We start from the raw sequence: 113379 nt of genomic DNA, 5'->3' as shown, positions 1-113379 counted from the left end.
TCGGGCGCGACCAAGGCGCCCCGCGGGTTCCGTGGCCCGCTGCCGCCGATTCCAGCGTTCCGCCCGCCGTCCAGGCGCCCCCGCCGGCGACCGGTGCCGCCGACGCGCCCGCAGGCGACCCGCGCGCCGCGGACCCCGGTCCGGCCCACCCGCCCGCGCCCGGTGGCGCCGACCGTAACCCCGCCGGCCAGGCGACGGCGCTCCCCGCCGTGCGCGACAGCGGTGGGGTGCCCGCGCCGCGGGGGGCCGAGAGGTGGGGGGAGACGGTGTTCGGGGAAGGGGGCGTGCGGTGGGCGCCGGAGTTGCCGCCCGGGTGGGTGGCTGCCGACGGGGTGGGGGAGCCGGCCGCCGCGGTCGTGGGGGGCGGGGCGCCGACGTATGCGGCGGAGCCGACCGCTTGGCCGGAGGCGGATCCGGACGGGCTGGACGGGCTGGTGGCGGACACCGTGCTCGACGGGGCGGAGTACGGCGGCCTCACCGTCAGGACGGTGAGCGTGCGCGGGGATTCCGCGCGATATCGGGGGCAGCCGCGCAGGGACGCGCTGCTGACCGCCCGCTTCGGCACCGGGGACGACGCCCTGCTGCTGGTCGCGATGGCCAGTGGGGCGCGGGCCGCCGACGACGCGCATCGGGCCGCGCAGGACGCGGTGCGGTGGATCGCCGGGGCGGTGGGGCGCAGCCGGGAGCGGCTGGCGCAGGACATGCGGGCGGCCCGGCGCGGCTCGCTGAAGTCGGGGCTGCACCGGTTGACGGACCGCTGCTACGGCCGGTTGCGTGCCCGCGGTGAGGATCTCGGGCTGGACGAGGGCGCGTACACGGCGTCGCTGCGCTGCCTGCTGCTGCCCGCGGACCCGGCGTGCCCGGTCCGGCTGTTCTTCGGGGTGGGCGACGGCGGCCTGTTCCGTATCAGGGCGGGGGACTGGCAGGACCTGGACCTGGCACCGGACGGCACCGCGGTCCCCTTCCGCTTCCGGGCGACCGTCGCCCAGCCGGGTGACGCGCTGGTGATGTGCAGCGCGGGTCTGGCGGAGCCGCTGCGCGGCGAACCGGCGCTGGCCGCCCATCTGGCCGAGCGCTGGGGCGGCGGCCGGGTGCCGGGCCTGGCGGCCTATCTGGCCGACACGCAGACCCGCGTCAAGGGATACGCCGACGACCGTACGGCGGTGACCGTCTGGGACGCCTGACCCGGGATGCGCCGCCGCGGGCGGCGTGCGGAGATGGGTACATGGCAAAGCAGACGGTGGCCGAGCAGTTCATCGACATCCTGGTACGCGCGGGCGTGCGGCGGCTCTACGGCGTGGTGGGCGACAGCCTGAACCCGGTGGTGGACGCCGTCCGCCGCAGCCGTGCCCTCGAATGGGTGCACGTCAGGCACGAGGAGACGGCGGCCTTCGCCGCGGGCGCGGAGGCCCAGCTGACCGGGCGGCTGGCCGCCTGCGCCGGGTCCTGCGGTCCGGGCAACCTGCACCTGATCAACGGCCTGTTCGACGCCCACCGCTCGATGGCCCCGGTGCTCGCGCTGGCCTCGCACATCCCGAGCAGCGAGATCGGCACGGGCTACTTCCAGGAGACGCACCCCGACCGGCTGTTCGCCGAGTGCAGCTACTACAGCGAGCTGATCTCCAGCGCCGCCCAGATGCCGCGGGTGCTGCAGACCGCGATCCAGCACGCGGTGGGCCGCGGCGGGGTGTCGGTGATCAGCCTGCCGGGCGACATCGCCGCGCACCCGGCGCCACAGCGCAGCATCGAGCACGCGCTGGTCACCCGGCGCCCGACGGTCCGGCCCGGCGACGCCGAGATCGACGCGCTGGCACGGCTGGTGGACAGCGCCCGGCGGATCACGCTGTTCTGCGGCAGCGGCACGGCGGGCGCGCACGACGAGGTGATGGCCTTCGCGGAACGCGTCAAGGCACCGGTGGGGCACGCCCTGCGCGGCAAGGAGTGGATCCAGTTCGACAACCCGTACGACGTCGGCATGAGCGGACTGCTCGGCTACGGGGCCGCGTACGAGGCGATGCACGAGTGCGACCTGCTGATCCTGCTGGGCACCGACTTCCCGTACAACGCCTTCCTGCCAGACGACGTGACCATCGTCCAGGTCGACGTGCGGGCCGAGAACCTGGGGCGCCGCTCGAAGCTGGACCTCGCGGTGTGGGGCGACGCGGGCGAGACGCTGCGCTGCCTGACGCCGAGGGTGCGGGCGAAGTCCGACCGGCGCTTCCTGGACCGGATGCTGAAGAAGCACAGCGAAGCGCTGGAGGGCGTCGTCAAGGCGTACACCCGCAAGGTCGACAAGCATGTGCCGATCCACCCCGAGTACGTGGCCTCGGTGCTGGACGAGGAGGCCGCGGACGACGCGGTCTTCACCGTCGACACCGGGATGTGCAACGTGTGGGCGGCCCGCTACCTGACGCCCAACGGCAGGCGCCGGGTGATCGGTTCCTTCACCCACGGCTCGATGGCCAACGCGCTGCCGCAGGCGATCGGCGCGCAGTTCCTGGACCGGCGGCGGCAGGTGGTGTCGATGTCGGGCGACGGCGGATTCACCATGCTGATGGGGGACTTCCTCACCCTGGTGCAGTACGACCTGCCGGTGAAGGTCGTGCTGTTCAACAACTCCTCGCTCGGCATGGTCGAGTTGGAGATGATGGTCGAGGGCCTGCCCGCCTACGGCACCACCAACGTCAACCCGGACTTCGCCGCGGTGGCCCGCGCGGCGGGCGCGTACGGGGTGCGGGTGGAGAAGCCCAAGGAGCTGCGTTCCGCGCTCAAGGACGCCTTCCGGTACAAGGGCCCGGCCCTGGTCGACGTGGTCACCGACCCGCACGCGCTGTCCCTGCCGCCCAAGATCACCGGTGAGCAGATCGGCGGGTTCGCGCTGTCGGTCGGCAAGGTGGTGCTGGACGGCGGCGTCGGGCGGATGGTGCAGATGGCCCGCGCGAATCTGCGCAACGTGCCGCGCCCGTAGAGTCGTTCACGGGCGCGGCACGGGCGCGGCACGAGGGCGTACGGAGTCAGCCGGTGATCAGGTCGAACTCCTCCCAGGGGCCGATCGCGGTGCGGTTGGCGATCAGCGCCGAGGCGCCGGCGCTCTCCGCGGTCACGTAGTCGCTGTTGACGCGCGCCTTGAGGCTGACGCTGCCGTCACCGTTGTGGATCAGCTGGAACTGCTCCCAGGTGCCGACCGCGTCGACCTTGGCCAGCAGCGGCGCGGCGCCGGCGTTGTCGGCGGTGACGTACTTGTTGTTGGCGTGGGCGCGCAGCGCGATGTAGCCGCCGCCCTGGTCGATCTCGTCGAACTGCTCCCAGGGGCCGATCGCGGTGCGGTTGGCGATCAGCGGTGACGCGCCCGCGTTGTCCGCGGTCACGTAGTTGCCGTTGGCGTGCGCCCGCAGCGAGATCACCGGGCCGCTGCCGGGGTTGGTGCCCCCGCCGTCGAGCCCGATCTGGACGTTGCCCAGGTGCCGGGCGGCGGTCGCCGGCGAGCCGCCGACCTGCGCGTACGGTAGCGAGCCGGTCGGGGTGGAGGTCCGCTCCACCAGGTAGGACTGGCCGGCGGAGACGGGCACGTTGACGGTGCCCGCGGTGGTGGACGACACGACGACCGCGCCGGACGAGCCGTTGACGACCTGGATCGCCTGGCCGGCCCAGGGGTTGCGCACGCGCATGGTCTGCGACGACCCGGCCTGGATGGCGACCGTGACCGGGGTGCCGCCCTGCACCTGCACATCGACCTTGGTGTTGCCCTGCACCGACACCGTGCCGCTGACGTCCCAGCCGGCCGGCCAGGCCGGTGCGATACGCAGCAGCCCGTCGTAGTCCTGCACCAGCGCCTCGTCCAGCGCCGTGGCCACACCCGACATCTGCTCGATGTAGCCCTCGGTGCCGACGCTGTTGCCCAGGTCGGCCAGGCCGTTGATGTAGACCTGGTGACTCTGGGTGATCGACACGAGCTTCGCGGCGACCTCGCCGGCGATGCCCAGCCTGGCCGCGTCGATCGCGTCCATGCTCCAGTCGTTGCCGCCGGTGAACACCCGGTGGTTGTACGTGCGTACGGCGAGGTCGTGCAGCGCCCCGGGGTCGTCGGTGATCTGGTTGTACGGCCACACCGGTTCCAGGTCGATGTTCTCGCCGTTGCGGGTCTGGGCGGTCGGCTGGTAGGACCAGGCGATCACGTCGTTGCCCGAGCTGTCCGCGGACGGTGTCAGCAGCTGCGTGTGGCCGAAGTCCGTACGCGCCCACGGCGGTATCTGGCCCTGAGCCGTGGTCAGTTGGGAGATCAGCGAGCTGTCGCCGGTGTTCAGCAGCTGGGCCGCCTTGATCACCACGGGGAAGAGCGCCGCGTCCGCCGCCAGGTCGGTGGTCGGGTCCTGCACGGCCCACTGCGTCTCGTGCGCGTTGGCGACCGCGTGCAGCTTCCCGTCCGAGCCGACCTTCTGGTAGGCGAGCAGGAAGACCGCGGAGTCCTTCATCAGCGGGTAGTACGTGCGCAGGAAGTTCAGGTCACCGGTGTCCTGGTACTGCTGCCACACGTACAGGCTGATCTCGGCGCCCGACGTGATGTCCAGGGCGTTCCAGTTGGGGCTGCCGGGCTGGCTGCAGGCCGCGTTGGCACCCGGGCCGGGGTCGCCGCCGTTGCCGTTGAAGCGCATCACCTCCGGCACGCAGGCACCGGGCAGGCCACCCATCTGCTGCTTGGTCCAGGCTTCGATGGCGGCCAGGTTGTTCTGGTAGAGATTGAAGATCGGGATGTTGAGCGCGAAGTTGCCCGACGACATGTTGGCCGATATCTGGGTGCGCAGATTCCACAGCCAGGTCGCGGACGGCGTCCAGCTCTGGTGGTCCTGGCCGAAGTTGAACATGTCGGCGACGCCCGCCTGGCTGCCCGGGATGGTGCCGCGCATCGAGGCGGCCTCCATGAACAGGTAGATGGTGCGCAGCGTCTCCATGTACTGGGCCTGGCCGTCGGAGGAGTTGGCCTCCAGGACGCCGGTGTTCGCCCAGTAGGTGGCCCACCAGGACTGCTGGGAGCCCAGCAGCGAGGACTCCGCGGCGGTCGCGTCGGAGCCGAGCAGGCTGGACGCGGTGCCGGCCGCGTTGCCGCCGGTCCAGGTGGGTGCGCCGACGACGACCCGGTAGGAACCGTCGGTGTTCGGGGTGAAGTTGACCTTCACCTGGGTGCTGTTGACCACCTGGGCGGACACGTTGCGGCCGCCGGCGGAGAGGGCCGCGAGCGAGCCGAAGGTGCGGCCCGAGTTGCCGGCCTCCTGGTTGTCCACCCAGGTCTCGGCGAGCGTGCCGACCGAACCCGACGCGCCCGCCTGCGGGCTGCGGCCCGACCACAGGCTGACCGTGGCGGACTGGGCGGTGTTGGGGTCGGCGCCGGTCACGTCGACGACCAGCTCGTCCTTGGTGGCCGACACCCACGCCTTGAGCGACATGCCGCCGCCGGTCTCGGTGAGCACTCCGGTGTAGAGGTCCAGGGTGCCCTTGAAGTCGGCGGCGCCGGTGAGCTTGGACAGGCCCGGAATCTGCACCTGTCCTGGCGACCTGCGGCCCGGCAGGGTGTCGGCCCGGTTGAGCTGGGCGGTGAAGCCGCCGGCCGCCCAGGCGGCGACGCCCAGCGCACCGTTGCCGAGCGGCAGCGACTGGGCGGCCTGGTTGTTCGGCGCGCCGAGCACGATGTCGGATCGGCGGACCACGTTGGGGGTGTCGACGTGGAAGCCGCCGCTCTGCCATGCGGTGGTCGCGGTCGCCGCCGTGGCCGTGGGGGCGACGGCGGGTACGAGCAGGCCGGCTGCCAGCAGCGCGGTGGTGGCCAGAGCAGATGGTCGGATCATTCGGCGACCGCCGAAAGTGTGGGGCTTTCGGTTCACGGGTGGTTCCTCCCGAGGTAACAGGACTTGTGGCACAGGCGCAACATCCGAGAAACACAGGGGATGAGTGGGCCATACAGTGGCGGCAGGGGAGAGCCGTGTCAAGGCTTCCACGCGTCATACATCGGACCTATCAACGGTCCGATGGCTAGGCGTAGTTCACCCCTCGACCCCGCGCGCACGGCGCCCCGGTGACCGGACCCGCCCGCATGACTGGACCGGGCACCGATGGGCATTCCTTACGAAGGGGGATCGGTCCGGACCAGATCGGGGGAGTCCCACGGAAAGCACGGGGAATCACTTACGCTACGCGGTCGGGCGCGCTGATCTTCGTGCCATCGCGGACACCCGCAGACGGCTGCGGGACCAACTGCGGCAGTGGGGAGTGCCGGCACTGGCCGACACCGCGGAACTGCTCGCCACCGAGATCGTCACCAACGCCCTCCAGCACACCGGTGGGGGCGCGGTGCTGACCGCGACCCTCTCGCCGGAACCCGCGCGGCGGCTGCGGGTCGAGGTGCACGACACCCTCGGCAGGCGGCCGCCGCCGCGCCTGCCGGGCGGGGCGCGCCCCGCGGACGACGCCACCTCGGGCCGCGGACTGCTGCTGGTCGAGGCACTCGCCGACACCTGGGGCATCCAGGCGCGCGGCGCCGGCAAGACGGTCTGGTTCGAACTCGGCTCCGCGGCCGCCTGACCAGCCTCACCGACCCGTCGTCCGGCCGCGACCCGGCCGCGGTCGTACGGGACCGGGTGGCACCGCCGGTCGGTCCGCCACCGCCGGGAAGGCAGCGAGCCGCGTACGGGCCACCCGTGCCCGTACGCGGCTCGACCTGTCCAGCAGGCGGTGAGTCAGCCGAACTGCCGCTCCATCTCCTCCAGTTTGCGCTCCAACGAGTCGAGCCTCGGCAGCGTCATGGTGTCGTCCTCGGCCGTCAGGTCGAAGGTGGCGGGCGCCGCCGCCGTCGGGGACTGCACCTCCTCACGCACCGGCTGCAGCGCCGGCCGGGACCTCAACGGCAGCTCTGCGGAAGGCAGTTCCACCCCGGTACCTATAGCAGGCTCCGTTGCGGTCTGGCCGCCTGCCGCGCCCGCCGCGGGCAGCTCCACCTGCCGGCCGCCCCCGCCGCCGCGCGGCCAGGGCCGGTGCTGCCGGTTCAGCGCCTTGATCTTGGCCCGCTCCAGCCGCTCGTGGTCGCGCTGCCGCGACTCGTTGTGCTCGCGCTGCCGCTTGTCCTCGCGGACCTCCTCGACCGCCTCGTCCAGCGACCGCACGCCCTCGAGCAGCATGAGCGACCAGGCCGCGAAGGTCTCCCGCGGCGCCCGCAGCCAGCGCACCATCCGGATCTGAGGCAACGGGCGCGGCACCAGGCCCTGTTCGCGCAGCGCCGCCCTGCGGGTCTGCTTCAGCGCCCGGTCGAAGAGCACCGCGGCCGACAGCGACATCCCGGCGAAGAACTGCGGCGCACCGGCGTGGTCCACCCCGCGCGGCGCGTGCACCCAGTTGAACCAGGCGGCGGCGCCGGCGAACAGCCACACCAGCATGCGCGAACCGAGCGCCGCGTCACCGTGGCTGGCCTCCCGGACGGCCAGGACCGAGCAGAACATGGCCGCCCCGTCCAGGCCGAACGGCACCAGGTACTCCCAGCCGCCGCTGAGGCTCAGATTCTCCCGGCCGAAGCCGACCAGTCCGTGGAAGGACAGCGCGGCGGCCACCGCGGCGCAGCAGAACAGCAGCACGTACGACGCGCTGCCGTAGATCGCCTCCTTGCGGCGGCGGCGCTCCTCGCTGCGCTCCCACGAGTCGCCCGAGGCGCTCTGCTCGGCGTGCGTACGGCGGCTCCGGAACACGACGGCACAGGCCGCGAGCACGACCAGGCCGACGATGCCCGAGAGCACCCAGTCCAGCGATATGTCTCTCATGTGCGTTTCCTCGTGTCGCTTCCGTCGCGCTCGGGCCGCGGGACGGCTTACGGCCGACATCTTTGCGAAGAGCGCGGGTGAGTGCAGAGGTTATGGCACAAGAGTCCCGCCAAGGGGGGAGTTGGTCGAACTCGCGTGCCAGAACTGCTGATGTGAGCGAAAGCGTAGCGTGATCGATCAGCCGACCGTGGCGCGGCGCCTGATTCGGTCGGAACCGGTCGCGCGCGGGCAGGTGCCGCAGGCTTCCGCCGGGCTCACGGTATAGAACAGACAGCATGTCAGGCGGTCGCGCGAGCAGCCGCTTTCGGCCGTCGCGTCCGGGGTGTCCGCCGCGCGCGGGGTACTGCGGAAATGGGCGCCGCGGAAATGGGCGCCGCCGGCGTAGGGCGCGGTGTTGCCGGGCAGCAGCGCCGTCAGATCGGCCACCGCCCGCTCCTCGCGGTCCATCAACCGGCCGACGTACCAGAGGCTTTCGGCGATCTCGTCGGTCGCCAGACCCCACAGGGTGCGCGGTCCGCGCCGCAGCCGCGGCCTGAACGCGCCGAGCACCGGCGTCAGATGCTCCGCGAGCGCCGCCCGCAACTCGTCGCGCAGCGCCGCCTCCGTGGGCAGCACGCACGCGCCGGGCAGCGTGGCCGCCGGGTCGCCCGGCAGGCAGCCGAAGGCGCGGGTGCGCACGGTCATCCGCCCGGTCGCCCGGTGCAGGGACACGTCGGCCACCGGCAGCCGCGGGACCCTGCGGTGCAGGAACCACGGCACGGTGAAGAGCAGGCAGGCCGGCCAGGCGTAGCGGTGCAGGGCGAGCGTGGCGGCGACGTCGGGCCGGGGCGGGCGGCCGTACTGATGGACGATCCCCTCGGCGTCCTCGGCGGTGAACGCGTCGAGGGCCGCGCCGCCCGCCGCCAGCTGCTCCGCGGTGACCCAGCCCGCGCCGGACCGGGGCTCGCCCTCGCTCACCCGCAGATCGGGCAGCACGGCCGCGAGGCGGGCGTAGGCGGGGCTGGTCACGGGCATACGGGAACCGTCCAGACGGGGCCGGGGATCACCGGGGCGAGGTAAGCCTTACCTTAACGGGTTGTGGCGGGGTCTAAGCTCACGGCAGTACGCCGGGCGGGTGACGTACCGGTTCGCGAGAGCCTCCGACGAGGGTGAGAAGGGTGCAGCAGCCGATGGATCCCGTCGCGTCCCCGCACGCCGGCTGGGCACCGCTGCCCGCCCCGCGCCGGATGCCGGAACGCCTCTCGGTACGCGAGCAGGTCCTCGACGAGCTGCGGGACGCGCTGCTCACCGGCGAGCTGCCGCCCGGCTCCGTCCACTCCGGGCCCGCGCTCGCCGCGCGGTACGGCGTGTCCGCGACGCCCGTGCGCGAAGCGATGGCGCTGCTCGCGCGGGAAGGCGCCGTCGAGGTGCTGCCCAACCGGGGCTTCCGCGTCGTCTGCCGCACGGAGCGCGATCTCGCGCAGATCGCCGAGGTGCGGATGCTGGTGGAGATCCCCGTCGTGCTCGACCTGGCCCGTGCCGTGCCCGCGGCGCGGTGGGACGAGCTGGTCCCGCTCGCCGACGCGACGGTGGCCGCGGCCGCGGCCGGGGACCGGGTCTCCTACGCGGAGGCCGACCGCGCCTTTCACCGGGCGCTGCTCGGGCTGGCGGGGAACCCCCACGTGGTCGCTGTCGCGGACGACCTGCACCGCCGCGCGCAGTGGCCGCCCGTCGGGGCCGCCCCGGCCCGGCGCCCCACCCTCCGCGCACACGCGGCCCACCACACCGCCCTCCTCACCGCCCTCTCAGCGGCCACCCCCACCGAGCCCTTGTTCCGCGCCCACCTGGCCATCTGCCCCTGACAGGGAGCTGCCGCCTCCGGCGCGGTCGTGGTTACGCGGGCCGTTCCCCGCGCTCCCTGGGGTGATTGCCCCTTGCGGTGGCGTCGCTGCTTTCCCGCCGTCTCTGCTGAGCGCGCACGACGGCGCCGCAGGCACACAGCGCACCGCAAGGGGCAATCCCTCAGGGGCGCGGGGAACGGCGCGCGTAGCCACGACGCCAGCCGCGGGCACACAGCGCACCGCAAGGGGCAGCACCCCAGGGCCGCGGGGGCGCCGCGATGGGCAAGGGAACCCCCGGAGGGGCTAGGTCGGGAAGGAAGGCGCCAGCCATGTGGGGATCGCGCCCAGGAGGGTGAAGAGGCGGGCGGCTTCGGCGCGGAGGGCGGCGGCCTCCTCGTCGGGGGAGACGTCGGCCAGGGCGAGCAGCGCGGGAGCGGTGCCCACGAGGTGGCCGAGGGCGACCCGGATGCGGAGGGACTCCGCGAAACCGTGCCTGGCCTCGGCGAGATCGCCGTCGGCCGCGGCGAGGCCGGCCAGGTGGCGCCACGTGAAGGACGTGAGGAAGGTGTCGCCGTGCGCCACGGCGCCGGCGTGCGCACGCCGGTAGGCGGCGCGGGCAGCCGCCGGATTCCCGGCGATGTTCTGGGCGACGAGCCCGCGCCGGAAGTCCAGCAGGGGCCGCCCGGGCGACCCCGGTGACAGCAGCGCGGCACTGCGCCCGAAGGCGGACCGCGCCTCGTCGGCGCGGTCGCGTACGGAGTGCAGCGTGGCCCCGTAGGCGAGGAATCCGCGCTCGGAGGCCGCGGCCCCGCGCTCCTCGTCGGTGCCGGCCAGCGCCTCGGCGACGCGCAGCGCGTCCTCCGCCTCGGCCCACCCGTCGAGGTGGTAGAAGCTGCCCTCGATGAGGATCTCCGCCCGCCGCAGCGCGGCCACCGGGTCGTCGGCGCAGTGGGGCGCGAGCAGCGCCGCCGCTTCCGCCCAGCAGCCGCGGGCCCGCAGCCGCCAGACGTCCGGTACTCCGACCACAGATTCCGACAGGGCGGTTTCCGCCACAGCTTCTCCCCCAAGCGCGTCGTCGAGCCAGTGCGAAGTGCGTGCCGTGCAGGTGCGGACGGTGGGTCCGGAGCGGGCCGGTATCGGAGGCACATGTCCGGCAGTTGTCCGCGTGCCTGCCGGTGGCGGAAGTTCAACATGCGGCGGGGCCTCCCGCCAAGGGGCTGGAGATCACATCTTGTGAACGGGATCACTAGCTCATGCGCAGCGCCAGGAAGAAGTCGAGCTTGTCCTCGAGTCGGGCCAGGTCACGGCCGGTCAGCTGCTCGATCCTGCTGATCCGGTACCGCAGCGTGTTGACGTGCAGGTGCAGGCGGCCGGCGCAGCGGGTCCATGATCCGTCGCAGTCGAGGAAGGCTTCGAGGGTCGGGATCAGCTCGGAGCGGTGCCTGCGGTCGTAGGCGCGCAGCGGGTCGAGCAGCCGGGCGGTGAAGGCGCGGCGGACGTCGTCGGGCACGAAGGGCAGCAGCAGGACGTGCGAGGCCAGCTCCTCGTGGCCCGCGACGCACACCCGCCCCGGGCGGGCGGCGGCGACCCGGCGGGCGTGCCTGGCCTCCTCCAAGGCGCCGCGCAGGCCTTCGGGGGAGTGGACGGCGGCGCTGACGCCGACGGTGAGCCGGCCGTCCTCGCCGAGGCCGCGGGCCAGCGGCCCGCGCAGCAGCCCGAGCAGCGCCTCGGCGTGCAGCGGTTCGGGCGCGGCGCCGACCATGCCGGGGGTGGGTCCCGGCAGGCTGCCGGTCAGCGGGACCAGCGCCATGGCCGTGTCCTCGGCGTGCGCGACCGCGATCCGGTCGGCGCCGTCGGGCCCCTGGGTGGCATGGTCGGCGAGCACCTCTTCGAGCAGCGCCTGCGCGACCGGGCCCGCGGGCACCTCGCCGCCGGCCCAGTCGACCTTCGCGATCACGATCTGCCAGTAGGGCTCACCGCCGGCGCCCGGCACCAGTACGGGCGCCGCGGCCCGCAGCCTGGCCCCGATCTCGGCGGGCGCGGCACCGCCCCTGACTAGGTCGAAGACCTCGCCGGCCAGTCGCCGCCTGACCATGCGGGAGGCGTCGCGCCGGTCGCGTTCCACGGCGATGAGCTGGGTGACGCCCTGGAGCAGGTCGAGCCGCTCGGCCGGCCACTCGCCCGCGTCGGCCTCGACGGCCAGGAACCAGTCGGACAGCACCCGGGAGCGGACGTCGCCGGTGCCGGAGCCGGCGCGTACCGGGAAGACCGAGTACGTACGCCCCTGCACCGCGACCCGGTGCGGGCCCGGGCGGCCGGTGCGGGCGGCGGCCTGCTGGGCGCCGGCCAGTTCGGCGCGTACGGGGGCGGGCAGCGGGTGGCCCGCGCCGCCGATCTCCCGGCCGGTGGAGGACAGCACCCAGGCCCGCAGGTCCAGGTCGCTGCCGAGCAGGTCGAGCACGGCGTCGGGGCCGCCCCCGGCCGGTCCTGAGGACATCAGCCGCCGGTGGCGCTCGACGACCGCGGCCAGGTCGCCGGCCCGCTCGCCGGAGACCTGCCGGACGACGTATTCGGTGATGTCGGCGAAGGCGACCCGCTCGTCGACCGCGAACAGCGGCAGCCGGTGCCGGGCGCAGGCGGCGATGAGGTCGTCGGGGATCGCGCCGAGTTCGGCCTCGCCCGCCGCGAGTCCGGCGACACCGGCGCCGGCCAGCAGCCGGACGAAGTCGTCGCTGTCTGCGGCGGTGCGCCGCCAGGCCAGCCCGGTCAGCACCAGCTCGCCGCCGGTGAGGTAGCGGCTGGGGTCGCGCAGGTCGGTGGTCATCACCCCGCGGACCGTACGGTCGAGTTCCGCTTCTCCGCCGAGCAGCCGCAGGCCGAGAGCGTCGGTGTCGAGGAGTGCGCGCAGCCGCATCGTGGTCGCCTTGTCCTGTCGTGCCATCGCCGGTTCGTTGCTCGGCCGGCGTCGTACGTGGCCAGTGGGAAACCGTGAGGTTTCCCGACGGTCTCTTTCAGAGGAATCTACAAGACCTGGTTGCTGGCCAGCCGAGCGCTTCATGTTTTCGGTGACTGCACCCGGACGGCCCAGCGGCCGTGTACTGGGCCCACGCAGCGTGTACAGGACATGAACAGCCTCGGTCGTACTCCCGCTCGCCACCCGGATCCCGCGAAGGACACCCCATGGAATTCCTGCGCCCCGCCAGCTGGCAGGAGGCGCTCGCCGCCAAGGCGGAGCACCCCTCGGCCGTGCCCATCGCGGGCGGTACCGATGTGATGGTGGAGATCAACTTCGACCACCGCAGGCCGGACCACCTGCTGGACCTCAACCGGATCGGCGAGCTGGAGGAGTGGGAGACCGGCGAGGACACCGTACGCCTGGGCGCCTCGGTCCCCTACTCGAAGATCATGGCGGGGCTGCGCCGGGAGCTGCCGGGGCTCGCGCTGGCCAGCCACACGGTGGCCTCCCCGCAGATCCGCAACCGCGGTGGCGTCGGCGGCAATCTGGGCACCGCCTCGCCCGCGGGCGACGCCCACCCGGCGCTGCTGGCCGGCGGCGCCGCGGTCGAGGCGGAGTCGGTACGCGGCAGCCGGCTGATCCCGATCGACGACTTCTACACCGGCGTCAAGCGCAACGCGCTGGCGCCCGACGAGCTGATCAGGGCCGTGCACCTGAAGAAGGCGTCGGGGCCGCAGCAGTTCTCCAAGGTCGGCACGCGCAACGCGATGGTGATCGCGGTGTGCGCCTTCGGCATCGCGCTGCACCCCGACACCCGCACGGTCCGCACCGGTATCGGCTCGGCCGCACCCACCCCGGTCCGGGCCAGGACCGCCGAGGAATTCCTCGCCGCGGCCCTGGACGAGGCGGGCCTGTGGGAGAGCCGCAAGGCCGTACCGCCCGCGGTGGCCAAGCAGTTCGCGGTCCTGGTGGCCGCGGCCGCCAACCCGATCGACGACGTACGGGGCACCGCCGCCTACCGCCGGCACGCGCTCGGCGTGATGGCGCGCAGGACGCTGGGCTGGACGTGGGAGCAGTACCGCGGTCACGGAAGCGAGCAGGGGAGTACGTCATGCGCGTGAGCTTCACCGTCAACGGGCGGCCGCAGGAGGCCGACGACGTATGGGAGGGCGAGAGCCTGCTGTACGTGCTGCGGGAGCGGCTGGGGCTGCCCGGCTCCAAGAACGCCTGCGAGCAGGGCGAGTGCGGGTCGTGCACGGTACGCCTCGACGGGGTGCCGGTGTGCTCGTGCCTGGTGGCCGCGGGGCAGGCGCAGGACCGGCGGGTCGACACCGTCGAGGGCCTGGCCGGCGAGGGCGGCGAACTCTCCCCGATCCAGCAGGCGTTCGTGGACGCCGGCGCCGTCCAGTGCGGCTTCTGCACTCCCGGGCTGCTGGTCGCCGCCGACGAGTTGCTCGAACACAACCCGTCGCCCAGCGACGGCGACATCCGTGAGGCGCTGTCGGGCAACCTGTGCCGCTGCACGGGCTACGAGAAGATCCTCGACGCGGTCCGCCTGGCGGCCGCCCGTACCGGACAGGCGGTGTGAGCGCGATGGGCATCACCCGTACGCCGACCAGCCTCACCCAGTCGGAAGCGACCAGGGGCGGCATCGGCGAGTCCACCCTGCGGCCCGACGGGACCCTCAAGGTCACCGGCGAGTTCGCCTACTCCTCCGACCTGTGGCACGAGGACATGCTGTGGGGCTACACCCTGCGCAGCACCGTCGCGCACGCCACGATCGCGTCCATCGACACCGGCGAGGCGCTGGCCACCCCCGGCGTCTACGCGGTGCTGACCTACGACGACCTGCCCACCGAGGTCAAGCACTACGGCCTGGAGATCCGGGACACGCCGGTCCTCGCGCACGGCAAGGTCCGCCACCACGGCGAGCCGGTCGCGCTGGTCGCCGCCGACCACCCGGAGACCGCCCGCAGGGCCGCCGCCAAGATCCGCGTCGTGTACGAGCCGCTGCCCGTCATCACCGACGAGGCCTCGGCGACCGCGCCGGACGCGGTCCTGGTGCACGACGGCCGCGAGGACCACCACATCGGCCACGTCGCGCACCCCAACATCGTGCACCGCCAGCCGATCCTGCGCGGCGACGCGGACCGGGCCGCCGCGCGCGCCGACGTGGTGGTCAGCGGCGAGTACGTCTTCGGCATGCAGGACCAGGCCTTCCTGGGCCCCGAGTCGGGGCTCGCGGTGCCCGCCGAGGACGGCGGCGTCGACCTCTACGTGGCCACCCAGTGGCTGCACTCCGACCTGCGGCAGATCGCCCCGGTGCTCGGGCTGCCGGAGCGCAAGGTCCGCATGACGCTGTCCGGCGTCGGCGGGGCCTTCGGCGGCCGGGAGGACCTGTCGATGCAGATCCACGGCTGCCTGCTCGCGCTGCGTACCGGCAAGCCCGTCAAGATCGTCTACAACCGCTTCGAGTCCTTCTTCGGCCACGTCCACCGCCACCCGGCCAGGCTCTGGTACGAGCACGGAGCCACCCGGGACGGCAAGTTGACCCACGTGCGCTGCCGCATCGTGCTGGACGGCGGCGCCTACGCCTCCGCCTCACCCGCCGTCGTGGGCAATGCCGCGTCGCTGTCCATCGGCCCCTACGTGGTGGACGACGTGGACATCGAGGCGCTGGCCCTCTACACCAACAACCCGCCCTGCGGGGCGATGCGCGGCTTCGGCGCGGTCCAGGCGTGCTTCGCCTACGAGGCCCAGATGGACAAGGTCGCCGCCCGACTCGGCATGGACCCGGTCGAATTCCGGCAGATCAACGCCATGGAGCAGGGCACCGTCATGCCCACGGGCCAGCTCGTGGACTCACCCGCGCCGGTCGCCGAACTGCTGCGCCGGGTCAAGTCCCGCCCGCTGCCCCCGGAAAGGCAGTGGGAGACCACCGAGGGCGCCGACGTCCGCGCGCTGCCCGGCGGCCTTTCCAACACCACGCACGGCGAAGGGGTCGTGCGCGGGGTCGGCTACGCCGTCGGCATCAAGAACGTCGGCTTCTCCGAGGGCTTCGACGACTACTCCACCGCCCGGGTGCGGATGCAGGTCATCAACGGCGAGCCCGTCGCGACCGTGCACACCGCGATGGCCGAGGTCGGCCAGGGCGGTGTCACCGTGCACGCGCAGATCGCCCGCAGCGAGCTGGGCGTCACCCAGGTCACCATCCTGCCCGCCGACACCCGGGTCGGCTCCGCCGGCTCCACCTCCGCCTCCCGGCAGACGTACATGACCGGCGGCGCGGTCAAGAACACCTGCGAGGCCGTACGCGAGAAGGTCTTCGACCTCGGCCGCCGGAAGTTCGGCACCTACCACCCCGCCTGGGCCACCGCGGAACTGCTGCTCGAAGGCGGCCGGGTGGTCACCGACGGCGGGGAGGCGCTGGCCGAAATCGCCGACGTCCTGGAGGACGAAGTGGTGGACCTGGAGCTGGAGTTCAGGCACCGGCCCACCCAGGCCTTCGACCTGCGCACCGGCCAGGGCAACGGCCACGTCCAGTACAGCTTCGCCGCCCACCGCGCGGTCGTCGAGGTCGACACCGAACTGGGCCTGGTCAAGGTGGTCGAACTGGCCTGCGCCCAGGACGTCGGCAAGGCGCTCAACCCGCTGTCGGTCGTCGGCCAGATCCAGGGCGGCACCACCCAGGGACTCGGGGTGGCGGTGATGGAGGAGATCGTGGTCGACCCCAAGACCGCGCTGGTCCGCAACCCGTCCTTCACCGACTACCTGATCCCCACGATTCTCGACACGCCCACCATCCCGGTCGACGTGCTCGAACTCGCCGACGAGCACGCCCCTTACGGGCTGCGCGGCGTCGGCGAGGCACCCACCCTGTCGTCCACCCCGGCGGTCCTCGCGGCCATCCGGCAGGCGACCGGGCTGGAGCTCAACAGAACACCGGTCAGGCCGGAACACCTGACCGGGTCGTAGGCGCGCAAGCGCAAGGCAACCGTTCGCCTCGGGCCGTCCCCCGGGTCGTGCAGGCCACGCAGATCCCAAATCCCGACCGCACCCCGCGGGCGGGTGCCCCTGTGAACCTTGGGAGTTGGCATCATGACCCAGACACCAGTGGAGCCGCGCACCGCGGCCCGGCACGGGGGCTCCGGCCCGCGTGTGCCCACCGGCAGATCCTGGCTCGACCGGTACTTCCTCATCTCCGAACGAGGCTCCTCGATCCCCCGCGAAGTGCGCGGCGGCGTCACCACCTTCATGGCGATGTGCTACATCCTGCTGCTCAACCCGCTGCTGCTGTCCGGCCCCGACGCGGCCGGCCACAAGCTCGGCCATGCCGCGCTGATCACCGCGACCGCACTGGCCGCCGCGGTCTCCACGCTGCTGATGGGCTTCTTCGGCAAGGTGCCGCTGGCACTCGCCGCAGGGCTCAGCGTCGCCGGGGTGATCTCCACCCAGGTGGCGCCCAACATGACCTGGCCGCAGGCCATGGGCATGTGCGTGATCTACGGCCTGGTGATCGTGCTGCTGGTGGTCACCGGGCTGCGCGAGATCGTGATGAACGCGATACCGCCGGCCCTCAAGCACGGCATCACCATCGGCATCGGCCTTTTCGTCGCCATGATCGGCCTGGTCAACGCCGGCTTCGTCGGCAAGGGCGACCCGCACGGCAGCGCACCGGTCACCCTCGGCACGGGCGGCCGACTGGCCGGCTGGCCGGTGCTTCTGTTCTGCGCCACGCTGCTGCTGATCTTCATGCTCCAGGCCAGGAACGTGCCCGGCGCGATCCTGATCGGCATCGTCACCGGCACCGTGCTCGCCGTCGTCGTCAACGCCGTCGGCAACCTCAGCCCCGCCGTGTGGGGCGGCAGCGCGCCCGAGCTCCAGGGCAGCGCGGTGTCCGCACCGGACTTCGGGCTCTTCGGCCACGTCGAGTTCGGCGGCTGGGGCTCGATCGGCGGCATGACGGTCGGCGTCATCGTCTTCACCCTGGTGCTCGCCGGGTTCTTCGACGCGATGGCCACCGTCATCGGCGTCGGCACCGAGGCCGGGCTCGCCGACGAGCGCGGCCGGATGCCGGGCCTGTCCAAGGCCCTCTTCATCGACGGCGCCGGCGGCGCGATCGGCGGGGTCGCGGGCGCGTCGGGGCAGACCGTCTTCATCGAGTCCGCGACCGGCGTCGGCGAAGGCGCCAGGACCGGCCTGTCGTCCGTGGTGACCGGGCTGCTGTTCGCGCTCGGCCTGTTCTTCACCCCGCTGGCGCAGATCGTGCCGGGACAGGTCGCCGCAGCGGCGCTGGTGGTGATCGGCGCGATGATGATGGGCAACGCCCGGCACGTCGACTGGTCGGACCGCGCCGTCGCCGTGCCGGTCTTCATGACCGTCGCGCTGATGCCCTTCACCTACTCCATCACGGCGGGCGTCGGCGCCGGCGTCGTGTCGTACACCGCGATCAGGGCCGCCCAGGGGAAGTGGCGCGAGCCCGGGGCCTTCATGTGGATACTCACCGCGGTCTTCACCGTCTACTTCGCCCTGCACCCCATCGAAGGCTGGCTCGGGGTCAACTGACCGCCGGGCCCGCGGAACCGAGGAGCTGAACGCCATGCTGGACATCGCCGACGAGCTGCACCGCTGGTGCGCCCAGGGACGGCCCTTCGCGGTCGCCACCGTGGTCGCGACCGGCGGCAGCGCCCCGCGCAGCCCCGGCGCCGCGCTGGCCGTCGACGCGGACGGCGCAGCCGTCGGCAGCGTGTCGGGCGGGTGCGTGGAAGGCGCGGTCTACGAGCTGTGCCGGGAGGTGCTCGCCGCCGGGGGCGCCTCCCGGCCGGTGCTCCAGCACTTCGGCTACTCCGACGAGGACGCCTTCGCCGTCGGCCTGACCTGCGGCGGCGACATCGACATCCTCGTCCAGCGGATCGACCCGGCCGCCGCCCCGCAGATCGCCGCCGCCCTGGCCGCCGCCGCCCGCGGGGAGGCGGCGGCCGTCGCCAGGATCACCGCGGGCCCGGCGGACCTGGTCGGCCGGGCGCTGCTGGTGCGGCCCGAGGGCCCCGCCGAGGGCACGCTCGGCGACGGGCTGCGGGACGCCACCGCGGCCGCCGAGGCCCGGGCGCTGCTCGCCGCGGGCCGCACCGGGGCGGTCGTCCTCGGCGCCGACGGCAGCCGCTGTGGCGAGCCGCTCACGCTGCTGGTCGAGACCAGCGTGCCGCCGCCGCGGATGCTGGTCTTCGGCGCGATCGACTTCGCCGCGGCGCTGGTACGGGCCGGCGCCTTCCTCGGCTACCGGGTGACCGTCTGCGACGCCCGCCCGGTCTTCGCCACCGCCCGCCGCTTCCCCGACGCCGACCAGGTCGTGGTGGAATGGCCGCACCGCTACCTGGCCGCCGAGGCGGACGCCGGGCGGCTCGACGCGCGCACGACTGTCTGCGTCCTCACCCACGACGCGAAGTTCGACATCCCGCTGCTGGAAACGGCGCTGCGGATGCCGCTCGCCTACGTCGGCGCCATGGGTTCCCGCCGCACCCACCTGGACCGGCTCGGCCGGCTGCGCGAGGCCGGCCTGCGCGAACTCGACCTGGCCCGGCTGCGCTCCCCGATCGGGCTCGACCTGGGCGCCCGCACCCCGGAGGAGACGGCGCTGTCCATCGCCGCGGAGATCGTCGCCGTACGGCACGGCGGTTCGGGCGCGCCGCTGACCGGAGCGCACACCCCGATCCACCACGACACGGCTCCCCGCCGCCTGGGCGATGCGGCGGCCGACCCGGCGGCATAGCCAGCCCCTGCGGGGTGCTGTTACGGACTCCACAGTTGCGTCGTGTGGGTGGCTTGTCGCGCCGCTCTCCCCCAGAGCTTCGCCTGGGGGCACCCCCACGCGCCCCTTTGGGCTTGCCCTCTGCGGTGAAGAGGGCGTTGGGGTGGCGCTCGCGGACGGGAACTGTCCGCATGGCGCAATACCGTAGGCACATGGCCACCCTGGCGCTGGATCTGCGCACCCTCAACCGCACGCTGCTCGACCGCCAACTCCTGCTGGAGCGGACCGGGTCGGGCGCCGAGGGTGTGGTCGGGCACCTGCTGGGGCTCCAGTCGCAGACGCCCACCTCGCCGTATCCGGGACTGTGGACGCGGGTCGACGGATTCGATTTCGGGGACCTGGGCGAGCTGCTCGTCAAGCGCCGGGCGGTGCGGCTGGTGCTGATGCGCAGCACCGTGCATCTGGTGACCGCGGCGGACGCGCTGCTGCTGCGGCACTGGCTCGAGCCGATGCTGGAGCGGTCCTTCCGCGGGTCGCAGTGGGCGCGGGGAGCGGCCGGCGCCGACCGGGCCGAGGTGATCGCCTTCGGCCGCGCGCTGCTGCGCGAACAGCCGCGCACGCCCGCCGAGTTGCGTACCGAACTGGGCGAGCGCTTTCCCGCCGCCGACCCGGCCGCGCTGGTCAACGCCCTGCGCTCCTGGGTGCCGTTGGCGCAGCTGCCGCCGCGCGGCGTGTGGGGGGCGGGCGGCGGGACGACGTACGGCCTGCTGGAGGACTGGCTCGGCCGGCCGCTCACCCCGCCCGACCCGGCCGACCTGGTGCGCCGCTATCTGGCCGCCTTCGGCCCGGCGAGCCCCGCCGACATGCAGAAGTGGAGCGGCATGACCGGCCTCAAGCCGGTCTTCGGCCGGATGGACCTGCGCTCCTACCAGGCCGAGGACGGCAGGGTCCTGCACGACCTGCCCGACGCCCGACTGGCCGACCCCTCCGTGCCGGTGCCGGCCCGCTTCGTCGCCGACTTCGACAACCTCCTGCTCTCGCACGCCGACCGCACCCGGATCGTGCCGGAGGCCTACCGCCGCCGGGTGATGACGGCCAACGGCATCGTGCGCGGCACGATCCTGGTCGACGGGTTCGTCGCCGGAACCTGGCGCGTGGACCGGGCGAAGGGCGCGGCCGCCGTCGCCGTCACGCACTTCGCCCCGCTGAGCGCCGCCGACCGGGACGCCCTGACCGGCGAGGGCCTGCGGCTGCTCGCCGCCGCCGACCCGGGCGCCGCGCACGAGGTGACCTTCACCGCGGGCTGAGCCGGCGAGGTGCGCCAGCGGGGTGGGACAGCAGGGTGGGTCAGCGGGCCGCCTCGAAGGCCCGCCCCGCTGGCGTCTCGACGGCACCGCTGCGGAAGAGGCCGCTGCTGGGCTTCGCGTCGTCGGCGCCGAGGCCGAACCACGCGTACCGCTGGAGGTACGGCAGCCCGTCGAGCATCTTCGCGGCCGCCGTGACGAAGGCGGCCTGCTGCTGGTCGGTGGGGAAGCGGGTGCCGTTCGCGAAGTCGATCAGCGCGAACTCGGTGAGCCAGATCGGCTTGTGGTAGCGGTTGTGGACCGCCTGGAGGTACGACTTGAGCTGCGCCACCGCGTTCGGCGTGGTGAAGTCGCCGCCGTACCAGTGCAGGGCGATGAAGTCGACCCGGTAGCCCTTGGACTTCGCACCCGACATGAAGCGGTCCAGCCAACCGCCCGCCGTGTCACCGCCGTAGGCGACAGCGGGACTGCCCAGCACCTTGCCCACCGCCTCCAACTTCGGCCACAGGGACAGCGCCTGGTCGACGGTCATGTTCGACTGCGCCGACATGTCGGGCTCGTTGAAGCCCAGCAGGTACGGTCCGGCCTTCTTCGCCGCCGCGAGCCCGCTCGCGTCCGCGCTCGCGCTGCCCCAGATCATCGGGACGAACCCGGGGCCGCTGACCCCGCTGTGGGTCGTCGACCAGGTGTAATACCAGGCGGCACCGGACTTGCCGAGCGCCGAGTCGACCCCGTTGAAGGTCCACACCCCGACGCCCTTGCGGGTCGAGGTGGCCGGCGCCGCGGGCGGCGGCGCCGCGACGGGGGCGTGGGTGGCGGGCGGCCTGCTGCTCGCCGGGGCCGTCGGCCTGGGGGAGGGCTTCGACGGGCTCGGTGAGGCGGTGGTGGGTGGCGGGGTGCTGGCGCGGGCGGTGGTGGTGCTGACGGCACGCGGGGCGGCGGAGGCGTCGGCGGCCGGCTCGTTGTCCTGGCCGCCGGCCGTCAGGTGCACCGCGAGCAGCGCGCCCGCCGCGACCGCGGCGACGGTGCCGACGGCGGCGCCGGTCACCCCGGCCGGGCCGTGCAGCAGCCGCGGCCTGGCCCGCGAGCCGTGCCGCGCACCGCTCCGCCGTGGGGGGCGTGGGCGCGGAGCGGTGCGCGGGTCCGGGGTGGGGGGTCCTGGGTGGGCGGATGCGCCCGGGGCGGGATGGCCCGGCGCGGACGGGTGGCCGAGAGCGGCCGGCGCCTGCGCCGCGAACGGGCCGCCCAGCCCGATCGGCACCGGCAGCAGCGGCAGGCCGCTGAGCAGCCGGTCCATGGGCAGCAGCGCGCCCCCGCGGCGGGTGCAGTCGGCGCAGCCGCGGATGTGCCGGGCGAAGCGCTTGCGCCACAGCGGGCTCGGCACGCCGTCCCAGCCGCCGGTCAGATGCCGCAGCCCGTCGCACTCGGCGCCGCCCAGCGCGCGCACCACCGCCCGCGACGTCTCCAGCTGCTCCTTCATACGCTGCACCTTGACCGCAGCGTGCTGCCGGGTAAGGCCCAGCGCGTCGGCCAGTTCCGAGCGGCCCAGGTCGCCGGTCTCCTCCAGCCACCACAGCGCCAGCAGCGTGCGGTCGTCGCCGTCCAGCCAGCGGGTGGCCTCGGCGATGTCGCGGCGCTGGTCGGTCAAGCCGAGCCGCAGGATGGTCACCGCGGCGAAGTCGGAGGCGGGATCGGGTATCAGCTCGGCCGCGTCCAGCGCCGTCCGGTGGTGCCAGGAGGCCTTGCGTGCCTGCTCGCGGTCCCGCACCTGGCGTACCGCGATGGCCACCAGCCAGGACCTGAAGGCCGCCGGGTCCCGCAGGTCGGCCAGACCCCGCACCACCCGCAGCAGCGTCTCCTGCACGACGTCGTCCACGTCGTCGTGGCCGTCGAGCGCCCGGCCCACGATGTTGTAGACCAACGGCAGGCACTGGGCGACCAGGCGGTCGAGCGCCCGCTGATCGCCCGCACGCGCCGCGGCCACCAGCGCGGGGTCGGGTCCGACACGGTCGCCTGCGCGCATGGTGCTCCACTCTCCGTCCGTCACTTCTCCCTACGGACAGGAGACGGTGCCACGCCCGGCGGATAACGGAAACCCGCCGGGCGTGGCGAAGTGTGCCGGGGATCTACGGGTTGGGCACCGTGTCGGTGAACGTGGTGCCCGCGGAACGGTAACCCGCGACCTTCGCGCTCACCTGCGCCGGGGTGAGCACCTGGTCCTTGACGAAGGCGACGTAGTCGACCTGCTCGTCGTACGACCGCGGGGTGCTGCCGGTCTGCCCGGCCAGGTCGATCAGCCAGTGGTTGAAGTCGATCCACTGCGGCGTCTCGGGCAGATACGGCTCGCCGTGGGTCGCCACGACCTGGCCGTCGATGTAGTAGGTGATGCTGGTGTTGTCGATGGTGATCTGCAGGTCGTGCCAGCCGTCGAGGCTGCCGTACTGCTGGCCGTGGGTGTTGACCGCGTTCCACGGGTCGGGGTTGTAGGTCTCCCAGGACGTCTCGTACATGATGTTCTGCGTCTCGCCCCAGCCGCCGTTGGGCAGGTACTCGAAGTCCTGCTCGCTGTAGTTCGGGTCCATCGGCGCGTTGAGCGGGGTGAAGGTGAAGAACGTCTGGTTGACGTGGTCGCCGTCGGGGCCGCCGGTGGGGGTGTCGTCGAAGCGGACCCGGGCGGCGTACGTGCCGTATCTGAACTTGCGTGCGGTGGTCTGGAGTTCGGTCTCCCTGGTGCCCGACGCCGTGCCGTCCGTGGTGAGCCGCAGGTTCATCACCTTGTTCGACCCGTCGGCGACGAAGGTGATGTCCTGCGGCGACCAGGTCGCGCCGGCCACGCCCGGGCCGCCCTGCCCGGACTTCACCGTCCAGCCGTGCTGCTGCACGGCCGCGTCGGAGCTGGAGGAGTAGGAGAAGTCGTCGAAGAGCGCGGGGCCGCCCGGGTCGCCGCCGCCCGGCGAGGTCGGCGGGGTGGTCGGCGGGGTGGTCGGCGGGGTCGTGGGAGGAGTCGTGGGCGGCGTCGGGTCGTTGCCCGCGGGCGCGGTGCCGTAGACGACCGCGCCGGCGTCCTGCACGGTGAGCTTCGGCCAGTTCGCGTACGCGGTCTGGGCGCCGTTGAAGGAGTAGTCGTCGGACTGCGTGAGGGTCTGCCAGTCCGCCCGGTAGAAGCGCAGTTGCAGGTCTCCGGTGTTCTGCCCGGGCGCCAGCGAGCCGGCGCCCGCGGTGAAGCCGACCTCCAGGTAGCGGTCGGCGGTCGCGGTGGGGTGGGCCAGGGTGCCGAAGGTGCCGGTGACGTTGGCGCAGCCCTTGACCGCCCAGGAGCAGGCGAAGCGGTAGGTCATGCCGGCGCTGTCGGAGTGGAAGTAGTAGCGGACGGTGACGCGGCTGAGCGGCACCGTGGTCGAACCGGTGTTGGTGACCTCCAGCCACGGCTCCGACTGGTCGGCGGTGGCACCGGTCGCGCTGGTGCGGTACTGCGCGGTCAGCGAGTCCTGGGCCGCCGCCGCGGGCAGCGCGGTGAGCGCGGCGCAGCCGAGGCCGGCCGCCACGCACACCGCCATCGCGGTGCGCATCCGGGCGGTGAGCCGCGGCTTCCTTGCGGGTGACGGGTCTTGTGCGGTGATTCCTGACACGGGTGATCCCTTTCCAGTGGGGTGGTGGCTGGGTCAGTGCGAGGTGGTCGTGGGGGCGGGGCCGCGGCGCGGCACGCGCAGCGCGTCGAGGCGGGCCTCGTGCAGCCGCAGCGCGGGGCGGAAGTCGGTGGCCCAGTCGCTGGCCGGGTTCCAGGCCCGGTCGGCGAGCGCGGCCAGCCGGGGGAAGGCCAGGTATTCGGCCTGGCCAGGGGTGCGGACGTACTCGGTCCACAACTGCGCCTGGGTGCCGAGCACCCGGGCGGCGGCGGCCGGCTCCCAGTCGGCGGGCGCCGGATCGTTGCGGTGGACGGCCCGCAGGTCCACCACGCCGCCGGCCTGGCCCGGCGGCTCGGCCGGGTCGTCCGACTGCGGGTAGTCCAGATACGTGGAGCGGTAGGGGGTCATGATCACGTCGTGGCCGCGCCGGGCGGCGGCCAGGCCGTGGGCGGCGTCCCGCCAGGGCATCACGGTGAAGTCGGCGGGCAGCGCCCCCGAGTCCTCCGCCCAGCACAGCGGGCGCCGCCCCTGCGCCAGCAGGAAGTCGCCGACCTGGCCGAGGAACCAGCCGTGCAGCTCCTTGGGCGATCCCAGGCCCAGTTCGGCGGCCCGCCGCCGCGCGGCCGTACTGGTCTCCCACTCGGTGACCGGGCACTCGTCGCCGCCGACGTGCACATAGGGCGAGGGGAAGACGTCGAGCACCTCGCCGAGCACCGTCCGGCAGAAGTCCAGCACCTCGTCGTGGACGCCGAGCACGGTGTCGCACACACCCCACTGGGTCCACACCTCCAGCGCCCGGCCCGGCACATTGCCCAGCCGCGGATACGCCGCCAGGGCCGCCCGCGCGTGTCCCGGCATCTCGATCTCGGGGACGACGGCGACCCCGCGCTCGGCGGCGTAGGCCACCAGGCCGCGCAGCTCGGCCGCGGTGTACGCACCCGCGTGCGGTTCCGCTCCGCCGCGCACCGAGCCGACCTCGGTCAGCGCCGGGTAGGCGTCGACCGGCATCCGCCAGCCCTGGTCGTCGGTCAGGTGCAGGTGCAGCACGTTGAGCTTGTGGAAGGCCAGCAGGTCGGTGAACCGCTTCAGGAAGGAAACCGGTTGGAAGTGCCGGGCGACGTCGAGCATCGCGCCCCGCCACGCGAACCGCGGCACGTCGGTCATCTGCACCCCCGGTATCCGCCAGGGCACATCGGCCACCGGGCGCGCCGACAGGGCCTGCGGGGGCAGCAGTTGGCGGATCGTCTGCACACCCCGCAGCAGCCCCGCGGGGCGGGCCGCGCGCAGCAGCACCGCGTCGGGGCCGACGGTCAGGCCGTAGCCCTCCTCGCCGAGGCCGCCGAGCATCGAGTCGACCACCAGCACGACGTTGCCGGTGGGGGAGTGCCGCAGCGGCAGCCCGGTGGCGGGGGCGAGCAGCGTACGCAGCAGCCGTGCGGCGCCGAGTGCGTCACCCGACGCGCGCAGGGTGGTGGATTCGTCGAAGGTGAAGTGGCCGGGGATGCGGGCGAGATGGGTGGGGTGCGGAATGATCACGGCGGTGGCTCTCCAGGTCTCCCTGGCCTCCGGCGGGCGGGGGCGGGATGGGCGGCACGGGGGCAGCACGGGGCGCGCGCTCGGCGGGAGCGCGGATCGGCCGGGCTTGTGCGGGGTGTTCTGCGGGGTCAGCCCTTGACGGCGCCCGCGGTCATTCCGGAGGTGACGCGGTTCTGCAGCACCAGGAAGACCACCAGCACCGGCAGCATGAACATCGAGGAGGCGGCCATCGTGGCGCCCCAGTCGGTGCCGAAGACGTTGCTGAACGACGACAGCCAGACCGGCAGGGTGCGGGCGTCCTGGTTCTTGATGATCAGCGTGTTGGCGAAGGCGAACTCGTTCCACGCCGTGATGAAGCCGAACAGCGAGGTGGACAGCAGCCCCGGCGCCAGCAGCGGGAAGGTCACCCGGCGGAAGGCCTGCGGCCTGGTGCAGCCGTCGACCTGCGCCGCCTCCTCCAGCTCCACCGGGATCGCCGCCAGGAAGCCGCGCAGCGTCACGATGGTGAAGGGCAGCGTCGTCATGAAGTAGACCAGCGTCAGCATCGACAGCCTGTCCAGCATGTCGGTGTCGCGGGCGATCACGTACATCGGGATCAGCAGCGCCTCCCAGGGCGCCATCTGGGCGACGAAGACCATCAGGATGAAGGCCCGCCGCCCCCGCCACCGCATCCGCCCGACGGCGAACGCCGACAGCAGCGCCACCACCAGGGACATCAGCACCGCGCTCAGCGTCACCGTCAGGCTGTTGCGCCAGAAGGTGCCGAAGCCGGGGGAGTGCACGGCGGTGCCGAAATGCGCCATCGTCGGGTGCAGCGGCAGGAAGGACGGGGTGTCCGACTGGATGTCCGCGGCCGGCTTGAAGGCGGTCACCACCATCCAGTAGACCGGGAAGACGGACACGGCCAGTGTGAAGAGGGCGGCCAGGTTCAGCGGCAGCCGGCTCAGCCGCGGCCGGCGCCTCGGCAGGGCGCGCAGCGGCGCCTTACCAGTGCTCAGAGCGGTCACAGCGCGCCCTCCTGGCGGAACATCCGCCGCAGGTTGAACACCAGCGCGGCGAGCAGGATCAGTACGGTCAGGGTGGAGACGGCCGCGCCCAGGTCGTACTTGTGCAGCGACTGGGCGATCTGGAAGGCGTAGACGGGCAGCGTGGTCGTGGCGCCGTTCGGGCCGCCCTCGCTGATCACCCAGATCTGGGTGAAGGCCTTGAAGCACCAGATCACTTCGAGCGAGGTGACCAGCGCGAACAGCGGCCGCAGCATCGGGAAGGTGACCAGCCGGAAGGACTGCCAGGCACCCGCGCCGTCGATCCTGGCCGACTCGTACAGCTCGACCGGGATGGTGGTGAGGCCGCCGTAGAGGGTCAGCGCGGCGAACGGCACCGACTGCCACACCACCAGCACCACCAGGATCGCGAAGGTGGAACCGCCGTGCGCGAACCAGGTGTAGTCGCGGTAGGAGTCGAAGCCCAGCTTGACCAGTGTCCAGTTGACCACTCCGAAACGGGACTGGAACAACCACTGGAAGATGGTGGTGGCGGCGATGACCGGGGTCGCCCAGGTCAGCACGAGCCCGCTCATCACCGCCAGCCGCATCCGCCGGCCCAGCCGGTTCAGCATCAGCGCGACCAGCGTGCCGAGCACCATGATCAGCACGACGTTGAGCCCGGTCCACCACAGGGTGCGCCGCACCACCGTCCAGAACTCCGGATCGTCCAGCACCGTGCGGTAGTTGGCGAAGCCGACCCAGGTCGCCCCGCCCCTGATCAGCTCACCCAGCCCGAAGTGCTGGAAGGACATCACGGTGTTCCTGACCAGTGGATAGACCAGCAGGAAGGCCGCGCCGAGCACGGTGGGGGCGATGAGCAGATACGGCCAGACCGCGCCGAGGCGGCGCCGTCGCGGCCGCGGTACGGCCGGCGGCGGCTCCACGACGGCCGGCCGCGGGGCGGCGGAACGAGCGGTGAGCACGGATTCCCTCCGGGGATGGGGGTGGGGACGGGGGTGGGGCGGCGGTCGGTGGCGAGGCCTGCGGGGTCGGCTCAGGAGGCGGTGTTGAGCGCCTTGGTGATCGCTGCCGAGGCGGTCCTGCCCGCGGCGTCCGGGTCGGCGCCGGTGAGCACCTGGGTCATGTACTGCTTGATCGGGTTGTTGGCCTCGACCGCGGCCCAGTTGGGGGAGTTGGGGGTGGCGTGGCCGTTCGCCGCGCCGATCGCCATCACCGACGCGCCGGGATTGCCCGCGAGCACCGCGGCCAGCGACGTGCGGTTGGGCACGTAGCTCATCTCCTTGGCCATGTCGGTCTGGAAGGCCGTGCCGGCCAGTGCCTTGACCACCTCGTAGGCGAGCGCCTGGTGTCGCGACGCCTCCGGGATCACCAGGTCCGAGCCGCCGGTGAAGACCGCGCCGGGCTTGTCGGCGGTCTTGCCCGGGATCGGGAAGAAGCCGATCTTGTCCTTCAGCGCCGGGTTGGACTTGGTGATGATCGAGGCGCCGCCCGGCACCGAGATGATCTGCGCGGTCTTGCCCTTGGCGAAGACGTCCGCCTGCAGCGGCTTGGCCTCGTCCGCGTCCTTGGGCCCCTTCCCGAGGGCCTGCAACTGCTGGTAGAAGGCCATACCCGCCTTCGCCTGCGGGGTGTCCAGCGTGCCCTTCCACCGGTCGCCGTCCTTGACCGCGAGGTCGCCGCCCTCGTCCCAGACGAAGCCGGCCAGCGCGTACCAGGTCTGGCCCGGCAGGTAGATCCCGTCGTTGCCGCCGGTGTTGAGCTTGGTGGTGTCCTGGATCCACTCGGCGCGCGTCTTGGGCGGGGTGGTGATGCCGGCCCGCGCGAACAGGTCCTTGTTGTAGATCACCACGCGGTTGGCGGCGTACCACGGGACGCCGTACTGCTTCCCGTCGATCTTCCCCGGGTCGGCCAGCCCGGGGATCCAGTCCGACCCCCGGAGGTCGCCGACCTTGTCGGTGAGGTCCTTCACCCCGCCGCTGGCCGCGTACTGCGCGACCTGGGTGTTGCCGACCTCCATCACGTCCGGCGCGTCCTTGCTGGCCAGCGCACTGGTGATCTTCTGGCCTATGCCGTCCCACGGCTGGATCTGGAGGTCCAGGGTGGTCCCCTGGTGGGCGGCCTCGAAACTCGCCTTGAACCGGCTCAGCACCCCGTCGGACATGCTGTCCTGCATGATCCACACGGTCAGCTCGGCCGGGGCCGGGGTGTCGCCGCCCGCGGACTTCGCGGAGTCGGAGGAGGAGGACGAGCCGCAGGCGGTGAGGCCGACGGCCGCCAGTACGAGTGCGGCGGCGGCGGGGAGGAGTCTGGATCTCACGGTGATGTCACCTCGGGAAGCGCGGGCGGAATTGACCACTTGCCAACTGGTCTGGTGCTGCTCGCAGAAGGTGGCATAGACCACTGGTGACGTCAAGGGCCCGCGCACGACCGGGAATCAGGTCGTATACCGTGGTGTACTGGGACGCAGCCGCTCGCCGTGGCTGGCGTGCTGGTCAACATCTGGATAACCTCAGCTGGACAAGCCACCGCACGGAAGGGACACCGTCATGGTCAGCGAGCCGTCGCGCTCCGCGGTGAAACGCGAACGGGTCCGCGACTACCTCATGGAGCTGGTCGAGTCCTGCGCCCCCGGCGACCCGATCCCCTCCGAGCGCACCCTGTGCGAGCAACTCGGCGTCTCCCGCCCGACGCTGCGCTCCGCCGTGGACGAACTGGTCACCACCGGCCTGCTGGTACGCGAGCACGGCCGCGGCATGTTCGTCGCCCGCGCCAAGATCACCCAGGAACTGGCCCCGGCCCGCGACGCGTACCGCCTGCCGCAGGCGTCCGGCAGCTGGGCCAGCAAGGTGCTGGAATTCACCACGGTCCAGGCCGGCGCCCGGGTCGGCCGCCGCCTGCACGTCTCGCCGGCGGCGGAGATCACGTACATCGCGCGGCTGCGGCTCGTGGACGACGAGCCGATGGCCATCGAGTACCTCCACGTGCCCGCGGCGCTCGTTCCCGGGCTCCAGCCGGGCGACATGGAGTCCGGCGACTTCTACGACTTCCTGCGGGAGCGGCACGGCGTCCGCGTGCACGAGGCCGTGCAGTCCATCGAGCCGACGGTCACCAACGAGGAGGAGGCCAGGCTGATCGGGGTGCCCGTCCTCTCCCCGGCGCTCCTGTTCGAACGCCTCACGAAGGACACCACCGGGCGCCCGGTGGAATACGTGCACTCCGTCTACCGCGGTGACCGCTACCGCATCGTCTCCCGCCTCGCGCTGGGCGACACCGCCCCCGCCACTCCGCTGTCCGCGGCCCAGCACCATCCGGGCATCCCCCCGGGTGACCTCGCCTCCCGCCGCGAGGTCATGACCACCGGGGACGTCCAGCCAGGATCTTGACCCGAGCTGGGTCTCGCGGTCCCGCCCCCGCGGCGCTTCCCCCGGCCCCGGGGGTCCCCCCTTGCGGTGCGGTCGCTTGCCCGCGGCCGCGCGGCTCCCGCGCCCCGGGGGGGGTGATTGCCCCGTGCGGTGCGTTGCCTTCTTTCCCGCCTTCCCGGCTGGGCGCGCAGTTCTCCCCCAGAGCTTCGCCTGGGGGCACCCCCACGCGCCCCTTTTGGGCCTGCGTCCTCCGCCGACCAGGGCTGCTCCCTGGCAAGGGCTCGCCCTTCGCGCAGAGGGCGAGCGTTTTTCAGGGGCGCGGGGAACTGCGCGACAAGCCACGACGCCGCCGCAGGCAAGCGACGCACCCCACGGGGCAATCACCCAGGGGGCGCGGGGGAACTGGCAGGCGACCGCACCGCAAGGGGCGGTTACCCGGGGGCGCCCAGCGCAGCGGCCCGGCCGAAGAGGAGGGGGTCGACGGTGAGGGCGGTGGAGCCGAGGGGCTCCGCCAGGCGGCGGAGGGCGGATTCGGAGAGCCGGATCCAGTCCTGGCAGGGACCGAGCGCGGCCCGCAGCCGCTGGTCCGTGGTGAAGGCCACCGCGGTCCGCGTACCCGCGGGGGTACGCCACAGGCGGACGACGAGGCCCGCGGGACCCCGTCGCACCGGTACGTACAGCGGCCGGAAGCCGTTCATGGCCTCACCGTAACCCGCCCCGCGCGAGCCCACCTCCGGGCGCCCTCCTGGCGGCGGGACGGCAGAAAGCCGCCCCGCCGTGTTCGCGTACGGGGGGCGCGAAACGGCGGGGCGGCGTACGCGGGGGGCCGGTGGTGCCGGGTGTCCCGTCCCCACGATGACCCGGCGACCGGCCCCCGGACCCGGCGCCGTCCGCTCAGGCGGCGCCGGGTGCTCGTGGGGCCCTGCGAGCCGTACGGCTACAAGTGCACGGCCGGGGCGCCGGCCTGGTCGCTCGGCGCGGGGCGGCCACCGCTGTACATGAACAGCGCCAGCACGCCGCCGACCGCGAAGAGCGCGGCGGACCACCAGTACGCGGTCGCGTAGCTGTGCAGTGCGGCGTGCGCCTTGGCGAGCTTGTCCGAGTGGTGGGCCAGGTACGAGGTCGCGGCGCTCGCGGCCAGTGTGTTCAGCAGCGCGGTGCCGATGGAACCGCCCACCTGCTGCATCGTGTTGACCGCGGCCGAGGCCACGCCCGCGTCCTCCTCGCCGACCCGGTCGGTGGCCACGCTCATCGCGGCCGGCATGACCAGGCCGAGGCCGAAGCCCATCACCAGCAGCGGGGGCAGGACGTTCGCCGCGTAGCTGCTGTTCAGATCGAGGGCGGTGAGCCAGGCCATGCCCGCCGCCGCCATCAGCATGCCCAGCGGGACGATCGGCCGCGGGCCGAGCCGCGGCAGCAGCGTGTTGGTGACGAGCTGGGCGGCCACCATCAGGGCGCCGATCATCGGCAGGAAGGCCAGGCCGGTCTTGATCGGGTTGTACTGCAGCGACAGTTGCAGGTAGTAGGTCAGGAAGAGGAAGACGCCGAACATCCCGGCGCCGGAGAGCGCGAGCACCGTGAAGGACGCGCCCCGGTTGCGGTCGAGCAGCACGCGCAGCGGCAGCAGCGGGTGGGTGGCACGTGTCTGCCACCAGCTGAAGCCCGCCACCAGCGCGACGCCGACCAGCAGGAAGCCCCAGGTCATCGGGGAGCCCCAGTGGTGCGTCTCGGCGTTGGAGAAGCCGTAGACCACGCAGAACAGGCCGACGGTGACCAGCAGGGTGCCCGGCAGGTCCAGCTTCGGCCGGTTGGCCGGGGCGCCCTTGCGCAGCAGCGCCATACCGCCGATGAAGGCGGCGACCGCGAACAGCAGGTTCACATACAGCGTCCAGCGCCAGCTCAGGTTCTGGGTGAGGACACCGCCGAGCAGCATGCCGATGCCGCCGCCCGCGCCGGCGATGGCGCCGTAGATGCCGAAGGCCTTCGCGCGCTCCTTGGCGTCGGTGAAGGTCGTGTTGAGCAGCGAGAGCGCCGCGGGGGCCAGCAGGGCGCCGAACAGACCCTGCAGGGCGCGGCCCGTGACCAGCACCTCGAAGTTCTGTGCCGCGCCGGCCAGCGCGGAGGCGGCGGCGAAGCCGACGACGCCGACCAGGAAGATGATCTTGCGGCCGACCAGGTCGGCCAGCCGGCCGCCCAGCAGGAGCAGGGAGCCGAAGGCGAGGGAGTAGGCGGTGACGATCCACTGCCGGTTGCCGTCGGAGAAGCCGAGTGCCTTCTGCGCGGAGGGCAGGGCGATGGTCACGACGGTGGCGTCGAGGACCACCATGAGCTGGGCGATGGCTATGACGGCCAGGACCCACCAGCGGTGGTTGGCCTTCTCCGTCGGAGCGCCGGGATCGGCCTCGGACGGGGCTTTCGTGAGCCGGTCGACGGGGACGTCGGCCGCTGATTGCGAAGACATCAGGCGGAACTCCTGAGGTGGGACGGGGTAGGGCTGCTGTACCGCAGGAAGAACGAAACCGTTTCGTACTCCATGACCGTACGTCCGCCACTATCGAAACGCAAACGTTTCGTTGGTGTCGGCGTGTGCCCCTGCTCACACCGCCCGGCGGCCCCGGCTCACGAGTCCGCGCGGCCCGTCACGGCGACGGCCACGCCCAGCCCGATCATCGCCAGCCCGCCGGTGCCGCCCACCGCCGCCAGCCGCCGCGGCGAGCGGGCGAACCAGCCGCGGGCCGCCGATGCGGTCAGCGCCCAGACGCTGTCGCACAGCAGTGCGATGGCGGTGAACACCAGGCCGAGCAGCAGCATTTGCGCGTGGACGCGGCCGGCGTCGCGGTTCACGAACTGGGGGAGGACGGCGGCGAAGAACACCATCGTCTTGGGGTTGGTCACCCCGACGACGAATCCCTCCCACAAGGTGCGCAGGTCGCCCCTGCGGGGCGCGGCCGCACCCTCCCCGGCCTCGCCGTGCAGCGCCGCCGACAGCGTGCCGCGGGCGCGGAAGGCCTTCACGCCGAGGAAGACCAGGTAGGCCGCGCCGGCCAGCTTGAGCGCGTCGAAGAGGGCGGCCGAGCGGGACACGACCTCGCCGAGGCCGAGCGCGACCAGCGCGATGAGGGCGTAGGCCCCGATCGCGTTGCCCACGACGCTGCCCAGGGCCGTACGCCTGCCGTGCGCGAGGGCGCGGCCCAGCACGAACAGGACGCTCGGGCCGGGGATCAGCACCAGCACCAACGACAACGCGGCGAAGCCGCCCACCCGATCGATCGTCACCCCGGCACGCTACTCCCGCCCCCGCACTCCCCGCGCGCCTTTTCCGCCCTGGCCCGCCTCAGGGGAGGAGGCCGCTGCGACGGGCGGTGGTGACGGCTTCGAGGCGGGTGTGGGCGCCCAGTTTGCGCATGGCGGACCGCAGGTAGGACTTGACGGTCTCGGGCCGCAGGCGGAGCCGTGAAGCGGCCACCGCGTTGGTCGCCCCGGAGGCGACCGTGGCCAGGACGTCCAGCTCGCGCGGGGTGAGCTGGACGAGGGACGGGTGAGCGGGTGAGGAGGGAGCCGCGGCCGAGGCGAGGCGCGCACACGCGGTCAGCAGCTCCTCGCGCAGCCGGGTGTCGGGAATGCGCACCGCCAGCGCCCGCAGTTCGGCGTGCGCCTCGCGCACCTCCTCCCAGGCCCGCGGATCGGCCGCGACCGGCCCCTGGCAGGACGCCAGCAGCCGCCGCGCCTCGTCCCGCACGGCGAGCGCCTGCTCGAGATCGCGCGCCGCGTCGATCGCGGCGGCCAGCGGCCGGTCGCCGAGGGCGTACGGCTGGCGCAGGGCACCGTAGAGCACGCCCCGCACCTGCCGGTGCACCACGACGGGCACGGCCAGCACCGACCGCAGCCCTTCCCCGGCCACGGCGGCGTCGTATTCGTGGCTGATGGCGCGCGACGAGCCGTAGTCGGTCACGGCGTAGGGCCGCCCGAGGGCGAGGGTCTTGCCGCCGAGCCCGTTCCCGGTGCGCACCGCGAGCCCGCGGAGCGAGTCCGTGTCGGCCCCCACCAGCTCGCTGATCCGGAACTGCCGGGCCCCGGCTCCCGAGACCAGCCCGCCGAAGGCCACCGGGAGCAGCCCTGACCTGCGCATCCGCAGCAGGGCGGCCCTCATGTCCGTGGCCTCGCCACGACTGCCGTCCACTGCGCCACCTCCTCACCCCCGTCCGGGGGTAGTGAGACCCACGTCACTACCGCACGATGCTACCGAGGGGACATCCACAAGGAGGACACATGGCGGCATCGGACGCGACCGGGGCATTCCGGGCCGCCCGGGACTTCCTGCTGCGGCACCGCGAGGACTACGCGGCGGCCCGCGACGGCTTCCGCTGGCCGGACCCGCAGCGGTTCAACTGGGCGCTGGACTGGTTCGACGTGGTCGCCGCGGGCAACGACCGCCCGGCCCTGTGGATCGTCGAGGAGGACGGCACCGAGTCGCTGATCTCCTACCGCGAGATGTCCGACCGCTCCGACCGGGTCGCGTCCTGGCTGCGGGCCCGCGGGGTGCGGGCCGGCGACCGGGTGCTGGTGATGCTGGGCAACCAGGTCGAGCAGTGGGAGTCGGTGCTGGCGCTGATGAAGCTGCGGGCGGTGGTCATCCCGGCGACGCCGCTGCTGGGCCCGGCGGACCTGCGCGACCGGGTCGACCGCGGGCAGGTGCGGCACGCGATCGTGCGGGGCGCGGACACCGGCAAGTTCGACGAGGTGCCCGGCGACTACACCCGGATCGCGGTCGGCGGCGACGCCGGGGTCCCCTGGCTGGCGTACGAGGACGCGTACGCGGCGCCGCCCGGCTTCACCCCCGACGGCCCGACCGCCGGGTCCGACCCGCTGATGCTCTACTTCACGTCCGGCACCACCGCGCAGCCCAAGCTGGTCGAACACACCCACGTGTCGTATCCCGTCGGGCACCTCGCCACGATGTACTGGATCGGGCTGCGACCCGGCGACGTGCATCTGAACATCTCGTCACCCGGTTGGGCCAAGCACGCGTGGTCCAGTCTGTTCGCGCCGTGGAATGCCGAGGCGACGGTCTTCGTGCACAACTACACGCGGTTCGACCCGGCGCGGCTGATGGCCGAGATGGACCGCTGCGGGGTGACCAGTTTCTGCGCGCCGCCCACGGTGTGGCGGATGCTGATCCAGGCCGACCTGAGCGCGCTCGCCACCCCGCCGCGGGAGGCGGTCGCGGCCGGCGAGCCGCTCAACCCCGAGGTGATCGAGCACGTGCGGCGGCTGTGGGGTGTGCTGATCAGGGACGGCTTCGGCCAGACCGAGACCGCCGTCCAGGTCGCCAACAGCCCCGGCCAGCTCGTCAAGGCCGGCTCGATGGGCCGCCCCACCCCCGGCTACACGGTGACGCTGCTCGACCCGGTGACCGGGGTGCCGGCCAACGAGGGGGAGATCTGCCTCGACCTGAGCAGCCGCCCCGTCGGCCTGATGACCGGGTACGCCGGCGACCCCGAGCGCACCGAGGAGGCGATGGGCGGCGGCTACTACCGCACCGGCGACATCGGCAGCCGGGACGCCGACGGCTACATCACCTACGTCGGCCGCGCGGACGACGTCTTCAAGTCCAGCGACTACAAGATCAGCCCGTTCGAGCTGGAGAGCGCGCTGCTGGAGCACGAGGCGGTCGCCGAGGCCGCCGTGGTGCCCGCCCCCGACGACCTGCGGCTCGCGATCCCCAAGGCGTACGTGGTGCTGGCCGAGGGCTGGGAGCCGGACGCCGACACCGCCAAGGCGATCTTCGCGCACTCCCGTTCGGTCCTCGCGCCCTACAAGCGCGTCAGGCGGTTGGAGTTCGCCCCGCTGCCCAAGACCGTGTCGGGCAAGATCCGCCGGATCGAGCTGCGGGAGGCGACCCTGCGGGACGGCAGCGCCGAATTCCACGAGGAGGACCACCAGTGACGGCCGAGCCCTCGTACGCGCACGGAATCGGGAGTGTGCCCTTGCTCGGCGACACCGTCGGCCGCAACCTCGACCGGGCCGTCTGCGCCCACCCCGACCGCGAGGCACTGGTCGACGTGCCCAGCGGCCGCCGCTGGACCTATGCCGAGTTCGGCCGCGCGGTCGACGAGGTCGCCCGCGGACTGGCCGCCTACGGCGTCGGCAAGGGCGACCGCGTCGGCATCTGGGCGGTCAACTGCCCGGAATGGGTGCTGGTGCAGTACGCCACCGCCCGGATCGGCGCGATCATGGTCAATGTCAACCCGGCCTACCGGCTGCACGAACTGGCCTATGCCCTGCGGCAGTCCGGCGTCTCGCTGCTGATCGCCTCCACCGAGCACCGCGGCACCGACTACCGCCTGATGGCCGCCGAGGTCCGCGCCAACTGCCCGGACCTGCGCCGGATCGTGCACATCGGCGACCCGTCGTGGGACGCCATGACGGCCGCGGGAGAGGCCCTCGACCCGGGCTATCCCGCCGCCGCCCAGGCGATGCTGAGCTGCGACGACCCGGTCAACATCCAGTACACCTCGGGCACCACGGGCTTCCCCAAGGGCGCCACCCTGTCGCACCACAACATCCTCAACAACGGCTATTTCGTGGGCGGTACGGTCGGCTACAGCGAGCAGGACCGGATCTGCCTGCCGGTGCCCTTCTACCACTGCTTCGGCATGGTGATGGGCAACATCGGCGCCACCTCGCACGCGGCCTGCATCGTCATCCCCGCCCCGTCCTTCGACGCGGCCGCCACCCTGCGCGCGGTCGAACAGGAGCGCTGCACCTCGCTGTACGGCGTCCCCACGATGTTCATCGCCGAGCTGGCGCTGCCGGACTTCGCCGACTACGACCTCAGCTCGCTGCGCACCGGCATCATGGCCGGATCGCCGTGCCCGGTCGAGGTGATGAAGCGGGTGATGGCCGAGATGCACATGTCCGAGGTCTCCATCTGCTACGGGATGACCGAGACCTCCCCGGTGTCCACCCAGACCCGGCGCGACGACCCGGTGGAGGACCGCACCGCCACCGCCGGCCGGGCCCTGCCGCACATCGAGGTCAAGGTGGTGGACCCCGCGTCGGGGGTCACCGTGCCGCGCGGCACGGCCGGTGAGCTGTGCACGCGCGGCTATTCGGTGATGCTGGGCTACTGGGACGAGCCGGACCGCACGGCCGAGGCGGTGGACGCCGGGCGCTGGATGCACACCGGCGACCTCGCGGTGATGCGCGACGACGGCTACGTGGCGATCGTCGGCCGTATCAAGGACATGATCATCAGGGGCGGGGAGAACGTCTCCCCGCGGGAGGTCGAGGAGTTCCTCTACGGCCACCCCAAGGTCTCCGACGTGCAGGTGGTCGGGGTGCCCGACGACACCTACGGCGAGGAGGTGCTGGCCTGCGTCATCCCGCGCGACCCGGCCGACCCGCCGACCCTCGGCGAGATCACCGACTACTGCGAGGGCCGGCTCGCCCACTTCAAGGTCCCCCGCCACCTGCGGGTCCTCGACGCCTTCCCGATGACGGTCAGCGGCAAGGTCCGCAAGGTGGAGCTGCGGGCGGACTTCAGGCACCCGGACCCGGCGGCCCCGGAGCTCACACCAGAGGCATGAGCGCGGTCGGGGCGTGACCGGGCTCGGTCGCCAACTCCTCGAACTCCACCACCGCGGAGATGTCCGCGGTGGTCGACATCGAGATGTTGGTGACCCGCTCCAGGACCGCCTCGACCACCACCGGCACCCGGTGCTCCGCCGCGAGTTCGCGCGCCCGCTCGAAGGCCGCGCCCAGCTCTCCCGGTTCTGTCACCCGGATCGCCTTGCATCCCAGGCCCTCGGCGACCTTGACGTGGTCGACGCCGTAGACGCCGATCTCGGGCGAGTTGGCGTTCTCGAACTCCAGGTTGACCTGGAAGTCGATGCCGACGCCGAGCTGCGCCTGCCGGATCAGGCCCAGATAGGCGTTGTTGACCACGACGTGCACGTACGGGATGCGGTGCTGCGCGCCGACCGCCAGCTCCTCGATCATGAACTGGAAGTCGTAGTCGCCCGACAACGCCACCACCTGCGCGTCGGGTTCGGCCGTCGCGACCCCGAGCGCGGCCGGCACCGTCCAGCCGAGCGGCCCGGCCTGCCCGCAGTTGATCCAGTGCCGCGGCCGGTAGACGTGCAGCAGCTGGGCGCCGGCGATCTGCGACAGGCCGATGGTGGACACGTAGCGGGTCTCGGGCCCGAAAGCCCGGTTCATCTCCTCGTAGACCCGCTGCGGCTTCATCGGGACGTCGTCGAAGTGCGTACGCCGCTGGAGCGTCGCCTTGCGGGTACGGGCCGACTCCGCCCACTGCGAGCGGTCCGGAAGCCCGCCGCTGTCCCGCAACTCCCGCGCCACCGCCACGAACAGCTGGAGCGCCGCCTTGGCGTCCGAGGCGATCCCGTAGTCGGGCGGGAAGACGCGGCCGATCTGGGTGGGCTCGACGTCCACGTGCACGAAGGTGCGGCCCCTGGTGTAGATGTCGAGCCGCCCGGTGTGCCGGTTGGCCCACCGGTTGCCGATGCCGAGCACGAAGTCCGACTCCAGGAAGGTCGCGTTGCCGTACCGGTGCGACGTCTGGAGGCCCACCATCCCGGCGTTGAGCGGATGGTCGTCGGCCAGCGCGCCCCACGCCATCAGCGTCGGCACCACCGGCACACCGGTCAACTCGGCGAATTCCACCAGCAGTCCGCAGGCGTCGGCGTTGACCACCCCACCGCCCGCCACGATCAGCGGCCGCCGCGCCGCGCACAGCATCGCCACCGCCTTCTCGATCTGCGCCCGTGACGCGGCCGGCCGGTAGACCGGCAGCGGCTGGTAGGTCTCCGGGTCGAACTCGATCTCCTTCTGCTGCACGTCGATCGGCAGATCGATCAGCACGGGACCGGGCCGCCCGGACCGCATCAGGTGGAAAGCCTGCTGGAAGACCCCCGGCACCTGGGCCGCCTCCAGCACGGTGGTCGCCGCCTTCGTCACCGGCGCGGCGATGGCGGCGATGTCCACCGCCTGGAAGTCCTCCTTGTGCAGCACGGCGGTGGGCGCCTGCCCGGTGATGCACAGGATCGGGATCGAGTCCCCGGTCGCCGAGTACAGCCCGGTGATCATGTCGGTCCCGGCCGGCCCCGAAGTCCCCACGCACACCCCGATGTTCCCGGCCCGCGCCCGCGTGTACCCCTCCGCCATGTGCGACGCCCCCTCCACATGCCGCGCCAGCGTGTGCCGGATGCCGCCGGCGGCCTTGAGCGCCGCGTAGAAGGGATTGATGGCGGCGCCAGGCACCCCGAAGGCGACGTCGACGCCTTCGAGCTTGAGGATCTCCACGGCTGCTCGCGCGGCGGTCATCCGAGCCATTGTCCCTCCCGGGGTGTTCCATGATGCGGAAGTCGAATTCTGCAATCCGGAAGCAACGTAGGCGCGCCCCCGCCACCACGTCAAGGCCCCCGCCTTGAGCCCAGCGGGTTGCCCCTTGCGGTGGCCCACGCACCTGCACCGCCATCGCGGCTGAGCGCGCAGTTCCCCACGTCCCTGAAACGCCCCCAGAGGGCGCCCACCCCTCAGCCACGACGCGCCGCAGACAAGCGACGCACCGAACGGATCCCCGGAGGCGCGGGAAACTGCGCGCCAAGCCACGACGCGCCCGCAGCCACGGGACGTACCGCAGGGAGCACCCCATGGGGGCGCGGGGAACTGCGCGCTCAGCCACAGCGGGGCAGCAGCCGAGGGACGCACCGCAAGGGGCACTCACCGCGCCAAGCCACGAGGCGGCCGCAGGCAAAGCGGTACCCGAAAGGGAGGCACCCCCCGGGCGGGCAAGGGAGTCCGGGGCCCACCCCGCAGGGGGTCAGCGCGGAGAAGTCGGGCCTGATCGAATCAGGCCGTCCGCAGCATCGTTCACCGCCTGCGGCGTCCCCGTGAGGTCCATCACGAAGAGCGGCACGCCCAGTTGGTCGGCGCGCGACCGCGCGTCGTGGGCGTACCCCGCGAGAGAGAAGAACGCCCCCACCGCGTCCTCGTTGGCGCAGTTGAGCCACAGGCACTCGACGTCCCGGAGTGGCGTCGGCTGGGTGCTGGGGTCGACCTGGGCGACCATGCCCTGGCCGCGCAGGTCGATGCCGTTGGCCGTACGGTCGCCGGCCAGGCGTACTTCGGCGAAGCCGAGCCACTTCAGGTACTGCGCCGCCGCCGTCAGGGCGTCCCGCCCGGTGCGGATGGTGACCGGGCGGAACGGCGGCCGGTCGCAGGGCGGCGGCGGCACGTCCCCGCCCGGTGCGGGCACCGGCCCGCCGGCGTGCGGTACGGGCAGCCGCCCCGGCTCGCCCGTCGCCTCGTCGTCGACCGGCAGCCGGAGCAGCGCACCGCAGGTGCAGCCGAACTCCGGCTGCGGCCAGTGGTCGGTGCGCCCGCAGTCGGGGCAGCGCAGCCGTACCCAGGAGTCGTCCCACGAGCGGTGCCTGATCTCCACCGGCAGCCCGCCGCGCAGCACCGGCAGGCAGAGCGGCGCCCCGCACGCGCAGGGATACGTCGGCGCGGTGTACGTGTGGTCACGGCGGCAGGCCGGACAGCGCACCAGCACGCTCTCTGCCATGGGTCACCACCCCCTGCTCGGTCTCGTGACCCCATAGTGCAGGAAGTTCCCGTCGGCTGTAACCGGCGACGGACGGTCCGTCACCGGTGCCCGCCCGGCGGTGCGTTCGGCGCGACAGGACAGTCACGCACCGCCGGACGGTGTCTTCGGGGGCCGGCGGACCGCGATCGGCAGACCCGCGGCCGGTCAGCCGGCGGTCGCCGACCCGGACAGCCGCTCGACCCCGCGCAGCAGCGCCGAGTGGTCGAGCCCGCCGTCACCCTGCGCCCGCAGCGACGCGACGAGGCCGGCCACCACCGAGCCCACGGGCAGCGCCGCCCCGACGGTGCGGGCCGCGTCGGTCACGATGCCCATGTCCTTGTGGTGCAGGTCGACGCGGAACCCGGGGGCGAACTCGCGGCCGAGGAAGTTGGCCTTCTTGCGGGCCAGCACGGTGGAGCCGGCGAGCCCGCCGCCGAGGACGTCGAGCGCGGCGGACAGGTCCACGCCGGACTTCTCCAGGAAGATTACGGCCTCGGCGCAGGCCTGGATGTTCACCGCGACGATCAGCTGGTTGGCCGCCTTGACCGTCTGCCCGGCGCCGTGCGGGCCGCACAGGACCACGGTGGTGCCGAGCACGTCCAGGAGGGGCCGCGCCCGCGCGAAGTCCTCGGCGTCACCGCCGACCATGATCGACAGCACTCCCTCGACGGCCCCCGCCTCACCGCCGGACACGGGCGCGTCCAGCACCCGGATGCCCCTTGCCGCGGCGGCCTTGGCCAGGTCGACGGAGGTCCGCGGGGTGATCGAGGAGGTGTCGATCAGCAGCGCTCCTTCCCTGGCGTGCGCGAGGATCCCGTCCTTCCCGTAGGCGACGGCCTCCACCTGAGGCGACGCGGGCACCATCGTGAAGATCACGTCGGCGTCCCTGACCGCCTCGGCGACCGACCCGGCGGCGGTGCCGCCCCTGGCCTCCAGGCGGGCCAGTTTCTCGGCCTCCAGGGTGTAGCCGGTGACGTCGTAACCTGCGGCGATGAGGTTCTCCGCCATGGGCGACCCCATGATGCCGAGGCCTATCCAGGCAACTTTCTGCTTCTGGGTACGCAATTGCAGCTCCTCGAACATGGTCTACGGGTTCCGAGGCCGGTGCGCGGCCCCGGTCGAAGCCGGTCGCGGGCCGGTGCGCGGCCCCGGTCGAAGCCGGTCGCGGGCCGGTCCACGGCCTGGTCGGGCCCCGGTCGGCCCTGGTCGGCCCTGGTCGCTGACCGAGGGGATGGTCACCGCGCGAGCCACCCGAAACTGGCCGCGCTCCCCCCGGAGGACGGCTTGTGTTCGAGGCCCACGAACCCGCCGTAACCCGCCCGGTCGAGGTGGGCGAGCAGGTCGGGCAGCGGCAGCGCCCCTGTCCCCGGCGCCCCCCGTCCGGGGAGGTCGGCGATCTGTACGTGGCCGACGACGTCGGCATGGCGGGAGATCACCGCCTCCAGATCCGCCCCGCCCATCGCCAGGTGGTAGACGTCGAGCAGGAAGCGCGCGTTGGACAGCCCGCTCGCCTCGTTGACCCGCTCCACCACCGCGACGGCGGCCTCCGCGTCGACCAGCGGGTAGCGCGGCGACTCCGCCGCGTTGAGCGCCTCGATCAGCAGCGTCGCCTCTGCGCGGTCCGCGGCGGCCGCGGCGCGCACCAGGTTGTCGAGGGCGAGCGCGTCCTGCTCGGCGGGGTCCACCCCGTCGACCCGGTTGCCGTAGAGCGCGTTGAGCGCCGTGCAGCCCACGGACGCCGCGAAGTCCGCGGCGACCTCGATGTTGGCGCGGAAGCGCTCGGACTCGGCGCCCGGGAGGGACAGCGCGCCGCGGTCGGGGCCCGGCAGCCGCCCGGCGTAGAAGTTGAGGCCGACAAGCCGGGTGCCGGCCGTCTCCAGGGCGGTCCGCAGGTCGTCGAGCGCGGTCTTGCCGGGGTCGGGGTCGTCGGGCCACGGCCACCACAGCTCGACCGCGTCGAAGCCGGCCGCGGCGGCGGCCGCCGGCCGCCCCAGCAAGGGGAGTTCGGTGAAGAGAAGGGAGAGGTTCACGTCGAAGCGCGCGGCGGTGAGGCTCACGAGAGGTACGCTCCTTCCGTATAGCGGAAGTAATCTTCTGTCTCGTGGAAGACTGAATCAGCCGCGCCCCGGCTGTCAAGTGACCCCGGGCTGCGGCCCGCCGCCGCTCGCCGGCGCCTTCCGCCGGCATGCCGGCGCGAGCCGCCGGGGTCCCGCCGCAGCTCAGCGGCCCGGTATGCGCGGTCACCGAATGGCCACCGCCTATTCACCCCCGATCCGTGCGCGGCCTAAAGTGCGGCCGACCCGATGGTGGCTCGCGTAAAACAGCCAGGTAATGGGTAGAGTTAACGCCGCTTTACACGCCGGTAATATCTGCGGGATATGTCCGATTGCTCGCGCCCGTGCTCCGTGCATACGGTCCGGTGTGTCCCGATTGCGGGCGGGAATTCGGCTTTGCGGGCGTGCGTGCGGTGCGGGCCGCATTGCTTGCCGGGTGTCGGTCGGATTCCCTGGACAAGGTAAAGAGGCCTGCCGTACTGTCCTCCGTGACCGCAACCCAGCCAGACCGACTGGGATTTCAGCCGACACCCCGCGTACACCTGCGGGGCGACGGTGGTGGTCGACACGGGGCTACGGGGATGGTGGGTTGGTGGTTTTGTCCAACGCGCTCGAAAACAGTTCTGCGTTATCGACGGCAGATATCGGTCCGCAGCCGCGCGCGGCGGACCATACGCGATTCACCGTACTCGGAATGCTGGCGGTCGCCGACGGCAGCGAGTCGGTGGTGCTTCAGCCCTCGCGACCTGCGGCGTTGCTCGCCGCATTGCTGCTGAATGCCAACTCCGTCGTATCCGTGGATTTCCTGCAGCGCGTCATCTGGGGTGAGGAAACCCCCGCTCAGGGCAAGTCCGCACTGCACAGCTGCGTTCTGCGGCTGCGCCGCCTCTTCGGCAAGTACGGCATCGCCGGCAATATGATCGAGGCGGTGCCAGGCGGTTACCGGCTCACCGCCGACGCCGCCACGCTCGACCTGGTCCGCTTCCGTGAACTCCTCGGCGCCGCCTATGCCACCGCGGACCCGGAGGCGGAACTGCGGCTGCTGCGGGAGGCGCTCGCGCTGTGGCAGTCGCCGCTGCTCGCCAATGTGCCCTCCGACCTGCTGCACCGCGACGAACTGCCGAAGCTCCGGGAGGAGTGGCTGCGGGCCATTGAACGGGTCTTCGATCTCGAACTGGAGTGCGGCAGGCATCGCGAGGCTCTCGCCGACATCTGGTCCACCGCCCGTGCCTACCCGCTGTACGAGCGATTCACCGAGCAGTTGATGGAGGCGCTGGACCGGGCCGGCCGCCGGGCCGAAGCACTTGCCGAATACCGGCGGCTCAAGTCGTATCTCGCGCAGGCGCTCGGTGTCGACCCCGGTTCGGCCCTGCAACGGCTCGAACTGGCCATTCTGCGCGGCGAGTCGTCCAGCGGCCAGGAGGCCGTACCACCGCGCCGGACCCCGGCGCCGCCCGCACCGCCCGCCGCGCGCACGGGCGCCGACCCGGCGGTCGGCGAACCGGTGGACGGCGGGCGCGTCCTGGACGCCCTGGTCGGCGCGGGCCTGCTCGAAGAGGGACCGCGCGGGCTGTACCGCGTCCACGAACTGCTGCGGGTCTTCACCCGCGCCGCCGCGGCACGCGGGGAGAGCCCCCCGGCCCCGCCGCCGCACCTGCACCCGCACCCCACCACAGAACCGCAGCGGCCCGGCGCCGCAGGACTGCACCCCACGGAGGCGTGACAGACATGGTGTCCAGCTACGACGAGATCGCCGGCACCCGGCCGCGAATCCGCCGGGACGTGCTCTACACCCAGACGCCCACCGGCGTGCACTTCCACAACGCGCGCGGCGGATTCAGCGTCGTCATGCCCTCCGCCTACCGCTTCGCGACGATCATGGTCCCGCACCTGACCGGCGACCACACCGTCGCCGCGCTCTGCGAAGGGCTCGGCGAGAAGCAGCGCGAGATGGTGGTCCGACTGGTCGGTACGCTCTACGCGCGTGGTTTCGCGCGGGACGCCGTTCCCGCGGACGACGAGCCGCTCGACGCCGCGGTCGCCGAGCGCTTCGCCGCGCAGGTCGACTACATCGACCACTACACCGACGGCCCGGTCGCCCGCTTCCGGCGCTTCCGGCACACCCGGGTCGCCGTCGTCGGCGACGACGCGGTCGCCCGCTGGGCCGCGCTGAGCCTGATACGCAACGGCTGCGCCGCCGTCGCCGTACCCCGCTCCCTCGACCGCCCGGGCAACGGCCTCGCCGACGTCACCGCCGAGGCGGCGGCGCTGCGGGACGCCGGCTGCGCCGCCGAGGTGGTCCTGCTCGACGCCACCGCCGGCGCCGACCCGGCCGCCTACGGCTGGCCCGACCTCGACGGCTACGACACGGTGCTGGTCACCGGCGCTGACGCCCCCCGCCGGCTCGCCGCGCTCCTCGACGCGGGCATCCCGGCCGGCCGGCTCCTGCTCCCCGCCTGGCCGTTCGGCGACTCCGTGGTGATCGGCCCCCTCATGTCCCGCGGCGCGCCCGGCTGCTGGACCTGTGCGGCCCTGCGCCTCGGCGCGAACGGCGACCCGGGCGCCGCAGCGGACGTGTGGAGCGCGGTGTCCCCCGCCGGCCCCCGCGAGCCCGCCGCCTCCGCGGTCGGCGGCCCCCTCGCGGCGATGATCGGCAACCTCCTCGGCTACGAGGTCTTCCGCCGCACCACCGGCGTGCTGCCCGCGGAGACCGAGAACCAGCTGCTCATCCAGCACACCGACTCCCTCGACACCACCGCCGAGCCCCTGCTGCCCCACCCGCGCTGCCCGCACTGCGCGGCGGCGCCGCAGCCGCCGGAGAAGGCCGTCCTGATGGCCGACCTCGGTTCGCCGGAGGAGCAGGCGGCCGGTGGCGGCTCCGCGGCTGCTCCGGCTCCCGTAGGCGGGTCTCCCGGGGCGGTGTCGCCGCTGGGCGGGCCGGTCGGCGACGGGCCCGCGGAGGAGGACGCCGCGCAGGCGGCGCTCGCCGAGATCTCCGGGCGGGCGGTGCTCGTGCAGCCCCGAGCCGGGGTCTTCGCCGCTTACGCCGACGAGGACTGGGCGCAGACGCCGTTGAAGGTCAGCACGGTGGTGCTCGGCACCGGGCACCGGGTGCGGCGCGAGGTCACCGCCTTCGACGTGCACCACGTCGCCGGCGCGCGGCTGCGGGCGCTGCACCGCGCGGCCGAGGTCTACGCCGAGCGCGTGGTGCCGGTCCAGCAGGCCCTGACCGGAGCCGAGTTGGAGGCCGCGCGCGGCAAGTGGCGTACGGTCGAGCCGGCCCGGCTGAGCATCGCGTCGGGGCTCGGCGCCCCCGCCGAGCTGATCGCGCGCTGGTGCCCCGCGACCTCGCTGCTCAGCGGGGAGACCCTGCTCGTGCCCGCGGCGGCGCTGCGCCCCTTCGGGCCGGACAACCAGGCCCGTGTCGTCGAGCCGACCTCGGCCGGTACGGGCGCTGGCGCGACCCCGGGCGCGGCGGTGGCCCGCGGCCTGCGGACCGCACTCGCCCATGACGCCCTGCGCCGGGCGCTCGGCGGCAGGCTCACCGTCGGCCGGATCGCACCGGAGGCGCTGGACGGCGACGACGCCGAGATCACCTTCCTGCTCCGCTCCGCCACCGGGCTCGGCGCCGACCTGGAGATCCTGGACCTGGGGGAGAGCGTCCTGCCGGTGGTCCTCGCGCGGGCCGCCGACCCGGCGAGCGGCGCTCCCCGCTGGGCGGTCGCCGCGGGCCTGCGCCGTCGCGACGCCGTCGTCACCGCGGTACGCGACCTGCTCGGCGCCGTCCAGACCGGCGGCGCCCCCGACCTCGGCGACCCCCTCCTCGCCGACCTGGCCTCGTCCACCCTCACCGCGACCGGCGAGTCCGCCACCCCCGCGGCCACCGACTGGCCGACCGTGGCCGCCGCGCTGCGCTCCGCCGGCCGCGACGCCCTGACGGCCCCGCTGCACACCCCCGACCTGGCCGCCGGCCGCTTGCACGCCACCCGCGTCCTGCTGACCACCCCCGAGGCCCCCTGATGACCTCCCCTGCCGCCCCGCCCGCCGGCGCCGCCGTGCCCGTCCGCGTCGGCCACGGCGGCCCGCTCGCGGCGGACTGCGCGCGTTTCGCCCGGCAACTCGCCCTGAGCCTGCGCTGCTTCGGCGGCGGAGGTGACATCGTCGTCGGGGCGCTCGGTGTGCGGGACGAGCTGGCCGTCGCCGGCGGGGCGGACGAGGACGCCGCCGTCGGGGTGCACCGCTACGGGCACCTCGTGCTCGTCGGACCGTTCGGGCCCGACGGCGGCGCGGGCTGTCCGCGGTGTCTGGCGCGGCGGTGGCAGGGCGTGCGGGCGCGGGCACTGCGGGAGGCGCTGGAGACGGGGGTCGAGACGCGCGCCGTCGGGGCGGGGGAGGTGGCCTTCGGCGTCGACGGGGTCGCCGCGCTGATCGCGGCGCACCGGGAGCGGGCGGAAGGGGCCGCGGGCCGCGGGCGGTTGCCGTACGCCTTCCTCGTGGACGCCGAGACGCTCCGCGTCACCCGCTTCGCCTTCGTGCCGGACGCCGAGTGCCCGCGCTGCGGCGTACGGGCCGCGGACACGGCGGAGGGCGCGCGGATCACCTTCGCGCCGGCGCCCAAACCCGCCCCCGACGTCTTCAGGGCGCGGCCCGCCGACGACTACGACGTGCCCTTCGAGGCGTTCGTGAACCCGGCGGCCGGCATGCTCGGGCCCTCCGTGGTGCCCGACCTGGTCTCGGCGTCCACGTCCTCGACCGTCGGGTCGTTCCTGCTGCGCTCGGGCGACTACCTGCGGGAGTGCTTCTGGGGCGGCCACACACCCCGCTACCGCTCCAGCGAGCGCGTCGGCCTGCTCGAAGGGCTGGAGCGCTTCGCCGGTATGCGCCCGCGCGGCAAGCGCACCGCCGTCGTCGGGTCCTACGACGAACTCGCTGCGGAAGAGGCCGTGTTGGACCCGCGCTCCTGCGGCCTCTACTCCGCCGACTTCCACCGCGCCGAGCCCGGCGTCCGCCCGTTCGACCCGGGCCGGCCGATCCCCTGGGTGTGGGGCTGGTCGCTGCGCGACCAACGCCCGCTGCTCGTACCGGAGATCCTCGCCTATTACCACGCGCCGGGCGGGCTCCGGCACCGCTTCGTCCAGGAGAGCTCCAACGGCTGCGCGTCCGGCGGGAGTCTGGCCGAGGCCGTCTACTTCGGCCTGATGGAGGTCGTCGAGCGCGACGCGTTCCTGCTCGCCTGGTACGGCAGGGCGCCGCTGCCGGAGATCGACGTCTCCGGCACCCGCAGCCCGCAGACCCGCGCGATGATCGACCGGCTCGCGATGTACGGCTACCGCGCCCGCTTCTTCGACACCCGGATCAGCTTCCCGATCCCGGTGGTCACCGCGGTGGCCGAGCGCGTCGACGGCGGCCTCGGCCGGCTGTGCTTCGGAGCGGGCGCCGGGCTCGACCCGGAGGCGGCGCTCGCCGCCGGGCTGTGCGAGATCGCCACCGACGCGGTCAACCTGCGCCGCAGAACCGCACGCGACGAGGCCCGACTGCGGTCACTGGCCGCCGACTTCGACCAGGTGCTGGTGCTGCACGACCACCCGCTGCTCTACGGCCTGCCGGACATGGCCGAGCACGCCGACTTCCTGCTGCGCGAAGAGCGCCCGCGCGTCGCCCTGGCCGACCTGCCGTCGACCGGCCCAGGCGCCCTGCCGCCCGGCGACGACCTCGGCGACGACGTCGCCGGCTGCGTCGCGGCGGTCGCCAAGGCCGGCTTCGACGTCGTCGTCGTCGACCAGACCATGCCCGAGCAGCGCGAACTCGGCTTCCACACCGCCGGGGTGATCGTGCCGGGACTGCTGCCCATCGACTTCGGCTGGCGCCGCCAGCGCGCCCGCCACCTGCCCAGGACACGCACCGCGCTGCGTGAAGCGGGCCTGCACGACCGCGACCTGACCGCCGCGGACCTCAACCCGGCCCCGCACCCCTTTCCCTGATTCCCCCGAGCCGAGCCCCGCCGGCCCCAGCAGACGCACGCACAGAGAGGAAACGCCCGTGGGATTCGCCCATGAGTACGCGACCGCCATCGTCCGGCGCGGCAGGTATCCCATGGAGCCGGCCGACTTCGTGCCCGACTGGGCCGACCGCCCCCGCAAGGGCAAGCACTTCCCCGGCGCCGAGGCCTTCCCGCTGCCGCAGGCCGCCGACCTCCCGGACGCGGAGGAAGCGACCGTCCAGCGCGGCCTGTTCGGGCCGCGCGGCACCGGGTCCTTCACGCTGCCGCTGCTCGCCGGGATGCTCCAGGAGTCCTACGGCCTGGTGGGCCGCAGGCTCGCCGTGCAGGCCAACTCCGACCTGGGCACCCTGCCGATGTACACCCAGGCCAACTGGTCGCGCGGCACCGCCTCGGGCGGCGGCCTCTACCCGGTCGGCGTGCACTGGGTGGCCGGGCCCTCCGGGCCGCTGACGCCGGGCGTCTACTACTACTCCACGCCCCACCACGACCTGCGGCGGCTGCTGGCCGGCGACGTGACGGCCGAGGTGCGCGCGGCGGGCGGCGAGGCCCTGGGGGCGTACGACCAGTTCCTGGTCCTCGGCGTGCGCTTCTGGCAGAACGCCTTCAAATACAACAGCTTCAGCTACCACGTCGTGACGATGGACACCGGCGCGCTGCTGGAGACCTGGCGGATCTGGGCCAGGGCGCGCGGGCTGCACATCGGGCCTGCCCTGTGGTTCGACGAGGCCAGGCTCGGCCGGCTGCTCGGCCTGGAGGAGGACGAGGAGGGCGTCTTCGCGGTGGTCCCGCTCCGCTGGGAGCGGCCCGCCGTGACGGCGCCACCCGCCGCCGTACCGCCCCGGGTGCGGTACGCCGACCAGGAGCGGTCGCGTACGACGACGACCTTCGAGACCGTACGCCGCATGCACGCCGCCACGCTCGACGGCGCCGCCCGGCGGCCGCCCGCCGGGGCGCTGGACGGCGCGCTCGCGCTGCCCGTGCCCGGGGGCGGCGAGCGGACCGCGCTGCCCGCGCCACGGGAGCTCGACACCCCGGTCGGCGCCGCGCTGCGGGCCAGGCGCAGCAGCTTCGGCCGCTTCCAGGCGACGACGCCGCTGCCCGCCGACGCGCTGTCGACCGTGCTGGCCGCCGTCGATGCGGCGGGCACCCTCGACAGCGACACGGAGACCCCGGGCGGCGGGCGGCTCAGCCGGGCCTACGTCTTCGTCAACCACGTGGCGGGCGTCGACCCCGGCAGCTACCTGTACGACCGCGCCGACGGCTCGCTGCGGCTGGTCGCGGCCGGGGCGCCGGGCGGATTCCTGCAGCGCAACTACTTCCTGGCGAACTACAACCTGGAGCAGGCGGCGGCCGTGATCGTGCCCGTGGCCCGGACCACGGCCGTGCTCGACGCCGTGGGCGACCGGGGATACCGCCTGGTCAACGCGGTGATCGGTGGCATCTCGCAGGCCGTCTACACCGCGTCGGCCGCCGCGGGCCTGTCCTGCGGGGTGGCGCTGGGCTTCGACGCGATCTCCTTCACCGAGGAGCTGGCGCTGGAGGAGACCGGCGAGGTGCCGCTGCTGATCATGATGATCGGCCACGAGCGCCCCCGCCCCGCCGACTTCCGCTACGAGATCGCCTGAAGGGCCCGGCACACCCGTGGCGATGACGGATCCACCGACGGAACGGACAGGAAGGAGCGGCATGAGCGTCAACGCCGCCGCGCAGGACACGGGGGACAGCCCGCGGAGCTGGCTGCTGCACCGCCGCTTCATGCTGCGGGTGGCGGGTCTGCCGGTGTCGGCCGTGCACCGGCTGCGCAGCCCGGGAGCCCGGCGCTGGGCAGGCGAGGTGCTGGCCGCCGAGCAGCACCTCGCCTCGATCGCCGCCGAGTTGAACGACCCGCTGACCGTGCTGGTCAAGGACACCGAGGACGGCGCGGACCGCAGGGCCGTACTCGCGCTGCGCCGACAGGTCTTCAACGACCGGCTGCCCCACGACCCGGACGCCGTACGCGCCTTGGCCGCCGCGATCGGCGGCGGCACCGGGGAACTGCTCGCCGGCTGGCTCGACGCCCGGCTGCGGCTGGAGCAGCTGCGGGGCGCGGGCGGCCCGCTGCTGGAGCGCGAACTCGCCGCCGGCCGCGCCGAACTGCGCCGCCTCGCCGGTGAGGACCGGCTGCGGCTCGCCCTCGCGCTGGCGTCGCCCACCCTCGACGGCCAGCTCGACGCCTTCATCGCCGACCGCACGCCGGTCCCGGACAAGCGGGCCAGGAAGAAGGAGCGCTCGCTGCTGGCGTACCTCTACCGGACCGCCTGCAAGACCAGCCCCTTCAGCACCTTCACCGCGGTCGCCGAGGGCACATTCGGCGACACGGGCCCCGAGGTGCGCACCGGCGAGACCTGGACCAGCCACCCCCGGCTCAACGTCGTGGTGCTGGCCAGGCTCGCTGAGCTGATCGCCGCCGACATCGCCCGGCGCGACGACCTCTTCGTCACCCTGCCGGCGGGCTGGGAGCTGGACGAGGACCGCATCCGCTATGTCCGCCGCTCGGTCACCGCCGGCGACGACAGCGCCGCCGTCAGCTTCGACGCCGCCCACGACCGGCTGTTCTTCCTGCGCAACAGCGGCATCCTGGAGCGGCTGACCGCGCTCTTCCGCGACCGGCCGCGACTGCGCTACGCCGAGTTGACGCGCTGGCTGACCACCGAGACCGGATCGACCGGCGAGCAGGCCGCCCACTATGCCGCGACCCTGCTCGATCTGGAGATCCTGCAGATGACCGGCCTGGCGACCGACGTGCACACCGCCGACCCGCTGGAATCCTTCCGCGGCGCCCTGCGGGCGCTGGACCGCGGCTGGGCCGCCGACGTCGCCGACCGCCTCGAAGGCCCCGCCTCCTGCGTCGACCGCTACCGGCACGCCGGCGTCGCCGCCCGCCGCGCCCTGCTGGCCGAACTGCGCCGCGACCTGCTCGCCTTGCAGGCGGACCTCGGCGCGGCGACGCCGTCACTGCCGCAGACCCTGCTGTACGAGGACGTACGCGAGGAGCAGGTGGCGGCCGATCTGGACGAGTGGACCGAGCTGGCGGCCGCCCCGCTGCACGCGCTCACCGGCATGATGCCCGCCTTCGACGTGGCGCTGCCCCAACGGCTCACCCTCAAGGGCTTCTTCCTGGCCCGCTACGGGCGCGGCGGACGCTGCGACGACCTGCTGCGGCTCGTACACGACTTCCACGAGGACATCTTCACGCAGTATCTGCAGTTCACCTCGACGAAGTCGCCCTGGGCGGCGGACGGCAGCCACGCCCCGGAGGAGAACTGGCTGGGCATGCCCGAGGTCGCGGCCCTCGACAAGGCCCGCGCCGAATTCACCGGCCGGATGCGCGACCTGTGGGCCGCCCACCCCGAAGGCGAGGCGGAACTGCGGCTCGGCGAGGACCTGGTGGCGGCGATCAGCGCCGAGCTGGACGTGCTGGGCCCGTCGTTCGCCCCGCACAGCCACTTCCTCCAGCTCGCCCGCCGACCCGGCGACCCGCTGGTGGTGCTCAACAACTCCTACGGCGGCCTGTCCTTCCCCTTCACCCGCTTCACCCACTGCTTCGACGACGCGACCGGAGCCGACGCGCCCGCCGGCGACGGCGGCCTGACCGGGCGGCTGCGCGAGACGCTGCGCGGCTGGCAGCCGCCCGGCGCGGTCTTCGCCGAGATCACCGCGGGCTCCGCCACCACCAACCTGAACCTGCACGGGCGGCTCACCGACTACGAGATCGTCTGCCCCGGCGAGAGCAGTACCGCCCCCGCCGACGCCAGGATCGACCTGGACGACCTCTACGCCGAGCACGACCAGGACGCCGACCGGCTCGTGCTGCGCTCCCGGCGGCTCGGCGCCGAGGTCGTCCCGCTCTACCTCGGCTACCTGGTGCCGATGGTGCTGCCCGAGGTGCCGCGCACCCTGCTGCTGCTCTCGCCGACCTCCCGCGCGTCCTTCGACGTGTGGCGCGGGGTCGCGGAGGCGCCGGGGCGCGACGGGGTCAGCGCACGGCCCCGGGTCCGCTTCCGCAGCGTGGTCCTGCACCGCAGGTCCTGGACGGCCGCACCCGGCGCCCTGCCGGTGCGCGAACCCGGCATGGACGACGCGGCCTTCTACCTGCGGTGGCAGCGATGGCGCCGCGACCACGGCCTGCCGGACAGGGTGTTCGCCACCCTGCACCGCGAACGCGACGACGGCGCGGGCGGCTTCGGCGCCGTCTTCGGCGGATCCAAGCCGCAGTACGTCGACTTCGACAGCCCCCTGTCGCTGATCGCCCTCGACGCGCTGACCGGCGGCGGGGGGACCAGGACGGTCTTCGAGGAGATGCTGCCGGGCGAGGACGAGCTGCACGTGCGCTCCCCGCGCGGCCACCACGTCGCCGAACTGGCCGTGGAAATCGTCCCCCGCGCGGCGGACCATGCCGCCGCGGCCCGGCCAGGAAGGCAGGACAGCGTCCGATGACCACTCCAGAGGCGGCCACCGCCGAGACCTCGGACCCGCCCGTCTCCGGGAGCCGGCAGGCACGCGGCGACTGGCAGGCCTTCCACGTCTTCTACGCCGCCAGCCCCCGCCCCTTCCTGCTGCGCTGCGTCCGCCCGCTGGTCGCCGAACTGACCGGCGAGGGACTGCTGGACGGTTGGTTCTTCATCAACTACTGGCTGGAGGGCCCGCACATCAGGCTGCGGCTGCGCCCCTCCTCCGCGGCCGCAGCCCCCGAGGTCGCCGCCCGCGCGAGCGGCGCGATCGAGGCCTTCCTCAAGGAGCGCCCCGCGCTCTACGAGGTCAAGGGCGGCTTCCTCGCGGACCTCTACAACACCCTCTTCGAGCTGGAGTTCCCCGGCGGCGAGCGCAAGGGCCTGGTCGACGAGGACGGCCACATGAAGCTGCGGCCCAACAACACCTTCAGCCCCGAGCCCTACGAGCCGGAGTACGGCAAATACGGTGGACCGGCCGGCGTCGAGCTGGCCGAATGGCACTTCCAGCGCTCCAGCGAGCTGGTGTCCGGCGCGCTCGGCACGATGAATCTGCACCTGCGGACCGTCCTGCTGGGCGCGGCCGCCCAGTTGATGATGACCATGTCGGGCTGCCTGCTGCGGGACGAGGCGGCGCTCCTGCACTTCCTGGACCGCTACCACGAGTTCTGGAATTCGGCCTTCTCCACCACCAACTACACCGCCCAGGACGGCTACGACCGCGCCTACGGCACCATGGACGCGCTGCCCGCCCGCTTCCAGCAGATCCGCGCCGCCGTCGCCGCGTCCGCCCCGGAGCGGCTGCCCAGCTTCCTCGGCGGCTGGGCCGAGCACTGCCTGGAACTGCGCGAGAAGGTCGTGGCGCTGGCCCGCGGCGGCGACCTGGTCTTCCGCTCCTGGGACGGTGAGCGCGACCTGCCGGTCACCGATCCCGACCAGGCGCTGCCGATGCTGCTGTCGCCGTACATGCACATGACCAACAACCGCCTCTCCGTCACCGTCCGCGACGAGGCCTTCCTGTCCTACATCCTGGCCCGCGCGCTGCGCGAGCCCAAGCCCACGGCGGCCCCATGACCACCGGCGGCCTGCTCGACCTGCGGCCCGCGCTGCGGCCCGGCATCCTCGTCGGGCCCGCGCTGACCCGCGGCCCCGCCGTGGTCCACCTGCTCAAGGACCCGGTCACCGGGGTCCGTATGGAGGTGGGCGCGAAGGAGCACTTCATCATCACCCGGCTGGACGGCAGCCGCTCGCTCGCCGATATCGGCACCGAATACGCCGCCTGCTTCGGGGCCAGGCTCGGCGACGCCCAATGGCAGCAGATGCTGCGGCTGCTCTCCACCCGCCAACTGCTCGACGGTGGGCGGCCGGTCACCGCCGTACCAGGCGGCGCGGACCGGGACGCGCCCGCCTCGGGGTGGTTCAGCGGCACCACCCGGATGGTCGCCGACGCGCCCGCGCTCATGGACCGGCTGCACGAGGCCACCGCCTTCGCCCGCAGGCCGGGCGTGCTCGTCCCGCTGCTGGCGGCGGCCGCCGCGGTGCCCGTCGCCGTCGCCGTCGAGTTCGGCGAACTGGCCGACCAGACCGGCCGGCTCTACCACCAGCCGGTCACCCTCGCCGCCGTCGGCTGCGTGCTGTGGATCAGCCTCGGCCTGCACGAGCTGGCCCACGGCCTGGTCGCGCGCGCGTACGGGCTGCGGGTCGGCGAGATCGGCCTGCGGCGGGTCTGGGGCCTGCTGACGTATCTCTACTGCGAGGTCGAGGACGTGCAGTTCCTCGACCGGCGCGGCCGGCAGGTCGCCGTCGCCGCGGCGGGCGCGGTGATGAACCTGCTCTTCCTGCTGCCCTTCTGGCCGGTGTGGGCGCTGCTCCCCGACTCCGCCCAGGCGCTGCCCGCCCTCGGCGGCCTGCTGCTGCTCGGCACCGCCATGGCACTGCTCAACCTGCTGCCGCTGCCACCGCTCGACGGCTACAAGATCCTCGGCTACGTCCTGGGCACTCTGCGGCTGGCCACCGAGAGCCGCACCTTCCTCACGGTGGCGGCCGGCTCGCTGCGCGGCGCCGACGGCGGCGCCCGCACGCGGCTGCGCCGCTACCCCGCCCGACTCCGCCTCATCCACGGCGGGTTCGCCCTCGGCTGCGCCGTGGCGGCACTCGCGGTGCTCGCCGGAGCCGGCCTGCTGTGCCGGGCGACACTGCCCGAGCGCTACGGCTCCTGGACCCCCTACCTCCCCCTCGCGGCGATCGCGGCCGCGCTGGCCCTGCGCGTGCTCGGCCTGCGCGCCGCGGCGACGCGCGCCCGCGCCGCCGCCCGCAAGGCGGCCCGGCAGCCGCCGGCGGCCGAGCGGCCGACGAGTCAGCCCACGGTGCCCGCACGGCAGTCGGGCACCCCACCACAGCAGCGGGAGAAAGGCGACATGACGACACAGCCCCGTCCGGCGGGGACCGCCATCGTGCTCGACGGCGTCAGCAAGCGCTACGGCGAGGTGCACGCCCTCGACGACGTGACGCTGACCGTCGGGCAGGGCGAGTTCTTCGGCGTGCTCGGCCCCAACGGGGCAGGAAAGACCACCCTGGTGGAGATCGTCGAGGGCATGCGCAAGGCGGACTCCGGCACGGTCACCGTGTTCGGCGTCAGCCCCTGGCCGCGCAACACCGCGCTGCTGCGCAGGATCGGCGTGCAGACCCAGACCTCGGCCTTCTTCACCCGGCTCACCGCCTGGGAGCACCTGGAGACCGTCGCCGCGCTCCAGGGCGCCGACCGCGCCGCCGCCCGGGACGCGCTGGAGCTGGTCGGCCTCGCCGACAAGGAGCGCAGCCGGGTGGACGACCTGTCCGGCGGCCAGCGGCAGCGGCTGGCGCTGGCGACCGCGCTGGTGCACCGCCCCGACCTGATCTTCCTCGACGAGCCGACCGCCGCACTCGACCCGGAGGCCCGCAGGTCGCTGTGGTCCGTGCTGCGCGACCTGCGCGGCGAGGGCCGCACCATCGTCTACACCACCCACTACCTGGACGAGGCCGAGGCGCTGTGCGACCGGGTGGCCATCATCGCCGGCGGCAAGGTGGTGGCGCTCGACAGTCCGGGCGCGCTCGTCAGGTCGATGGCGGCGCCCGCCAGGCTGCTGGTCCCCGCCGACCGCATCACCGTCGAGCAGGCCCGCGCCGTCGAGGGCGCCGAACGGGTGGTGCTGGAGGGCGGCGAGGTCGTCATCGAGACCCGGCACGCCAACAAGGTGCTGATCGAACTGGGCGCGCTGGTCGACATGGACGCCATCCAGACCAGGACGGCGACGCTGGAGGACGCCTACCTCCGGCTCACCGCCGCGACCCCGCCCGGCGCGGCGGAAACAGCCGGTGCCGTCGGGGTCCCGGCGCTCGGAAAGGAGCGCGGCCGATGACCACGACCACCGCCAAGGCGGCGGGCACCGCCGCCGTCCCCAGCGCGTACGCCACCCTGACCAGGGCCACCTTCCTGGCGTCGGTACGCGACCGCACGACCGTCTTCTTCACCTTCGCCTTCCCGCTGGTCTTCCTGGTGGTCTTCGGGCTGCTCTTCCGCGGCCAGTCCGTCGACGGCGGCCTGCCGTACATCAACTACGTGGCGCCCGGCGTGCTGTCGTGGGGCGTCGGCAACGCGGCGCTGTTCGGGCCGGCCTTCGCGCTGATGCACTGGCGGCGCGACGACATCCTGCGGCTGATCTGGCGCACCCCGACGCCGCTGCCCACCGTGCTGGGTTCGCGTTTCGTGGTGGCCGTCGTGGTGGGCCTGTCGCAGGCGGTGCTCTTCACCGCGGTCGCGCTGCTGCCCTTCTTCGGCCTGCACCTGGACGGCAGTTGGCCGCTGGCGCTGCCGCTGCTGGTCTTCGGGGTGGCGGCCTTCCTGGCGATGGGCCTGGTCGTCGGCAGCCTCGCCGACACCCCCGAGGCGGTCGCGGCGATCGCCAACTGCGTGATGGTGCCGATGGCTTTCCTGTCCGGCTCCTTCTACCCGGCCGACCTGCTGCCCGGTTGGATACGGACCGCCTCGTGGGTGCTGCCGCTGCGCTACCTGGACGACGGCCTGACCGACGTGCTGGCAGGCCGCGCCTCGTTCGGCTCGCTGGCCCTCGACTGCGGCGGCCTGGCCGCCTTCACCGTCGTCTTCGGGCTGATCGCCGCCCGCATCTTCCGCTGGAGCAACCGGACATGACGACCGACACCGCCGTACGCCCCGGGTCCGCCCCCGGCCCCCGCGCCGTCGCGCCACTGCCGCTGGAGGCCGCGGGCCTCGCCCTCGAAGGCCGGCTGGCGGTGCGGGCCGCGCGCGACGGCGTGCCCGCGCCGCGGGTCGCCGTCATCGGCGCCGCCGACGTGCTCCGGCGCGAGGCGCCGCCGGCCGCCGCCCGCAGGGCCGCGGCCACCGTCCACCTCACCGCGGACGCGGTGCTGATCGGCCCCTGGGGCGGCTCCACTGCCGCGGCGGCCTGCGGCTGCTGCCTGGCCATCCGCTGGCAGCGGCTGCGCACCCGTACCGAACGCGACGCCCTGGAGACCGGCCTGGCCCGTACCGCCGCGGGCGCCTGGCCGGTCCTTCCCGACTTCACCGCGGACGCGGTGTGGGCCCTCGTCCGCCTGGCGGCGGCCCCCGCGGAACCCGTGGGCGTCCCCCGCCCGCCCGCCTCAGGCGCCGGCGCACCGGCCCCTGACCGGTCGAGCACGCCCGCCGGGGGCGACGCGCTGCCGCGGGTCACCCGGCTCGACCTGGAGACCGGGCAGGTCAGCACCGTGCCGCTGCTCGCCGACCCGCTGTGCCCGCATGCCCCGCACGGGCACACCCCGGGGGAGCCCGAGGACTTCCCTGTGTCGCGGGAGAAGGCCGCCGCCGACCGCTACCGGCTGCGGTCGCCCGCCGGGTACGACCTGCCGGCCGCCGCGCTGGCGAACCCGGTGTGCGGGGTGCTCGGGGTGGGGACCTGGAGCGACGTGACGTCGCCGACCACCGCCCCGGTCGCGGGCAGCGTCTTCATGCGCGGCTACGCGGGACTGACCGACGTCACCTGGAGCGGGCAGTCGCACTCCTTCACCGCCAGCCGCGACCTGGCCTTCCTCGAAGGCCTCGAACGCTACGCCGGCACGCACCGCAGGGAGCGCGGCGGCGTCGTCACCGACTCGTACGACAACCTCGGCGAGGCCGCCCTCGACCCCCGCGACTGCGGCCTGTACGCGCCCGAGACCTACCGTGACGACCCGATGATCGCGCCCTTCGACCCGTCGCGGCCGATCCCGTGGGTCCAGGGTTGGTCGCTGCGCGACGACCGCCCGGTGCTGGTGCCCGCCCGGCTGGTCTACTACAGCGCGGGCACCGCGGCCGACCACTTCGTCTTCGAGTGCTCCAACGGCTGCGCGACGGGCAGTTGCCTGGAGGAGGCGGTGCTCTTCGGCCTGCTGGAGCTGATCGAGCGGGACGCCTTCCTGCTCGGCTGGTACGGCGACGCCCGGCTCACCGAGATCGACCTCGGCGCCTGCCGCAGCCCGGTGCTGCGCGCCATGACCGACAGGGCTGCGCTGTGCGGCTACGACGTGCACGCCTTCGACAACCGCGTCGACCTTGCCGTGCCGGTCGTCACCGGCCTCGCCGTCCGCAGGGACGGCGGCCCCGGCACGCTGGCCTTCGCCGCGGGCGCCGCCTTCGACCCGGAGACGGCGGTGGAGGCGGCGGTCTCGGAGATCCTGACGTATCTGCCGCACCTGCCGCGCCAGGTGACCGAGCGGCCCGCCGAACTGGCCGCGATGGCCGAGGACTTCAGCCTGGTGCGCCGACTCCCGGACCACGCGGCGCTGTTCGGGCTGCCCCGCATGACGCGCTACGTGGGCAGCTATCTGGAACCGGTGGACGTACGCCCCCCGGCGGAGGTCTACGCCGAATGGGAGGACCGGCGGCCGCGCGGCCTCGACCTGCGCGACGACGTCCTGTGGTGCACCGGGGAGTTGGCCCGGGCGGGCTGCGACGTGATCGTGGTCGACCAGACCGCGCCCGAGCAGCGCGCGATGGGCCTGCGGACGGTGTGCACGATCGCCCCCGGGCTGCTGCCGATCGACTTCGGGTGGACGCGGCAGCGGGCGCTGACCATGCCGCGGCTGCGTACCGCGCAGCGGCGGGCCGGAATGCGCCCCGACGACCTGCGCGAGTCCGAGGTGCGCCGGGTGCCGCACCCCTTCCCGTGACGGGCGCGGGACCGGCCCGCGGCCCGCAACGCGACCGCTCCGCGGCCCGCACGAAGCGGGCCGCGGAGCGGCGGACGGCGGGCGGGCCGTCAGGCGGTGCAGCTGGTGGTGCTGGTCGTGCTGGAGCAGGTGCTGGTGCTGGAGCAGCTGGTCGAGGAGCCGAGCATGACCTCGCTGGCGTCCGAGTAGTCGGTGATCTCGAACGTCTCGGACTCGAGCTCCAGGATCTCCTGGGCCAGCGACGCGAGCGGCGTGTCCTGCTTGGTGATCGCCATGATGACTCCTTCTTCTCGGCAGGGGACGCGGACCTGAACGGACCGGCCGACCCTTTTCTACGCGCGTCCACTGACCGATCACCCGTCCGCCCGCTGTCACTCCGCTGGCACGCGCACAGGAGCGCCCGATGACCCCGCAGGCCCCACCCCGCGTGTTCCAGACCCCGCCCGTCCCGCCCGGCGTCCTGGCGGGGGCCGCCGAGCTGTACGTCGCCCTGCACCGCGACCCGGAGCTGTCCGGCGCCGAGGAGCGCACCGCCGCCCGCTTCGCCGCCGCCCTGCGCACCGCCGGTCTCGACGTCACCACCGGCGTCGGCGGCCACGGCGTGGTCGGCGTGCTGCGCAACGGCCCGGGCCCCGTCGTGCTGATCCGCGCGGAACTCGACGCCCTGCCCGTCCGCGAGGACACCGGCCTGCCCTACGCCAGCACGGTCACCGCAACGGCCCGGGACGGGACACCCGTGCCGGTGATGCACGCCTGCGGCCATGACGCGCACCTGGCCGCGCTGTCCGGCGCCGCCGCCGCGCTCGCCGGGTCCGCGGACGGCTGGCGCGGCACCCTGGTGGCCGTCGGGCAGCCGGCCGAGGAGACGCTGAGCGGCGCGGCCGCGATGCTCGCCGACGGGCTCTACACCCGCTTCCCCGCGCCCTCGTACGCGCTGGCCCAGCACGTCGTGCCGCTGCCCGCCGGCATGGTCGCGCACGCCGACGGCCCGCTGCTCGCGGGCAGCGTGACCCTCGAAGTGCTGCTGCACGGCCGCGGCGGGCACGCGGCGGCGCCGCAACTGGCCGCCGACCCGGTGATCACCGCCGCGGCCGTCGTCATGCGGTTGCAGACGGTGGTGTCGCGCGAGACCGGCCCGGGGGAGCCGCTGGTGGTCACGGTCGGCTCGGTCAGGGCGGGCACCCCGGGCGGCGGCAACGTCATCGCCGACACCGCGACCCTCGAAGTGACGGTGCGGTCCTTCACCGACACAGGTCTGGAACGGGCGGTCGCGGCCGTACGCCGTATCGTCCGCGCCGAGGCCGCGGCGGCCCCGGAACCCGCGCCGCCGGACCCCGTCGTTCGGGTGCTGTCGCGGTCCCGGCCCACCGTGCCCGACCCGGCGGCGACCGGCGCCGTACGCCGCGCGCACGAGGCCGCCTTCGGGGCGCACCGGGTGGCCCGCTGGCAGCCCTCGATGGCCACCGAGGACTTCGCCCTCTACGGCGACGCGGGCCTCGGCCTGCACGGCGTGCCCGGCGTCCGCACCGGCTACTGGATGCTCGGCGGCACGGGCCCCCGGCAGTGGGCGGCCGCGGGCGGGCCGGGCGCGGATGCCGCCGGGCGCCTGGCGGCCCTGCCGGCGAACCACTCGCCGCTCTTCGCCCCGCACCCGCGGCTCACACTGGAGACGGGCATCGCGGCGATGGCGGCCGCCGTACGGGCCGCCCTGACGATGCCCGCCGGGGTCGCATAAAGTCGGCTCGGAAGCCGCCGTCCGGGCGGCGCGCGGCAGACCGGGCCGCCACCCCGACGTGGACCCGGGCGCGTACCGCAGCCGCCGAAGGGTGACCTGGTGAGACTGAGGCTGGAATTCACGACCGAGCCGTTCGACCTGGACGTGCCGCCCCGCCACGCGGTGGTGGCCAGGGAGGTCGTGGAGGGCGGCACGCTGGAGGCGGTCGACGTGGGGCCGTTCGGCAACACGGCCGAGGGCTCGGCCGACGATGTCGTCGCGGCCGTCGCCGACCTGCTGCGGCGCACCCTGGCTGCCGGTGCCACCCGGGTCTCGCTCCAGGTCAGCGCGCTGGGGGAGGACCCGCGGTGACCGCCGCGGACGGGCTGCCGCACCCCTTCGCCGACGCCGTCAAGCCGCTGGTGGACGCGATGGGCGGCGAGATGGTCGCGCCCGCGCAGGCGCGCGGCGACGACGTGGTGCTCAGCTGGGAGGGCAGGCCGGTGGTCGCGGTACGGCTGCCGCACCTGGCCGACTCGCTCGACCACCTGCTGGCCGACCTCCAGCGCAGGCACGGGCCGCTGCCCGCCCTCGGCCGCAAGGAGAAGCAGCAGGTGGTGCGGATCCTGGAGGAGCGCGGCGCCTTCTCGGTGCGGCACGGCGTCGAGACCGTCGCGTCGGCGCTCGGCGTCAGCCGCTTCACCGTCTACAACTACCTGAACAGGGAGAACGCCGCCCGCGAAGGCCAGTGACCGCCCGCACGCGGCGACGCGCGTAACCAGAAGTTTTCAACAAACTGTTGACGTTGCCGTGCGGCGGCTCCTAGCGTGCGAGGGTGACTTCCAGCGCATCGCCGGGTCTGTCCCGGCTCAACGCGGCCCCCGCTGCCACCGCCGCCGACCTGCTGCACGAGGTGTGCGGCAGCGCGGCGTGGTGTGCCGCGGTGGCCGCGGGGCGGCCGTACGACCGGCTCGACGACCTGCTCGCGGCGAGCGACGCGGCCATGGCGGCGCTGACCCCCGCCGACCTGCGCGAGGCGATGGCCGCGCACCCGCCGATCGGCCGCCCCACCCCCGGCGACCCCACCTCGTCCCGCGAGCAGGGCGGCGTCGAGGAGGCCGAGCGCGCGGAACTGCTCGCGCTCGGCCTCGCCTACCAGGACCGGCACGGCCACGTCTTCCTGATCTGCGCCACCGGCGCCACCGGCGCGCAGATCAGGGCCGCGCTCGAAGCGCGGATCGGCAACGACGAGGACACCGAGCGCGAGATCGTCCGCGCGGAACTGGGAAAGATCAACCGGATCAGGCTCGGCAGGCTCGCGTCGGCCGGGCAGCCCCCGGCGGCCGAGCAGGCCGAGGCTGCCGAGCAGACCCCGGTGACCGCGGAGGACCCGTCATGACGTCCGTGTCGACCCACATCCTGGACACCAGCGCCGGCCGCCCCGCCGCGGGCGTCGCCGTGGCGCTGGAGGTACGCACCGGCCCGGCCGCCCCCTGGACGCCGCACGGCGGCTCCGCGACCGACGCGGACGGCCGCTGCAAGGACCTGCCCGCGCTGCCGGAAGCCACCACCCACGTACGGCTGCACTTCGACGTGGCACCGTACCTCGCACGTCACGCCCACAACCCAGCCGAGGCCCAGCAGGACGCCCCCCGCACGGACCACTCCGGTCCAAGGGACAGCGGAGCCTTCTTCCCCGAGGTCGCGGTGGTCTTCGCCGTCGTCCCGGGCGAGCATTTCCACGTACCGCTGCTGCTCAACCCGTTCGGCTACTCCGTATACCGAGGGAGCTAGCGACATGCCCACGATGCTCGGCCAGAACCAGTACGGCAAGGCGGAGAACCGCGTTGTCCGGGTCACCCGCGACGGCGGCACCCACCACATCAAGGACCTGAACGTCTCGGTCGCGCTGTCCGGCGACATGGACGACGTCCACCTGTCCGGGTCGAACGCGAACGTGCTGCCCACCGACACCACCAAGAACACCGTCTTCGCCTTCGCCAAGGAGCGCGGCATCGACTCCGCCGAGGCCTTCGGCATCGAGCTGGCCCGGCACTTCGTGAGCAGCCAGCAGCCCATCCACCGGGCCCGGATACGGATCGAGGAACACGCCTGGGAGCGCATCCCGGTCGCCGGCCGGGACCGCGGCGAGCACTCCTTCGTCCGCAAGGGCCAGGAGACCCGCACCACCGAGGTCTCCTACGACGGCGAGCACTGGCAGGTCGTCTCCGGGCTGACCGGCCTGGTGGTGCTCAACTCGACCGACTCCGAATTCTGGGGCTTCGTCAAGGACGGCTACACCACCCTCCAGGAGACCCGCGACCGGATCCTGGCCACCGAGGTCAACGCCCGCTGGCGGTTCGGCTGGACCGGCGCCGCCGGGCAGGCAGAACCGGGCTGGGAGGAGTCGTACGCGGCGGTGCGCGGCGACCTGCTGGGCGCGTTCGCCGAGACGTACTCGCTCTCGCTCCAGCAGAGCCTGTTCGCGATGGGCTCCCGCGTCATCGACAACAGCGCGGGACCCGACGCGATAGACGAGGTGCGGCTGTCGCTGCCGAACAGGCACCACTTCCTCGCCGACCTGGCGCCCTTCGGCCTCACCAACGACAACGAGGTCTACCTGGCCGCCGACCGCCCCTACGGGCTGATCGAGGGCACGGTGCTGCGGGAGGGCGCCGACGCCCGTATCCCGGTGACGGACTGACAGGGGCGACCGCCATGAACGAGACCGGCAGCACAGCCGAGCGCATCGTCATCGAGAACTGCGCCATCGCCACCGTGGACGCGGCGGGCACCGAGTACGACACCGGGCACGTCGTCGTCGCGGGCGACGTCATCGAGTCCGTCGGCGCCGGGCCGGCCCCCGCGGACATCCGGGACGTGGCCCGGCGGATCGACGGCACCGGGCACCTGGCCACCCCCGGCCTGGTCAACACCCACCACCACTTCTACCAGTGGCTCACCCGGGGCCTCGCCCAGGACAGCAACCTCTTCGACTGGCTGGTCGAGCTCTACCCGGTGTGGGCGCGGATCGACGAGGACATCGTCCACGCGGCCGCCGCCGGATCACTGGCGATGATGGCCCGCGGCGGCGTCACCACCGCCATGGACCACCACTACGTCTTCCCGCGCGGTGCGGGCGACCTGCTCGGCGCCGAGATCAGGGCCGCCGCCGACACCGGGGTGCGCTTCACCGCCGCCCGCGGCTCGATGGACCGCGGCAAGAGCGACGGCGGGCTGCCGCCGGACTTCGCCGTGGAGAGCACCGAGGGCGCCCTGAAGGCCACCGAGGCCGCCATCGACACCCACCACGACCCCTCCTTCGGCTCGATGCTGCACATCGCGGCCGCGCCCTGCTCGCCCTTCTCGGTGTCCACCGAACTGCTCCGCGAGGCCGCGGTGCTGGCCCGCGACAAGGGCGTACGCCTGCACACCCACGGCAGCGAGACGGTGGAGGAGGAGAAGTTCTGCCACGAGCAGTTCGGCATGGGGCCGACCGACTACTTCGAGTCCACCGGCTGGCTCGGCGACGACGTGTGGATGGCGCACTGCGTCCACATGAACGACGCCGACATCGCCGCCTTCGCCCGCACCGGCACCGGCGTGGCGCACTGCCCGTCCTCCAACGCCCGGCTCGCCGCCGGTATCGCCCGGGTCCCCGACATGCTCGCCGCGGGCATCCCGGTCGGCCTCGGCGTCGACGGCACCGCGTCCAACGAATCCGGTGAGCTGCACACCGAGTTGCGCAACGCCCTGCTCATCAACCGCCTCGGCGGCGGCGAGAAGGCGATGAGCGCTCGGCAGGCGCTGCGCCTGGGCACCTACGGCGGCGCCCAAGTCCTCGGCAGGGCCGCCGAGATCGGCTCCCTGGAGCCGGGCAAGCTCGCCGACCTGGTGCTGTGGAAACTGGACGGCCTCGGCCACGCGTCGATCGCCGACCCGGTGGCCGCCCTGGTGCTGGGCGCCGCCGCCCCCGTCACCCTGTCGCTGGTCAACGGCCGGCCGGTGGTGGAGCACGGCCGGCTGACCCGGGTCGACGAGGACGAGATCGCCCGCCTCACCCGCACCGAGGCCCGCCGCCTGGCCGCACGCGCCGGCCTGGCCTGACCGGCCCCGCGACGACCGGTCGGGGAGGGACGGCCCCCGACCGGTGGCCGTACCCCGCCCCGGCCCACCGCCGGAGCCGGGCACGGCGCCACTGCCCCGGACCGTGACCCACGGCCCGGGGCGGTGTGCCGACTCCCGGGGGCACGGCGTGGAGCGCCGGCTCCGGGGGCCGCGATCGTCCTAGGCTGGGCGGCCGGACAAGGGAGCGGTGATGACGCGGTATCTGATCTCGTTCGACGACGGCACGATGAACATCCCGGCAGAGGAGTTGCCCGAGGTGGCCGAGGCCGCCCACGCGGTGATGCGACAGGCCCAGGACGCCGCCGTGTGGGTCTCCGGCGGCGGACTGCAACGGCAGCAGGCCAGTGTCGTGGCCACCGACGGCACCGTCAGCGACGGCCCGTACCCGGAGACCAAGGCGGTCGTCGGCGGCTTCTCGATCATCGACGTGCCCTCACGCGAGGACGCGCTGAAATGGGCCGCCAAGTTCGCCGCCGCGTGCCGCTGCGCGCAGGAGGTCCGCGAGATCATGCACGACCCGGACGTCTGATCGCCTACGTCCGGCCGCGGGTCGGTCCCGTGCGGAAGTCGTCCACGACCCGGACGGGTACGGGCCGGGGTGGAGCCTGCTCGTGACGCGGCAGCCGGTAGGTTCACGGAGCCGGCACGCGGGTTGAGCTTCCAACGGGGGACAGGATGAATGAGTCGGGCAGAGTCGAGGCGTTCAGCGACGGGGTGTTCGCCATCGCGATCACGCTGCTCGTGCTGGAGATCAAGGTCCCGGAGGGCGCCGGGGACCGGCTGTGGTCGGACCTCGGCGCGATGTGGCCCTCTTACGCCGCTTATGCCGTCACGTTCTTGATCATTGGCGTTATGTGGGTCAACCATCACACGGTCTTCCAGTGCATCGCCCGGGTGGATCGCACCTTGTTGTTCATCAATCTGATCCTGCTGATGGGCGTCGCCGCGTTGCCGTGGCCCGCGGCGGTGGTGGCTCGGTACCTCCGGGAGGGGAACGCTGCGCATGTCGCCCTGGCCGTCTACGGGTTGTTCATGGTCTTCCACGCCCTGGCCTTCCAGGCCATGTGGTGGCACCTCACCCGCACGGGTCATCTCTTCGACGAGCGGGTGGACGTCGTGGCGGCCCGTGCCACGCGGGCCCGGTTCGCGCTCGGGTCGGTCGCGTACCCCGCCGCGGTGGGCCTGGCCTTCGTGTCGGCCCCGCTGACCCTGGCGGTGCACGGGCTGCTCGCCGTCTACTACGCCTTCAACCAGGTGCCCGTGCCGATCAAGGCGGAGGGCGTCGTCACCGAGCCGTCCGGTGGCGGGAAGTGAGCGCCCGGGCGCGTACGGCCTGGGGGTCGGGCGGAGGGGGCCGCAGGCCGAGCCACTGCTCGGCGTCCCAGGCGTGGAAGCGCTCCACCTCCGTGAAGCCCAGCTTCGCCGCGAGGCGCATCGAGGCGGCGTTGGCGGTCTGGGTGGCGAGGACCACCGGCTCGCCGGGGAAGGCCCCGTCGAACCAGCCGAGTGCCGCCGTGCAGGCCTCGGCGGCGTAACCGTATCCCCACGCCCGCGGCAGGAAGAGGTAGCCGAGGTCGGCCTTTCCGGCGGCGGCCGGGCGCCGGTGCTCCTTCGCCCTCCTGAGCAGGATGTGGCCGATCATCGCCCCGTCGAGTTCGACGACGAAGCTCCCGGGCCACCGCTCGGGCACCGCGGGCACCTCGCGTTCGAGCGCGTCACGCGGCCGGGGGCCGCCGAGGTAGGTGTGCACCTCCGGCGACGCCAGCAACTCGATGAAGGCCGCCCGGTCCCGGGCCTCGGGCCCACGGAGCACGAGCCTCTCGGTCCTGATCGGCTCGGGCGGCCAGGCGACGGACCCCAGGTCTGACATGCCGGAAGGCTAACAGCCGGGGTCCGCCGGGGTCCGTGCGGCCGCCCGGACCCGGTGCCGGTCAGGCAGCAGCCTGGATCCGGCGCCGGGGCCCGAGGCCTCAGTCCGCGAGCTGCTCGTAGGCGGGCAGCGTCAGGAAGTCGACGTATTCGGCGTCCAGCGCCGTACGCAGCAGCAGGTCGTAGGCCTCGCGCCACTTGCCCGCCGCGAAGGCGCCCTCGCCGACCTCGGAGCGGATGGCGGCGATCTCGTCGGCCGCGACCCGGCGGACCAGTTCGGGGGTGGCCTTCTCGCCGTTGTCGAAGACGACACCGGTGTTGGTCCACTGCCAGATCTGCGAGCGGGAGATCTCCGCGGTGGCCGCGTCCTCCATCAGGTTGAAGATCGCGACCGCGCCCATGCCGCGCAGCCAGGCCTCGATGTAGCGGATGCCGACCTGCACGGCATTGCGCAGGCCCTCGTAGGTCGGGGCGGCGTCGAGCGAGGCGATGTCGATCAGCTCCGCCGCGGTGACGTGGACGTCCTCGCGCAGCCGGTCCTTCTGGTGGGGGCGGTCGCCGAGGACCGCGTCGAAGGAGGCGCGGGCGATCGGCACCAGGTCGGGGTGCGCGACCCAGGAGCCGTCGAAACCGTCCGCCGCCTCGCGGTCCTTGTCCGCCTTGACCTTCTCGAAGGCGACCTTGTTGACCTCGGCGTCCCTGCGCGAGGGGATGAAGGCCGCCATGCCGCCGATGGCGTGGGCGCCGCGCTTGTGGCAGGTGCGGACCAGCAGTTCGGTGTACGCGCGCATGAAGGGCGCGGTCATCGTGACCGCGTTGCGGTCGGGCAGTACGAAACGGGCCCCGCCGTCGCGGAAGTTCTTCACGATCGAGAAGAGGTAGTCCCAGCGGCCCGCGTTGAGCCCGGAGGCGTGGTCGCGCAACTCGTAGAGGATCTCCTCCATCTCGTACGCGGCGGTGATCGTCTCGATCAGCACGGTCGCCCGGACGGTGCCCTGCGGGATGCCCAGCCGGTCCTGCGCGAAGACGAACACGTCGTTCCACAGCCGGGCTTCGAGGTACGACTCGGTCTTCGGCAGGTAGAAGTACGGGCCCTTGCCGAGGTCGATCAGCCGCTGCGCGTTGTGGAAGAAGTACAGCCCGAAGTCGACCAGGCCGCCCGGCAGTTGCTCGCCGTCGACGGTCAGGTGCCGCTCGTTCAGGTGCCAGCCGCGCGGCCGCATGACCACGGTGGCCAACTCGTCGGCGGCGCCGAGCGCGTAGCTCTTGCCCTCGGGGGAGGTGAAGTCGATCCGCCGCTCGTAGGCGTCGATCAGGTTCACCTGGCCGCCGATGACGTTCTCCCAGGTGGGGGCAGAGGCGTCCTCGAAGTCGGCGAGCCAGATCCGGGCGCCGGAATTCAGCGCGTTGATCGTCATCTTGCGGTCGGTGGGGCCGGTGATCTCCACCCGGCGGTCGTCCAGCGCGGCCGGGGCCGCGGCCACCCGCCAGCTGTCGTCGGCGCGGATGTGCGCGGTCTCGGGGCGGAAGTCCAGGGTCGCCGTGCGGGCGATCTCGGCGCGGCGCTCGGCGCGCAGCGCGAGCAGTTCCGCGCGGCGGGGCGCGAAGCGCCGGTGCAGCTCGCCCAGGAAGTCCAGCGCCCCCGGGGTCAGCACCTCCTCCTCGCGCGGCACGTGGTGCCCGGCCGTCCCGGTGACGACTGCGGCGGACGAAGGGGTCGGTGCGGACATGCGGTCATTCCTCCAGAGCGGGCCGGCGTCCGCCGGTGCGTCGTGGGTACGGGGCACGCCGTCGTGCGTGTGCGGCACGCGAGTGCGCGTGGCACGGGGTGCCGGGCCGCCGCGAGCTGCGGGCGCTTCTGCAAGGTGGAGCATAGTTTTCGCAGTGCGGAAGTTCAACGTTTTGTGGCACGCGGTGCAGTCGGGGGTGCGTTCGGCGGGGCCGCCGGGGGGTCGGCCGGGCGGTCGGCCCGGGGGGCGGCCGGCTGGAGAAGCCGCAGGTCGGCGGGGGTGTCGATATCCGCCGGGTCCGCGATGTCCGAGCAGTCCACCAGCACCGCCTGCTCGGCGTGCTCGCGCAGATACGTCCGCGCGCCCCGGTCCTCACCCGCGCTGCCCGCGACCCCCGCCCAGCGGGCGGCGCCGACCAGCACCGGGTGCCCGCGGCGCTCCCCGTAGGCGGCCGACACCAGCGCCGACAGCAGGTCGTCGCCCGCCCTGGCCGCCGCGATCACCCGGGCGACCGCCGCCGCGCCCACCCCCGGCTGGTCGACCAGCGCGATCACCACCGCGGCGGGGCGCGGCCGGGCGGCGGCCAGCGAGGCCAGGCCCGCGCGCAGCGACGAGCCCATGCCGTCGGGCCAGTGCGGGTTGTCGACCAGGACGCAGCCGGGCAACTCCGCGGTGGTCCGCACCTCGTCGGCCGCGGCGCCCAGCACCACGTGCAGCGGGCCGCAGCCGCCGTCCCGCAGCGCGCGCGCCGCGTGCTCGACCAGCGGGCGGTCCCCGTACGGCAGCAGCGCCTTCGGCCGGCCGCCGAGCCGCCGCCCCCCGCCGGCCGCCAGCAGCAGCCCGGCCACCTCGCCCTTTGTGTCCATGCTTCCTGCATACCGCCTGCCCGCCCGCAGCGGAACAGGCCGCGGGCGGGTCGGCGTGTTCCGGTATCGTCTGGCCAGGGGCCGGGAGGTCCGGGAAAGCCCGAGGAACGGGGACTGATGGGCGCTCAGTACACCGGCGGCGAGGTCCACCCCGGGCCGCTGTACCAGCCGCTCGCCCCGGACGACCCCGCGGTGGTCGGCGGCCACCGGACCGCCGCCAGGCTCGGCGTCGGCGCCCTCGGCCCGGTCTACCTCGCCTACGCCCCCGACGGGCACCCCGTCGCCCTGACCGCGGTCCGGCCGGAACTGGCCGCCCGCTCCGGCTTCGCCGCGGCCTTCGAACACGACGTGCAGGCCGTACGCCGGGTGCACGGGCCCTTCACCGTGCCGGTGCTCGGCAGCGGCCACGACGGCTCCCGCTACTGGCTGGCCGCCGGCTACGTCCCCGCGCTCACCCTGCACGCGGCCGTCACCGGCACCGGGCGCCCGCTGCCCGTTCCGGTCGTACTGCGCCTGGTGGCCGGCGTCGCCGAGGCGCTGCGCGCCGTGCACCACGCCGGCGTCGTCCACGCCGGACTCGGCCCCGGTACAGTGCTGCTCGCCGCGGACGGCCCGCGTGTCACGGGTTACGGCGTCACCCGCGCCGCCGCCGACGCGCCCGGCATCCCCGCCTTCTCCGCGCCGGAACAAGCCGCGGACCAGCCGCCCGTCCCGGCCACCGACGTCTTCGCCCTCGGCCAACTCGCCGCCTACGCGGCCGTCGGCTTCCCGCCCTTCGGCACCCGCCCCCTCCACGAGGAACCCGACCTCTCCGAACTCCCCGGCGAGCTGCGCGAGATCGTCACCCGCTGCCTGATCAAGGACCCGGCCCTGCGCCCGTCCCCTTCCCAGGTCATAGCCATGTGCGCCCAGGCCACCCACCACCGCCCCCCCACCCCCTGGCTCCCCACCCCCCTCCAAACCCTCCTGACCCTCCCCCCACCTCTCCCCCCTCTCCCACCCCCCGGCACCTGGCCCCACCCCACCCCGACCCCAGCGGCACCGCCGCGCTCCTCGGCCCCGGGCACACAGTTGCCTGCGGCGCCGGGCGCGACCCCGCCGGGCGGAGTGCACGTGCCTGCGGCGGCTGGCGCGACGTCGGCGCCGAGCTCGGCTGCTCCGGCGGTGCCGCCAGGGGCGGGCATGCAGCTGCCTGCGGCGCCGGGCGCGTTCCCCGCGGGTGGCGTGCCGGTGCCCGGCGCGACCCCGCCGGGCGGGGTGTACGTGCCTGCGGCGGCGGGCGGGACGTCGGCGCAGAGCCCGGCCGTTCCGGCCGTGCCGCCAGGGGCGGGCATGCAGCCGCCTGCAGTGCCCGGCGCGACCCCGCCGGGTGGGGTGCACCTGCCAGCGGCGGCGGGCGGGATTCGGACCCCAAGCACGGCTGCTCCGTCGCCGGGCAGGCAACTGCCTGTGGCGCCTGGCGCGACCCGTGCGGGTCGCCTGTCGGCGCCGGGCGCGACCCCGCCGGGCGGGGTGCACCAGCCTGCGGCGCCGAGTCCGGCTGCTCCGGCGCCGGGCATGCAGCCGCCTGCGGCGCCCGGCGCGACCCCGCTAGGGGGCATGCACACGCTCGCGCCGCCCGGCGGGACGTCGGCGCCGAGCCCCGCCGCGCCCGCCGTGCCGCCAGGGGCGGGCATGCAGCCGCCCGCGGCGCCTCGCGCAACCCCCGTGCCGGCGCCCGGCGGCGCCACCCCGCCGGGCGGCGTGCACCTGCACCCGGTGGTCGGGATGCCTCACGCGAGCCCCGCGCCGGCGGTTGGTGCGACCGGGCCCGGGGCGCGGGCGGCGTGGCGGGGCAAAGGGCTCGCGGCGGTGGTCGCCGCAGTCGTCATCGTGGGGGTCGTGGGCTTCGGGCACGGGCTCGGGCGCGGGCGCGGGCACAGCGTGGGGGTGGGGGACCGGGACGCGGGGCGGGAGTATCGCGGGGTCGGGCTTGCCGCAGGCACCGGGCTGGTGCTGGGGGCCGAGCCGCCGCAGTCCCGGGCGGGGGCCGCGAACGGGACGTTCGGGTACGCCGAGGACGGCGAGTCGTTCGTGTCGGGCGCCGCCGGCGGGGGGCTCGCCGTGCTCGGGGCCGACGCGCCCGGCACCCTCGGCGGGTGCCGGGGGGAGGCCGGACTCGTCGGATCCGTCGCGTCGACGGCGCTCGCCGAGGGCTCGCGGCTGTGCGTGGTCGGGTCGGACGGCACCACCGCGTTGGTGACGCTCCGTCAACTCACCGACCCCGGCGGCCCCGCCGCCCACGCCACCCTCGATCTGACCGTGTGGCCCCCGCGGCAACTTTGACGCAGATTTCGCCGACCCTGTGGCGCGAAAGCGCCCTGTCGCGTTTACTGATCGGCCCCGGCCCCCATGGCCTGGAGGCGCCGGGGCTTGAGTACGTGTGAGGCAGGGGCACATGGTGGTGGGGGAAACGCATGTGGTCGACGCGGACCGCAGCGGATCGGGCGTACGGACGGCTGACGGCGGCGTGGTGGCGTTACGCACCGCGGTGGCCCGCCTGGAGCGGGACCTGGCGGCGTACCGCACCGCCTTACCGGACCGCGGTGTCGCGGAGGTCGAACTCGCCGAGCTGGCCCGGCTGGCGGCAGGCAGTCCGCCGCCCGAGCAGCTGCGGCACTCCTTGCTGCTCGTCGCGGCGGCCCTCGGCTCGGTCAGCGCGCTGACGGTCCAACTGACCGTCCTGCGCGAAGCCGTCGAGCACCACCTCGCGCACGACAGGGCCTAGGCAGGCGCCGCACTGCTCAGCGCCAGCGCCAACTCCCTTGCCACCTCGTGCAGTACGGGCACGATCTTCTCGGTGGCCGCCTCCGTGACCCGGCCCGCGGGTCCCGAGATGGAGATCGCGGCGGCCGTCGGGGACCCGGGCACCGTGACGGCCAGGCACCGCACCCCGGCTTCCTGCTCGCCGTCGTCCACGGCGTAACCGGCCTCGCGGATGCGGTCCAACTCGGCGAGGAAGCCGTCCGGTTCGGTGATGGTGCGCTCGGTCGCCGCCGGCATGCCGGTGCGGGCCAGCAGCGCCCGCACCTCGCCCGGCGGGACCTGCGCGAGCAGCGCCTTGCCGACGCCCGTGGAGTGCGGCAGCACCCGCCGCCCGACCTCGGTGAACATGCGCATCGAGTGCCGCGAGGGCACCTGCGCCACGTAGACGACCTCGTCGCCGTCGAGCAGCGCCATGTTGGCGGTCTCGCCGGTCGCCTCGACCAGTTCCGCCAGGTAGGGCCGCGCCCAGGTGCCGAGCAGCCGGGAGGCGGTCTCGCCGAGCCGGATGAGCCGCGGGCCCAGCGCGTAGCGCCGGTTGGCCTGCTGGCGTACGTATCCGCTGGCCAGCAGGGTCCGCATCAGGCGGTGGATGGTCGGCAGCGGCAGCCCGCTGCTCGCCGACAGTTCGCTCAGGCCCACCTCGCCGCCCGCGTCGGCCATCCGCTCCAGCAGGTCGAAGGCCCGTTCGAGGGACTGGACGCCCCCGGCGCGGTCAGCAGACACGTGCGATCCCCTCTGATCCATTCCTCGCGGAAGGTGACTTTCGCTGTGCGGAATCCTACCGCTCTTGACGTCCGGGCGAAGGCTATCCACCATGTCCGTCAACAGAACGTTGAATTCCCCAGCCCGACCGGAGGTCACCCCGTGGACGAACTGGTGCTGCGCTCCACCCGGGTCGTCACGCCGGAAGGCGAGCGCCCGGCCGCCGTGGAGGTCAGGGCCGGCACCATCACCGCGGTCCGCGCGCACGACGCGCCGGTCCCGTACGGCGTCCCGGTCGTGGACTTCGGCGACGACGTCCTGCTGCCGGGGCTGGTGGACAGCCACGTCCACATCAACGACCCCGGCCGCACGGAGTGGGAGGGCTTCGCGACCGCCACCGCGGCCGCCGCGGCCGGCGGGATCACCACCGTCGTCGACATGCCGCTGAACAGCATCCCGCCGACCACGACCACCGCCCACCTGGACGTCAAACGCGCCGCAGCCCGCGGCCGGGTGCACACCGACGTCGGCTTCTGGGGCGGCGCCGTGCCCGGCAACACCGCCGACCTGCGCCCGCTGCACGACGCCGGCGTCTTCGGCTTCAAGTGCTTCCTGCTGCCGTCCGGCGTGGACGAATTCCCGCAGCTGAGCCCGCCGGAGGTGGCGGCCGCGCTCAGCGAACTGAAGGCCTTCGGCGGCCTGTTGATCGTGCACGCCGAGGACCCCGGCACCATCGACAGCGCCCCGCAGCAAGGCGGCCGCCGCTACGCCGACTTCCTCGCCTCCCGGCCGCCGGCCGCCGAGGACCGGGCGATCGCCGGCCTGATCGCGCTGGCCGCCCGGCTCGACGCCCGCGTCCACATCCTGCACCTGTCGTCGGCGTCCGCGCTGCCGCTGATCGAGGCGGCGAAGAAGGACGGCGTCCGGCTCACCGCGGAGACCTGCCCGCACTTCCTGACCCTGACGGCGGAGGAAGTCCCGGACGGGGCAACCGAGTTCAAATGCTGCCCGCCGATCAGGGAGGCCGCCAACCAGGACGCGCTGTGGCAGGCGCTCGCCGACGGCGTCATCGACTGCGTGGTCTCCGACCACTCGCCCTCCACGATCGGCCTCAAGGCGAAGGACACCGGGGACTTCGCCGCCGCCTGGGGCGGCATCTCGTCACTGCAACTGGGCCTGTCGGCGGTGTGGACCGAGGCCCGCCGCCGCGGCCACACCCTCGCCGACGTGGTCCGCTGGATGTCCGCCGGTCCGGCGGCGCTGGCCGGTCTGACCGCCAAGGGCGCCATCGAGGCGGGCCGCGACGCGGACTTCGCGGTGGTCGACCCGGACGCGGTCTTCACCGTCGACCCGGCCCGCCTTCGCCACCGCAACCCGATCACCGCCTACGCGGGCCGCACCCTGCACGGCGTGGTCCGCTCCAGCTGGCTGCGCGGCCGGCGGATCGCCGCCGACGGCGCCGTGGCCGAGCCGCCGGCCGGCCGGCTGCTGACCGCACCGCGGGCGTAGGGGCAGAGCCCCGAACACGGACGAGGGGTGACGCACCGGCGAACCGGTGGCGTCACCCCTCGTGCGCCCGAGGCGGGCCCGGAGCGTACCCGGACGGGTCCGGGACACACCGGGTCAGCCCGGGCGGCCGGGACCGTCAGGCCGCGCGGCGCGCCTTGCGGCGGTAGGCAGCGATGATCTCGGCGTAGCGCCGGCCGCTGCCCTTGATGGTGCGCTTCTGGGTGGTGTAGTCGACGTGGACAAGGCCGAAGCGCTTGTCGTAGCCGTACGCCCACTCGAAGTTGTCCAGCAGCGACCAGGCGTAGTAGCCGGCCAGCGGCACCCCGCGGCGGACCGCGCGGGCGCAGGCCGCCAGGTGCTCGTCCAGGTAGGCGATCCGCTCGGGATCGTCGATCTGGCCGTCGGCGCCGACGGTGTCGCGGTAGGCGGAGCCGTTCTCCGTGACGAAGATCTTGCCCACGCCGTACTCCTCGGACAGCCGGACGAGCAGCTGCTCCAGGCCGTCCGCGTTGACCTCCCAGTCCATCGCCGTCCGCCGGACACCCGGCAGGTAGACCGACTTGGCGTGCGGGGCAGGCCCGGTCGGGTCGTCGGTGATGACGTTGCGGAAGTAGTAGTTCAGGCCCAGCCAGTCCAGCGGGGCGGCGATCGACTCCAGGTCGCCGTCCTTGATGGGCAGCTCCACACCGTAGAGGTCGACCATGTCCTGCGGGTAGCCGCGGCCGTGGATCGGGTCGAGCCACCAGCGGTTGGTGTGGCCGTCGGCCCGGCGCGCGGCCGCGACGTCGGCCTCGCGGTCGGTGGCCGGCTCGCACGGGCTGAGGTTGTTCACGATGCCGACCCGCACGTCGGAGTGTGCGGCCCGCAGCGCCTGCACGGCCAGGCCGTGTCCGACGTGCAGGTGGTACGACGCGCGCACCGCCGCGGTCAGGTCCGTCCAGCCGGGGGCCATGGTGCCCTCCAGGTGGCCGATCCAGGCCGAGCACAGCGGCTCGTTGAGCGTCGCCCAGTCCTTGACGCGGTCGCCGAGCGCCTCCGCGACCACGGCCGCGTAGTCGCCGAAACGTTCCGCCGTCTCACGCTCGGGCCAGCCGCCGCGGTCCTGCTGGGCCTGCGGGAGGTCCCAGTGGTAAAGGGTCGCGTTGGGCGTGATGCCCGCTTCGAGCAGCGAGTCGACCAGCCGGTCGTAGAAGGCCAGACCGGCCGGGTTGACCGCCCCGCCGCCCTGCGGCATGACCCGCGGCCAGGCGATGGAGAAGCGGTACGAGTCGAGGTCGAGGGCCTTCATCAGGTCCAGGTCCTCGGCCGTGCGGTGGTAGTGGTCGCAGGCGACGTCGCCGGTGTCGTCGCCGTCGATCTTGCCGGGGGTATGGGAGAAGGTGTCCCAGATGGACGGGGCCCGGCCGTCCTCGTCCACCGCGCCCTCGATCTGGTAGGCGGCGGTGGCCGCCCCCCAGACGAAATCGGCGGGAAGAGCGCTGAGGTCGTTCACAAGCTGCCTTTCGGAAGGGGTTACTTGACGGCGCCGGCGGTGAGCCCGGCGACGAGGTAACGCTGCAGGAGCAGGAATCCGGCGACGACGGGCAGGCTCACGACGATGGAGGCCGCCATGACCTGGTTCCAGTACACGTCGTTCTGGGTGGCGTACTCGCGCAGGCCGACCGCCAGGGTCCTGGTGGACTCGTTGGTCATGACCGAGGCGAACAGCACCTCGCCCCAGGCCGTCATGAACGCGTAGACGCTCACGGCGACGATGCCCGGGACCGCGGCCGGGACCACGACCCGGAACAGCGCGCCGAGCGGGCCGCAGCCGTCCACCTTCGCGGCCTCGTCGAGATCCCGCGGGATCGAGTCGAAGTAGCCCGCCAGCATCCAGATGGAGAAGGGCAGCGAGAAGGTGAGGTAGGTGATGATCAGGCCGAGCCGGCTGCCGTTGAGCGTGATGCCCGTGCTGTTGCCGATGTTGACGAAGATCAGGTACAGCGGCAGCAGGAACAGGATGCCGGGGAACATCTGGGTGGACAGCACCGTCACGGTGAAGACCTTGCGGCCCATGAACCGGTAGCGGCTCACACCGTAGGCGGCGAAGATCGCCAGGGCCACGGAGAAGACCGTGGCACTGACGCAGACGATCACCGAGTTCACGAAGTAGTGCGCGAGCGGGATCGTCTTCCAGATGTCGACGTACGGCTTGAACGTCAGGCTGTGCGGTATCCACTTGAACGAGCCCTGCACGTCCTGAAGGCTCTTCAGGGACGAGCTGAGCATCACGTACACAGGGACCAGCACGAAGGTCAGCAGCAGGGTCAGGACGACCCGCCGGGTCCACAGGAAGGACTTCGGCTGTGCCATCGGGGACGGCTGCTCGGTGAACCTAGACATCGTTCTCGCTCCTTCCCCTGGAGGTGACCAGCAGGTAGATCGCCGTCACCACGAGCAGGAAGAGCAGCAGCAGGACCGACATCGCCGAGCCGGAGCCGAAGTTCCAGTTGATGAACGAGGACTGGTAGATGTGGATGGAGATCAGGTCCGCCTGGTGCGGCGGGTTCTGGCCGAACATCACGAACGGCGTGTTGAAGTCGTTGAACGTCCACAGGAAGAGCACCAGGACGATTACCTGGTTCACCGGCCGCAGCGACGGCATGGTGATCTTCCTGATCTGCTGCCAGACACCGGCGCCGTCCATCGCGGCGGCCTCGTACAGCTCGCGCGGAATGTTCTGCAGACCGGCCATCAGCGCCAGGAAGGCGAACGGCCAGGACTTCCAGACCGACACGATGACCATGGCCCAGAAGCTGTTGTCGCCGATCAGCCAGAACGACTTGCTCGACGTCAGGTGCAACTGGTCGTGCAGGACGTGGTTCACCAGACCGGTGTCCTGCTGGAACATGAAGGTCCAGGTGATCAGCGCCGCGTACGCCGGCAGCGCGTACGGCACCAGGAAGAGGGTGCGGATCAGGCCGCGGCCGCGGAACTTGTCCTGCAGCAGGATCGCCGCCGCGGAGCCCAGCAGCCAGGACAGCGCCACGGACAGCAGGGTGTAGGACAGCGTCACCCAGAACGAGTGCAGCAGGGCCTCGCCGATCGGCTGGTGGATCTTTACCGCGGCTTTGTAGTTGTCGAAGCCCGCCCAGGGGGCGCTGTTCCAGTGGTGGATGTAGAACAGGGTCAGGTTCTTGAAGCTGATCAGGATGCCGAAGAACATCGGCACGATGTGGATCAGCAGTTCGGCGAGGACGGCGGGCAGCAGGAGCAGGTACGGCAGTCCGCCTTGGCGGAGCCGTTCGACGATACGCGGCCGGAGCCGGCGCCCGGCAGCGGACTTGCCGCTGCTGGGGCCGGCTTCGGGTGCGCGCCTCGGGGGGGCGGTGGCAGTCATGGAGGAGAGCCGATCCTTACGAGGCGGGCATCTGCTGCTGCGCCTTGGTCAGCGCGGCCTTGACGGAGTCGTCCGTCACGGGCTTGCCGGCGGCGGCGTCGGCGAACAGGCTCTTGACGGCGGGACCGACGAGGTTCTCGAACTGGCTCTCGTTGGCCACCTGCGGCAGCGGGGCGGCCGACTTGGACAGCACGCTCGCCAGCACCTTCAGGTCCGGGGTCTGGAAGGCCGGGTCGCTCTGCGCCTCGGTGACCGGCGGGATCGAGCCGTACTTGCCGTTGAGCGTCTTCTGCTCGTCGGTGCTGGTCATGAACTTCACGAACGCCTCGGCGGCGTCCTTGTGCTTGGTGTCCTTGAAGATCGCCATGTTGATACCGGCGACCATCGAGGTCACGCCCGCGTCACCGGTGGCGCCCGCGGTCTGCGTCGGGACCGGCACCACGCCGTAGTCGCCGGGCTTCATGCCGTGCGAGGCGATCGCCGGGGCGGCCGACTGCCACATCATCATCGCGGCCTTGCCGGTGGCGAAGTCGGTGATGGTCTGGTTCTGCACGTACTCGGCGTTGCCCTTGGCCGCGATCTTGTCGCTGGCGATGAAGTCGACGTACTGCTTGACCGCCGCGACCTGCTGCGGGCCGGTGAAGGTCGGCGCGCCCTTGTCGTCGAACCAGCTGGCGCCGCGCTGCTTGGCGAGCACGAAGATGTGGTGGATGTTCTCCGCGCCGTTGGCGCCCTCGACCGCGAGGCCGTAGTGGCCGCCCGTGGTGAGCTTCTTGCCGTCGGCGACCAACTCGGCCCACGTGGTGGGGGGGTTGGCGATACCGGCGTCGGCGAACATCTTCTTGTTGTAGTACAGGCCGTACGCCATCGAGTACAGCGGCACGGCGGCGGGGTCCTGGCCCGCGGCACCGGCGGAGGCGATCGCGGCCGCGGCGAAGCGGTCCTTGCCGCCGATGGTGCCGAACGCGGCGTCGTCCCACGGCATCAGGGCGCCGGTCGCCTGGAGGGAGGCGGACCAGGTGTTGCCGATGTTGAGCACGTCCGGGCCCTGGCCCGAGGTGGCGGCCGCCAAGATGCGGTTGAGCAGGTCGGCCCAGCCGATGACCTCCAGCTTGACCTTGATGCCGGTGGACGCGGTGAACTTGTTCAGCTCGGTGGTCAGGGTGGCCTTGTCGGCGTCCAGGCTGGTGCCCTGGTTGCTCGCCCAGTACGTGATCGTCTGGCCGCTCAGGCTGTTGGCGCCGGCGGTCTTGCCGTCGGTCGACTTGCCGCCGCTTTTGTCGGAGCCCCCGCCACACGCGGCGAGGGTCAGACCGAGCGCGGCCACGAGGGCGGTGGCCGCGAGGAGTCTGCTGGAGGTGCTGGAAGAGCGCATGACGGTTCCCTCTCAGGGGTGGGATCGCTTCAGGAAGTGAACAGCGCCTGTGTCTTAATTCAGGGCGTGATTTAACTTGTGAGAAAAGGTGGCGTCAAGACCTTGTGCAGCGATAGATTCACGCCGGACCCCCCGGGAGGGAGACGAGATGGCTGAGCGAGGCAAGCGCACCGTTCGTGACCTGCGGCGCGGCAACCGTGCATCGCTTCTGCGTCATTTGTATTTCGAAGGTCCCCTGAGCCGCCAGGAGCTGGGCCGGGACACGGGTCTGAGCGCGGGGTCGATCAGTAACGTCGTTGGAGAGTTGATCGCGGACGGCATGGTCGAGGAGGCCGGTGCCGTCGAGTCCGACGGCGGGCGGCCCAGGATCCTGCTGCAGGTCGCCCCGGGCTACGGCTACGTGGTCGGCGTGGACGTCGGCGAGACCCGGGTGCGGGTCGAGCTCTTCGACCTCGCCCTGACCGAACGGGCCGCCGCGGACCTGCCGTTGTCCGACAGCGGCCACGACGTCGACCACGTCGTACGGCTCGCGCTTGACGGTATCGAGACGGTGGTCCGCGAGGCCGGCATCGACGGCAGCGAGGTGCTCGGCGTCGGCATCGGCGTCCCCGGCATCGTCGCCCAGCCCGACGCGCCCGGAGCCGTCCCCGGCGGCGGCGACGGCATCGTCGTCTACGGCCAGACCATCGGCTGGGACGCCGTACCGCTCGGCCGGCTGCTGCGCGCCGGCACCGCCCTGCCGCTCTTCATCGACAACGGCGCCAAGACCCTCGGGCAGGCCGAGATGTGGTTCGGAGCGGGCCGCGGCTCCGACAACGTGGTGATCGCGCTGATCGGCTCCGGCGTCGGCGCCTGCGTGGTCACCAACGGCAAGCCCTACCACGGCGCCAGCAGCAGCGCGGGGGAGTGGGGCCACACCACCCTGCGGGTCGGCGGCCGCACCTGCCGCTGCGGCTCCCGCGGCTGCCTGGAGGCCTACGTCGGCGCCGAGGCGCTGCTCGGCCGCTGGCCCGGCGCGCCCGAGGGGGTCAGCGAGGAGATTGCGCTGGCCGAGCTGATCGCGGCCGCCGACAGCGACCCGGAGGCCGAGGCGCTGCTCGCCGAGGCCGCCGAGTACCTGGGCGCCGGCATCGCCGACCTGATCAACCTGTTCAACCCGCACCGCATCGTCATCGGCGGCTGGGCGGGGCTGATGCTCGGCCCCAAGGTGCTGCCCACCGTCCGCGAGGTCGCCGCCGCCTACGCCCTGCACCACCCCTGCGCCCAGACCTCCATCGAGCTGGGCAGGCTCGGCGCCGACGCGGTCACCGTGGGCGCCGCGACGCTGCCGCTGGCCCGCTTCCTGGACACCGGCGGCGAGCGCCCGGTCGGCCTGCCGGCCCAGGCCGCCGGCGAGCGGCCGAGCGACCCCGGGGCCTTGCGGAACCGAATCGCCCGGGCGGTACGTTGAGCGGACGGCGTCGAGCGCGCCGGTATCGCCCCATTCGCCACCGCACGTCCCAAGGAGTACCGCTGTGACCCTGCAGCAGCAGATCGTCGGCAATGCCATGCAGATGGCCGTCTGCACCCTCAACCCGGGCCAGACGGTCTACTGCGAGGCCGGGAAGTTCCTGTTCAAGACCGCCAACGTGTCCATGGAGACCCGCCTCGGCGGTCCCGGCGCCCGCAATGCCGGCGGCGGCCAGCAGGGCGCCGCGGGCGGCGGCATGGGCGGCCTGCTGCGGCAGGCCATGGGCACCGCGATGCAGGTCGGCCAGCGGGCGCTGGCCGGCGAATCGCTGGCGTTCCAGTACTTCACCGCGTCCGGCGGCGAGGGCACCGTCGGTTTCGCCGGGGTGCTGCCCGGCGAGATGCGTGCCCTGGAGCTGACCGGGTCACGGGCCTGGTTCGCCGAGAAGGACGCCTTCGTGGCCGCCGAGGAGACCGTGCAGTTCGGCATCGCCTTCGCCGGCGGCCGGCAGGGCATGAGCGGCGGCGAGGGCTTCATCCTGGAGAAGTTCACCGGCCACGGCACCGTGATCATCGCAGGGGCCGGCAATTTCATCGACCTCAACCCCGCCGACTTCGGCGGCCGCATCGAGGTCGACACCGGCTGCATCGTCGCCTTCGAGGAAGGCATCCAGTACGGCGTCCAGCGCATCGGCGGCCTGAACCGCCAGGGCATCATGAACGCGGTCTTCGGCGGCGAGGGCCTGTCTCTGGCCACCCTGGAGGGCAACGGCCGGGTGATCCTCCAGTCCATGACGATCGAGGGTCTGGCCAACGCGCTGAAGAAGGCGCAGGGCGGCGACAAGCAGGGGCCGACCGGTGGCCTGTTCTCGACCCACACCGGGTGATCCGGGCAGCCGCCCCTTCCCTCTCATGCTCCTCTCATGTCACGGTGCGGTGACAGCTCCCCGATCGACCGGCGGCGGCCCACCACCCGGCGGGTAGCGTGCTGATCGCGGTCTCCATCCACCGCACCATCCGGGCAGCACCATCCGGCAGCACCGTCAGGAAGGACCGCGATCCTCCGTGTACCGCTGGGAGACCACCAGGACCGCGCTCGCACAGCGGGTCTTCGCCACGATCCGCGGCCGGACCTACGACCAGGCGGCCGCCACCGCGGACACGCTGCTCTCGGCCGGGCTGACCACCCTGGAGGTCTCGCTGACCACGCCCTTCGCGCTGGAGTTGGTCACCACGCTGGTCCGCGAGGTCGGCGACGACGCGGTCATCGGCGCGGGCACGGTGGTCGACGAGATGTCCGCCAGGATGGCCGTCGACGCGGGCGCCCGCTTCCTGCTGGCGCCGAATCTGGACGAGGCGGTCCTGCGCACCGGCCACCGCTACGGCGTGCCCGTCTTCCCCGGCGTCGCCACCCCGACCGAGGCGGTGCGCGCGATGGAGCTGGGCGCGGACGCGCTGACGCTCTACCCCGCGTCCGCGCTGACCCCGCGCTGGGTCGCCGATCTGCGCCTGATCCTCCCGCAGGCGCCGCTCATCCCGATCGGCGGCGTCACCGTCGCGGAGGCCCCCGAGTGGGTCGCCGCCGGCGCGGTGGCGGTGGGCATGGGCTCCGCGCTCACCGACGGCGACCGCCCGACGGTCACCAAGCGCCTCACCGACCTCCTCGACCGCCTCAGTGACCCGACCTGAGCACCGCCTGCCAGGGCCCGGGGATCACCGGGGCGCGGGCGGGTGCCCGACGACCTTGTGACCCCCTCAGGAGCGGCATCGTGACCTACGCGGAAACCGGCCTCACCGCCGCCATCGAGCAGCTCACCGGAACGAGCCTGTCCGCACTGCCCCGCGAGCAGCTGGACGGCATCGACCAATACCACGCCGGCGGTGCCGAGGCGGTCGACCGCCTGATCCCGCACCTGGCGCTCACCCCCGGATCGACCGTGCTGGACGTCGGCTCCGGGCTCGGCGGCCCGGCCCGCCAGATCGCCAGGACCACCGGCTGCCACGTCGTCGGCGTCGACATCACCCCCGCCTACGTGGACGCCGCCCGTGCCCTGACCGAAGCCGCCGGCCTCGCCGAACGGACCACTTTCCTCTGCACCGACATCGGCGCCCTCGACCGCACCGGCTTCGACGCCGCCTGCACGGTCCACGTCCAGATGAACATCCCGGACAAGAAGGCCTTCTACGCCGAGATCGCCCGCCGCCTGCGCCCGGCGGCCCGCCTGGCCGTCTTCGAGGTCTGCGGCGTCCCCGCCGCCACCGCGCCCCTGCCCCTTCCGTGGTCCCTCGACGGCACCGACAGCCACCTGGCCACCCCCGAGGAACTGCGCGACACGATCCGCGCCGCCGGCTTCGACCTCCTCGACTGGACCGACGAGACCCCCTGGGCCCGCGCGTGGTTCGACGCCCTGGGCCGCCGCCTCGCCGCCGGTTCGGCCGCGCCCGCCCTCCCGTCACTGCTCACCGACGGTCCCACCCGCATGCTCAACTTCGCGATCGCCCTCGCCACGGGTGCGGTGACCGTCCACCGGGGCACGTTCGCCGTTCCCACGTGAGGTGTTCGCCCGCAGGGGCGGGGAACCGCGCGCCCGACCGGGGAGTTGGGAGAGCAGGACGCGACCGCAAGGGGGCAGCCGGATTGGGACCCGTCGAGGACCTGGGCGCGGAGGGATTCCGCGAGGACCCGTACCCCACCTACGCCCGCCTGCGGGCGAAGGGCCCGGTCCACCGGGTCAGGACCCCCGAGGGCGAGACCGCCTGGCTCGTCGTGGGCCACGAGGCGGCCAGGGCCGCGCTGGCGGACCCCCGACTGGGCAAGGACTTCCGCAGGTTCAGCCCGGACGCCCGCGCGCTGCCGGCCAACGCGAACATGCTGAACGCCGATCCGCCCGAGCACACCCGGCTGCGCCGCCTGGTGGCAAGGGAATTCACCCCGCGCCGGGTGGCGGCGCTCCAGCCGCGCGTGCAGCAGCTCACCGACGAACTGCTGGACGCGGCCCTGCGCGAACCGACCGCCGACCTCGTCGACGCCCTGGCCTTCCCGCTGCCCATGATGGTGATCTGCGAACTGCTCGGCGTCCCCGACCTCGACCGCAAGGCCTTCCGCGGCTGGTCCAACGACTTCGTGAGCGGCAACGGCGAGGCCGAATGGCGGGCGGCGCAGGCCATGTCGGCGTATCTGACGGAGCTGATCGAGGACAAGCGCTGCGGCGGGCCGGCCGACGACCTGCTGAGCGCGCTGATCAGGACGCGCAACGAGGACGGCGACCGCCTCTCGCCCGACGAACTCACCGGCATGGCCTTCCTGTTGCTCGTGGCGGGCCATGAGACCACCGTCAACCTCATCACGAACGCCGTGCTGGGCCTGCTCCGGCACCCCGACCAACTCGCCGCGCTGCGCGCGGACCCCGCGCTGATCGACGGCGCGGTCGAGGAGGCACTTCGCCACGAGGGGCCGGTCGAGACCACCACCTGGCGTTACGCCACCGAGCCGATGACCATCGCGGGCACCGTCGTACCGCCGGGCGACTCCGTCCTGATCTCGTTGGCCGCGGCCGACCGCGACCCGGAGCGTTTCCCCGCACCCGACACGTTCGACATCCGCCGTCCGGCGCAGGCCAACCTCGCCTTCGGCCACGGCATCCACTACTGCCTCGGCGCCCCGCTCGCCCGCCTGGAGGCCCGGGTCGCCATCTCCACGCTGCTCGCCCGCGCCCCCGAACTGGCCCTGGTACCCGAACCGCTCACCTGGCGCCCCGGCCTGATCGTGCGCGGCCCCACCCGGCTGCCGGTCAGCTTCGGGTAGCCGGCGACGGGTCCCGACCGGGGGCGGAAGGCCGGTGCCCTTCGCGGACCGGCGGTTCGCCCGCCGGCCGCGGCAGTCGGGCGGGGACGGGTCGCATGCCGCGCGCCCCGGCGGGGAGTCCGCCGGGACGCGCGTCCTGCTCTTGTGCGCTCTCAGGTGCCTCTCGGCTGGGTCCTCAGGCGAGGTAGTGCACGGTGCCGTGCAGGGCCTTGGTCGACCCTTCGCAATACTGCGTGTAACGCAGGCTGATGGCGGTCACGAGACCGTCGGCGCCCGTGCGGATCGCATCGACGGTGAAGGACCCGGTGGAGGTGTTGCACCCCCGGCTGTCGCCGCTCGCGTCCAGCAGCGCGAGACCGGGTTTCATGACATTGCCTGCCTGGTAGGTGCTCCCGGCCTTCAGGGTGGTGCCCGCCGGGGGTGCGATGTCGACCCGCCACGTGTCGCGCTTGCCGGACACCGGCACGCTGACCTCGCCGCCGGGCTCGTCGTTGATCAGCCGGAAGGTGCTGGTCGATCCGGTGTAGGAGTTGCTCAGGCCCGCACCGATGTAGTCGGCGGTCCCGTCGCTCTTGTACGAGTAGCTCAGGGGCAGCGCGTGGTATTTCACGGTGCCGGTGAGCGCCGGCGCGGTAGCGGAGTCGCAGCGCTGGGTGAACGACGCGTCGAACACGGTGACGGCGCCGGAGGCGTCGGTCTCCAGCTGATCGACGGAGAACTGGCCCCACACGATGTTGCAGCCGCGGCTGTCGCCCGAGATGGACAGGCCGGGATCCCTGCCGGTGGCGAAGCCCACCCGCTCCGCGTCACGGTAGACGCCGGGGCTCAGCAACTGCCCCGTGGGCGGACGGAATTCGGCCTCCCAGTATTCCGCTCCCTGCTTGATGTCCATGCGCAGGTAGTCGGCGTGGCTGCCGAAGTCGATGGCCGCGGTCGGGGCGGTGAAGGTCGCGCTCTGCCCGAGCCCCACCGGCTCTCCGGCCGTGCTGGTGTAGCTGAACGACGTCACACCCGTCGCGGTGGCCGCCGCCGCCGGGGCGGCTGAGACCGCCGCCCCTGCGACGGCGGCCACCGCTGCCAGCGCCATCACCGCGAATGCGGCGCCCCCCGCGGCACGCCAGCGCCTCAACCATGCACGCATACAACAACTCCCCCTGTGTTGTTCGTAGTTGACGGCATATGCCTTCCCGGCAAGGGGAGATCCACGCAGGTTGCCCCGCCCGGTCCGGTAGCGCGACGCCACCGCGAAGGGCTGCCACCCCCGTTCGGGGCCGGTCGACCACGCCCGCGGCCCCCGCAGCCGCGCCAGCACCCCGCGGGGAGCGGCGGGCCCGGCCACGTAAAATCAGCGGGCCCGGGGGAGTACCCCCCACCCAGCCTGGAGGCACTCGTGCTGCTCGCCGTACCCGGTTCGAAGTCCGTGACGGCACGCGCGCTGTTCCTCGCGGCGGCGGCCGAGGGGGAGAGCGTCCTGCGCAAACCCCTGCTCTCGGACGACACCGACGGCTTCGCGCAAGGCCTGGAAGACCTCGGCTACGACGTGCGCCGCGCAGCGGACGAGTGGCGGATCACGGGCCGCTCCGAAGGCCCGTCCAGGCCCACCGCCGAGGTGGACTGCCGGGACGCCGGCACCGCGGCCCGCTTCCTCCCGGCCCTGGCGTCGGCCGCGACGACCGGCACCTTCCGCTTCGACGCCTCACCCCAGATGCGCCGCAGGCCCGTGGCCCCGCTCACCGACGCGCTCCGCGCGCTCGGCGTGGACCTGGTGCACGACGAGGCCGAGGGCCACCTCCCGGTCACGGTGCGGGCGGCCGGGATGAAGGGCGGCGAGGTGGTGCTCGACGCGAGCCTGTCGTCGCAGTTCCTCACCGCGCTGCTGATGACCGGGCCGCTGACCGCGGAGGGCCTGCGTATCAAGGTGACCGGCATCGTGTCGGTGCCGTACGTCGAGATCACCCTCGCGATGATGCGCGACTTCGGCGTGGAGGTGACCCGCGAGGGTGACACCTTCGTCGTACCGCCCGGCGGCTACCGGGCGACGGACTACGCGATCGAGCCGGACGCCTCCGCGGCCAGCTACGTCTTCGCGGCCGCGGCCCTGGCGGGCAGGACCGCCACGGTCCCGGGCCTGGGCGAGGGCGCCCTCCAGGGCGACCTCCGGTTCGTGGAGGTGCTGCGCGCCATGGGCGCCGACGTGGAGATCGGGCCTGACGCCACGACGGTGACCGGCACCGGGCGCCTGGCCGGCGTGACGGTCAACATGCGGGACATTTCCGACACGATGCCCACCCTCGCGGCGATCGCCCCGTTCGCGGACGGGCCGGTGCGGATCGAGGACGTGTACAACACGCGCGTCAAGGAGTGCGACCGGCTGGACGCGTGTGCGGAGAACCTGCGGGCACAGGGCATCGCGGTCGAGACCGGCCGGGACTGGATCGAGATCAGGCCGGGCACGCCGGCTCCCGTGGAGATCGCCTGCCGGGGCGACCACCGGATGGCGATGAGCTTCGCGGTGGCGGCCCTGCGGACGCCGGGCACGACCTTCGACGACCCGGAGTGCGTGAAGAAGACCTTCCCGGGCTTCCACGATTTCTTCGCGGGAGTGCGCGAGGGCTGGGGCGTCTGACCGCGCCGGGCGGCGTACGGCGACGCGCCCGAGAAGGGCCCCGTTCAGCAGAACCGTTTTACCGGATATGCCCCGATTTAGGGTGATTCCCGTTCGCTCCCCGAGCATGAAAGGGATCACCCGTGCGTATCCGTACGACCTTCGCCGCCGCCTGCGCGGTGGGCATCGCGCTGTCCTTCTCCGTGTCGGCCCACGCGGCCGACGGCCAGTTCTACTACACCTACGGTGATCACCAGGTCGGCGTGCTGGACAGCCCGCAGAGCCAGGAGTGCATCACGCTGCCCGAGGTCGCGGACCAGAACGTGGCGCCCGCCAACGCGCCCTTCAACGCGACGGAGTCGGCGGCCACCGTCTTCACCGGCCCGGACTGCACCGGCGACTACTTCACGCTGCGCGCCCAGGGCAAGCCGGCCTCCTCGCGCCTGCTCCTGCGCTCGGTCGTCTTCTCCTGACCCGCCCACCCTGAGGCCGGTGCCGCCCGACGGCACCGGCCCCCGCGCCCGCGCGGTCCTGGGTGACCGATCGAGTGCGTCCCCGCACCGCTGCTGGCCCGGATCCGATCAGATGACGAACGAGCCGTCCGGCCCGCCGATCCGGCGGAGCGCCTCCAGGGGATACGGGGTCTGCCTGCTCTCGAAACGGAACCGGCGGTAGTAGTCCGTCATCACGGCGGCGATCGGGGCGTAGCGGGTGAGGATCGCCGCGACCTGCGGCGGGATCCCCGTCGGAGGTTCCCCTCTGGCGCAGGCGTGGACGAACGCGCCGCGCTCGTCCCCCTCGTAGCCGTACAGGGCAGTGACGAGCCAGATCACCAGGTGGGTGACGGTGTAGCAGCGGTCGTAGGTCCGGTGTTCGGCGAAGAAGCCGGCCTCCTCCTTCGACAGGTCGAACCGGGAGGAGATCGCGAGGCCGTAGTCCGTGAAGAACAGGCGCTTGCCGTCGGTGAGGATGTTCTGGAAGTGGCCGTCGAAATGCAGGAGTCCGCGGGCGTTCATGAACGAGGTTCCGGCCTCGAGTTCCCTCGCCACCATGGTGCATGCCTGCTCGGCCGTGTCGTCGTCGGCTTTGACCTGGACGTCCAGCCAGTCGTGCAGGTTCTGCGGGATGTACTCCAGGAACAGCGCGACGCTCGCCGAGGAGTCACGCAGCGCCTCGATCCGGTGGCGCACCTGCGGTCCGCCTCCCCAGTAGGCGACAGCCTTCTCCACGTCGGCCAGTTGCTCGGGCAGCACCTGCCCGGGGTGCGGCAGCACCCGCCAGTGGTACATCAGGGGAAAGCCCTCATGGTCCTGCGCGAGCACCCAGTTCGTCGTCATGGTGTGCACGGCCAATTCCCGCCAGGCCCCCCATCCCGGGCTTCCGGGGACCCCGAGGCCGGGATGGAAGAAGGTCGGTAGCCCGAAGAGGTTCGCCGTGGACCGGACGTTCTCCGGCTGCCTCTCCAGATCGGTCAGCGGCACCCGCTTGACGAAGACCGGGGTCCCGCCGACCTCCAGCAACGCCGAGGTCCCGCCGATGCCGGCACCCATCGGCGCAGCCGTATCCACAAGGTCGCGCAGTTCACGGTCACTGCACAGCGCCAGCGATGTGGAGACGGCACTGCAGGCCGCCAACCGCGCACCACGCGACGCGTCGAAACTCTCGATGGCTGACGGACGGAAAGCCGAGTTGGTCGGGCGGGTGCTCACCAGGGGAGCGGGCCGTAGCCGCCGTCGCCGTCGCCCTCGGTGGTCCAGATGTGGCCCCACAGGATTCCGGACGGTCCGTCGGCGGGCAGAGTGGCCAGGTGCACGCTGGGCTCGGCTCCCTGGGCCGCCGGGCGCACGCCCCGGTGGTCGTTGAAGTCCGTGGCGGTGAAACCGGGGTTGGCGGCGTTGACCTTGATCGGGGTGTCCCGCAGCTCCTTCGCGTACATGGCGGTCAGCATGTTGACCGCCGCCTTGGACGACGGATACTGCGCCGAGGGAGGCATCCGGCTGACCTGCCTGTTCGGCTCGGTCTGCGAGGAGATCGAGCCGACCTCACTGGAGACGTTCACGATCCGCGCGGCCTCGGCGCGGCGCAGCAGCGGAAGCATCGCGTTGGTCACCGCGACCACCGCGAAGACGTTGACCTCGTATACCGCCCGCATGTCCTCCAGCGACGTCTCGCTCGGCGAGCCCCCGCGGCGCGAGAGGGAGGCCGTTCCCGCGTTGTTGACCAGGATGTCCAGGCGGCCGTACTCCGCCTCGATCCACGCCGCCGCCCGCCCGACGGACTCCCCGTCGGTCACGTCCAGCTGGACGAAACGGGCGTCGGCTCCGTCCTTGCGCAGCGACTCCTCGGCCTCCCGGCCGCGCGCCTCGTCCCGCGCACCGACCAGGACGGTCACGCCCAGCGCTGCCAGCTGCCGGGCCGTCTCGAACCCGATTCCCTTGTTGGCCCCGGTGATCAGAGCGATTTTCGGCGTCATGCCTCAACGCTACGCCGGTCGCCCTGCGCCTGCCGTCGGTCAGAGCGGGGCGACCACGGGTTCGTGGTCGAGCGCGATGCCGAAGTCGTCGCGGTAGGCCGGCAGGATCTCGCCGTCACCCAACTCCCGCTCCTCCCGGCCGCCTTCGTCGTCGGTCAGCACCAGCTTGCGCCCGCTGAGGGTCACCCGGCCGGTCTCGGTCTGCCGGGAGCAGACCAGCGACTGCCGGAAGAGCGAGGTCGGCGAGGTGCGCTGCCACCAGCAGGTCGCCTCGAAGTCGCCGAGCGCGCGCGGGCGCTGCTCCAGCCGGTAGGCAGGGGCGCCGTCGCGCGTGACGTCCAGGTCGCCGTCCGGCGCCTCGGTGATACGGAAGACGCCCCCGGGCTCGTGCTGCTCGGCCCGGCTGCCGTAGTCGAGTGGGTAGTGGCTGTGCCGCCCGAAGCCGACGTCCGCCAGCCACGGCCCGCCGCCGTCCGCGGTCGTGACCCGCAGCGCCAGGTGGTCGTACGGCGGCCCCAGTTGCTCGCCGTCACCGAAGACCCGCGCCGCCAGCAGGTCCACCCCGAAACCGAGTGAGCGCAGCAACGCGCCGAACAGACCGTTGAGTTCGTAGCAGAAGCCGCCGCGCCCGCCGCCGACGACCTTCTCGAAGAGCGCCTCCTCGGTCAGGACGATGTCCTGCCCGAGGTGGATCGACAGGTTCTCGAACGGCACGGCCAGCAGGTGCCGCCGCTGGAACGTACGCAGCGCCTCCGCGTCGGCGGTGGCCGGGCGGGCGGCGCCGATACGGCGGAGGTAGGCGTCGGCCTGGGGGGAGTCCATGGGACCTTTCTACGCCGTGCCGGGACCCGGCGTGTCCGGCGGCAGCGGGAAGAGCCGGGCTACCACGGCGACGGGCACGGCGTCCGCCGGGCGCGCGGCGGGGTGGTCGTCACGGTCCCGGAAGCGGACCAGCAGACGGCGGACGCCGGCGGCCACTTCCGCGGTCTCCGCCGGGGTGAGGTGCGCGACCGCGCTGAAGGACTCGTCGTGCCGCCACTGCGGCGGCGCCTGGTGCAGCTCGGCGAGCCGTCGCCGGTAGGCCGCGTCCTCCAGGTCGCGGGTCAGCGCGGTGAAGCCGTCGGGCACAGTGGCGGGCTCCCAGCGCAGCCGCCAGGGCCGCGGGCCGCCCCGGCCGGGGGAGTGCGGCGCCTCCTCGATCAGCCCGTGCCGGGCGAGCTGCCGCAGATGGAACGAGCACAGCCCGGAGCTGTGCCCGAGCCGGGCGGCGGCCTGGGTGGAGGTGACCGTACCGGCCTCGGCGAGCAGGTCGAGCAGTGCGATCCGTATCGGGTGGTCCGGCAAGTCGCGCCGGGGGCCGGTCGGGTGGGCCGCTGTCCGGTCCTGGCGGTCGTCGCTCATTTGCAAAGAGTGCTACTTTGCAAATGAGTTGGTCAAGTCGGCAGCGCGGCCGCCGTGGTGGGCGCCGCCCCGGGCGGAGGTCGTCCTGATGAGTGCGGAAGTTCGCGAAGTGCGGGTGCAGGGGGAGCGGGTCGCGTCCCATCCCGACCTGCCGCCGGAGGCCGTACGCGGCGCCGTGCGCCGGATCACCGTCGTCGGCGAGGAGGTGCTGCGCCGCACCTGCGAGGACGTGACGCGGTTCGGTACGCCGGAGCTGGCCCGGCTCGTGGACGACCTGTTCGCCACCAACGCCGCAGCCGAGGGCGCGGCCATCGCCGCCAACCAGGTCGGCGTCCCGCTGCGGCTCTTCGTGTGGGACATGGCCGACGAGTGGGGAGTGCGGCACGTCGGCCACATCGCCAACCCGGTGCTCGACGACCTCCCGGCCGAGCGCCGCCGCCTCGCGGAGGAGCCCGAGGGCTGCCTGTCGGTGCCGGGCCCCTACCGGCTGCTGGCCAGGCCCGACCTCGCCGTCGTCCGCGGCCAGGACATGCACGGCAGGCCGCTGGTGATCGAAGGCCGCGGCTACTTCGCCCGCTGCCTCCAGCACGAGACCGACCATCTCTACGGCCGCCTGTACGTCGACCGGCTGTCCGCCCGCGAACGCCGGTCCGCGCTGCGGGAGATGGCGGCCGCCCAGCCCGATGTCCTGGCCCGCCGTGCCGCCCGTGCGGCGGCCCTGGGCAAGTCAACCGACCAGCGCCCAGACGAGCTTCCCCACGCCCTCGCGTGAACTGACCCCCCACCGGCGCCCGGTGAGCGCGTCCACGAGGGCGAGCCCGCGGCCGCCCTCGTCGTCGTCCGCGGCGCGCCGCATCTGCGGCAACCCGTCGTTTGCGTCGTGCACCTCGATGCGGACGCCTTCGGGCATCCGCTCGTAGCGCGTCTCGACCAGGCGCCCCGCCGGCGTGCGGGCGTGCCGGACGGCGTTCCCCAGCAGCTCGCTGAGGACCAGCTCCGCCGGTTCGGCGAGGTGGTCGAGCCCCCACGCGCTGAGCGTGCCCCGCAGCTCGCGCCGCGCCCGCCCGACGGACCGCCCACTGAGCGGCCACCGGGCCACCACCGGCTCGGGGCCGGTCTCGACGGGGACAGTGACGGTGACCTGACGGTCGGTCGTGAACGGTTCCATGGCTGAGCCTCCGCGCGTACTAACGGCACTCTGTGTGCCGAACTACGCACACAGTGGCGTGGCCGGGGATAGCCTTGACAGGAGGCCGAGCCCTCCAACGTGCCTGTCAACGAGGGGAGATGTCCGGTGACGGACCCGTCGCGCAGTAACAGTTCCGACCCGAGGGTCATGTACGGAGAGGAGCTGAGAGTCCGCCGCGAGGCAGCAGGGCTCACCCAGCTCGCACTCGGTGAGGCGGTGATCCTGTCGCCGTCGATGATCGCCCACATCGAGGCCGGCCGCCGCAAACCGCGACGCGACGACGCGAAGCGCCTGGACAGGACCCTCGGGACGGACGGCTTCTTCACGCGCTTCCTGCCCACCCTTGAAGGCAGGCGGTATGCCGAGCACTTCACGGAGGCGGCCGACGCCGAGACGCGAGCCATCGCGATCTACGAGTACGCGGTCTCGCTGGTTCCCGGGCTGCTCCAGATCGGTGGCTACGCCCGCGCGCTGTTCGAGGCGCAGCATGCGAACTACGTGCGGGAGGAGGTTGACAAGCTGGTCGTCAACCGGCTCGTGCGCGCCAGAATCCTCAGCGCTTCCAACGGCCCGGCGGTGTGGGTGATCCTCAGCGAGACCGTTCTGCGCTTGGTTGTTGGCGGCCCGGCCGTCATGGCAGAGCAACTCCGGCATATCTTCGAACTGGGGCGCTCAGGGCGGGTGCTGGTACAGGTCGTGCCACACTCGGCGGGTGCTCACGCCACGATGATGAGCATGATGTCGCTGATGTGCTTCGAGGACGAGCCCGACGCCGCTTACGTCGAGGGCCTGTACACCGGCGCGTTCATCGATGACCCGGCTAGGGTGCGTGCGTACCGGGACGCCTACGATCTTGCCAAGGCCGCGGGGCTCTCGCCCGAGGCGTCCCTCGGCGTGATCGAATCGGTGGCTAAGGAGTACGACCGCCATGACCTCTCGGTACATCCCTGATGCGTCCGCGTTGACGACGTGGCGCAAGTCGAGTTTCAGCGGTGGGGACAACGGCAGTTGCGTCGAGGTCGCGGACGGTGTCCCGGGTGTGATGCCGGTGCGTGACAGCAAGGACCCCCAGGGCCCGGCCCTGGTCTTCCCGGCCGCAGCCTGGACCGCGTTCCTCGCCGACGTGAAGGCGGGCCGCTTCGGGCGCTGAGGACGGGGCCGGCTCAGCGGCGGGGCGGGACGCGCCAGGTACGGACCGTCATGCCGTCCGCGGCGGCGACCCTCGTGCCGTCCCCGCTGTACGCCACCGCGTGGTGGCCGGCAGCCGCGTGATCAGCGGTGCAAGCCGGCCCGCGCGGCGCGGCGGCACGGGCTCGTCGACCACCGACTCGGGGTCCGCGGGGTCGAAGGGCGGCCTGCCCTCCAGCGCCTGGTAGAGCGTCACGACCAGCGAGAAGAGGTCGCCCGCGCCGCCCGCTTCGACCCCGCCGATCCGCTCCGGCACGACGAAGCCGGGCGCCCCGGCGAGCACGTCGTGCACGTCGCGCAGGCCGCGAGCCCGGCCGCGGTGGCGCCGGTCGCCAACTTCGCCGTACGACCGGCGGACTTCCCCTTCCTCGACGCGGTCCGCGGCCATGACGACGCGGTGCTCCGCGCCAGGGGCGCCGCCGACCCGGACGGATTCCCCCAGGCCGAGGGCGATGTCAGTGGCCGGTCGTAGGGTCGGCAGGACCAGGAACCGTACGCGCACGGAGGCACTGAGCATGACCACGTTGGAGAATCGACCGAACACCGCCCTGCTCGTGATCGACGTGCAGAACGGCGTCGTGGACCAGGCACACGACCGGGACGCCGTCGTGGCGAACATCGGCACGCTCGTGGACAGGGCACGGACCGGGGGCGCGCCCGTCGTGTGGGTCCAGCACAACAGCGACGAGCTGGTCACCGGCACGGACAGCTGGCGATATGTGCCCGAGCTGGTGCGGGAGGAGACGGAGGCGCTGGTGCAGAAGGCCTACGGCGACTCCTTCGAGGCGACCGAGCTGGAGTCCGTCCTCGCCGGACACGGCGTCGGCCGGCTGCTCGTCGCGGGCGCCCAGACCGACGCGTGCATCCGGTCGACGCTGCACGGCGCCCTCACCCGCGGCTACGACGTGACGCTGGTCGAGGACGCCCACACGACCGAGGACCTGACCCCCTACGGCGCCCCGCCGCCGGCCCAGGTCATCTCGCACACCAACCTCTACTGGCGCTTCCAGTCCGCCCCCGGTCGCACCGCCGGCACGGTCAGCACCGCCGACGTGGACTTCGGCGCGGCGGAGAAGCCGGAGGACTGAGTGGGGGAGCGGGTCAGCGGGCGGCGGCGATGACCTGTACGACGCGCTTCATCGTGGCGTCGTGCTCCGCCGTCGCCGCCCGGAAGTCGGCGGGGTGGGCGGCGATCCACTGCCGCTGGTAGGTGACCTCCGACGCCAGCCAGGTGTCGGTCAGGTGCGTCTGCTGCTTGCAGGCGACGTCCGCGCGGGCGGCGGCGGCCTCGGCCGGGGAGACGGTCCGGGACTCGATGTCGAAGCCCGGGTCGTCCAGCGGGCTCGCGTAGCGGCGGCCTTTCGCCAGCAGGCAGGCGGACCAGGCGCGCAGCGCCGAGGTGACCTTCGGGTCGTGCTCCGACCGGTCGAAGGACGCGCTGCGCAGGCCTGTGATGGTGGCCGGGTCGCCGATCGTACCGTCCCTGTTGGTGAAGGCGCCGTTGCCCTGCCCGGCGCAGCCGCCGGCGGGTATCGGCCGGCCGGCGGGCGTGCGGGAGACGACCGTGCCGGCGGGGTCGTTGCCGGTCAGGACGACGTCCTCGGCCGCACTGCGGTCGCCGAGGCCGTGCCGGTCGCTGCCGGCGGCCTTCTCGACGCCTGTCACCGTGGAGACCAGATGGTAGCCATAGGCGGCGGCGACGGCCGGGTCGGTCACGTTGTAGCGGCGCTTGTTGCCGTAGAGCCCGAAGTCCATCAGGTCCCTGCGCGCCACCAGCGCGTTCTCCGCCTTGTCGGCGGTGAAGTCGTAGGCGTAACCGAACTGTCGCAGGCACTCGCCAGTCGTCACGCTGCGGGCCAGCGCGAGTTGGTCGCGCTCGGCGACCGTGTAGGCGTACGCGTCGACGGGCAGTGCCAACTGGTCGTGTGCCGGGCCGCCGTGCAGAGTGGCGAAGTCCGCCGCCGTGCGGCCCGCGCCTGCGGTGGGGCCCGGACCCGATCCGGACCCGCAGCCTGCTGCCGCGCCGAGCAGCACCGCGACCACCGCCAGCCCGGCCGTCCGGTGCGTCCATGGGGACCAGCGGTGCCGCATGCGCATGCCTCCGTGCAGATGGTGCTGTATGGGCGTGTGGTGCCCGACACTTCGCCGGGCACCACATCCAGGGATCGGTCCGTCCGACGGGTGGGTCAGCTCACCGAGAGTGAAGCGGCGTGCTTGCTCGTGTAGTTGAGGATGCCGACGCTGGCGTTGGCGATGGCGTCCGAGTTGCCGGTGTAGGTCGCCCCGGACCAGACGGTGCAGCTCACCGCGTCGTTGGTGCACGAGATGGCCTGCGCCCAGTTCTGCACGTTGGTGTTCTGGTTGGTGCCGGTGCCCTGTGCGAAGTAGTAGTTCGCCAGAGACTTCTGCGCCGAGTTGGTGTGCCAGTACGCGTAGCCGGTGCCGGTGCTGGGGCCGGCGAAGAGGCACACCTTCCAGGTGGTCGCCGAACACCGCGGGTCGGTGCCCTTGGAACCGATTTGATCGTGGCTGGCCATCGGCCGGACGAGGTGGGGTACGGGGGCCGCCTGGGCCGGCGCGGTGATCGCGACGGGGGCCATCACCGCGGCCGCACCCACCAGGACGCTTGCCATACGACGATTCAACATGGGGTGGTTCTCCGTCCGTACAGATCCTATGCAGCTCAAAATGGATTCATCGCAGTGCCGATGCACAGAAATGTCGGCCAACTCGCGTTGTCCCACGTAAGACGTCTTCTCTTCGGCTCTTTCAGGCATCCGGAACTGCGACGTGGAGATCATGGCCACTGTCCGCTTCAAAATGGAACCAGTAGGAAGTGGTGACGCAGATCACAGCCTGATGAGGCCGGGAAGGAAGCGCGAAACCTTTTCGGCAAACGGAACGGCCCGCCCGGAGGGTGCGGTCCGCATGTGTCTGAGAGCGCTCTCGGAAACGGAACCCGCCGGGCGGTGCCGGGCTACGCGCGTCCATGGCGGGAAGGCGCCGGCGTCGACGGGGTGTGACAAGCGTCACAGCCTGGGGCGGGCTCCCGGTGCCGGGCGGGCAGCCTCGTAGGCGGTGCGGGCCGTGCGGGTGGCCGGGCGGGTGGAGATCTCGGCGACCGGGACGTCCCACCAGGCTTCGGCGGGAGGCGCCGGACGGGTCGGGGCCGTTTCGACGTAGACCGCGGTCGGGCGGGGTGAGGTGCGAGCGGCGGCCAGTGCCGTACGCAGTTCCGGGGCGCTGCCCGGGGTGAAGACCTCAAGGCCGAGGCTGGCCGCGTTCGCCGCCAGGTCGACCGGGAGCGGCGCTCCCGTGAAGTCGCCGCCCGCGCCCGGGAATCGGTAGGCCGTCGCGAAGCCCTCCGCGCCGACCTGCGCCGACAGGCCGCCGATCGAGGCGTAGCCGTGGTTCTGGACGATCACCAGGTTGACCGGGATGCCCTCCTGCACGGCGGTGACGATCTCGGTCGGCAGCATCAGGTACGTACCGTCGCCGACCAGCGCGAAGACCTCGCGGTCGGGGGCGGCGAGCCGCACGCCGATGGCGGCGGGGATCTCGTAACCCATGCAGGAGTATCCGTACTCGACGTGATATTGCTCCGGGTCCCGGGACCGCCACAGCTTGTGCAGGTCACCCGGCATCGACCCGGCCGCGTTGATCAGCACGTCGCGGTCGCCGAGCACCGCGTCCAGCGCGCCGATCACCTCGCCCTGCGAGGGCGGCCACGGCCCGTCGTCGCCCCCGCCGAAGACCGCGTCCGTACGCGCCCGCCACTCGTCCACGCCGTAAGTCCGCTCCGGCGCGCGGAAGTCCGCCAACTCGGCTTCCAGGGCGCTCAGTCCGGCGCGCGCGTCGCCCACCAGTGCCAGGCCCGCCATCTTGTGGCCGTCGAAGGAGGCCGCGTTGAGGTTGACGAAGCGCGCGTCCGGTGCGAAGAGCGAGCCGGAAGCCGTCGTGAAGTCCGTCCAGCGGGTGCCGACGCCGAGCACCACGTCGGCCTCCCGCGCGGCCGCGTCCGCCGGCGCCGTACCGGTGTGGCCGATCGCGCCCAGCGCCTGCGGGTGGTCCCAGCGCAGCGACCCCTTCCCGGCCTGCGTCTCCGCCACCGGAATGCCGCTCGCGGCCGCGAACCGGGCGAGTGCGGGGGCCGCTTCGGAATGGCGCACCCCGCCGCCCGCCACGATCAGCGGGCGCCGGGCCGACCGCAGCAGCGCCGCGCCCTCGGCCAGCGCCGCCGCGTCCGGCAGCGGCCGCCGCACGTGCCAGACCCGCTCGCGGAACAGCTCGTCGGGCCAGTCGTGGCCTTCGGCCTGCACGTCCTGCGGCAGCGCCAGCGTGACCGCACCGGTGTCCACCGGGTCGGTCAGCACCCGCATCGCCTGGAGCAGCGAGGCCGGCAGCATCTCGGGCCGCCAGATCCGGTCGAAGTAGCGGGACACCGGACGCAGCGCGTCGTTGACCGACACGTCGTAGGCCCACGGCACTTCGAGCTGCTGGAGCACCGGGTCGGCGGGCCTGGTCGCGAAGACGTCGCCGGGCAGCAGCAGCACCGGCACCCGGTTGACGGTGGCCAGGGCCGCGCCGGTGACCAGGTTCGTCGCGCCGGGGCCGATCGAGGTGGTGCAGGCAAGCGTGGACAGGCGGTGCTTCATACGGGCGTAGCCGACCGCGGCGTGCACCATGGCCTGCTCGTTGCGGCCCTGGTGGAAGGGCATCGCCTCCGGGCCCGCCTCCAGCAGCGCCTGGCCGACGCCGGCGACGTTGCCGTGGCCGAAGATGCCCCACATCCCGGCGACCGTGCGGTGCCGCACCCCGTCCCGCTCGGTGAACTGCACCGACAGGAAGCGCACCAGTGCCTGCGCGACGGTGAGCCTCATGAGCCGTCCTCCCGTGCCGGGGCCTCGTACAACGGCAGCCGAGGGTCGGGGCATTGGCCCTCCCAGCCGGCCCGCACCCAGGCGTGCGCCGGGTCGTCGGTGATCAGCCAGGACCGCGAAGGGCCCGGCCCCGCCATGACGTTGAGGTAGTACATGTCGTAGCCGGGCACGGCCATGCTCGGTCCGTGCCAGCCGTCCGGGATCAGCACGGCGTCGCCCGAGCGGACCTCGGCCAGCACGTCCGTGGAGCCATGCGGGGAGGGGTAGACCCGCTGGTAGCCCAACGCGGCCGGACCGCCGGCCAGTTCGTAGTAGTAGACCTCTTCGAGCTGCGACTCGTGCGGTCCCGCCTCGTCGTGCTTGTGCGGCGGGAAGGACGACCAGTTGCCGCCGGGCGTCAGCACCTCCACCGCGATCAGCCGGTCGCACGCGAAGACCCCGGCCGCGGCGAAGTTGTTCACCTGGCGGCTCGCGCCGCCCGCGCCGCGCAGTTCCACCGGCACGCCGGACGCCGGGCCGTAGCGCGCGGGCAGCCGGCGCGAGCAGCGGGCGCCGGCCAGTGCGAAGCGGCCGCCGGCCGCCGAGGCGACCACCGCCTGCGCGTCACGCGGCAGATACCCGAAGTCCGTCACCCCGGAGAAGACGTCGGCGCGGCCGTGCAGGGCGAAGGCCTCGCCGTCGACCAGCACCGTGCACGCCCCGGCCAGCGGCAGCACGATCCACTCGCTGTCCCCGGTCCCGAACTCCCGCTGCCCGCCCGGCTCCAGGGTCAGCACCCGCAGCGCCGAATACGTCCAGCCGGCCGACGCCGGGTCGATCCACAGGTCGTAGCCGTCCCGGGCGCCGCGGCCCGCGGGAAGGTGCGTCATACGAGGTCAACTCCCGGGTGCGGGTCGGAGGTTCCGTCCGACGGGTCCGCGTCCGGCCCCGGGGCGCGGTCCTCCGCGAGCCGTGGGGCCGCGCCCGTACCGCCGCCCGGGGCGCTCCGCTCGTGCAGCATCGCGTCGATCTCCGCCCTGGTGGGCATCGCGTCGGCGCACGCCAGCCGGGAGGCGACGATCGCGCCCGCCGCGTTGGCCGCCCGCAGCACCTCGGGCAGCGGGTCGCCCGCGATCAGGCCCGCGCACAGGGCGCCGCCGAAGGCGTCGCCGGCGCCCAGGCCGTTGACGACCTTCACCGGCATCGGCGGCGCCACGTAACTCTCCCCGGCCGTACGGACCAGGGCGCCCGCCGGGCCCTGCTTGACCACCGCCGTACGCACCCCCCGCCGCAGCAGCAGCCCGGCCGCCGTCTCGGGGTCCGCGCTGCCCACCGCGACCTCGACCTCGGCCCGGTTGCCGACCGCGAGCGTCGCGTAGGCCAGCGCGCGGGCGTACAGCGCCGGGGCCTCGGCGGGGTCCGCCCAGAAACCGGGCCGCCAGTCCAGGTCGAACCAGACCTCGCCGCCGGCCCGCGCCTCCAGCGCGGCGAAGACCGTGGAGCGGGTCGGCTCCACGGCCAGCGCGGAACCGGTGATCCACAGGGCGCGGGCGGTGCGGACCGCCGCCGGCAGGTGGTCGGGGGTCAGGCACTCGTCGGGCGCGACGGGGCGGCGGTAGAAGTGGATCGGGAAGTCGTCGGGCGGGAACAACTCGCAGAAGACCACCGGGGTCTGGGTGCCCGGCACGGTCGCGAGCAGGCGCGTGTCCACGCCGAAGGCGGTGAGGGCGGTGCGCACGAAGTCGCCGAAGGGGTCGGGGCCGACGGCGCTGAGCACCGCCGTGCTCAGGCCGAGGCGGGCAGCCGCCACCGCGACGTTTCCGGCGGTGCCGCCGAGGTATTTCGCGAAGCTGCGGACTTCGGCGAGGCCGATGCCGCTCTGCTCGGGGTAGAGGTCGACGCCGACCCGGCCGAGCGTGACGACGTCGTACGGGGCGCCCGCGGGTTCTTCCCCGCCCGCCCGCCCTTGTGTCCTCAATCGCCGGACGGGCTGCGATTGCTCGGGTCGCGCGTTCACCTGCCCGGGTGCCCTCAATCGCCGGACGGGCTGAATCGGCTCGGGCGGTTGGGATTGCCGGACGGGCTTGATTGGCTCGGGGGGCCTCATTGGTCGGGGGTCCAGGACTCTAGCCAGGTCAGGGAGGTGCGGACGTCGGTCAGGGGGCCCGTGGACGGTGGGGGGGCGGTGGGGAGGACGGTGTCCTGTTCCATCACGTACCAGCCGGGGTAACCCGCCGACTCCAGGGCCGTGAGCAGGGACGGGAGGTCGAGGTCGCCGGCGCCGAGGGGGCGGTAGAGGCCTGCCGCGACCGCGGCCGTGTAGGTCGTGCGGCCGGTGCGGACCGCCGTCGCGGTGGCGGCGTGGACGTCCTTGAGGTGGACGTGGGCGACGCGGGAGGCGGCGCGCCGGGCGAGGGCCACCGGGTCGGTGCCGCCGATCAGCAGGTGCCCGGTGTCCAGGCACAGGCCGATACCGCTGCCGTCGAGCACCCGGTCGACCTCGGCAGGCCCCTCGACGACCGTGCCGACGTGCGGGTGCAGGGCCGCGGTGACGCCCAGCGACGCCGCCAGCGCGGCGATCTTGTCCAGCCGGTCCAGCAGCAGGCGCCAGCCCGCCGCGTCGACGGCGGGACGCTCGTCGTAGCCGTCGAGTCCGGTCGCCGCGGCCAGGACGAGGGTGCGGGCGCCCGCCGTGGTGAAGCGGTCGAGCGCGGCCCGTACGTCGGGCAGCGGGTCGTGTCCGGGGTCGTGCAGCACCGCGGGCACGAAGCCGCCCACCGCGGTCACGCCGTACGCGGCGAGCAGCGGCCCCGGCAGGAAGCCGTCGGGGCCGAACTCGCTCGCGGTGATGCCGAGCCCGGTCATCTCGTCGAGCACCCGATCGGGCGTCAACTGGTGCCCCCAGCCGGGAACTTCGCATACGCCCCAGGAGATCGGCGCCGCCGCGATCCGGTCCCGCCTCACGCCACCACTCCCTTCCGCGCGCCGCCGTGGCAGGCCCGCGCGGCCGCCTCGACCTCGGCGACCGGCACCGGGCGCCGCTCGCGCCGGGAGATCTCGCAGGCCTCCGCGACCAGCAGGGCCCGCAGCGCGTCCCGACCCTCGCAGGGATTGGCCTCGACCCCGCGCGCGACGCGCAGGAAGGTGTCCATTTCGGCCCGGTAGGCCGAGCCGAACCGGTCGAGGAAGCCCGACCAGGGCGTACGCGGCGGGGCGGCGCCCGGCTCCACCGAGGTCAGCGGCGTCCGGGGGGCGACGCCGACCGCGATCTGGTCGTCGGTGCCCGCCAGCTCCATCCGCACGTCGTACCCGGCCGCGTTGTACCGCGTCGCCGTCGCGGTGGCCAGCACCCCGCCCTCCAGGGTGAGAAGTACCGCCGCGGTGTCCGCGTCGCCCGCCGCCCGGAAGAAGTCGGCGCCGACGTTCGCGCCCGCCGCGTACACCTCCGTCACCGCCCGGCCGGTGACCCAGCGCAGGATGTCGAAGTCGTGGATCAGGCAGTCCCGGTAGAGCCCGCCGGACAGCGGGACGTACGCGGCCGGCGGCGGCGCCGGGTCGGAGCTGACGGTGCGCACGGTGTGCAGCCGGCCGAGCCGCCCGGCGGCGACCGCCTGCCGGGCGGCGGCGTAACCGGGGTCGAAGCGGCGCTGGAAGCCGATCTGCAGCACCGCGTCCCGGCCCTCCGCCGCGTCCAGCGCGGCGATCGTGCCCGCGAGGTCCACGGCGATCGGCTTCTCGCAGAAGGCCGGCACCCCGGCCTGGGCCGCCCTGGCGATCAGGCCCGCGTGCGCGGCCGTCGCCGAGGCGATGACCAGCGCGTCGGGACGGGCCGCGAAGACCTGCTCGACCGGCATGGCCCGGCCCCCGTGCCCGGCCGCGACCTGCCGCGAGCGGGCCGGGTCCGCGTCCGCGACCAGCAGCTCGCCGACGTCGGGGTGCTCCCGCAGCGTCCCGGCGTGGAAGGTGCCGATCCGTCCCGCGCCGATGAGTCCGATCCGCATACCTGCTCCTGCCCCTTCGGAAGAGGAGTCGTGACGGCTGTCCGCGCCGTCCCAACCTCCCGCGTCACCCGCACCCGTGTCAACGCAATGTCCGGACATAAGGACTTCCCGTCATGATGCCGTCCCGCTACGCTCCCAGCGTGCCCAAGCACGAGCCCGCACAGCTGCGGCTCGCCGTGGACCGGGCGAGCCCCGTACCGCTGTACTTCCAGCTGGCCCGGCAGCTGGAGACGGCCATCGAGGACGGTGCGCTCACTCCTGGCAGCCTGCTCGGCAACGAGATCGAGCTGGCCGCCCGGCTCGGCCTGTCCCGCCCCACCGTCCGGCAGGCGATCAGGCTGCTGGTCGACAAGGGCCTGCTGGTGCGCCGCCGGGGCGTCGGCACCCAGGTCGTGCACACCGGGGTCGCCCGGCCGATGGCGCTGAGCAGCCTCTACGAGGACCTCGCCGCCGCCGGCCTGCACCCCACCACCCGGGTGCTGCACAACACCCGCGGCCCCGCCCCCGCCGAGGTCACCGCCGCGCTCGGGCTGCCGGAGTCCTGCCAGGTCACCGTGGTGCACCGGCTGCGGCTGACCCGCGGCGAACCGATGGCGTATCTGTGCAACTACCTGCCCAGCGACCTGCTCGACCTGCCCACCGGCGAGCTGGAGAGCAGCGGCCTGTACGCGCTGATGCGCCGGCACGGCATCACCCTGCACAGCGCCCAGCAGAGCGTCGGCGCAAGGTCGGGCACCGCCGAGGAGTGCGGGCTGCTCGGCGAACCCGCCGGGGCGGCGCTGCTCACCATGCGGCGGGTCAGCTACGACGACCGCGGCCGGCCGGTCGAATACGGCACCCATGTCTACCGGGCCTCCCGCTACACCTTCGAATTCCGGCTGCTGGTCCGCGGCTGAGCCGCATACCGCAGGCCGCGAGCCCGCCGGAGCCCCCCGGCGGCAGGGTTGCCGTAGCCCTTGACGGATACTTGCCCCGCCGGGATGGTCGTCGCTCGAAGCTTTTCGCAGCACTTCCCTCACGGCTGCACCACGAACGGAACGGAAAGGCAGGGCCCGGTGGCGATGGCAAGGGCGGGAACGAAGGCGCTGGGCGCACTCCTGGCGGTGGTGCTCGGCGCGGCCGGCCTCGCCGGGTGCAGCAGCACCGGCGGCAAGCGCGCGGAGGACCGGGCCAAGAAGCTCGCGGCGAACGGCTCGGCCGTGAACACACCGCACTGGACCTTCGCCATGGTCACCCACTCGGGAGCCGGCGACACCTTCTGGGACATCGTCCAGAACGGTGCCGAGCAGGCCGCGGCGAAGGACAACATCAAGTTCGTCTACTCCAGCAGCGACCAGGGCGACCAGCAGGCGCAGCTCGTCCAGGCCGCCATCGACAGCCATGTCGACGGCCTGGTCGTCACCCTCGCCAAGCCCGACGCGATGAAGGCGGTCGTCGCCAAGGCCGTCGCCGCCGGCATACCGGTGATCACCATCAACTCCGGCGCCGCCCAGTCCAAGGAGTTCGGCGCGCTCACCCACATCGGCCAGGACGAGACCGTCGCCGGCAACGCGGTTGGTGACGAGCTGAACACCCGCGGCAGGCACCACGCCCTGTGCGTCCTGCACGAGCAGGGCAACGTCGGCCTCGAACAGCGCTGCGCCGGCGCGAAGGAGAAATTCCACGGCCGGATGGACAACCTCTACGTCAACGGCACCAACATGCCCGACGTGCTGTCCGCGATCCAGGCCAAGCTCCAGTCCGACAAGTCGATCGACTCCGTGGTCACCCTCGGCGCGCCCTTCGCCGACACCGCGGCCAAGGCCAAGCAGCAGTCGGGCTCCAGCGCCGAGATCGACACGTTCGACCTCAACCCGCAGGTCGCGACGTCGCTGAAGAACGGCACCATCGGCTTCGCCGTCGACCAGCAGCCCTACCTCCAGGGCTACGAGGCGGTGGACCTGCTGTGGCTCGACCGCTACAACAAGGACACCCTCGGCGGCGGCCAGGCCGTGCTCACCGGCCCGCAGATCGTCACCAAGGACGACGCCGACGCGCTGCTGTCGTACGCCAAGCGGGGTACCCGATGAGCGACCTCGCGGCCGTGGCGGACGAGCGGCTGGCGCCGCGGTCCACGGCGCGGCGGCTGCTCGGGCGGCCGGAGCTGGGGGCGGTCGTCGGGGCCGTGGCGGTCTTCGTCTTCTTCGCCTTCGCCGCCGACCCCTTCCTGCAGTGGTCCAGCTTCGGCACCGTCCTGTACGCCTCGTCCACCATCGGGATCATGGCGGTGCCGGTGGCGCTGCTGATGATCGGCGGCGAGTTCGACCTGTCGGCCGGCGTGATGGTGACCAGCTCCGCGCTGGTCTCCTCGATGTTCAGCTTCCAGATGACCGCGAACGTCTGGGTCGGCGTCGGCGTCTCGCTGCTGGTGACGCTGGCGCTCGGCGCCTTCAACGGGATCATGCTGGTGCGCACCAAGCTGCCCAGCTTCATCATCACGCTGGGCACCTTCCTGATGCTCACCGGCCTGAACCTGGGCCTGACCAAGCTGATCAGCGGCACGGTGGCGACCAAGTCGATCGGCGACATGGAGGGCTTCCCCGCCGCCCACGACCTCTTCGCCTCGCACTGGACCGTCGGCTCGGTCGACCTCCAGGTGACGATCGCGTGGTGGCTCGGCCTGGTCGCCGTCGCCACCTGGGTGCTGCTGCGCACCCGGGCGGGCAACTGGATCTTCGCGGCCGGCGGCAACGCCGGCGCGGCCCGCGCGGTCGGCGTCCCGGTGGCCCGCACCAAGGTCGGGCTCTACATGGCGGTGGCCTTCTGCGCCTGGATCTCCGGCCAGCACCTGCTGTTCTCCTTCGACGTGGTCCAGTCGGGGGAGGGCGTCGGCAACGAGTTCCTCTACATCATCGCTGCCGTGATCGGCGGCTGCCTGATGACCGGCGGCTACGGCAGCGCCGTCGGGTCCGCGGTCGGCGCGTTCATCTTCGGCATGACCAGCAAGGGCATCGTCTACGCCCAGTGGAATCCGGACTGGTTCAAGTTCTTCCTCGGGGCGATGCTGCTGCTCGCCACCCTGCTCAACGCCTGGGTACGCAAGCGGGCGGAGGCCACCGCATGACGACCACGACCGACACGGCAGCCGCCCCGCTGGTGGCGCTGACCGACGTCTCCAAGTCCTACGGGAACGTCCGCGCCCTGCGGGACGTCTCACTGGAAGTGCACGCCGGAGAGATCACCTGTGTCCTGGGCGACAACGGCGCGGGGAAATCCACCCTCATCAAGATCATCTCCGGGCTGCACCCCCACGACTCCGGGAGCTACGCGGTCGCCGGCGAGCAGGTCAGGCACGCGTCACCGCGCGACGCCCTCGACCGCGGCATCGCCACCGTCTACCAGGACCTGGCCGTGGTCCCGCTGATGCCCGTATGGCGGAATTTCTTCCTCGGGTCCGAGCCCACCAAGGGGCGCGGCCCGCTGCGTCGCCTCGACGTCGCCACCATGCGCGGCACCACCCGTGCCGCGCTGCTGCGCATGGGCATCGACCTGCGCGACGTCGACCAGCCGATCGGCACCCTGTCCGGCGGAGAGCGGCAGTGCGTGGCCATCGCCAGGGCCGTCCACTTCGGCGCCAGGGTGCTGGTCCTGGACGAGCCCACCGCCGCGCTCGGCGTCAAGCAGTCGGGAATGGTGCTGAAATACGTGGCAGCGGCCCGCGACGCCGGACTCGGCGTGGTGCTGATCACCCACAACCCGCACCACGCCTTCCTGGTCGGCGACCGCTTCGTCCTGCTCAAGCGGGGCACCATGTCAGGCAGCCACTTCAAGGAGGACATTACGCTTGACGAGCTGACCCGGGAGATGGCCGGGGGCAGCGAGCTGGACGAGCTGACGCACGAACTGAGCCGCGCACCGGCGGCCGGGGCGCCGGCGGCCGGAGATACCCCGGCCGCGGACCTCCCGGCCCAGGACCCGCCGGCCGCCACCGACCCGGAGACCCGCGCTTGAGTGCCAATCGTGAACGTGTGTACCGCGGCAGCGCCGCCAGAGCGACGGTGTGGCGCAACGTCAGCGGCGCCGAGCGCCGGGAGAGACGCAGCCATCTGACGGCGCCCCGGGTGCCGACCGTCGGCATCGACATCGGCGGCACCAAGGTCATGGCCGGGGTGGTGGACGCCGACGGGGCCATCCTCGAAACGCTGCGCACCGAGACGCCCGACAAGTCCAAGAGCCCCAAGGTCGTCGAGGACACCATCGTCGAGCTGGTGCTCGACCTGTCGGAGCGGCACGACGTGCACGCGGTCGGCATCGGCGCGGCCGGCTGGGTGGACGCCGACCGCTCCCGCATCCTCTTCGCCCCGCACCTGTCCTGGCGCGACGAACCGCTGCGCGAACGGCTCGCGGAGCGGCTGCTGGTCCCGGTCATGGTCGACAACGACGCCAACACCGCCGCCTGGGCCGAATGGCGCTTCGGCGCCGGCCGCGGCGAGGACGACCTGGTGATGATCACGCTGGGCACCGGCATCGGCGGCGCCATCCTGGAGGACGGCCAGGTCAAGCGGGGCCGCTACGGGGTCGCCGGAGAGTTCGGCCACATGCAGGTGGTGCCCGGCGGTCACCGCTGCGCCTGCGGCAACCGCGGCTGCTGGGAGCAGTACAGCTCCGGCAACGCCCTGGTCAGGGAGGCCCGCGAGCTGGCCGCCGCCGAATCGCCGGTCGCGTACGGCATCATCGACCGGGTCGGCGGCCACATCGGCGACATCACCGGGCCGCTGATCACCGAACTGGCCAGGGCCGGCGACCCGATGTGCGTGGAGCTCTTCCAGGACATCGGCCAGTGGCTCGGCGTCGGCATCGCCAACCTGGCCGCCGCCCTCGACCCGTCGTGCTTCGTCATCGGCGGCGGCGTCAGCGCGGCGGACGACCTGCTGATCGCCCCTGCGAGGGACGCCTTCCGGCGCACGCTGACCGGCCGCGGCTACCGCCCCGAGGCCAGGATCGCCAAGGCGGAACTGGGCCCGGAGGCCGGCATGGTCGGCGCCGCCGACCTGGCCAGGCTGGTCGCCCGCCGCTTCCGCCGCGCCAACCGCCGCCGGGTCGAGCGCTACGAGCGCTACGGCAGGATCTACGGCCGCCAGGAGGCCGACTCGTGACGACGACCCCCGAGCGGGAGGCCGTATCGCACTATGCCGGCGAGGACACCGCCGCCGAGCCGGCGCCGGGCGGCCTCGACGGCGAGGGGCCCGGGGACTCCGGCCCCGGCGGCGGGCGGGGCGGCGACGGCGACCCCGCACTGCCGGTGCCGCGCGACCTGCCCCGCTGGGTGCGCTGGGCGATCGTGCCGCTGCTGGTGCTCGTCCCGCTCGGCTATGTGATCATCTCCGCCGCGCAGAGCCGCGACAGCGGCCAGGACGTCCAGAAGCAGGCCGCCGCGCGGCATCTGACCTGGGTCGTGCCCAGCGAGCTGCAGCGCCGCATCTACCAGGTGCCGATCCCCGACGGCACCGTCCACGACGGCTACCTGGAGACCAACTCCTGGGACACCAGCGAGTTCTACTGCCAGTTCACCACCAGCGCGGGCGGCCTGGACACCTTCCTCGCCCAACTCGGCACCAGCAGGGCCGCGCTGCACGACGGCAAGGTCGCGATCAGCCCGAAGCAGTCGGCACAGGTCGGCTGGAACTTCGACATCCCCCACCACCAGTGGGCCGGGATGTCCTCCCACCAGGCCGGGGACAAGCCCGACCACGACATCACCGTCGACCTCACGCACGCCGACACGCCCGTGGTCTATGTGGTCTCCACTGTCAACTTCCAGCACGGCTTCGGGGGCGGGTGACCCGGGTGGCCTCAGGAGTCGGTAGCGTGAAGCGATGAGCGAGCTGACGACCGACGCGCCCTTCGGCGCCGCAGCCGACTACGCGGCCGGCCCCCGGGACGACCGCATGGCCGACTACGACGACATGGACGACATGTACGCGGGAGCGCCTCCGCTGCAGTACCGCTTCGACGGACCGGACGGCGCGCCCGTGCTCGTGCTGGGCCCCGCCCTCGGCGCGACCTGGCACATGTGGGACCGGCAGCTGCCGATGCTCGCCACGAACTGGCGGGTGCTGCGCTACGAGCTGCCAGGACACGGCGGCGCCCCCGCCGAGCCCGCGTCCTCCGTCGACGACCTGGCACGGCGGCTGCTCGCCGTCCTGGACGACGAGGGCATCGACACCTTCGGCTACGCCGGCTGCGCGCTCGGCGCGGCCATCGGCGCCCGGCTGGCGCTGCTGCGGCCCGACCGGGTCGCCGCGCTCGCCCTGGTGTCGGCCGCCGCCCGCTTCGGCTCCGCCGACACCTGGCGGCAGCGCGGTGTCGTGGTCCGCGCCAACGGCCTGGACCGGACCGCGCAGTCCGGCCCCAAGCGCTGGTTCACCGACGCCTTCCTGGCCACCCAGCCGGCGATCACCGAGTGGGCCGTGCAGATGGTCGCCAGCACCGACCCGGCCTGCTACGTGGCCGCCTGCGAGGCGCTCGCGGCCTTCGACATCCGCGACTCGCTCGGCAGCATAGGCGTGCCCACCCTCGTGGTGGCCGGCGCCGACGACACCGAGACACCGCCGGCCGACGCCCGGCTGCTGGTCGCCGGCATCCCCGACTCGCGGCTCGCGGTGGTCCCCGCCACGGGCCACCTCGCGCCCGTCGAGGAGCCGGTCGCGGTCGGCGAGCTGCTCGCCACCCACTTCGGCACCGCCTGGCAGGACCACGGCCCCGCCGCGATGCCGCTGCCCCCGCCGCCGGTCCCGCCCGTCCCGCCGGCCCGTATCCCGGCGTCCGCGACGCCCGACCGGCTCGCCGAGGGCTCCCGCATCCGCAGCGAGGTCATCGGCGACAGCGCCGGCACCGACCGGCCGCTGACCACGGGCGACGGCTTCGGCAGCGGCTTCGACGCCTTCGCCACCCGCTACTCGTGGGGCGAGATATGGGCGCGGCCCGGCCTGGACCGGCGCACCCGCGCCTGCGTCACGCTCACCGCGCTGACCGCGACCGGCCAGCTCGCCGAGCTGGCCGACCACGTCAGGGGCGCGCTGCGGATCGGCCTGAGTCCGGCCGAGATCGAGGAGGTGCTGCTGCACACCGCGGTCTACTGCGGGCTGCCGGCCGCACGGGCCGCGCTGGCCGCGGCACGCACCGTGGTCGAGGAGGAGACCAACGGGCATCCGTAGCAGGATGGAATAGGGCACCGCCGTCCCGCGCGGCGCCCCATGAAGCCACGCACACCCCAGGGGCGCGGGACGGGCCCCTGGACACCGAGTCCGACCGACGCGCACCGCGAGGGTGGAATCCAGTGAAGCTGACCAAGAAACGGCACTCCTGCGTCCGGATGGAGAAGGACGGGCTGACGCTCGTCATCGACCCGGGTGCCTTCAGCGAGCAGGACGCGGCGGACGGCGCCGACGTCATCCTGGTCACCCACGAGCACGCCGACCACTTCGACCCCGGCCGGCTGCGGTCCGCTCTCGAAGCCAACCCGGCGGCCGAGGTGTGGACCCTGGCGAGCGTCGCCGAGCAGCTCTCGGCGGCCTTCCCCGGCCGGGTGCACACGGTGGGACACGGCGACACCTTCACCGCCGCCGGCTTCGACGTGCAGGTGCACGGCGAGCTGCACGCCGTCATCCACCCCGACCTGCCGCGGATCACCAACGTCGGCTACCTGGTCGACGGGGCCGTCTTCCACCCCGGGGACGCCCTGACCGTGCCCGGCTACCCGGTGGACACCCTGCTGCTGCCGGTCATGGCGCCCTGGAACAAGCTCTCCGAGGTCATCGACTACGTCCGCGAGGTCAAGCCGCGGCGGGCCGTCGACATCCACGACGCGCTGCTGACCGACCTGGCCCGGCCGGTGTACGACACGCAGCTGGCCAACCTGACCGGCGCCGACCACCTGCGGCTCGCGCCGGGCGACGGCACCGCGACCTGACCGGTCAGGGCGTGCGGCTCGTTGTCGGACCCAGCCGCTAGGTTGGTCCGTATGCGCATCGCGACCTGGAACATCAACTCGATCACCGCCCGGCTGCCCCGGCTGCTCGGCTGGCTGGAGAGCAGCGGCACGGACGTCCTGTGCGTCCAGGAGACCAAGTGCACGGACGAGCAGTTCCCGTACGACGAGCTGCGCGAGCTGGGGTACGAGGCGGCCGTCAATGCCGACGGGCGGTGGAACGGGGTGGCGCTGATCTCCCGGGTGGGCCTGACCGACATCGTCAAGGGCCTGCCCGGCGGGCCCGCCTACGACGGGGTGCAGGAGCCGCGGGCGGTGTCCGCGACCTGCGGCCCGGTCCGCCTGTGGTCGGTCTACGTGCCGAACGGGCGCGAGGTCGGCCACGGGCACTACGCGTACAAGCTCCAGTGGCTGGAGGCGCTGCGCGCCGCCGTGGCCGACGACGCGGCGGCCGAGCTGCCCTTCGCGATCCTCGGCGACTACAACGTGGCGCCGACCGACCAGGACGTCTGGGACATCTCGGTCTTCGAGGGCAGCACCCATGTCACCGCCCCGGAGCGGGACGCCTTGGCCGCGCTGCGCGGCACCGGCCTGACCGATGTGGTCCCGCGCCCGCTGAAGTACGACCACCCGTTCACCTACTGGGACTACCGCCAGCTCGGCTTCCCCAAGAACCGCGGCATGCGCATCGACCTGGTGTACGGCAACGGGCCGTTCGCCAAGGCCGTGTCCGACGCGTATGTCGACCGCGAGGAGCGCAAGGGCAAGGGCGCCTCCGACCACGCCCCGGTCGTCGTCGACCTCGACGTCTGACATCCGGCCGCGCGCCTGGTATCGGTGCGGTGGATGCGCTGCCAGGCTGAGGGCATGGACATCCCCCTCATCAGCCGGTGGCGCAAGCGGCGTGCCATGCCCAGCGGCTTCGCCGTCTTCGGCAGCCCGGACCCGCCGGACCCCGCGATGCTGGCCGAGCTGCTGGGCGAATGCCCGCTGCTGCGGGCCAGGGCGGCTGACGACGGGGTGGAACTGGACGACACCGCCGCCTCGTTGAGCGCGCTGGACCAGCTCGTGCCCAACTGGCGCGACGAGGAGGAGCAGGCACTCGACCGGCTCGGCAACGGCGCGGGCCTCTACCTGGGCACGGTCATCGTCCGCACGGTCCCCGGCGCACGCTGGGACGTGTGGCCCAACGGCCGCCCGATAGTGCGCCTCGCGACCGGCCGCGAGATCGACACCGTCGAACTGGGCCACACCTGGGCCGAGAACGGCAGCCCGGAACTGTCCCAGGCCCTGGCCGAGACATCAGAGGACTGACGCCCGAGCTGTCGTAGTGGCCGGCCGAGGAACGAGGCCGTCCGCGGAGGAAGAGGGGGCGCGGGGAACTGCGCGGGCAACCCCCCCGCCGGCGGAAGATCCCGGAGCACACGGGTCCGGGCACCCCGGAGGGAAGAGGGCCGCGCCCCGCCGGGCGGGTCACCCGAACCGGTGGTGCGCACCCCACGCTGGGGTACGACCAGGGCGTGTCAACGCCCTGGTCGCCGGCTGGGGTGCGGCATATGTGCATGATGGCGGCAGACGTTCCCCATGACTCTCCCATCAGCCTGGCACCGGAGGCACCACGTGGACTCCCTACAGCAGCTGCCGAACATCGGGGCGGTGCTCGCCGACCGCCTGCGCCGCGCGGGCGTCGACGACGCCGGCGAACTGCGCCGGCTGGGATCGGGCAGGGCCTTCGAGAAGATCCGCCCCGACCTGCCGGACGACGCCTGCACCCACACCCTGCTGGCGCTGGAAGGCGCCCTGCGCGGCATGCGGTGGACGGCGATCCCGCAGACCGAACGCGACACGCTCGTCCACCGCGTGCTCGGCTGACCGCCGCCGCATGCCGGAGGAGCCGCTGATCGTCCTGCGCGGTGTGAACAAGCACTTCGGGCGGCTCCACGTGCTCAAGGACATCGAGCTGACCGTCGGCCGCGGCGAGGTCGTGGTGGTCATCGGCCCGTCGGGCTCGGGGAAGTCCACCCTGTGCAGGGCGATCAACCGGCTGGAGCCGGTGGAGTCCGGCACCATCACCGTGGACGGGCAGCCGCTGCCCGCCGAGGGCCGGGCCCTGGCGAAGCTGCGGGCGGACGTCGGCATGGTCTTCCAGTCCTTCAACCTCTTCGCCCACCGCACCGTGCTGGACAACGTGATGCTGGCGCCGCTCAAGGTCCGCCGCCACGGGAAGGCCGAGGCCGAGCGCAAGGCCCGCGAACTGCTCGACCGGGTCGGTCTGACGGCGCAGGCGGACAAGCTGCCCGCCCAGCTGTCCGGCGGCCAGCAGCAGCGGGTCGCGATCGCCCGCGCGCTGGCCATGGACCCCAAGGCGATGCTCTTCGACGAGCCGACCTCCGCCCTCGACCCCGAGATGATCAACGAGGTGCTCGAAGTGATGCAGCAGCTCGCCGAGGAGGGCATGACGATGGTCGTGGTCACCCACGAGATGGGCTTCGCCCGGTCCGCCGCGGACCGGGTGGTCTTCATGGCCGACGGGGAGATCATCGAGGACCGGGTGCCGGAGGACTTCTTCACCGACCCGCGGACCGACCGGGCCCGCGACTTCCTGTCCAAGATCCTCCACCACTGAACGGCCGCCCGTGACCTCGACGCAGCGCGGTCCCCGGCTCGCCGCCGCCCTCCTGCCGGTGCTGGCCGCCCTCGTGCTGGCGCTGACCGGCGGCTGCGGCCGGCAGGGCAGCCCGCCGGCCAAGGGGCCGCGGGCCGGCGACCTGCCCGCCTACCACGTCGACACCGCCTTCTCGCTGCCCGCCTCGCCCACCTGGACCCGCGCCCACCGCCGCGGCCGGCTCG

General features: G+C 73.1%; 101 protein-coding genes (1 of these 101 running past the window's edge). 59 read left to right on the top strand and 42 right to left on the bottom strand.

Annotation, left to right across the window (positions count from 1 at the left end):
- Positions 1-284: 284 nt before the first annotated feature.
- Both BUE44_RS38600 and BUE44_RS19820 read left to right on the top strand, forming a co-directional pair.
- The gene (locus tag BUE44_RS38600; protein WP_322940377.1) at positions 285-1184 is read left to right on the top strand and encodes a protein phosphatase 2C domain-containing protein; all 900 of its coding nucleotides are present in this window, start codon (positions 285-287) and stop codon (positions 1182-1184) included.
- 41 nt (positions 1185-1225) lie between these two features.
- Positions 1226-2968 carry a pyruvate dehydrogenase gene (locus tag BUE44_RS19820; RefSeq protein ID WP_073500280.1) on the top strand — a complete coding sequence of 581 codons (1743 nt, stop codon included), beginning with the start codon at positions 1226-1228 and terminating at the stop codon, positions 2966-2968.
- Between the two features lie 46 nt (positions 2969-3014).
- Here BUE44_RS19820 and BUE44_RS36540 read toward each other — a convergent pair whose 3' ends face one another.
- Positions 3015-5840, bottom strand: coding sequence for a hypothetical protein (locus tag BUE44_RS36540; protein ID WP_073500279.1), 2826 nt, complete (start codon positions 5838-5840; stop codon positions 3015-3017).
- Positions 5841-5943: 103 nt separating this feature from the next.
- Here BUE44_RS36540 and BUE44_RS39585 point away from each other — a divergent pair, with 103 nt between their 5' ends.
- A complete protein-coding gene (locus BUE44_RS39585; protein ID WP_322940375.1) occupies positions 5944-6573 on the top strand; it encodes an ATP-binding protein in 630 nt (209 codons plus the stop codon).
- A 155-nt stretch (positions 6574-6728) separates the two neighbouring features.
- On the opposite strand, the gene BUE44_RS19805 is transcribed toward BUE44_RS39585, so the two are convergent.
- The gene (locus BUE44_RS19805; protein ID WP_073500278.1) at positions 6729-7799 is read right to left on the bottom strand and encodes a DUF2637 domain-containing protein; all 1071 of its coding nucleotides are present in this window, start codon (positions 7797-7799) and stop codon (positions 6729-6731) included.
- A gap of 177 nt (positions 7800-7976) precedes the next feature.
- Complete coding sequence (locus BUE44_RS19800) at positions 7977-8813, bottom strand: (2Fe-2S)-binding protein (protein ID WP_073500277.1); 837 nt, start codon at positions 8811-8813, stop codon at positions 7977-7979.
- 155 nt (positions 8814-8968) lie between these two features.
- Between BUE44_RS19800 and BUE44_RS19795 the strand changes: the two genes are divergently transcribed.
- Entirely contained in the window at positions 8969-9640 is a 672-nt protein-coding gene (locus BUE44_RS19795) for a GntR family transcriptional regulator (RefSeq protein ID WP_079189894.1), read from the top strand.
- Positions 9641-9922: 282 nt separating this feature from the next.
- Here the strand turns inward: BUE44_RS19795 and BUE44_RS19790 are convergent, their stop codons facing one another.
- Together BUE44_RS19790 and BUE44_RS19785 are read right to left on the bottom strand one after the other, a co-directional pair.
- On the bottom strand, positions 9923-10672 hold the full coding sequence (locus BUE44_RS19790) for a hypothetical protein (protein WP_073500275.1): 750 nt from the start codon (positions 10670-10672) through the stop codon (positions 9923-9925).
- Positions 10673-10865: 193 nt separating this feature from the next.
- On the bottom strand, positions 10866-12533 hold the full coding sequence (locus tag BUE44_RS19785; protein ID WP_073500316.1) for a PucR family transcriptional regulator: 1668 nt from the start codon (positions 12531-12533) through the stop codon (positions 10866-10868).
- Between the two features lie 266 nt (positions 12534-12799).
- On the opposite strand from BUE44_RS19785, the gene BUE44_RS19780 reads away from it, so the two are divergent.
- The 6 genes from BUE44_RS19780 to BUE44_RS19755 all read left to right on the top strand — a co-directional run bounded on the left by BUE44_RS19780 (position 12800) and on the right by BUE44_RS19755 (position 20630).
- Positions 12800-13696, top strand: coding sequence for an FAD binding domain-containing protein (locus BUE44_RS19780; protein WP_073500274.1), 897 nt, complete (start codon positions 12800-12802; stop codon positions 13694-13696).
- The gene (locus BUE44_RS19775; RefSeq protein WP_073500273.1) at positions 13687-14163 is read left to right on the top strand and encodes a (2Fe-2S)-binding protein; all 477 of its coding nucleotides are present in this window, start codon (positions 13687-13689) and stop codon (positions 14161-14163) included. The genes BUE44_RS19780 and BUE44_RS19775 overlap by 10 nt, the downstream gene beginning before the upstream one ends.
- A 5-nt stretch (positions 14164-14168) precedes the next feature.
- Entirely contained in the window at positions 14169-16550 is a 2382-nt protein-coding gene (locus BUE44_RS19770) for a xanthine dehydrogenase family protein molybdopterin-binding subunit (protein WP_073500315.1), read from the top strand.
- A gap of 123 nt (positions 16551-16673) precedes the next feature.
- Positions 16674-18140 carry an NCS2 family permease gene (locus BUE44_RS19765; RefSeq protein WP_073500272.1) on the top strand — a complete coding sequence of 489 codons (1467 nt, stop codon included), beginning with the start codon at positions 16674-16676 and terminating at the stop codon, positions 18138-18140.
- Positions 18141-18174: 34 nt separating this feature from the next.
- Positions 18175-19344, top strand: a complete 1170-nt coding sequence (locus BUE44_RS19760; RefSeq protein WP_073500271.1) for an XdhC family protein — start codon at positions 18175-18177, stop codon at positions 19342-19344.
- A 191-nt stretch (positions 19345-19535) separates the two neighbouring features.
- Positions 19536-20630, top strand: a complete 1095-nt coding sequence (locus tag BUE44_RS19755; protein WP_073500270.1) for a winged helix DNA-binding domain-containing protein — start codon at positions 19536-19538, stop codon at positions 20628-20630.
- Between the two features lie 40 nt (positions 20631-20670).
- Here the strand turns inward: BUE44_RS19755 and BUE44_RS19750 are convergent, their stop codons facing one another.
- The 6 genes from BUE44_RS19750 to BUE44_RS19725 form a co-directional block, all read right to left on the bottom strand.
- Entirely contained in the window at positions 20671-22650 is a 1980-nt protein-coding gene (locus tag BUE44_RS19750) for a sigma-70 family RNA polymerase sigma factor (protein WP_073500269.1), read from the bottom strand.
- 103 nt (positions 22651-22753) lie between these two features.
- Positions 22754-24196, bottom strand: a complete 1443-nt coding sequence (locus tag BUE44_RS19745) for a cellulose binding domain-containing protein (protein ID WP_073500268.1) — start codon at positions 24194-24196, stop codon at positions 22754-22756.
- Between the two features lie 93 nt (positions 24197-24289).
- Complete coding sequence (locus BUE44_RS19740; protein ID WP_073500267.1) at positions 24290-25789, bottom strand: beta-N-acetylhexosaminidase; 1500 nt, start codon at positions 25787-25789, stop codon at positions 24290-24292.
- Between the two features lie 128 nt (positions 25790-25917).
- Positions 25918-26796 carry a carbohydrate ABC transporter permease gene (locus BUE44_RS19735; RefSeq protein WP_235002271.1) on the bottom strand — a complete coding sequence of 293 codons (879 nt, stop codon included), beginning with the start codon at positions 26794-26796 and terminating at the stop codon, positions 25918-25920.
- Entirely contained in the window at positions 26793-27638 is an 846-nt protein-coding gene (locus BUE44_RS19730) for a carbohydrate ABC transporter permease (RefSeq protein ID WP_073500313.1), read from the bottom strand. The genes BUE44_RS19735 and BUE44_RS19730 overlap by 4 nt, the downstream gene beginning before the upstream one ends.
- A gap of 191 nt (positions 27639-27829) precedes the next feature.
- Entirely contained in the window at positions 27830-29113 is a 1284-nt protein-coding gene (locus BUE44_RS19725) for an extracellular solute-binding protein (protein ID WP_073500312.1), read from the bottom strand.
- A 229-nt stretch (positions 29114-29342) separates the two neighbouring features.
- On the opposite strand from BUE44_RS19725, the gene BUE44_RS19720 reads away from it, so the two are divergent.
- Positions 29343-30179 (top strand): GntR family transcriptional regulator, encoded by an 837-nt coding sequence (locus BUE44_RS19720; protein WP_073500266.1) that lies wholly within the window; start codon positions 29343-29345, stop codon positions 30177-30179.
- A 410-nt stretch (positions 30180-30589) separates the two neighbouring features.
- Here the strand turns inward: BUE44_RS19720 and BUE44_RS19715 are convergent, their stop codons facing one another.
- The 4 genes from BUE44_RS19715 to BUE44_RS19700 all read right to left on the bottom strand — a co-directional run bounded on the left by BUE44_RS19715 (position 30590) and on the right by BUE44_RS19700 (position 34308).
- Complete coding sequence (locus BUE44_RS19715) at positions 30590-30856, bottom strand: SAV_915 family protein (RefSeq protein ID WP_073500311.1); 267 nt, start codon at positions 30854-30856, stop codon at positions 30590-30592.
- A gap of 239 nt (positions 30857-31095) precedes the next feature.
- Complete coding sequence (locus BUE44_RS19710; protein ID WP_073500265.1) at positions 31096-32619, bottom strand: MFS transporter; 1524 nt, start codon at positions 32617-32619, stop codon at positions 31096-31098.
- A 158-nt stretch (positions 32620-32777) separates the two neighbouring features.
- Positions 32778-33434 carry a LysE family translocator gene (locus BUE44_RS19705; protein ID WP_073500264.1) on the bottom strand — a complete coding sequence of 219 codons (657 nt, stop codon included), beginning with the start codon at positions 33432-33434 and terminating at the stop codon, positions 32778-32780.
- Between the two features lie 58 nt (positions 33435-33492).
- The gene (locus BUE44_RS19700) at positions 33493-34308 is read right to left on the bottom strand and encodes a helix-turn-helix transcriptional regulator (RefSeq protein ID WP_073500310.1); all 816 of its coding nucleotides are present in this window, start codon (positions 34306-34308) and stop codon (positions 33493-33495) included.
- Positions 34309-34427: 119 nt separating this feature from the next.
- Between BUE44_RS19700 and BUE44_RS19695 the strand changes: the two genes are divergently transcribed.
- Both BUE44_RS19695 and BUE44_RS19690 read left to right on the top strand, forming a co-directional pair.
- Entirely contained in the window at positions 34428-36104 is a 1677-nt protein-coding gene (locus BUE44_RS19695; RefSeq protein ID WP_073500263.1) for an AMP-binding protein, read from the top strand.
- Positions 36101-37747 carry an AMP-binding protein gene (locus tag BUE44_RS19690; protein ID WP_073500262.1) on the top strand — a complete coding sequence of 549 codons (1647 nt, stop codon included), beginning with the start codon at positions 36101-36103 and terminating at the stop codon, positions 37745-37747. Before BUE44_RS19695 ends, BUE44_RS19690 begins: the two co-directional genes overlap by 4 nt.
- Here the strand turns inward: BUE44_RS19690 and gcl are convergent.
- The 4 genes from gcl to BUE44_RS19670 form a co-directional block, all read right to left on the bottom strand.
- Positions 37731-39512, bottom strand: a complete 1782-nt coding sequence (gcl, locus tag BUE44_RS19685; RefSeq protein ID WP_073500261.1) for a glyoxylate carboligase — start codon at positions 39510-39512, stop codon at positions 37731-37733. The genes BUE44_RS19690 and gcl overlap by 17 nt on opposite strands.
- A gap of 490 nt (positions 39513-40002) precedes the next feature.
- Positions 40003-40746, bottom strand: coding sequence for a hypothetical protein (locus BUE44_RS19680; RefSeq protein WP_073500260.1), 744 nt, complete (start codon positions 40744-40746; stop codon positions 40003-40005).
- Positions 40747-40932: 186 nt separating this feature from the next.
- Positions 40933-41850, bottom strand: a complete 918-nt coding sequence (locus BUE44_RS19675) for a 2-hydroxy-3-oxopropionate reductase (RefSeq protein ID WP_073500259.1) — start codon at positions 41848-41850, stop codon at positions 40933-40935.
- A gap of 152 nt (positions 41851-42002) precedes the next feature.
- Positions 42003-42824: a TIM barrel protein gene (locus BUE44_RS19670; RefSeq protein ID WP_073500257.1), complete on the bottom strand. Its 822-nt coding sequence runs from the start codon at positions 42822-42824 to the stop codon at positions 42003-42005.
- Between the two features lie 691 nt (positions 42825-43515).
- Between BUE44_RS19670 and BUE44_RS19665 the strand changes: the two genes are divergently transcribed.
- From BUE44_RS19665 to BUE44_RS19625, 9 genes are all read left to right on the top strand, one after another.
- On the top strand, positions 43516-44544 hold the full coding sequence (locus tag BUE44_RS19665) for an AfsR/SARP family transcriptional regulator (protein WP_073500254.1): 1029 nt from the start codon (positions 43516-43518) through the stop codon (positions 44542-44544).
- 5 nt (positions 44545-44549) lie between these two features.
- Positions 44550-46841, top strand: a complete 2292-nt coding sequence (locus BUE44_RS19660) for a TOMM precursor leader peptide-binding protein (RefSeq protein WP_073500252.1) — start codon at positions 44550-44552, stop codon at positions 46839-46841.
- On the top strand, positions 46841-48802 hold the full coding sequence (locus BUE44_RS19655) for a TOMM precursor leader peptide-binding protein (RefSeq protein WP_079189884.1): 1962 nt from the start codon (positions 46841-46843) through the stop codon (positions 48800-48802). The genes BUE44_RS19660 and BUE44_RS19655 overlap by 1 nt, the downstream gene beginning before the upstream one ends.
- 58 nt (positions 48803-48860) lie before the next feature.
- Positions 48861-50447: a nitroreductase family protein gene (locus tag BUE44_RS19650; RefSeq protein ID WP_073500247.1), complete on the top strand. Its 1587-nt coding sequence runs from the start codon at positions 48861-48863 to the stop codon at positions 50445-50447.
- A gap of 61 nt (positions 50448-50508) precedes the next feature.
- Entirely contained in the window at positions 50509-53298 is a 2790-nt protein-coding gene (locus BUE44_RS19645; protein ID WP_079189883.1) for a lantibiotic dehydratase, read from the top strand.
- On the top strand, positions 53295-54383 hold the full coding sequence (locus BUE44_RS19640) for a lantibiotic dehydratase C-terminal domain-containing protein (protein WP_073500245.1): 1089 nt from the start codon (positions 53295-53297) through the stop codon (positions 54381-54383). Before BUE44_RS19645 ends, BUE44_RS19640 begins: the two co-directional genes overlap by 4 nt.
- A gap of 1343 nt (positions 54384-55726) precedes the next feature.
- Positions 55727-56707: an ABC transporter ATP-binding protein gene (locus BUE44_RS19635; RefSeq protein WP_073500308.1), complete on the top strand. Its 981-nt coding sequence runs from the start codon at positions 55727-55729 to the stop codon at positions 56705-56707.
- Complete coding sequence (locus tag BUE44_RS19630) at positions 56704-57498, top strand: ABC transporter permease (protein ID WP_073500243.1); 795 nt, start codon at positions 56704-56706, stop codon at positions 57496-57498. Before BUE44_RS19635 ends, BUE44_RS19630 begins: the two co-directional genes overlap by 4 nt.
- On the top strand, positions 57495-59513 hold the full coding sequence (locus BUE44_RS19625; RefSeq protein ID WP_073500241.1) for a YcaO-like family protein: 2019 nt from the start codon (positions 57495-57497) through the stop codon (positions 59511-59513). Before BUE44_RS19630 ends, BUE44_RS19625 begins: the two co-directional genes overlap by 4 nt.
- Positions 59514-59602: 89 nt before the next feature.
- Here the strand turns inward: BUE44_RS19625 and BUE44_RS19620 are convergent, their stop codons facing one another.
- Positions 59603-59788 (bottom strand): thiazolylpeptide-type bacteriocin, encoded by a 186-nt coding sequence (locus BUE44_RS19620; protein ID WP_033175763.1) that lies wholly within the window; start codon positions 59786-59788, stop codon positions 59603-59605.
- A gap of 128 nt (positions 59789-59916) precedes the next feature.
- Here BUE44_RS19620 and BUE44_RS19615 point away from each other — a divergent pair, with 128 nt between their 5' ends.
- From BUE44_RS19615 to BUE44_RS19575, 9 genes are all read left to right on the top strand, one after another.
- Complete coding sequence (locus BUE44_RS19615; RefSeq protein ID WP_073500239.1) at positions 59917-61248, top strand: amidohydrolase; 1332 nt, start codon at positions 59917-59919, stop codon at positions 61246-61248.
- A 99-nt stretch (positions 61249-61347) separates the two neighbouring features.
- Positions 61348-61599, top strand: coding sequence for a hypothetical protein (locus tag BUE44_RS19610; RefSeq protein ID WP_073500237.1), 252 nt, complete (start codon positions 61348-61350; stop codon positions 61597-61599).
- A 59-nt stretch (positions 61600-61658) separates the two neighbouring features.
- On the top strand, positions 61659-61979 hold the full coding sequence (locus tag BUE44_RS19605; RefSeq protein WP_200804465.1) for a helix-turn-helix domain-containing protein: 321 nt from the start codon (positions 61659-61661) through the stop codon (positions 61977-61979).
- 83 nt (positions 61980-62062) lie between these two features.
- Positions 62063-62626, top strand: a complete 564-nt coding sequence (gene uraD / locus BUE44_RS19600) for a 2-oxo-4-hydroxy-4-carboxy-5-ureidoimidazoline decarboxylase (protein WP_073500234.1) — start codon at positions 62063-62065, stop codon at positions 62624-62626.
- Positions 62623-63021 carry a hydroxyisourate hydrolase gene (gene uraH, locus BUE44_RS19595; RefSeq protein ID WP_073500232.1) on the top strand — a complete coding sequence of 133 codons (399 nt, stop codon included), beginning with the start codon at positions 62623-62625 and terminating at the stop codon, positions 63019-63021. Before uraD ends, uraH begins: the two co-directional genes overlap by 4 nt.
- A gap of 4 nt (positions 63022-63025) precedes the next feature.
- On the top strand, positions 63026-63931 hold the full coding sequence (gene pucL, locus BUE44_RS19590; protein WP_073500230.1) for a factor-independent urate hydroxylase: 906 nt from the start codon (positions 63026-63028) through the stop codon (positions 63929-63931).
- Between the two features lie 14 nt (positions 63932-63945).
- Entirely contained in the window at positions 63946-65334 is a 1389-nt protein-coding gene (locus BUE44_RS19585) for an 8-oxoguanine deaminase (RefSeq protein ID WP_073500228.1), read from the top strand.
- A gap of 211 nt (positions 65335-65545) precedes the next feature.
- A complete protein-coding gene (locus BUE44_RS19580) occupies positions 65546-65884 on the top strand; it encodes a YciI family protein (RefSeq protein ID WP_073500225.1) in 339 nt (112 codons plus the stop codon).
- Between the two features lie 146 nt (positions 65885-66030).
- Positions 66031-66669, top strand: a complete 639-nt coding sequence (locus BUE44_RS19575) for a TMEM175 family protein (RefSeq protein WP_073500223.1) — start codon at positions 66031-66033, stop codon at positions 66667-66669.
- On the opposite strand, the gene BUE44_RS19570 is transcribed toward BUE44_RS19575, so the two are convergent.
- The 3 genes from BUE44_RS19570 to BUE44_RS19560 all read right to left on the bottom strand — a co-directional run bounded on the left by BUE44_RS19570 (position 66641) and on the right by BUE44_RS19560 (position 69820).
- Positions 66641-67225 (bottom strand): GNAT family N-acetyltransferase, encoded by a 585-nt coding sequence (locus BUE44_RS19570; protein ID WP_073500220.1) that lies wholly within the window; start codon positions 67223-67225, stop codon positions 66641-66643. The genes BUE44_RS19575 and BUE44_RS19570 overlap by 29 nt on opposite strands.
- 100 nt (positions 67226-67325) lie before the next feature.
- Positions 67326-68954 (bottom strand): malate synthase A, encoded by a 1629-nt coding sequence (aceB, locus tag BUE44_RS19565; RefSeq protein ID WP_073500218.1) that lies wholly within the window; start codon positions 68952-68954, stop codon positions 67326-67328.
- Positions 68955-69118: 164 nt separating this feature from the next.
- The gene (locus BUE44_RS19560) at positions 69119-69820 is read right to left on the bottom strand and encodes a nucleotidyltransferase family protein (RefSeq protein ID WP_073500216.1); all 702 of its coding nucleotides are present in this window, start codon (positions 69818-69820) and stop codon (positions 69119-69121) included.
- A gap of 117 nt (positions 69821-69937) precedes the next feature.
- On the opposite strand from BUE44_RS19560, the gene BUE44_RS38590 reads away from it, so the two are divergent.
- Positions 69938-72145 carry a serine/threonine-protein kinase gene (locus BUE44_RS38590; RefSeq protein WP_073500214.1) on the top strand — a complete coding sequence of 736 codons (2208 nt, stop codon included), beginning with the start codon at positions 69938-69940 and terminating at the stop codon, positions 72143-72145.
- Between the two features lie 112 nt (positions 72146-72257).
- Entirely contained in the window at positions 72258-72587 is a 330-nt protein-coding gene (locus BUE44_RS19550) for a DUF5955 family protein (protein WP_073500212.1), read from the top strand.
- On the opposite strand, the gene BUE44_RS19545 is transcribed toward BUE44_RS19550, so the two are convergent.
- A complete protein-coding gene (locus BUE44_RS19545) occupies positions 72584-73369 on the bottom strand; it encodes an IclR family transcriptional regulator (RefSeq protein WP_073500210.1) in 786 nt (261 codons plus the stop codon). The genes BUE44_RS19550 and BUE44_RS19545 overlap by 4 nt on opposite strands.
- Positions 73370-73489: 120 nt before the next feature.
- Between BUE44_RS19545 and allB the strand changes: the two genes are divergently transcribed.
- Positions 73490-74836, top strand: a complete 1347-nt coding sequence (gene allB / locus BUE44_RS19540) for an allantoinase AllB (protein WP_073500208.1) — start codon at positions 73490-73492, stop codon at positions 74834-74836.
- Between the two features lie 136 nt (positions 74837-74972).
- Here the strand turns inward: allB and BUE44_RS19535 are convergent, their stop codons facing one another.
- From BUE44_RS19535 to BUE44_RS19520, 4 genes are read right to left on the bottom strand one after another with little or no spacing between them, the layout of a single operon-like run.
- Positions 74973-76328, bottom strand: coding sequence for a GH1 family beta-glucosidase (locus tag BUE44_RS19535; protein ID WP_073500206.1), 1356 nt, complete (start codon positions 76326-76328; stop codon positions 74973-74975).
- Positions 76329-76348: 20 nt separating this feature from the next.
- The gene (locus tag BUE44_RS19530) at positions 76349-77188 is read right to left on the bottom strand and encodes a carbohydrate ABC transporter permease (protein WP_073500204.1); all 840 of its coding nucleotides are present in this window, start codon (positions 77186-77188) and stop codon (positions 76349-76351) included.
- Positions 77189-77210: 22 nt separating this feature from the next.
- Complete coding sequence (locus BUE44_RS19525) at positions 77211-78215, bottom strand: carbohydrate ABC transporter permease (protein WP_073500198.1); 1005 nt, start codon at positions 78213-78215, stop codon at positions 77211-77213.
- Positions 78216-78231: 16 nt separating this feature from the next.
- Positions 78232-79590, bottom strand: a complete 1359-nt coding sequence (locus BUE44_RS19520) for an ABC transporter substrate-binding protein (protein WP_073500196.1) — start codon at positions 79588-79590, stop codon at positions 78232-78234.
- A 148-nt stretch (positions 79591-79738) separates the two neighbouring features.
- Between BUE44_RS19520 and BUE44_RS19515 the strand changes: the two genes are divergently transcribed.
- From BUE44_RS19515 to BUE44_RS19495, 5 genes are all read left to right on the top strand, one after another.
- The gene (locus BUE44_RS19515) at positions 79739-81040 is read left to right on the top strand and encodes an ROK family transcriptional regulator (protein WP_073500194.1); all 1302 of its coding nucleotides are present in this window, start codon (positions 79739-79741) and stop codon (positions 81038-81040) included.
- Between the two features lie 64 nt (positions 81041-81104).
- Complete coding sequence (locus BUE44_RS19510; RefSeq protein WP_073500191.1) at positions 81105-81926, top strand: AIM24 family protein; 822 nt, start codon at positions 81105-81107, stop codon at positions 81924-81926.
- Positions 81927-82104: 178 nt separating this feature from the next.
- The gene (locus tag BUE44_RS19505) at positions 82105-82728 is read left to right on the top strand and encodes a bifunctional 4-hydroxy-2-oxoglutarate aldolase/2-dehydro-3-deoxy-phosphogluconate aldolase (RefSeq protein ID WP_073500189.1); all 624 of its coding nucleotides are present in this window, start codon (positions 82105-82107) and stop codon (positions 82726-82728) included.
- Positions 82729-82808: 80 nt separating this feature from the next.
- A complete protein-coding gene (locus BUE44_RS19500) occupies positions 82809-83594 on the top strand; it encodes an SAM-dependent methyltransferase (RefSeq protein ID WP_073500187.1) in 786 nt (261 codons plus the stop codon).
- A gap of 83 nt (positions 83595-83677) precedes the next feature.
- Positions 83678-84844, top strand: a complete 1167-nt coding sequence (locus BUE44_RS19495; protein WP_073500184.1) for a cytochrome P450 family protein — start codon at positions 83678-83680, stop codon at positions 84842-84844.
- 175 nt (positions 84845-85019) lie between these two features.
- Here BUE44_RS19495 and BUE44_RS19490 read toward each other — a convergent pair whose 3' ends face one another.
- The gene (locus tag BUE44_RS19490) at positions 85020-85985 is read right to left on the bottom strand and encodes a hypothetical protein (protein ID WP_143172531.1); all 966 of its coding nucleotides are present in this window, start codon (positions 85983-85985) and stop codon (positions 85020-85022) included.
- Between the two features lie 249 nt (positions 85986-86234).
- On the opposite strand from BUE44_RS19490, the gene aroA reads away from it, so the two are divergent.
- Together aroA and BUE44_RS19480 are read left to right on the top strand one after the other, a co-directional pair.
- The gene (gene aroA / locus BUE44_RS19485) at positions 86235-87470 is read left to right on the top strand and encodes a 3-phosphoshikimate 1-carboxyvinyltransferase (RefSeq protein WP_407640035.1); all 1236 of its coding nucleotides are present in this window, start codon (positions 86235-86237) and stop codon (positions 87468-87470) included.
- A gap of 122 nt (positions 87471-87592) precedes the next feature.
- Entirely contained in the window at positions 87593-87922 is a 330-nt protein-coding gene (locus tag BUE44_RS19480; RefSeq protein WP_073500182.1) for a hypothetical protein, read from the top strand.
- Between the two features lie 108 nt (positions 87923-88030).
- Here the strand turns inward: BUE44_RS19480 and BUE44_RS19475 are convergent, their stop codons facing one another.
- Genes BUE44_RS19475 through BUE44_RS19460 form a run of 4 tightly spaced genes read right to left on the bottom strand, consistent with a single transcriptional unit; the run spans position 88031 to position 91323 of the window.
- A complete protein-coding gene (locus BUE44_RS19475) occupies positions 88031-89116 on the bottom strand; it encodes a protein kinase family protein (RefSeq protein ID WP_073500305.1) in 1086 nt (361 codons plus the stop codon).
- Positions 89117-89154: 38 nt separating this feature from the next.
- Positions 89155-89922, bottom strand: a complete 768-nt coding sequence (locus BUE44_RS19470) for an SDR family oxidoreductase (RefSeq protein WP_073500180.1) — start codon at positions 89920-89922, stop codon at positions 89155-89157.
- A 39-nt stretch (positions 89923-89961) separates the two neighbouring features.
- The gene (locus BUE44_RS19465) at positions 89962-90744 is read right to left on the bottom strand and encodes an arylamine N-acetyltransferase family protein (protein ID WP_073500178.1); all 783 of its coding nucleotides are present in this window, start codon (positions 90742-90744) and stop codon (positions 89962-89964) included.
- A gap of 9 nt (positions 90745-90753) precedes the next feature.
- On the bottom strand, positions 90754-91323 hold the full coding sequence (locus BUE44_RS19460) for a helix-turn-helix domain-containing protein (RefSeq protein WP_073500176.1): 570 nt from the start codon (positions 91321-91323) through the stop codon (positions 90754-90756).
- An 88-nt stretch (positions 91324-91411) separates the two neighbouring features.
- On the opposite strand from BUE44_RS19460, the gene def reads away from it, so the two are divergent.
- Complete coding sequence (gene def, locus BUE44_RS19455) at positions 91412-92095, top strand: peptide deformylase (protein WP_073500174.1); 684 nt, start codon at positions 91412-91414, stop codon at positions 92093-92095.
- Here def and BUE44_RS19450 read toward each other — a convergent pair.
- Positions 92051-92491: an ATP-binding protein gene (locus BUE44_RS19450; RefSeq protein WP_079189881.1), complete on the bottom strand. Its 441-nt coding sequence runs from the start codon at positions 92489-92491 to the stop codon at positions 92051-92053. The genes def and BUE44_RS19450 overlap by 45 nt on opposite strands.
- A 168-nt stretch (positions 92492-92659) precedes the next feature.
- Between BUE44_RS19450 and BUE44_RS19445 the strand changes: the two genes are divergently transcribed.
- Both BUE44_RS19445 and BUE44_RS19440 read left to right on the top strand, forming a co-directional pair.
- Positions 92660-93463: a helix-turn-helix domain-containing protein gene (locus BUE44_RS19445; RefSeq protein ID WP_200804461.1), complete on the top strand. Its 804-nt coding sequence runs from the start codon at positions 92660-92662 to the stop codon at positions 93461-93463.
- Positions 93441-93662, top strand: coding sequence for a DUF397 domain-containing protein (locus BUE44_RS19440; RefSeq protein ID WP_073500170.1), 222 nt, complete (start codon positions 93441-93443; stop codon positions 93660-93662). Before BUE44_RS19445 ends, BUE44_RS19440 begins: the two co-directional genes overlap by 23 nt.
- 48 nt (positions 93663-93710) lie before the next feature.
- Here BUE44_RS19440 and BUE44_RS19435 read toward each other — a convergent pair whose 3' ends face one another.
- Positions 93711-93992, bottom strand: a complete 282-nt coding sequence (locus BUE44_RS19435; protein ID WP_073500168.1) for a protein kinase family protein — start codon at positions 93990-93992, stop codon at positions 93711-93713.
- Between BUE44_RS19435 and BUE44_RS19430 the strand changes: the two genes are divergently transcribed.
- Positions 93987-94172 carry a hypothetical protein gene (locus tag BUE44_RS19430; RefSeq protein WP_073500166.1) on the top strand — a complete coding sequence of 62 codons (186 nt, stop codon included), beginning with the start codon at positions 93987-93989 and terminating at the stop codon, positions 94170-94172. The two genes, BUE44_RS19435 and BUE44_RS19430, sit on opposite strands and share 6 nt — an antisense overlap.
- A 43-nt stretch (positions 94173-94215) precedes the next feature.
- Complete coding sequence (locus BUE44_RS19425) at positions 94216-94788, top strand: cysteine hydrolase family protein (protein WP_073500164.1); 573 nt, start codon at positions 94216-94218, stop codon at positions 94786-94788.
- Positions 94789-94801: 13 nt separating this feature from the next.
- Here BUE44_RS19425 and BUE44_RS19420 read toward each other — a convergent pair whose 3' ends face one another.
- The 7 genes from BUE44_RS19420 to BUE44_RS19390 form a co-directional block, all read right to left on the bottom strand.
- Entirely contained in the window at positions 94802-95797 is a 996-nt protein-coding gene (locus BUE44_RS19420) for a hypothetical protein (RefSeq protein ID WP_235002270.1), read from the bottom strand.
- Between the two features lie 89 nt (positions 95798-95886).
- The gene (locus BUE44_RS19415) at positions 95887-96333 is read right to left on the bottom strand and encodes a hypothetical protein (RefSeq protein WP_073500160.1); all 447 of its coding nucleotides are present in this window, start codon (positions 96331-96333) and stop codon (positions 95887-95889) included.
- Positions 96334-96729: 396 nt separating this feature from the next.
- The gene (gene iolD, locus BUE44_RS19410) at positions 96730-98580 is read right to left on the bottom strand and encodes a 3D-(3,5/4)-trihydroxycyclohexane-1,2-dione acylhydrolase (decyclizing) (RefSeq protein WP_073500158.1); all 1851 of its coding nucleotides are present in this window, start codon (positions 98578-98580) and stop codon (positions 96730-96732) included.
- A complete protein-coding gene (gene iolB, locus BUE44_RS19405; RefSeq protein WP_073500156.1) occupies positions 98577-99449 on the bottom strand; it encodes a 5-deoxy-glucuronate isomerase in 873 nt (290 codons plus the stop codon). Before iolB ends, iolD begins: the two co-directional genes overlap by 4 nt.
- Entirely contained in the window at positions 99446-100537 is a 1092-nt protein-coding gene (iolC, locus tag BUE44_RS19400) for a 5-dehydro-2-deoxygluconokinase (protein ID WP_073500154.1), read from the bottom strand. The genes iolB and iolC overlap by 4 nt, the downstream gene beginning before the upstream one ends.
- Before the next feature lie 125 nt (positions 100538-100662).
- Entirely contained in the window at positions 100663-101523 is an 861-nt protein-coding gene (locus BUE44_RS19395) for a TIM barrel protein (protein ID WP_073500151.1), read from the bottom strand.
- Positions 101520-102560, bottom strand: coding sequence for a Gfo/Idh/MocA family protein (locus tag BUE44_RS19390; protein ID WP_073500149.1), 1041 nt, complete (start codon positions 102558-102560; stop codon positions 101520-101522). Before BUE44_RS19390 ends, BUE44_RS19395 begins: the two co-directional genes overlap by 4 nt.
- 116 nt (positions 102561-102676) lie before the next feature.
- Here BUE44_RS19390 and BUE44_RS19385 point away from each other — a divergent pair, with 116 nt between their 5' ends.
- The 13 genes from BUE44_RS19385 to BUE44_RS19325 all read left to right on the top strand — a co-directional run.
- Positions 102677-103456, top strand: a complete 780-nt coding sequence (locus BUE44_RS19385; protein WP_073500303.1) for a GntR family transcriptional regulator — start codon at positions 102677-102679, stop codon at positions 103454-103456.
- 165 nt (positions 103457-103621) lie between these two features.
- Positions 103622-104629: a sugar ABC transporter substrate-binding protein gene (locus BUE44_RS19380; RefSeq protein WP_200804464.1), complete on the top strand. Its 1008-nt coding sequence runs from the start codon at positions 103622-103624 to the stop codon at positions 104627-104629.
- On the top strand, positions 104626-105663 hold the full coding sequence (locus BUE44_RS19375) for an ABC transporter permease (RefSeq protein ID WP_073500144.1): 1038 nt from the start codon (positions 104626-104628) through the stop codon (positions 105661-105663). Before BUE44_RS19380 ends, BUE44_RS19375 begins: the two co-directional genes overlap by 4 nt.
- Positions 105660-106550 carry an ATP-binding cassette domain-containing protein gene (locus BUE44_RS19370; RefSeq protein ID WP_079189878.1) on the top strand — a complete coding sequence of 297 codons (891 nt, stop codon included), beginning with the start codon at positions 105660-105662 and terminating at the stop codon, positions 106548-106550. Before BUE44_RS19375 ends, BUE44_RS19370 begins: the two co-directional genes overlap by 4 nt.
- Entirely contained in the window at positions 106547-107695 is a 1149-nt protein-coding gene (locus BUE44_RS19365; RefSeq protein WP_073500141.1) for an ROK family glucokinase, read from the top strand. The genes BUE44_RS19370 and BUE44_RS19365 overlap by 4 nt, the downstream gene beginning before the upstream one ends.
- Positions 107692-108381 carry a hypothetical protein gene (locus BUE44_RS19360; RefSeq protein WP_235002268.1) on the top strand — a complete coding sequence of 230 codons (690 nt, stop codon included), beginning with the start codon at positions 107692-107694 and terminating at the stop codon, positions 108379-108381. Before BUE44_RS19365 ends, BUE44_RS19360 begins: the two co-directional genes overlap by 4 nt.
- A 133-nt stretch (positions 108382-108514) precedes the next feature.
- Positions 108515-109756, top strand: coding sequence for a bifunctional 3-oxoadipate enol-lactonase/4-carboxymuconolactone decarboxylase PcaDC (pcaDC, locus tag BUE44_RS19355; protein WP_107415780.1), 1242 nt, complete (start codon positions 108515-108517; stop codon positions 109754-109756).
- Positions 109757-109878: 122 nt separating this feature from the next.
- Positions 109879-110511 carry an MBL fold metallo-hydrolase gene (locus BUE44_RS19350; RefSeq protein ID WP_073500139.1) on the top strand — a complete coding sequence of 211 codons (633 nt, stop codon included), beginning with the start codon at positions 109879-109881 and terminating at the stop codon, positions 110509-110511.
- Positions 110512-110562: 51 nt separating this feature from the next.
- Positions 110563-111342: an exodeoxyribonuclease III gene (locus BUE44_RS19345; RefSeq protein ID WP_073500137.1), complete on the top strand. Its 780-nt coding sequence runs from the start codon at positions 110563-110565 to the stop codon at positions 111340-111342.
- Positions 111343-111396: 54 nt separating this feature from the next.
- Complete coding sequence (locus tag BUE44_RS19340) at positions 111397-111843, top strand: DUF6278 family protein (protein WP_073500135.1); 447 nt, start codon at positions 111397-111399, stop codon at positions 111841-111843.
- 306 nt (positions 111844-112149) lie between these two features.
- Positions 112150-112401 carry a TfoX/Sxy family DNA transformation protein gene (locus BUE44_RS19335; RefSeq protein ID WP_073500133.1) on the top strand — a complete coding sequence of 84 codons (252 nt, stop codon included), beginning with the start codon at positions 112150-112152 and terminating at the stop codon, positions 112399-112401.
- A gap of 10 nt (positions 112402-112411) precedes the next feature.
- Positions 112412-113155, top strand: a complete 744-nt coding sequence (locus tag BUE44_RS19330; protein ID WP_073500131.1) for an amino acid ABC transporter ATP-binding protein — start codon at positions 112412-112414, stop codon at positions 113153-113155.
- A 10-nt stretch (positions 113156-113165) separates the two neighbouring features.
- Positions 113166-113379: the start of a glutamate ABC transporter substrate-binding protein gene (locus BUE44_RS19325; RefSeq protein ID WP_073500129.1), read on the top strand. It continues 710 nt past the right edge of the window; only the first 214 of its 924 coding nucleotides appear in the window; it begins with the start codon at positions 113166-113168; the stop codon falls past the right edge of the window.

The organism is Actinacidiphila paucisporea, from assembly GCF_900142575.1.
In the GTDB taxonomy this organism is placed as follows: domain Bacteria; phylum Actinomycetota; class Actinomycetes; order Streptomycetales; family Streptomycetaceae; genus Actinacidiphila; species Actinacidiphila paucisporea.
The sequence above is the reverse complement of the archived record's forward strand: the minus strand, read 5'-3'. Positions and strand labels throughout refer to the sequence as shown.

Excerpts from the sequence above, each read along its gene's own strand:
- BUE44_RS19820 (WP_073500280.1), top strand. The coding sequence starts at position 1,226 with ATGGCAAAGCAGACGGTGGCCGAGCAGTTCATCGACATCCTGGTACGC.
- BUE44_RS36540 (WP_073500279.1), bottom strand. The coding sequence starts at position 5,840 with ATGATCCGACCATCTGCTCTGGCCACCACCGCGCTGCTGGCAGCCGGC.
- BUE44_RS19805 (WP_073500278.1), bottom strand. The coding sequence starts at position 7,799 with ATGAGAGACATATCGCTGGACTGGGTGCTCTCGGGCATCGTCGGCCTG.
- BUE44_RS19800 (WP_073500277.1), bottom strand. The coding sequence starts at position 8,813 with ATGCCCGTGACCAGCCCCGCCTACGCCCGCCTCGCGGCCGTGCTGCCC.
- BUE44_RS19795 (WP_079189894.1), top strand. The coding sequence starts at position 8,969 with ATGGATCCCGTCGCGTCCCCGCACGCCGGCTGGGCACCGCTGCCCGCC.
- BUE44_RS19785 (WP_073500316.1), bottom strand. The coding sequence starts at position 12,533 with ATGCGGCTGCGCGCACTCCTCGACACCGACGCTCTCGGCCTGCGGCTG.
- BUE44_RS19780 (WP_073500274.1), top strand. The coding sequence starts at position 12,800 with ATGGAATTCCTGCGCCCCGCCAGCTGGCAGGAGGCGCTCGCCGCCAAG.
- BUE44_RS19775 (WP_073500273.1), top strand. The coding sequence starts at position 13,687 with ATGCGCGTGAGCTTCACCGTCAACGGGCGGCCGCAGGAGGCCGACGAC.
- BUE44_RS19770 (WP_073500315.1), top strand. The coding sequence starts at position 14,169 with ATGGGCATCACCCGTACGCCGACCAGCCTCACCCAGTCGGAAGCGACC.
- BUE44_RS19765 (WP_073500272.1), top strand. The coding sequence starts at position 16,674 with ATGACCCAGACACCAGTGGAGCCGCGCACCGCGGCCCGGCACGGGGGC.
- BUE44_RS19760 (WP_073500271.1), top strand. The coding sequence starts at position 18,175 with ATGCTGGACATCGCCGACGAGCTGCACCGCTGGTGCGCCCAGGGACGG.
- BUE44_RS19755 (WP_073500270.1), top strand. The coding sequence starts at position 19,536 with ATGGCCACCCTGGCGCTGGATCTGCGCACCCTCAACCGCACGCTGCTC.
- BUE44_RS19750 (WP_073500269.1), bottom strand. The coding sequence starts at position 22,650 with ATGCGCGCAGGCGACCGTGTCGGACCCGACCCCGCGCTGGTGGCCGCG.
- BUE44_RS19745 (WP_073500268.1), bottom strand. The coding sequence starts at position 24,196 with ATGCGCACCGCGATGGCGGTGTGCGTGGCGGCCGGCCTCGGCTGCGCC.
- BUE44_RS19720 (WP_073500266.1), top strand. The coding sequence starts at position 29,343 with ATGGTCAGCGAGCCGTCGCGCTCCGCGGTGAAACGCGAACGGGTCCGC.
- BUE44_RS19715 (WP_073500311.1), bottom strand. The coding sequence starts at position 30,856 with ATGAACGGCTTCCGGCCGCTGTACGTACCGGTGCGACGGGGTCCCGCG.
- BUE44_RS19710 (WP_073500265.1), bottom strand. The coding sequence starts at position 32,619 with ATGTCTTCGCAATCAGCGGCCGACGTCCCCGTCGACCGGCTCACGAAA.
- BUE44_RS19700 (WP_073500310.1), bottom strand. The coding sequence starts at position 34,308 with ATGAGGGCCGCCCTGCTGCGGATGCGCAGGTCAGGGCTGCTCCCGGTG.
- BUE44_RS19695 (WP_073500263.1), top strand. The coding sequence starts at position 34,428 with ATGGCGGCATCGGACGCGACCGGGGCATTCCGGGCCGCCCGGGACTTC.
- gcl (WP_073500261.1), bottom strand. The coding sequence starts at position 39,512 with ATGGCTCGGATGACCGCCGCGCGAGCAGCCGTGGAGATCCTCAAGCTC.
- BUE44_RS19680 (WP_073500260.1), bottom strand. The coding sequence starts at position 40,746 with ATGGCAGAGAGCGTGCTGGTGCGCTGTCCGGCCTGCCGCCGTGACCAC.
- BUE44_RS19675 (WP_073500259.1), bottom strand. The coding sequence starts at position 41,850 with ATGTTCGAGGAGCTGCAATTGCGTACCCAGAAGCAGAAAGTTGCCTGG.
- BUE44_RS19665 (WP_073500254.1), top strand. The coding sequence starts at position 43,516 with ATGCTGGCGGTCGCCGACGGCAGCGAGTCGGTGGTGCTTCAGCCCTCG.
- BUE44_RS19660 (WP_073500252.1), top strand. The coding sequence starts at position 44,550 with ATGGTGTCCAGCTACGACGAGATCGCCGGCACCCGGCCGCGAATCCGC.
- BUE44_RS19655 (WP_079189884.1), top strand. The coding sequence starts at position 46,841 with ATGACCTCCCCTGCCGCCCCGCCCGCCGGCGCCGCCGTGCCCGTCCGC.
- BUE44_RS19645 (WP_079189883.1), top strand. The coding sequence starts at position 50,509 with ATGAGCGTCAACGCCGCCGCGCAGGACACGGGGGACAGCCCGCGGAGC.
- BUE44_RS19640 (WP_073500245.1), top strand. The coding sequence starts at position 53,295 with ATGACCACTCCAGAGGCGGCCACCGCCGAGACCTCGGACCCGCCCGTC.
- BUE44_RS19635 (WP_073500308.1), top strand. The coding sequence starts at position 55,727 with ATGACGACACAGCCCCGTCCGGCGGGGACCGCCATCGTGCTCGACGGC.
- BUE44_RS19630 (WP_073500243.1), top strand. The coding sequence starts at position 56,704 with ATGACCACGACCACCGCCAAGGCGGCGGGCACCGCCGCCGTCCCCAGC.
- BUE44_RS19625 (WP_073500241.1), top strand. The coding sequence starts at position 57,495 with ATGACGACCGACACCGCCGTACGCCCCGGGTCCGCCCCCGGCCCCCGC.
- BUE44_RS19620 (WP_033175763.1), bottom strand. The coding sequence starts at position 59,788 with ATGGCGATCACCAAGCAGGACACGCCGCTCGCGTCGCTGGCCCAGGAG.
- BUE44_RS19615 (WP_073500239.1), top strand. The coding sequence starts at position 59,917 with ATGACCCCGCAGGCCCCACCCCGCGTGTTCCAGACCCCGCCCGTCCCG.
- BUE44_RS19605 (WP_200804465.1), top strand. The coding sequence starts at position 61,659 with ATGGGCGGCGAGATGGTCGCGCCCGCGCAGGCGCGCGGCGACGACGTG.
- uraH (WP_073500232.1), top strand. The coding sequence starts at position 62,623 with ATGACGTCCGTGTCGACCCACATCCTGGACACCAGCGCCGGCCGCCCC.
- pucL (WP_073500230.1), top strand. The coding sequence starts at position 63,026 with ATGCCCACGATGCTCGGCCAGAACCAGTACGGCAAGGCGGAGAACCGC.
- BUE44_RS19585 (WP_073500228.1), top strand. The coding sequence starts at position 63,946 with ATGAACGAGACCGGCAGCACAGCCGAGCGCATCGTCATCGAGAACTGC.
- BUE44_RS19580 (WP_073500225.1), top strand. The coding sequence starts at position 65,546 with ATGACGCGGTATCTGATCTCGTTCGACGACGGCACGATGAACATCCCG.
- BUE44_RS19575 (WP_073500223.1), top strand. The coding sequence starts at position 66,031 with ATGAATGAGTCGGGCAGAGTCGAGGCGTTCAGCGACGGGGTGTTCGCC.
- BUE44_RS19570 (WP_073500220.1), bottom strand. The coding sequence starts at position 67,225 with ATGTCAGACCTGGGGTCCGTCGCCTGGCCGCCCGAGCCGATCAGGACC.
- aceB (WP_073500218.1), bottom strand. The coding sequence starts at position 68,954 with ATGTCCGCACCGACCCCTTCGTCCGCCGCAGTCGTCACCGGGACGGCC.
- BUE44_RS19560 (WP_073500216.1), bottom strand. The coding sequence starts at position 69,820 with ATGGACACAAAGGGCGAGGTGGCCGGGCTGCTGCTGGCGGCCGGCGGG.
- BUE44_RS38590 (WP_073500214.1), top strand. The coding sequence starts at position 69,938 with ATGGGCGCTCAGTACACCGGCGGCGAGGTCCACCCCGGGCCGCTGTAC.
- BUE44_RS19550 (WP_073500212.1), top strand. The coding sequence starts at position 72,258 with ATGGTGGTGGGGGAAACGCATGTGGTCGACGCGGACCGCAGCGGATCG.
- BUE44_RS19545 (WP_073500210.1), bottom strand. The coding sequence starts at position 73,369 with ATGGATCAGAGGGGATCGCACGTGTCTGCTGACCGCGCCGGGGGCGTC.
- BUE44_RS19530 (WP_073500204.1), bottom strand. The coding sequence starts at position 77,188 with ATGGCACAGCCGAAGTCCTTCCTGTGGACCCGGCGGGTCGTCCTGACC.
- BUE44_RS19525 (WP_073500198.1), bottom strand. The coding sequence starts at position 78,215 with ATGACTGCCACCGCCCCCCCGAGGCGCGCACCCGAAGCCGGCCCCAGC.
- BUE44_RS19520 (WP_073500196.1), bottom strand. The coding sequence starts at position 79,590 with ATGCGCTCTTCCAGCACCTCCAGCAGACTCCTCGCGGCCACCGCCCTC.
- BUE44_RS19515 (WP_073500194.1), top strand. The coding sequence starts at position 79,739 with ATGGCTGAGCGAGGCAAGCGCACCGTTCGTGACCTGCGGCGCGGCAAC.
- BUE44_RS19490 (WP_143172531.1), bottom strand. The coding sequence starts at position 85,985 with ATGCGTGCATGGTTGAGGCGCTGGCGTGCCGCGGGGGGCGCCGCATTC.
- BUE44_RS19470 (WP_073500180.1), bottom strand. The coding sequence starts at position 89,922 with ATGACGCCGAAAATCGCTCTGATCACCGGGGCCAACAAGGGAATCGGG.
- BUE44_RS19465 (WP_073500178.1), bottom strand. The coding sequence starts at position 90,744 with ATGGACTCCCCCCAGGCCGACGCCTACCTCCGCCGTATCGGCGCCGCC.
- BUE44_RS19460 (WP_073500176.1), bottom strand. The coding sequence starts at position 91,323 with ATGAGCGACGACCGCCAGGACCGGACAGCGGCCCACCCGACCGGCCCC.
- def (WP_073500174.1), top strand. The coding sequence starts at position 91,412 with ATGAGTGCGGAAGTTCGCGAAGTGCGGGTGCAGGGGGAGCGGGTCGCG.
- BUE44_RS19450 (WP_079189881.1), bottom strand. The coding sequence starts at position 92,491 with ATGGAACCGTTCACGACCGACCGTCAGGTCACCGTCACTGTCCCCGTC.
- BUE44_RS19445 (WP_200804461.1), top strand. The coding sequence starts at position 92,660 with ATGTACGGAGAGGAGCTGAGAGTCCGCCGCGAGGCAGCAGGGCTCACC.
- BUE44_RS19440 (WP_073500170.1), top strand. The coding sequence starts at position 93,441 with ATGACCTCTCGGTACATCCCTGATGCGTCCGCGTTGACGACGTGGCGC.
- BUE44_RS19425 (WP_073500164.1), top strand. The coding sequence starts at position 94,216 with ATGACCACGTTGGAGAATCGACCGAACACCGCCCTGCTCGTGATCGAC.
- BUE44_RS19420 (WP_235002270.1), bottom strand. The coding sequence starts at position 95,797 with ATGCGCATGCGGCACCGCTGGTCCCCATGGACGCACCGGACGGCCGGG.
- BUE44_RS19415 (WP_073500160.1), bottom strand. The coding sequence starts at position 96,333 with ATGGCAAGCGTCCTGGTGGGTGCGGCCGCGGTGATGGCCCCCGTCGCG.
- iolD (WP_073500158.1), bottom strand. The coding sequence starts at position 98,580 with ATGAGGCTCACCGTCGCGCAGGCACTGGTGCGCTTCCTGTCGGTGCAG.
- iolB (WP_073500156.1), bottom strand. The coding sequence starts at position 99,449 with ATGACGCACCTTCCCGCGGGCCGCGGCGCCCGGGACGGCTACGACCTG.
- BUE44_RS19390 (WP_073500149.1), bottom strand. The coding sequence starts at position 102,560 with ATGCGGATCGGACTCATCGGCGCGGGACGGATCGGCACCTTCCACGCC.
- BUE44_RS19385 (WP_073500303.1), top strand. The coding sequence starts at position 102,677 with ATGCCGTCCCGCTACGCTCCCAGCGTGCCCAAGCACGAGCCCGCACAG.
- BUE44_RS19380 (WP_200804464.1), top strand. The coding sequence starts at position 103,622 with ATGGCAAGGGCGGGAACGAAGGCGCTGGGCGCACTCCTGGCGGTGGTG.
- BUE44_RS19375 (WP_073500144.1), top strand. The coding sequence starts at position 104,626 with ATGAGCGACCTCGCGGCCGTGGCGGACGAGCGGCTGGCGCCGCGGTCC.
- BUE44_RS19370 (WP_079189878.1), top strand. The coding sequence starts at position 105,660 with ATGACGACCACGACCGACACGGCAGCCGCCCCGCTGGTGGCGCTGACC.
- pcaDC (WP_107415780.1), top strand. The coding sequence starts at position 108,515 with ATGTACGCGGGAGCGCCTCCGCTGCAGTACCGCTTCGACGGACCGGAC.
- BUE44_RS19345 (WP_073500137.1), top strand. The coding sequence starts at position 110,563 with ATGCGCATCGCGACCTGGAACATCAACTCGATCACCGCCCGGCTGCCC.
- BUE44_RS19340 (WP_073500135.1), top strand. The coding sequence starts at position 111,397 with ATGGACATCCCCCTCATCAGCCGGTGGCGCAAGCGGCGTGCCATGCCC.
- BUE44_RS19330 (WP_073500131.1), top strand. The coding sequence starts at position 112,412 with ATGCCGGAGGAGCCGCTGATCGTCCTGCGCGGTGTGAACAAGCACTTC.